Genomic DNA, 83,247 nt, shown 5'->3' with positions numbered 1-83,247 from the left:
GGCTTACGATGCGGTCGTGCGTTTCACTCAGAGTGAACGACTGCTTTGCGGACTTAGCTGCCGTTGGCAATCTAGTCATTAGCAAAAGACAGGGAAACTGAGGCAAGGTGACATAGTACACCTTGCCTTAAGCTGAGTTATTCGGGGATTGTCGCGCCGGGAACCGCCTCATACGCATTGGACGCCACGACTTGGGCCTCCCCAGCCGCGGTACCTGGCAAGATCTCGAACAATGGGTCAAAGTCTACCATGGTTGAGGCAAGCTGTGAGAGAACGTTGGCATCGCCTTCAATCTTAGCAGTGCCATCTGCAATCTGCTGCTCCAGCTCTACCGCACCCATCATTGTCATTTCGAGGTCTGAGCGATTGATCACAAGCGTCAGGTCTGGATCGTTCGCTTGATACCCCTCGATATTGGTCAAGGTGGCATTTTCCAGTTCGATGATGAACTTCTCCCCATTGTCCGGTGTTACCAAGTTGATGGTGAACCGCATGCCTTCGGCTTTGCGGCTGTCCATCTTGATGCCGAGGTAGTTCAGGAACAGCTCTGTGGACATTGCGCGGATTACGTCGGGGCTTGTCGAGCTAAGCACCGGCGCATCTGAGATGCCGGAGCGCAGTTCGTAAGCACCTGACAAGAAGCTGTTCCGCAATCCGGGATTTTCTTGTTGGTAGCCAAGCTGTTCATAGCAATCTGCCAAGAGATCACGGGCTAGCTGATTATCATTTTCAGCCAGGAAAAGCCTGTTCAGGATTTCGACGGCCATCTTGTACTCGCCCGCACCAAAAAGTTCCTGCCCTTTGGCCATGATCTTGTCCGATCCGCCCATCATCTCGATATAGAGCGGGGCTGAGTCTTCCGGAGACGGCGGGATAAGTGTCGCGGGATTGGCATCCCAAAACCCGAGGTACCGCTGGATCACCCCTCGGCTGTTATGCTCGGGCGAGCCGTGATAGCCGCGGCAATGCCATTCGTTCTGCAAGCTCTTGGGCATCTCGTATACGTTTTGGATCTGGTTGATCGTTACGCCCTGATTGGCAAAGTGCAGCACCTGATTATTGAAATGCGCGTACATGTCGCGCTGCGCCCGCATGATCTCTTGAATGCGGTCGTTGCCCCATCGAGGCCAATGGTGCGATTGGAACATCACCTCTGCTTCTTCGCCAAATAGGTGCAACGCACGCGAGATGTACTTAGACCAGCGCAGCGGATCACGCACCGGCGCGCCGCGTAGGGTGTAAATGTTGTGCAATGTGCCGGTAATATTCTCGGCCATCCAGAGGGCCTTCATATCAGGAATGTACGTATTCATATTGGAAGGCGCTTCAGTGCCCGGTGTGTTTTGGAAGACCATTCGCACGCCATCGACGTCGATGTATTCGATGTCTTCTTCGATGATCTTTGTCGGTGCGATCAGCCCCAGAGCGCCCAGCGAAACGCGATGACCTAGACCCTGACCGGCAAAGCCAAACGGGTTAATAGGAAGCTGTTGTCCATACTGGTAGGACAAGCGGCGGTTCATCGCGTTACCAGCGTAGACGTTTTCAGAAATTGTGAACTGCATGAAGTCGCGGGGCGCGATAATTTCTACCTTGCCCGCGCGTACGTCGGCTTCGTCAACTATCCCGCGGACGCCACCCCAGTGATCTCCATGTGAATGCGAATAGATAACGGCTGTGACTGGAAGGCCATCACCGACATGTTCTTGAAAAAGGTTCCACGCTGCGCGAGCAGGCTCAGTCGTGAGAAGCGGATCGATGACAATCCATCCGTTATCCCCACGTACGAAGGAAACATCGGATAAATCCAATCCGCGCACCTGATATATGCCTGGTACCACCTCATAGAGGCCATAGTTCTGATTGAGCCGTGAGACACGTTGCAAAGAAGGGTGAATGCTCGGCCAGTCCTTGTCCTCGTCGAAAAAGCGGAAGCTCGCCATGTCCCAAGCAATGTTGCCCGCATCCGCCATTATTTCGTCTTCGGGCATTGCCGCGATAAAACCACGAGCCTGCTCGTCGAAATCGCGGGTATCTGAGAATGGCAGCGCATCCCGCGCTTCGGCTAGGATTTTCAAAGTGTGCTCGGACGGTGCTTTGCCTTTAGGATGAAAGTGCCCCTCGGCAGGTGCGACGCTCTGAGCTTGCGCGGAACCTTCCTCTGAAAGGAAGGTTGGCGCTACTGCAAATGCTGCGCCCACAGCGGGAACTGATTTCATGAAGTCACGTCGGGTCGTCATAAGCAATCTCCTCCCAATTGCTTTAGGATTGGAGAAAACTGCGGCAAATGAAGTTTCGGCGCTTTGATCTATGACAATCAAATTTGAATTTTGGAATGTCAGGTTTGCGCTCTGAGCCGTCAGCCGGCCTGAATTTTTCGAGCGTCAGCTTCTGAAAACTGAATGGCGGTTTATTGGGCTAAGTCAGTGAAAACGCCAGATCAACTTGAACATTGCAATGTCTGCTTTCGGGATTGGGTTGCAGTTCGAACCGCTGCAGCGCCGCAAGGCCGCTTTGAGCCCAAAGCCGCTATTTCCATCGTGCAGCTGTGCTTTAAAAATACGCTGATTGCTGAGAGCTCAAAGAAGACGTGGAGTTTCCCTAAACCTACCGTTTTTGAAACTTTTTAGTGCTAGCACACACGGTGCATTGGTACTTCGGCATTGTAATAGAATAGTTGTTTTAAAATCAAAAGTTAATAAATGCCCCGCGTCGATTGCCCTGGGATGGGATCGACGCAGGACTGTAGGAAAGTGCTAGGTAATCAAAACGATGCCCGCACTCACTACGGGAAACATCTTGGTATATTGATGTTTGATTTTTCTATGTATCCAATTTGCATATTTGATAGGGCCAACTGCTGTCAATTTCGGAGAGCGTAATACGACAACTCCTCAAGGTGGTACGTTTTGGCGGCAAGTTTCCTGAGCACTTTCTTAGATCTGTTTGGCCGCTTTTTTCGATTGTTCCAGTTGAAGCTATTCCAAAACGGTCGCATAAAAAACAACAAAGATGGAAAAAGCTTTCGTGAAAACAGTAAGTGAGCTTTGTGGTTCTGTTTTCCGTGCTGCGCTCCGACTTTCTCTGAAACTCATTCTGGATGTTAATACGGCCCACGACCGGCAGAGGGATGGAAGAGGGCGGTGGGTAGCAGTTACTCGAACTGGCGTAAGCGTTTTCCGGAGAGTACATATTTCCGGCTGATCTGGGTGAGTGATCAGATCTAGAGTTAGACCCAAACAAAGTATCTGTTGATCACTGCAGAACATTCAAACATCAAGATAATTCTGGATTTTTTAAGTCTGTGTGTGCTCTCTTCGACTGTTAAGGCAGTAGGGGACAGACAGATGAGACAATCGCTGAGAACGTTAATGATTTGGTCATTCGTTTGGTTCACGGCATTTTCGAGTGCTTTTCCTGCCGGCGCGCAAGAAACTGAGGAGGACCAAGAGGCTGTAGAGGTCGAGAATGACGATCTTATTAATGCAGTCGTTGATGAGATGATTGCGGCCGATGATCTCGAGATCCTACTTGTTCCCTTAACTGTGGAAGAGCTTGCCCAGATCGCTGGTACTTGGCAGAGTTATGTACGTTCTCGGCTCGAAGAAGTCGCGCAAGTAAACTTGCAACTTCGATCGGCGAGCGGAACTCGGGAAGACAACTTGCGGTCTCAGTTGTCCTCCTTGAACGACGCTGGATCAGACATTCTCAACAAGTATCACCTGGTGCTCGAAGCATGGACCCTGAAAGGCGCAAAGGCGGAAGATCTGGAGCCGCATACTGACTATATTCTCGCGTTGAAAACGGGAGCCCTAAAAACGACCGATCTTCAAACACTTTTTCAGAACGCTTGGGCGTGGTTGTTCTCGTGGGAAGGGGGCGTCGGTCTGCTGATGGCCGGTCTGGGTGTTTTGTTGGCAGTCTGGGCCATGATGTTCGTTGCTCGAATAGTGCGCCGTGTCACTGAACAGGGTCTGAACAAAATACCGACTATCTCCAGAATGCTGAAACGCTTCATTGCCACCACCGTGTACTGGGCCGTCTTCGTCCTTGGCATACTAGTCGTTTTAGCTTTGTTCGGAGTTAACGTTACACCGCTTTTTGCCGTACTTGGCGGTTTGTCGTTCATCCTAGGTTTCGCATTGCAGGAAACGCTAGGAAACCTCGCAAGCGGTTTGATGATCATGGTTCTCAAGCCATTCGACACTGGCGACTATATTCAGGTTGGTGGCTCTTCGGGATTTGTTGATGAGATGTCGGTGGTTTCAACCAAGATCAGAACATTCGACAATCAGATTATCATAGTCCCGAACAGCAAGATTTGGGGGGACGTGATAACCAATGTAAGCGCATCCGAAGAACGTCGCGTCGATCTGGTCTTTGGAATCGCCTATTCGGACAACGCTGCCCAAGCAATTGAAGTGCTCAAAGACTTGGTTGCGCGACACCAGCTTTGCCTAAAAACGCCAGAACCAGAGATCTTCGTGGGTGAGTTGGGAGACAACTCCGTCAACATCTTCTGTCGCCCTTGGTCCAAGTCAGATGACTATTGGACCGTTTTTTGGGACCTGACCGGCCAAGCAAAAGAGCGGTTTGACAAAGAAGGAATATCTATACCGTTCCCGCAACGCGATGTGCACATTATTCCCGCAGAAGGAGCAAAATCATGAGGGCTCTTACACTTTGGTTGCTGACACTTCTATTCGTCTGCGGTGTCGCGTTTGCTCAGTCGGAAGAAATTCTCGCACCGGCTGAAGATAGAGATGATCCCGAATTCATTGCACCGGTCATTGTGGATGGTGAAGAGTTGTTCTTGGTTCGCGGATCAAGTGCGCTGCCCGCGACCGAACGAGCGAGAAAGATCGAGGAGCGGATCGCTCAGGTCGCCGATGCTTCGACGAGAGCTTCGGTTCAAATTCAAGTTTCGGACGCTGAATTTGGGAAAATGATACGCGTCGACGGGCAAATGGTTACAATAACCACCCAAGCTGACGCCGATCACGAACAAATGGCTATTGAAGTTCTAGCTGGGCTTCAGGCTGAAGCGATTGAAACTGCGATCCTTCAATACCGAGATGCTCGGTCCAATGAGGGCAGAGTAGATAGTGCGATGGCTGCATTTGCTTGGACGGCAGTCTTTGCCCTCGCTTCGTATGCGTTTTTTGCGCAGCGGCGAAAGCTATTGGGCTATATCAAAAATAACCTAGAAAAGAGAGCTGAAGGCGTTGAGGAAGCCACGAAGTCGATCTTGAGAAGTAGGGCAATTGCCTCGATTATCGTCTATTTAATCCACATATTGATGTGGGTCATGTTTTTATTCTTCTTTTACTACTACCTATCATTGGTGCTGCTCTCCTTTGCTGAGACGCAGGCTATTGCCCAAATACTTTTGAAGTACGTGAGCGAACCGCTCGTCACCGTTGTTCTCGCCATTGTTGGATACATACCCAACCTTATTATGCTCGGTATCATCGCAGCTGTGACACGGTTGGCCATTCGTGGCATCGATCTGTTTTTTGAGAATCTTGAAAACGGCGCTTTTGAACTCAAAGACTTTGAAGAGCATTGGATTGCACCCACAAAAATGTTGGTCAGGGCATTGATCATCGTGATCGCACTGGTGTTCGCTTATCCCTATATTCCCGGCTCCGACTCCCGGGCTTTTCAGGGTTTGACAATTCTGGCGGGTATCATGGTTTCGCTCGGTTCGAACACGGTTGTGTCAAATATGATGGCCGGTCTGTTTGTCATCTACAGACGCAGTACCAACGTCGGTGATCGCATTCAGGTTGGCGACAAGATTGGCGACGTCACTGAGATTAAACTGATGGAAACACTCATCAAATCGATCAAGAACGAGATGATCAGCATTCCAAATGCACAGCTGCTCAATTCCGAGGTCGTAAACTACTCGCGTAAAGTGGATGGCCGAGGGCTGTTGGTTCACACGACAGTAGGGATCGGATACGAGGAGCCACCAAAGAAGATCAAAGCGATGCTGATAGAGGCAGCTCACCGAACTCAAGGGTTAAGAAAGAACCCTGAACCTTTTGTGCTTTGGACGCAACTGGCTGACTACGCAATCAATTATGAGATCAACGCATACACTTCGCGCGGATCGAGCCTGCCCAAGATTTTGTCCGATTTGCGTGAAAACATTGTCGATGTGTTCAATGAGAACGGAACACAGATTATGACACCGTCATACATAGCAGATCCGCCTAAACCAAAAGTTCCAACAGAAGAGTGGGACGGTAGGCTTGCTCATCATGTTGAATAAACCGCACTCAGAAATTGGCTTTCAGTGTTCGTATTTGAGTTTCGTGTTGTAGAAAACGGTGATTGAGAACGCTTGTCTGCTTTTTCAGCCTTGCAGACACAGTCTGCACGCAGGAGATTTCAGACATGAAGAACCGAAAGCTCTACCTTGGTCCCCTTACTGACAATAGACGCTGGGATATGGTTCGCATCCGCCCAGACGATGTTTTCGTAGTGACACCTCCGAAATGCGGAACCACCTGGATGCAAACGATCGTATCTCTTTTATTTTCTGGTGATCCCGAAGTTGAAACGGAGTTGTCCCTAAAAATGCCTTGGGTGGACAACCGAATCCGAGAGATGCCTGAAGTCGCTGAACGGCTCGAAGCTATGAAGCATCGGCGCAGCATGAAAAGCCACACGCCAATGGATGGGCTACCTCTAGATGATCATGCGCAGTACATCTGTGTGTTTCGTCATCCACTGGATGCGCATTTCTCCTTTCGCAAACACGTGAAAAACATCCCAATGACCTGGTTTGACTCATGGTTTCCCGAGAACGATGAAGAGGGCATCACGTTCCGCCGCTTTCTGGACGGTGGAGCGGAGGGATTCGATGGAGATGCAATGCCGCTCGCACATATTCTCCAGCATTACAAAGCTGCTGCGGCAGTTTCCGACCGTCCGAACGTATCGCTTTTCCACTATGCGGATATGAAACGGGATTTGAAAGGCACGTTCTCCAGACTGGCTGACATCTTGGACATGACCTACTCCGAAGCAGTCATGGAACAACTTGTTCAGGCTGCGACCTTCGACAATATGAAGGACAAGGCAGAGCGCTATGCTCCATCAGGTGGTAAAGGGTTCTTCAGGTCGGATGCTGAGTTTTTCCACAGCGGTACGAGTGGCAAATGGCTCGGAAAACTTACGGTGGACGAACTGGCAAACTACGACAGCATAATGAATGCATATCTAGATCCCAAAGATCGAGCGTGGTTGGAGTATGGCTCTCGGGGAAAAGTCGATACCTAGACATCGTTGTCGGCCTTCTCAAGGTAGCTACGCTTTGTCCGCTGAGCGGAAGTAGATGTTGCAAACCACGCTGCGCTCTGCATGAACGGCCGCTTTTCTCGCAGCGGAGCGGGTAAGACTTTTGGCCTTCGCGTTGCTGCACTTGCGAGCATTAGCACCGAAGTACTTCCGGATTGGGCTCGAAGCGGTCATTCGCCGCGACCAGCGCGAACGACCGCTCGGCGGACAAAGCTGCCGATTGAATTTATTCAAAGCGAGTTCAGCGCGGATTGCTTACTGAGTCTTGCCTGTGCGCCTTCGCAAAAAACGTCCGCACTGTCGATCAGTGGCCTTCGCAAGGGCATTCATCCATCTTCCACAAAAGAACAGCCTTACAAGGACGGCAGGAACAAAGCCAGGTTTGGGAAAATGATCAGTAGAACGACCAGCAGGATTGAGCAGAAAATAAACGGGAATGCGGACGTGTAGATTTCGCGCATCGTTGTGCCGGGCGGTGCGACACCTTTCATCACAAACAGCAGCAACCCAAATGGTGGTGTGGTGAAGCTGATCTCGAGCGAGAGCAACATGATCAGACCGAACCAGATCGGATCAAACCCGAGTGTCTGCGCCAGTGGAAAGAAGATTGGCACGGTCAGCAACATGATCGAAATCTGTTCCATGAACATGCCAAGTAACAACAAGACAGCGAACATCACCGTCAGCATGGCCAATGGAGCAAGTTCAAACGCGATGGCCCAATTCACCAGTCCTCGCGATGCTCCGGAAAATGCCAAAAGCTGGCTGAACGTGGCCGAGCCGAAGACGATCAAATAGGCCATCAGCGTGACCTTGAGAGCGCCGATGACCGACTTTTTGATCGCCACCCACGAAAGGCAGCGAAAAATCGCGGCCAGGATCAATACGCCCAATGCGCCAAACGCTGCTGCCTCGGATGGGGTGACAAAGCCACGGATCATCAAGACAATAATCACGACCATGACACCAACCATCGGCACGACCTCAGTCATGAGCAGTTTCAGGCGGTACGCCAACGACATAGGCTCGACGTCGTACGCAGGAGCCGCCTCGGGATCCAACCGAGTTTGGAGCCAGATCGTACCGATGTAGAACAAGGCGAGTATCAGACCGGGAATGACTCCGGCTATCAACAAGGCTGCGACGTCTATCTGCGCGAGCGTGGCCAATAGAACGGCAAGCGCCGAGGGCGGGATGATGATCGCTAAGCCACCGGTTCCCAAAATTGGTCCAATGCTCATGTATGATTTGTACCCGCGGCGGTTCATTTCGGGTACCATGAGCGATCCCAAAAGCGCGGTTGAGCCCATCGACGACCCCGACAACGTTGAAAACGCGGTACCGCCAAGAACCGTCACATAACTCAGCCGTCCCGGCAGTCGGCCAAGCAGCTTATCTATCGCGCTGAACATACGCCCACCCAACCCGGTGTGGAAGAATATCTCACCCATCAACAAGAACAGCGGGATTGGCATCAACGCGTATTTGGTCAATGCACCCAGCCCATTGTTGAGGAGTTGCGTGACGCCACGCTCCCCCCCCATAAAGACCCAGGCGCCCAGAATGTTGGCTGCAAGAAAAGCCAGTGCCACAGGCATTCCGATGGCCATCAGGAACACTATCGACCCAAGCAGCAGGGCAAGCGCTTCGTACCACTCCATTACTCGTGTATCCCTGCTTCTCCGCTGTGCATCAGCTCGGGCCCGAAGACAAAGCGCGAAAATTCTATCGCCATCATTCCAAACGATAGTGGAAAGGCGATAGTCAGCATCCATCGGGGGAAATAGTAAGCGCGAGTGTCGTAGTCCCCGCGCTCGATATTCGTCAGGACCAGATCAGCCCCTTGCCAGCCGAGGATCAAGCAGACCAGCACGCAAGCGGCTGCCACCGTACGGCTTACAATCCGGCGCAAACCAACAGGCAGCGCGGCCGTCACCAGTTCGATGTGGACATGTCCCTTTTCCCGTACCAGCCAAGGCGCGCCCAGCATGGTCATGTACAAAAGCCCGTATTCTGCAGAAGTAAACAGCCACGCAAAGGGTTGCAACCCGGCATTGCGCATCAGAACTGACGTGATGACGGATAGCATCAGCCAAACCAGCAATAGACCAGCGATAATGGCCATGCCAAACAGCACTGCGTCATAGATCCTTTTCATCATCCCGCCTGCTCTGCCCTTTGTAGTGAACGGCCCGTCCGTCTGGAACGGGCCTGTCGGTGGTCTTAGTTCGCAGCGTCGAGATCGTAGAACAGCTCGATAAGGCGATCATAGTTATCGATGCCGCCGGGCTGCTCGGCCATCAGGCCCTTCATACGCTCCCATGTCTTTTCGCGGGCCGCGGCAAGGTAGTTTGCCTTTGCCTCCCCTTCCAGCGTGACAACCGTCATGCCTGCAGCGTCCAGGGCCGCAAAGTCTTCGTCGCGTTTGCTGCGCAGGGCTTCAACACTGTCCTTTTCGTGTTGGATCGCAACGTCTTGCAGGATCGTGCGCGCCTCGTCAGACAGCGAGTTCCAGCGGTCGAGATTCACGATGACGCCGAGATCAGTCGAGAAGAAGCACGGTTCGATGCGATAGTTCAGGAATTCGTTCCACTTCAGGTCGATCAAGCCGATCTGGGTCCAGCCTGTCGCATCAACGACGCCACGCTGCAGGGCCGAGTAGACCTCGCCCGTGGGCAGGTCGATTACTTGCGCACCAAGGTAATTGGTGAAGAAAGCGTTGTAGACGTTGTTGCCGCGCAGCTTCAACCCTTCGACTTCAAGATTGCCGTCAGCATCGAAACTGGGCTCGTTACGGGTCCAAAGGTTGTAGCAGACGCCGCTGTCGAACCAGCCGAGGTATTTCAGGCCCATTTTATCCTGATGGATCTGGTCGATCAGTTCCGTTCCGCCATTTTCGCGGGTTTCGATCGCGGTCAGGTTCGACGCGACCATCGCATCTTTCTCGGGCAGAGCGCCACCGTAGAACGAGCCCGGCGTGTAAACCATGTCAACGATCCCGTCGCGCACCGCATCGGGCTGTTGGAACATGCCAATTGCTTCCGGCCCGCCCCGTACGTCGATCTGAATGACCCCTTTGCCCGCTTCGTTTACCTTGTCGACAAAGTCCAGAAAGCTTTGGGTATAGATCAGCGTTTCGGGAAAGGCGTGAACCGCCGAGATCGTTTCTTCGGCTTTGGCCGTTCCGGCGACGATCACGGCCCCTGCCAAAAGGCCAGCCAATGCGTTCATCTTCATAGTTATTCCTCCACGTGTTTCAGGGGCATTTTCCTGGTTTCCCCTAATTTCAGGTCTCTTGACCCGTATTGCGTCGTCTTTGCGCGACTTGTCCTAATCCGGTTTGTTCGGCCAGGCCCATGGGGCGGCCTTGTTGCGGTTATCCCTATGAGCATTGATCGCCTGCGTATGTTGCTGGGTCAGATCGATGTCGTCCCAGCCGTTGATCAGCTTCACACGCCATCCTTCGTCCAGCTCAAAGGTCGCTGTTATGTCCCCGAGGGTCAGGCGGTTCTCGGTCAGATCAATCGACGCAAGGTATGGGGCATCTTTCAGCGCCTGCTGCAGTTGCGCCACCTTCTCAGCGTCGACACGAGCGGGCAGCAGGCCGTTGTTGATGGCGTTGTTGGCGAAGATGTCGCCGAAACTGGGTGCGATGACCGCGCGAATGCCTGCGTCGACCAGCGCATAAACTGCTGCCTCGCGCGACGAGCCGCTGCCAAAGTTATGCCCGGCGACCAGAATGCTGATCCCCTCGTGGCGGTTCAGCGGAAAATCCGCAGAAAGCTGTTCATTGTGGTCGCGCCGCATGTCGTGCAACAGATAGCAGCCATACCCCTCACTACGCGGGACTGACATGAAACGCGCCGGGATCAGCTGGTCCGTGTCGATGTTATCGAACGCCAATGCCAGGGCCTGCCCCTGTTGAGTGCTCCACCCCGCCATCACGCCGCCCTGCCCTGCAAAAGCGGCCTTACGTCCGTAATTGTACCCGTTACGGCCGCTGCGGCGACCATCGCCGGGGACATCAAATGCGTTCGCGCGCCGCGCCCCTGACGTCCGCGGAAATTGCGGTTGGTTGAGGATGCGCAGCGCTTGCCCTCGGCCACAACGTCGCCATTCATGCCAACGCACATAGAGCAACCTGACGCGGCCCACTCTAACCCGGCATCTTGGAATATCCTGTCCAACCCTTCGGCTTCGGCCTGCGCCTTTACCCGCGCTGAACCGGGCGCGACAAGCCCCGGCACACGCGCCTGGCGCCCAGACAACACCAAAGCGGCCTCGCGAAGATCTTCAATCCGCCCATTCGTGCATGAGCCGATAAACACCTGATCCACCGTGATACCGTCCAAAGGCTGCCCCGGCCTCAACGCCATGTACTCCAAAGCTTCTTGTGCTGAATTTGACTTTGCTGGATCAGTGGCGTCTGGACTGGGGATGTTGGCTGTTATGGGCAGGGCCTGTTCCGGGCTGGTGCCCCACGTCACGGTTGGTGCGATGTCAGCTGCGCTCAGCTTAACCTCGTGTTCGAAAACGGCCCCCTCGTCCGTGATCAGGCCGCGCCACGCCTGTTGCGCTCTTTGCAGATCTGCGCCCGAAGGCGCGTATTCGCGTCCTTCAAGATAGGCAAACGTGACCTCATCCGGCGCAACCATGCCAAACCGCGCCCCGCCTTCGATTGAGAGGTTGCACAGTGTCATGCGCCCCTCCATCGACAGATTCCGAATTGTCTGTCCTGCATACTCAATCGCGTGGCCCTGCGCACCGCCGCTGCCCAATTGCGCTATCCAGTTCAGGGCGATGTCCTTGGCAGTGACGCCAAATCCCAAGCGACCTTCGACGCTTATTCGCATGGCCTTGGGTTTTCGCTGCCAGACCGTCTGCGTCGCCAACACATGCGCAACCTCTGTAGCCCCGATCCCGAAAGCCAATGCGCCAAATGCCCCGTGAGTGGATGTGTGGCTGTCCCCGCAATTGATAAGCAGCCCGGGCAATGTCAGACCCAACTCGGGCCCGATTACGTGAACGATGCCTTGCGACGGGTCGCTGAGATCGAAAAGTCTGATGTTGTGGTCCGACGCGTTGTTCCGCAAGGTTTCGATCATCCGGGCGATCTTTGGATCGGCAATCCGGTCTCGGTTTCTCGTGGGCGCGTAATGATCTGCAACCGCAAAGGTGAGAGCAGGTTCAGCCACGGATAAGCCGCGCTCTGCCAGCTTGGCAAAGGCATGATGCGACCCTTCATGCACTAAGTGGCGGTCAACCCAAAGCAGCGACACACCATCCTCGCGCCTCAGAACCTCGTGCGAGGCCCAGAGTTTGTCGAGCATGGTGCGCGGTGCGCTCATTTCCCGGTCTCCTCGCTGCGTCCGATCGCGGGCTCCCAATGCCGGGATGAACCGGTTCCCACACGCGCCAAAGGCATCTCGAGCCGAAACATGTCAGAACGATAGAGGCCAGAAAGATACTCGACCCCATTTCCTTCGACATCGCGAACGATGCGCTTAAGCGATAGCAGAGCTGAGCCGACAGCAACGCCCAATGCCTCAGCCACGTCAGGCCCCGCCAACGTTGCGGAAACGGTCTGATGCGCCTGCTCAATCTGCACGCCACTGCGTTCCAGAAGTTTGAACAGCGGTGTCGTGGCGAGGTCGCTTTCCGAGTAGTTCTGCGCAATCACAGCCGGCACATAGGTCGTCAGATGCGAAAACGGGACGTCATCAGTCAGACGCACCCGCGTTGCGATCTGCACCTGATGGTCGCTCGGAAGCCCCATGGCCTTCGCCACCACCTCTGGAGCTTTGCCGTAAGAAAAGGACAATAGCCGCGCGGTTGTGCTCTGCCCCATTTCGACCAGCTGCGGCATGAGCGTATTGAAATCCATCGCTGCGGGTGCACCGAGGGTGGACTGGCCTGAAACCCGGGTACCACTACCCGCCTGACGCTCGATCAGGCCATTGCGTGAAAGCGCGTCCAGCGCCCGTCGTATTGTCACTCGCGATACACTGAATTTCTTGGCCAGCCGCTGCTCACCGGGCAGGGTTTCCCCCGCCGAAAGCTGTCCTTCGGTGATTTGATCGTGCAGATGCAGGTAGACGCGTTGCGCCTTGGTCCCGTCCGGTAGATTGACCGCGTTGATCCTGTTCACCCGTTGATTCCCCCTTCACAGCACCTTCAATCGTAAAACCGGAACTTGAAAAATCAAGCTTTAGTATTATTGCTTCTCGAAAAATAGTCTTACAATTATTTATCAACCTGTATTACAGATAATACAATAATCGGAGGAGCTTTTGCATGCCGATCGTCGAATTGCATGTGATCGAGGGCTATAGCGCGCAAGAAAAACAACGACTTGGCGTGGCGCTGACCAATGCTGTGCGATTCGTAGTGCCTGCTGCGACAGAGCTTGTGACCGTCGTGATCCACGATATTTCAGACCAGAACTACTATCGCGGCGGCAAGAGCAGACATCCTGCTCGGGCCAAACAAGACCCCGAGCACATCGTGCGCGCCTTCCTGGCCGAAACGAGTGATCGCGCGTTTGAAAGCGCCCGGAAAAGGCTCAGCTCGGACTTCGTGATGCAGTTTCCCGGAACCGCGCCCATGCGAGATCTTGAGGACCTCAGGAGTTGGGCGGCAAACCGGTATCGCCGTATCGCGAAAACCTACGAGGGGTTCGACGCAATGCAAAGCGATGGCGACGCTGCGATCGTTTACTGCCGGGGAACGTTGTCCGGTGAATGGACCGATGGTTCAGCATTCGAAGGCATTCGCTTCATTGACCGGTTCGAGATTCAGAACGATCTGATCACACGTCAGGATGTCTGGAATGACATTGCAGAAACAAGGGCGCAGGCATGAGCGAGATTGACCCAATTACCCTTTCTGTACTTGCAGGCCGCATGGAACAGATCGCCGACGAAATGGACGCAACCCTATTTCGAGCGGCCTTTAATCCGATCATTGCCGAGGCGCATGACGCCAGCCATGGTCTGTATTCTGCAACAACGGGCGACACTCTTGTTCAGGGTAAGTCCGGGCTGCCGATCTTCGTGGGTGTGATGTCTTTTGCCGTGAAAGCGGTGATTGAAAAGGCCGCGGCTGACGGGGATCTGGAAGACGGCGACATCTATATCTTCAACGATGCACATATCGGCGGAACACATTTGTCTGATATGCGTTTGGTGCGTCCCTATTTCCGTGATGGCAAGTTGTTCTGCTATCTCGCGTCGGTTGGGCACTGGCATGACGTAGGCGGTGCGGTGCCGGGAAACTACAACCCCGCTGCGACCGAAGTTTTCCAGGAAGCCTTTGTTCTGCCGCCGGTAAAACTGGCGCGCAAAGGAGAGGTTAGCCAGGACATTATTGACATTCTGCTGCGTAATACCCGCCTACCTCAATCAGCGATGGGGGATTTGAACGGACAACTGGGTGCACTGGATCTTGGGGTCCGTAGGATGGACGAGTTACTGGACGAATATGATGCCGAAACAGTCTCAGCCGCTCTTGAGGCGCTCAGCGATCGGGCCGAGGTGCTTATGCGATCTGAGTTGCAGGACTTGCCGGACGGTCGGTGGGAAGCCGAAGACTTCCTGGACAATGACGGTATCACAGACGATCCGCTTCGCATCAAACTGGCTCTTGAGATCAAACGCGATCAAATGGTGCTTGATTTCACGGGTTCGTCTCCGCAATGCGCCGGGCCTGTGAACATCGCCCTCCCCACGACCGTTGCAACCGCCTATGTGGCTGTTAAACACGTTTTTCCGGCGCTGCCTGCCAACGCCGGCGTGATGCGTCCCATCGAAGTTATCGTGCCCGAAGACAGTCTATTGGCGGCAGAGTTCCCTGCCCCGACAGGTGGATACACAGAAACCATTCTGCGAATGATCGATGTTGTATTCTCTGCCTTCGCCAACGCCGCACCGGATCGGGTTGTCGCCAACGCTTATGGGACAATCAATGCGCTTTCTATCGCCGGAAAACGCTCAAACGGACAGCCATGGGTGATGTTCAGCTTTTATGGTGGGGGGCACGGCGGCTCGGTCGAGAGCGACGGGCTGAACCACGGTAACGCTCCGATCTCGACGGCGACGATCCCGCCGATGGAAATTCTTGAAGCCGCCTATCCGGTCATGTTCCGCCAGTGGGCTCTGCGCCCCGACAGCGCAGGTACAGGTGCGCATCGCGGGGGGCTTGGGGCTGTCTATGAAATTGAAGTTCTGGAGGAAAACGGCGCTCAGGCGTTTCTGTTCGGCGAACGCGGCAAGTTCGCGCCGAAAGGTATCGCCGACGGTGGAGACGGGGCCATGAATTTCTTCACGTATGAACAAGACGATGGGTGGAAGGCACCGCCACTGGTTTCAAAAATGAGAGGGATCGAATTGAAACAAGGACAAGCGGTTCGCCTTGAAACACCCGGCGGTGGCGGCTATGGCGCTGCGGGCCACCGCGCTCCTGCAGCGATCGCCAAAGATGTGGCTCGGGGTCTTGTGAGTGCAGAACAGGCGGATCAGGTCTACGGCACCACATGGCGGGAGGTTGCGCCATGACCGGACGTATGATCGGCGTGGATGTGGGGGGCACGTTCACGGATGTTTTTGTTCTGAACGAAGCAGACGGGAGCGCAACCGTCGCCAAGGTTCCAACCACACGCCCGGATCAATCAGGTGGATTCCTGGACGGGATCGGGCGCGAGGTCGACGATCTGTCCGAGATCTCAGTAGTGGTACACGGCACCACGGCGGGCACAAATGCTCTGCTGGAACGCAAAGGGGCCAAGACAGGTGTGATCTGTACTGCAGGTCTGCGGGACGTCTTGGAGATGCGCCGAAGGGACCGGCCGCGCACTTGGGGATTGCGCGGCGATTTCGAACCCGTTGTGGATCGCCGCGACCGTCTGGAGGTGCCGGAACGTACACTGGCGGATGGCACCATTCGCACACCTGTCGATCTGGTTGCCGTGCGCAAAGCGGCGGAGCAATTGCAAGAGCAAGGATGCGAAGCCATCGCAATCCTGTTCGCCAATGCCTATGCCAACCCTGAAAACGAAGCCGCCGCTGTCGCCGCCGTACGCGAGATTTGGCCGAACCCGCATGTGTCAGCCTCGTCAGAAATCCTACCGGAAATTCGTGAATTCGAACGGTTCTCTACCACGGCGCTGAATGCCTATCTGCAACCCGAAGTCTCAGGCTATCTTACCCGCCTGGAAAACGCTCTGCAATCCGGCGGGTTCGATGGCGAGTTCATGATCGTGCAATCCAATGGCGGGGTCATGGGGGTCAACACCGCGTCCCGCCTTCCGGTGCGTACGGCACTGTCGGGTCCGGCGGCGGGTGTGATTGCTGCAGGCTACATTGCACATTCTGCTGGCTTCGACAATGTGATCACGGGGGATATGGGTGGCACCAGTTTTGATGTCTCGCTGATATCACAGGGGCAGACGATGTTGTCAGCCCAGACCTCCATCGATTTTGGGATGGTTGTGCGCAGCCCGATGATCGAAATAACAACAATCGGAGCAGGCGGAGGGTCAATCGCCTGGGTTGATAAGGGTGGATTGTTAAATATCGGCCCTGAAAGCGCTGGATCAAATCCCGGTCCTGTTGCCTACGGTCTGGGAAATGATCGCCCGACGGTGACAGATGCCAATGTCGTGTTGGGTCGCATCGATCCGGACAACCCAATCGGTGGCAAACTGGAAAGGTTGGATGTGGAGGCCGCTGGCAAAGCAATCGACATCCACGTCGGCGAACCGCTCGGTTTGTCCAGGCTTGAGGCCGCCGAGGCTATCCTGCGCGTCGCCAATTCCCGTATGGCCGGAGCGATCCGTCTTGTAAGCATCGAGCGCGGCTTTGACCCCAAACGTTTTGCCTTTATGCCGTTCGGCGGTGGCGGAGCTTTGCACGCAGGAGCTATGCTGGCCGAAGTGGGGATCGCCCGCGCAATCGTTCCGCGTTATCCGGGTGTCACCTCGGCACTAGGTTGTGTGATCGCCGACATGCGGCAAGATTTTGTACAGACGATCAACACACTGGTCACGCAGTTGGACAAAGCTGCTTTGGGCGCGTTCATGCAAGAGCACGTGGACCAGGGTATGGCGCTGCTTGACGCATCGCGGACCACCTTCGACAAGCGTGAGATCTCATTCGAGCTGGACATGGCCTATGTCGGTCAAACGCATACCGTGCCGGTGGCGCTGACTGTTACGATGACAGATGGCAAGGTTACACCACCCAGCAAAGCCGAAATCGAAGAGGCCTTCGATACGGCCTATCAAGCCACCTATGGAAGACTGCTGAAAAACGGCGTGCGGCGCATATTGAATCTGCGTAGTGCTGTAACGGGCAAGCGACCGAAATTCGATCTTTCTTCACTTGCTCCGGCAACAGAAGGCAGTGCCACGCCCTCGTCGACGCGGAAAGTTCACTTCGGAGATGCCTGGCATGACACAGCCATCTATGATCGCTTGTCGCTTCCGGTTGGCACGTTAGTAAAAGGTCCAGCCATTCTGACCCAACCGGACACAACCGTCCTGATCGAACCGGATTTTCAAGGGCGCGTGGACTCCTTTGGCAACACGATTATCGAACCACGGGAGGACGACTGAATGAGCGAACCAGAAACCTGGAATCCGCGCCAGACAGCGCTGCTGACCATCGATCTTCAGAACGACTTTATTCATCCTGACGGAGCTTATGGCCGGGCTGGCCAGTCGGCGCAAGAAATCGCGGCCCTTCCCGCACGCATCGCGCCCTTAGCGCGAAAGTTGCAAGCCGCGGGCGGACGCTATTTTTCGGCGCAGTTCACACTTGTACCCGACCAGGACGGTGAGCCATTGATTGCGCCACACCTGAAGAACTTGCGTCCGTTCCTGACCAAGGGCGACTTCGCGCCGGGCGGGTTTGGTCACAGTTTGGTCGATACGTTGCAACCCTGCGATTTCGTCATCGAAAAGGTTGCCTACTCTGCCTTCTATCAGACTCGGCTGGAATATCTGATGCGCGCTTTGGGTATCGAGAACCTGATCGTTGGGGGCATCGTGACCAATGGCGGCGTTGCCTCAACTCTGCGCGATGCGCATTTGCGGGATATCGACACCGTTATGCTGACAGACGGATGTGCCGCCTTTCGGCAAGAGGTTCATGACGCAACACTCCTCTCACTGGGCACCGTCACGCATCAGCGAAGTTGCGATCAAATATTGAACTGGTTGGAGGGAGTCAAATGAGCCTTAAATCCCGACTGGCAAAGAAAAAAATTCTGGTTGCACCGGGCGTGTATGACGGTTTGACGGCTTCGCTGGCTGAAAAAGCTGGCTTCGAGGCGCTATATCTGAGCGGCGCGGCTGTTGCCTACACGCGACTTGGCCGTCCCGATATCGGGCTATCCACGGCGTCTGAGATGGCGGACACGATGACGCTGATTGCCGATCGGGTCTCGTTACCCGTTATCATCGACGCCGATACCGGCTTTGGAAACGCATTGAACGCTCAGCGTACCATGCGACTATATGAGCGAGCCGGTGCGTCCGCACTGCAAGTCGAAGATCAAACCTTTCCGAAGCGCTGCGGTCATCTGTCGGACAAATCCCTTATCCCGAAGCAGGAAATGGCTGGAAAGATAGCAGCGATGGCCGACGCGCGCGCCAGAAGTGACATGCTAATCATTGCCCGCACGGACGCCATCGCCGTTGAGGGTTTCAGCGCAGCTATCGAGCGCGCAGAAACATATCTTGAAGCTGGTGCGGATGTACTCTTCCTCGAAGCTCCGCAAAGCCGCGACCAGCTGACGTCCATCGCTGACCAGTTTGCCCCACGCGTTCCCCTGTTGGCGAACATGGTCGAAGGTGGCGCGACCCCGATACTTGGTGCTAACGATCTAGAGGCTCAGGGTTATTCCATCGTCATTTTCCCCGGCGGGATCGTCCGGGCTTTGGCCAAAACCGCTCAGGCCTATTATCAGAGCCTGGCAGAGAATGGCTCGAACAAGCCCTTCGCACAGAACATGTTCGACTTCGGCGGTCTGAACGAAGTCATCGGAACCGCCGAGATGCTCGATGCCGGGGCCCGCTATGATGACGCCAAAGGTTGAGAGTGTTGCACCCGATCGGTTTGATCTGAAGACCGGTACCCTGATCATCGGCGCAGGGGCTTGCGGTCTGGTCGCGGCCCTGTCGGCGTCGGAGGCGGGACAGGACGTGCTGGTGATCGAAGCCGATCCGGTTCCAAGCGGTTCAACCGCGTTGTCCGCCGGGTTGATCCCTGCTTCTGGCACAAAAGTTCAACAAGCCGCGGGGATCATGGACAATGCGGTACTCTTTGCCAGCGACATTCAGTCGAAGGCCCACAGCGAAAACGATCAAGCGCTGGTCGATTTGTTGACCAGCAATGCCGCGGAAGTAATCGACTGGCTGTCTGAACGCCACGCCCTGCCCTTCTCGGTTGTCGCGGATTTTGACTACCCCGGTCACTCGCGCCGTCGGATGCACGGGCTGCCGACACGCTCGGGACAAGAGTTGATCGACGCGCTTCGCAGCGCCTGCGAGCGAGAAGGTTTGGACATCATCTGCAATCGCCGCGCGACAACGCTCTATCGGGATCAGGGCCAGATTTCAGGTGTTGCCGTAACAGGCCCGGACGCAACAGTGGAAACCGTTGCCTGCGACCGGCTTATCCTTGCCTGCAACGGTTTTGGTGGCAACCCCGCCCTCGTTTCCGAGCATATGCCGCAAATCGAAGATGCATTGTGGTTCGGGCATAGCGGTAACCGAGGCGAGGCTGTTCTGTGGGCAGAGGGGCTGGGTGCCGGGCTGCAAAACCTGGGGGCATACCAAGGCCATGGTAATGTCGCGCACCCAAATGGAATCCTGATAACCTGGGCGGTGATTACCGAAGGCGGCATACAGGTGAACCGCGACGGTCATCGTTTCTGGGACGAGTCACAAGGCTATTCTGAGGCCGCCCGCGCGGTGCTGGCGCAGCCCGACGGAGAAGCCTTCGCCATCTTTGACTGCCGCATTGCTGCCGTTGCGCGCCAGTTCGAGGATTTCAAGCGCGCGGAGGAGACAGGTGCGATCCGATCCGCTGATACAATCGAACACCTATCGAAGGCGCTAGGCCTACCATCTTTGGCTTTGGAGCAAACAATACGAGAAATCCCCATTGGCGGCACGGATCAATTCGGCCGGTCTTTCAAACCGCCACCTTTGGCGCCACCTTACATGGGCGTCCGCGTCACAGGAGCCCTATTCCACACCCAAGGCGGTTTGCGCGTTGATTCCTCTGCGCGCGTCCTCAAAGAGGACGGTTCCGCATTCACCAATCTTTATGCAGGCGGCGGCGCGGCTGTTGGTGTGTCGGGCAAAGGGGACAGCGGGTATCTTTCCGGAAATGGCTTGCTGAGTGCCGTTGTGTTGGGTCGCATAGCTGGGTTGAGTGCGTGATGCCAAATTTGTGCATTCTAACTATCGGAACCGGTGGTGTCGTTCTGTCTGGGAGCTAAACGTTCGAAGGCGGTTTGATGGTGTTCGGAAGAATAGGTTGGTCTGAAGGCAATGACATGGTTGCAGAACGCGAAGCAACTGCCAGCCTTGCTCGGCGGTCGAGTTTTCACGAAGACTTGCACACAGTGTCCGCGACTTGGGCGGAACCCGCCGCCGATGGATCAGAAGGCCGGACGACGTAAGATGCGTTCTACCCACTGTGTATATCTGATCACCCAACTTTGACCGTTGACGTTTAGTGGCTTTAGAACCCCGGCTCCCAAACATATAATGCACTTGTGTTTGGTGTAAGATTGCGGCTCAATCTGTGTCGACCGAAACGCCAAAAAAAAACCCAATCGAATTCCCCATCAAGGCTGCTTCTCGCTAACTCAAAGGTAATGCGGGAAGGTCACCTTTGGCTCGAAGTGGACGTTCGCTGCGCCAGACATGAATGACTGATCTGCGGACAAAGCCGCCTTTTGCAACAAACAGAAGCGTTCGTCTCACCAGTGCCAAACAAGCGATCAGCATGGCACGCTCGAAACAAACCCCGCGCCGGACGAGCGAACGGCATGTTCACTGCGTAAGCTGGCGGTGCAGTTCACAGACCGAGAAAAGTAATTTGTATCAGAGGCTTCGGTCTATCACATCCTAAAGTCATCTGACCGGATCACTTGCCAGACCTATGTAGTTCTGTCCGCGGCCGAAGAGTGAAATTATTAGATGACGCGGCCCAACCAGCTCTGAAAGACCTATTTCAAATATTTGGAGGTCTTAGGCTAGGGCTGGATCCATATGTATTGCGCTGAAGAGTTGCAGCTTTCAAAAACCGAAAGCTTCGCAAATATAAGACCTCATATCGCGGGCGCTCGCGCCAGTGCGCAAGTGTCTAACTTGGCGCCAATCAGCACTAAATCAAAACACTCGGACATTTTGTGGCTGGGTCTCTCAAAAACACTGGAGCTACCAAATTACTATACGTAAAACGCTCTTGCGTCTCAGCACTTGCACCCATTTGGACGACCCGAAGAATCGAGGCGCGAAGAACAACAAGACCGTCCACTTTTAGACTTGCAGCAATAAACCTGACCACTTTGAGTAAGAGTTACGATCGGATCGCAATGTGAAATCTTACTAGCGTCAAAGTGCGACCAAGTAGCCACTGAAATAATCAACGGAATCAAAGTCGTCATAGTCAAAACTCCTTACTACTAGTTGGCCGCCAGAGCTTGTGACTGCGAAAGAGATGTTGGAAAGAAGGTCAATATCTCAGCCTTTAACTCTTGCTTCGGGTCTTTATCCGCTGAGCCTTCCAATTCACCACTTTCAACTAACCCCTCCAAAAACGAATCAATTGCTAAAAAAGTTTTTAGCCCAGCAATGCCATCGACATCACCTGCGTCATATCCAAATTTGTTTAAACCTCTTTGTATCGACTTTAGGTTGTCATCTCTTTTGTCGATGACAGCCAAAGGCCTTTCGACATTTTTTTTCAACACAAAGAGGTTGTTCATGTATTGCGCGGTCATAACGTGCAAATATACATCTCCTCCGTGGAAACTTTCGCCAACCCCTACAGCGGCAAATTCACCATCGTCTCTCAACTCCAATCTTTTTATGGGTCGATGGACTCTCATGGGCAAGGCCTCACGGAAATTACCGTCCGCGATCGAAAATCTGAGGACATGCTCCATTGACAAACCGGACACGAAAATCATCGACCCGTCCGAAGTCGCATCCAACAAATTGAAACGCAGCTGTTTATCTTCACCAATTGCTAATTCTTTAAGATTGATGGGTGGAACGCCGCTCTTTCTGATACGAACGGCATCCTCCAACTCTACGAAATCGTAAAGCAGCAAGGTGCCGGCATTTGGTTCCAGAACCAACAGTTGCGTCTTGTGCGATCCGGTTCCGTCTTGATTTGGAACGTTGATCACTTTGTGACGGACATACTCAAATCCCGGAATGCCGCCGGTATTCGAAATGTCATCGCTTGGTGTAATGCACCTCGGTCTGAAGTCGACCGCTGCGTCCAAAGCCTGTTCCAAATTCCCGACTTCAATCTGTGCACCTCTGGTCGTCGATGAGAGATATACAAAGCTGCCACTTAGTTCTGCGATCGAGAATTGGCTAGAAGTGCTACACTTCAGTGATATACTCGGGCGCTCAGTTCCATCTGGAAGCTCTGCGTCGACATAGGCATCCGGCCATACCAAAACATCAAAATCAACGGGCGAAGCAAAATATGCCCAAGCTGCCCCGTCAAATGCCACAGACGTGAATTGTTCGGAAATACTGACTTGGCCATTAGAACTCTGACCGACGATAGTATCGGGGACGCCATAGACATTGAAGTCCAGCAGGGAGCCATCCTCCGCCCGGCGGTACCCAACAATGCGACCGCCTTCCAGTCTGAATTTGTCAGCGTCAAATTTCTGACCCGCTGAAAAAATCAAACCCGACGGGCTCACTTTCACATCAGATACGATCATATCTTTTGTGAAAGACTGTAAGGGTGCGGACGTGCCATCGAGCGAATAGCGATTTATCGTGCCTCCCGTCGCTACGATAAGCTCATTTCTCACGGAGCCTTCGGTTTCGTCCGTCGACTGAATGTCAAAAGCCAAGGCTTCAATACTCAGCAGATTGTAGAGAGTTTTGATACCTTGGTTGGAATCTTGCGCCGCCACAGAAGGCGCAATAATGGAAAGTGCAAGACACTTCGCTGCTAAGACTTTTGTACACATGCCGGTATGTCCGTCGGTGTTTTTGGTTTTGACTGCTCAAGAACAAGTGGTGGTTTGTTGGCGGATTCCGAGTTGGCGCCCGCATTTTGCGCCAGTGTATCTTCTTTGGGATAAACAGTCACCTCTTCTAGCAACTCGGTGATTGATTCTATACCATCGAACTCAAGGCAAGGGATTACTGCTGAATTTGTATCGTAGCCTTCTTCACCAAGAGGCTCTAGGTCGACGAGATAGTGCTTAATCGTTCGTTCGCCGGAAAAGGTGTCCGCTGGTTTAATGACTGCAAGGTAACCGACACCGTTCCAGTATGCGTCGTCGCTCACCCTTCGCAGCGTGCTTTGTTCTGCTTTTAGATTTTTGAGCTTCTCGGTAGCGACTAGAGCCATATCTCTACTTCTGAGAGAATGTAAGTACACACCTCCCAAAACCTCGTCGCTGTCAGAGTTGGCTACTTTGGACTGTTCTACCCGTGCCTCTGTGTGCGAGCTTCCCAAACATCTGTAATGCAAGTCGTTTAAGTTACCTGAATTTCGAGCTTTTTCGAGATCGCTAAGATTGACCAAGCTGTAAAAGTCTTGTTTTTTATAGTTCTGCCTTGAGGTAGAATCTTCTGGCAAAGGCAAAAAAGGTGCAAAGCAAAACTCCATCGATTGGCTGAACGGAGCCACTGCGAAATCGCGTTCGTAACTGAGAGCGAAGTCTGCGCCAAAAGCTCCGCTAGTAACAGTCATCGACCAATTTTCGCGGCTGAGGTGTTGCCGCATTGTATAGACCGCGGGGACGAGTGGCTGATCGGTCAGTCCGGCTTGAACGGCCAAACGTTCCATTTCAGCTTCGATTTCTTGTTGTTTTTGTTTGATATCTTCGGTTTCGCCGAACACAGACCGTAGGTATTCTATAAAGTCATTATTGTCCGTCAGCGTCTTCATTGTCATTTCAGCTACGCTCCCGGTTGACCGTTGTTTCACGGTCAGTCGGTTTACTTCATCTTTCAGCTGTGTGAGATCATATTGCAGGCGATCGAGGCGCCTCGTCTGAAATCGCAACAACTCGGATTGTTGCTCTAGCCGCGTCGCGTTTTCTGAAACGAGTTTGTCAATACGCTCAACACTACTTTCCAAGACTGCGACTCGATGCTCCACGTTGCGGTCAGTACAATCGACCATAATGTCTTTTGGAATAAGCGGTAAGAACGCTTCCGTCAGCGTGACATGGACATGCTTTTTGACCGCTTCAGCATCTTCCCGTTGCGATACCAAACCTATCACCTCGTTTTTATTGTTCAGCACCGGAGCGCCACTGTTTCCCTTCTGAATTATCCATGCGTCACTCGTATTTACGAAGACGGCGGCACCGGTCAGCTTGGATGTAGTGGTCGGGTCATATCTAAGCGTCAATTCTACCGGTGTTTTAGTACCAGTCCTCGGATGGAAAATTATGGCGCGGAACTCTTCTTTAGCGCTCTTTGGCTTGCACGCACTCAATGCGAAAGGCCGCGTGTCTATCCCGTCGGGGAAATCGATACGCGCTGCATCTACTGTTTGGATCGGAGAACTGGCTGCAAATCCACCTGGAAAGCGATCCACGTCATTGTTCGCGGAGTTCCTTTCTTTAGAAGTCACAGCAGAGATTTTTCGCTCAGGCGACATAAGTTGCATAAATTTTTGTTCAAAGCTGAATGGATCACCAACGACATGATGAGCCGTCATCAAGGTGTTCCGACCTATCGCAAATGCTGTCCCCGCCTCGCTATACGTTCCGCCGCCACGCAGATCGCCAGAGACGTTAACCAAAAACAATTGGTGAATACCAATATCCAATGGCCACACCGACGACTCTGCCTCATCTTCGTGGTTCTCGGCACTCGCCGCAGCCCCACCAAAAACTAAGAACAAGGCAAGTATAAATTGTGCCATTCGCATCATTTTTCCTGATCCATCACATAGATGACTTCTCGCATCAGTTCGTTGCCGTCTGAAGAGGCAACGAGCGCATAGACACCTGTTGTTTCTGGTGCGTTGAGTTCCGCTTGAAAAACCGCAGTGCCATTGGCCAACAAATTGGGGTCGGCAATTTTTGCGCTGACTTGTGAGGTACTTGCCTCGCCCGCATAAGCCTCAAAAGAAAAAACCACGTCCAGTTGACTTGCACTCTGTCGGTCAAAGCGAAAGGCTGAAAACTCAGACATGGACAGGTTAACCTGAAGACTTGCGCCTTCGCGGATGAACTGTGTGGAAGCGCCAAACTCAATCGTTTCCACATGACCACCCGCGAAGAGAATGGTGTTGTTACTAACGAGGGTCGGTCTATCGATGATTGGATCTACAACCATGTGTTTAAGGTGCTCTGCAACTGCTGGGCTGCCGACGATGAATGCATGCTTGGACCGCGAAGCATAGTTAAGACTTCCATCTTCTGACGCTGCGCTCCATTCGATTACTGTCCCATCGCCCCTCACGGTCGAGCGGAACTCGATCATGTCACCGTCGCCCTCGCTGTTGTGGTTAATGTAAACAGTGTCGTAGGAGTCCCCGACGTATCGACCAACTATTACGTAATGCGACTGCACAGAGTCCGGCACACCTGCGTCGATGACCTGATCAATCAACGCTCTGTTATTCAATCCGATCTCCACAACCTTCTTTTTCAGCTTACAGTTGTTGTAAGGGCAATTGCTCAATCCAAAACCGAGGATTTTCTCAAGCCAAAACTCCCTGTTCAGCGGCTCAACCTCCTTATTGGGTAGTTCACCACGAGGATTGATCCCCGTATTTTCCTGTTTTCCAAGTGCGCAGCATCCATCGTAAGTCGGCGCCAGCTCCCAAGGGGAAACGAAAGACAAGATGATGTTCTGTATTGGGCGTTTCCCTCCCAAAAAAACGTCTGTGACAAGCCCCCATCCTTCCGCAAACGTGGCAGCCACGTTGACGGAACCTCTGTGTGGAACTGCAATTTCAACAAAGGTATGCAGCCTGTCAGCCTCACTATATGAAGCGTTCAGTACATCCGATGGCCATATGCCCTTAGACAAGTGTCCATACAAAGCGGAGCACAACGAACGGAGTTCAGTGCTCGTTAAATCAATCGTTGTTGTAGGATCTGTACAGACATCTCTGGGCCGAACTTCGTTCAGAAAAATGCGGGTTATTAAGCCGCCCATACTGTGCGCGACAAGGTCATATTGTTCACCATCGGGCACTTTTTCCTTGATAAAATCATTTAGGTGTTTGGCATTCGCAAAGTTTGAGCGTCTCCAGTCGTATTTGAAGACGAACAGATTGTCGCCTTCTGTGTACTTTGCCTTTCCTCTAAGTTCCGGTGTGATGGCAGGGCCTGTTTGCACTTTAGTAAGTTCGTCGATGAGTGGCCCGTATAGCCCTATCGAAAACGCGCCAAAGACAAGTGGAATCTCGCGCAGAACATCCGTTGCGGCGAGATCTTCGGGGTCACTTCCAACAGGTAAAAGATTTAGACGGGTGAACTGCTTTCGGGTTATTGAGTTTGCCTTGCCCCAAACGGGATTTCCCGCTTCATCAGATAGCACTGAACCGAATATGCCCGGCACTACGATGAGATTTCTATTTTGGTTCGCAGAAACGGGCATAGCGCCAAAAGCCGCGAAGCTAAGTAGTAAATAAATTCTAAAAAAAGAAAGCAAACTATACTCCCTAAACGCCTATTGTCGTAAATGGCAACAGATTAAGGCGAGCCAAACAATTTAGACAAGGAAAATATTCAACTATAGCCATTACCAGCGATGAGCCAAGCTCAACCGTTGCTGTGAGAGATCCGCCCGAATGTTCTTCCAGCCGCTCGGCCTAGTAGTCGTACATACACATCGACTTGTAACTTACGAACTCAATTGTTTGCAAATATGCCTTCAGTGTTTTCCAATTTGGTTGTCGTGGCTCCGCTGCTAACCAGAACTTGCAGATGGTATGGCGTCTATTATCAGAACGAGAAAGACCCTGGGTAGCTTCTTGTGGCGAGCGAAAGGTCCACCGCATCGGCCCTACCTAGAAACGTGCATAAGCGGTAGATTGTCGAGATCGGAAACCATTGGACCTTGGAGCGGCAAGACGGTGTTGCCGCGAGATCTTAAATTGCGCCAGCGCGGCCATCCGCGCACACTTCTCGCCCCAAGAACCGCGCTTCTTTTCGTTCGAACATATACTATACTTGCGGAACAGCATCAATTTTTGAGGTGATTTTCAAATGATTACTACATCATTTATGACCCGGAGCATCGTATCTTTTTCATTATTCACTGCCATGCAAAACCTTGTTCCCTGCGATGCCTTCGCTGAGACCATCAACATTGTAAACTGGAATGTTGAACAAGGCAGTGTTGAGAATGTTATTCGTCGTAAAGAGGACTTTGAGCAAGCCGCTAATGACGCGACAGGTTTCGGAACACCAGACATCCTCATCTTGCAGGAGATCAACTCGGTTGCTTCTGCTCAAGAAATTGCAAGCAATATGGGCATGGCAAACCCGCATGTTGTCGTAAGTGACTTCGGCAAAGATTCTGAAGTGATATTTTTCGGATTGGAGGTTGCCGTTGCATCAACAATAACGGTGGTCTCCGTAACTGAATATCAGCATGAGAAGACCACAAGCGGTAGCTTTAATGCGAAGTTCGCGGACGGCCCTTTTTGGGTGAAACCTGACAGATCCATCGAGCTACTTGGCGACGATGCAATTGCAGACATTGAAGTGCCTGAAGGAATTTTGCCTGAACACTCAAGCGGCGCCCCCAGAAACATGCGGGTAACGCGCGGGTTGCTCAGGGTAGAACTAGAAAATGGTCTCATTATCTACCCTGTTCATTTTAAGTCCAATAACCCCGCGATATGCTTCGAAGTTAATCGGAACTTATCGGACGCTAGAAGAAACTTGAGACGAATCAAGGAAAAGATTCCGAGTTACGAAAATGATATCGATGCTGCGCTGTCTCCCCTCGATGATCTTTACTTGAAGGGGTCAGTTCGCAGTTTGCGAAAACAGGAAAACCAACAAGAGTTGAGAGGTTTTACTGAGTCACACTTGGACAATGCCGTGTCTCGAGAAAATGCTGCAGCAGCGCTTATGTGGCTTGTTGCAAAAGATCTCGAGGACGGCACCAAAACTGTAATCGTAGCGGGTGACTTTAATACTCCTTTAATCGAGCCAGGAAAGGCAGGGACTGATTTGAACATTGAATGTGTTCCCACTCCCTTAGATTGCGAAACAAAAATTGTTCCTGAGACTTGCGAAGCGGGCACAGGTCCTGACGGATTTGACGACACCCACTTCATTATGCAAAGCGAAAGTATTTCAGGAGCCTCAATGCGCCCTTTGATCGATCCCAACATTCCGACATATGCCAACGATGGCTTTCAACTTTCGCCAATCGACAATATCTATATTGCCGGACGACTTGCGTCCGCGGAACTACAGGGGGTACGTGTGGGCGAACGCGAACACGTTGTTGACTCGAATGGCGACGTAGTCCCAGGCAAATTCACTGTATTTGGCTCGGATCATTTTCCACTTCAGCTAAAGCTCCCCGGTGCGAATTAGCGGAAATACTAGGTGGGCTATTGGCATTCGCCAATTTACGGCCTGTACCTACAATAAGTGCATTGTCAAATTGCTGCGTTTGAAGACCTCGGTGCGGTTATTCGATCCGATCAGACGAGCAGCTGCTATGCGGACATTGCCGCTTTCTGAATTCTTGCGGCTAAAGGCGCAGTACAGACCTAAAGCAGTCATCAAATTGGAGCGTCACGCAATCTGGGCTCAAGGCTTTCCCGCCAGATGCGCGATCATTTCGCGCGCCTCAGTAGCTCTAAGGTGGTTTTGATCGATGGCAAGGCTGGCCTCGAGTTCCTTTTGTGCCTCGACAGGTTGGTTCGCTAGTTCGTAGGCCATCCCCAAGTGGAACCGCACCAAAGCATCGTTTGGCATGCCGTCTGCAGCCCGTTTCAAAAGTGGCAAGCCCTCTGAAACTCGACCACTCAAGGTTAGAACCCACCCGCGCGTATCTAAGAACGGAGGGGCATCGAGTTCTACAATTTTTTCAATAAGTTCTTCAGCGCGGGCCAATGCTGCGGGGTTGGCACTTTTATGCTCCGCGATGAGGGACGCAAGATTGTTGATGACGATTTGATTTCCTGGTTCGTGTACGTGCGCGGATTCAAGCGCACGGATCGCAGCAAGAAAATCTCCCGCTTTCTCCATGAGGCTTGACGCATAAAGCGTCCAGGGCAAGCTGAACTCCGCGCATATCGGCCCTGAAACAGCCGTTAAAGCTGCTTGGGCACCTGCTTTCTGATCTAGGAGCTGACCGAGACCCATGCGCGCCGAATGCGCGCAGGGCTTCGCTTTAACAAAACGCCGCGATACGTCCTGAGCTTCAGCGACATCTCTAGAAGCCAAAAGGATATTTGCGAGTGCGAGTGTTAGGCCCCCATGGTCATTATTGTGTGCCAAAGCGTCCTTCAGAATGATTTCGATATCTTCTCCTAGTGCCGATGGGGATTGGATCGCTAATCGAGCAAGCGTATTGCAGCTCCTTTCGCCGTGCCCCAAACACCCACCACGCGCGAGAACCGCCGAGTGCCTTTCTGCGACCTCGGACCGACTCTTAGCGTGCACAGCCCAAGCAGTGCTTTCAAAACACGTATCGCCAAGAGATCGCCCGCAAGCATAGATCACCAGCCCGGTGCCCATTTGTGGGTTTCGCGCGCCTCCAATACCTTCAAGCATTCTCACTCCGAGGGCGGCACAACTGCGCATCTCGCCCAAGTCACACCCAAGTTTCAAAAGTGCGGTGACGCGGGCTGCGTCAACCCCAGAAGCTTGTCCCGAGGCATAGAGCGCACCGAGGCTGAAACAGGCAATAGCGATGCTCCCCTGGCAGGCCTTTTCCAAGTCTTCCAATCCCGAAGCATAACTGGTCGCTTCGTGAGGCTCGGAAAGTTTTCGTACGCCTTGCACAAAACACGCCCCCGGACGATCTTCTTCGCAGGTAACTTCTAACGTCGCGTCAGAAATCCTCAGAGCGCCCCCGCTGGCTTCGAGATCAAGAATGAGGCCACAAGCGTCGGTCTCTTCAATCGCGCAGGCGTTTTGTAGAAGCCTATTACCCTCTTCGACTGTCATCTTGAGGACCGCCTGGGCCGTTTGGAAGCACTCTAATGTGAGCCCATCCTCGCATCCTCGCCGAACATAGTTGAGCTTAGATGCGTCTTCTGTGGATAGGCGAGTGATGTAAAAGCATATGCGCTCCCCAGCGGCATGACACAGGAAGTTATCAAAGTGAGTGATGCCCTCTTCGTCTTTGCTCATTGCCAAAAATATCACGAACAGCACGGGCACAAGAACAAAGTACTGTGCGACGCACAAAGTGAGTACTGGGTTTTTGTCTGCCGCGAGCAAAGCGCAAAGCGCACGCCCGTAGCGCTGCTCGGTCAGGGCGATCTTGAACCTTTGCGTCAAAAAAAACGCGAAAGCCACCAAGGACGCCGTGAAGGTGGAGAAAAAGAAAATTGCATAGTGAGAATAGAGGCCCATTACCTCAGTCAGGCTCAAAACCGGTTCATCAAAGTAGAACCGCCATACGTGGATGCTCAACCAAATGATCAACCCCGTTGAAATCACGTCAGTACAGATCCAAGCGGCTTGCCGGATGCCAGTAGATGATCGGGCCATGCGTCCGACAATGAAACGCGTAAGGCGCAATGAGAGATAGTCGGGAACCGCGTTGACCATGACGCCGAGTCCGACCACCCAGACGACGCGCGCATCAGAGTCTTGCCAAAAGGCGCGGGTTTCCAAACCGCTGGACAGCAGGACAGCGAAAAAGACCACTGAGCACACTGAAATAAAAAAGGATTTAAGTATGCCCGTGGGAGAGAAGAAACGCGTTCCGATTGAGCTATCAAAACGCTGCATAAACGCGTGATGCCAAGACGGCATGGCCTTGTAACTGGTCTGAGGCGTGAGAAACTCAGAAAGCCGCTGAGAAAGCGCGATCATCAAGGGAGTGTTGGAAAAAGGCGTCGTGACGGCCATCACGATCGTAAAAACCCCAGTCGCGGCGATGAACGCAAGCGCGAGGGGACCAGAAAAAAGCTCGATCAATTCAGGAAAAGTCATAGCGCAGCACCACGCAGTCCTCGGGCAAACTCGTGCAGGAGGATTCGGGCACGGGTACTTGCTTCGGGCGTAGTGAATATCTCAACGGAAACGCGCTGCCAGGTTCCGTGGACCTGACCGGTGCCGTAACCCTGACAATGAGCGAGCCATTTCGCGGCGGTCAAGGTAGCCGCGGTGCCACAAGTGTTTTCAAACCAAACAAGGGCAATCCGCCTCTGAAATCCGCGCACTAAAACGACCTCGGCTAAGTGCAGCATTTGGTCATTGGCCACAGCGACAATATCAGTACCCATCGCTTCGACTTCCCACTCTCCGCCGATTTCAACAAACTCCAAGGGAAATGCCAAAGCCGCGCTTTCGCCCGAGCGGGACAATCGCGCAAACTCGACGGTCTCAAATGGCAGGTTCTGCACGTAGATGCCCTGCACTTCTATCGAGCCCGCCGAAGTAGAAACATCACTCTCGCCTTGCCAGTCCTGTACTTTGACCCAGGACGACGCCTCCTTTGGTAAGTCTGGCTGCTCTGTCCGAGGTGCCATTGTGCCTGGAGAAATGAACCACGCCGTGGCTGATGCGAGCGCCAAAGGCGCACAGAGTGCTGCGCCCTGTATCAGGCTGCCGGATCGCATCACGTTCATTGCGCCCTGCTTTACGTTTTCGATGTCAAATTCAAAACAATCAGCCAAAGAAGCCTGACTGCCAGAGTATTTGAGTGCGACTTTAAGCAGCAAAAAAAGAAGGCCCAATGAAAAGACAAAAATAAGCCAACCCTCGAGGAAATGCGCGTAGCTTGTGACGTGGGAGGTGCTATCCCGCAGGTAGACAACAACGATGATCAGTGTGACGCGTACGATATTCATAAAAATCGCTAGGGGCGCGGCGATGAAAACAAGCATGAGTTTCACCGCCCAAGGCGCCTTCGCAACGACGGCCATCACGACTGCAAATGACCAAAGAGGTAGGATGTAGCTAAACCCGCTGCAGGACTGTGCCACATGAAGGTACATTCCATTGACATCGATTATGTTGTTTTTCAAAGTGACAGGCACGAACAATGCGTTCGCGATACCCACCGAAGCGACAGCGGTTATGCCCTGAAGAAAAAACTGGATTTTCCAGAAAATCTCCATTGGAAGCGGAAGGGCCAAAAGCAGAGAAAAATAGACCAAGCAAAGCGGCGCAACGCGTCCAGGGACAGCGCGGGTGAGGTGCGCGCCAAAAGCAGTAAAGACGAAAGCCCATGCAGAGAATTCGCCCAAGCGAAAATAGTGAGCCGCGACCGCACCCAACAAAGCCACTATCAACACCGTTGCACCGATCAAAACAGTCGGTCCGTGGGACAGTTGTTTCCTGGGTTCCGCCTCGATCAACAACAAAAGAAATACGAATAGGGCTACGCTCACTGGTCCGTGTGAGTACTCAGGCATCTGCCAGGCGGACAACACTGTCCTAAAGCCTGGTTCAAACAGCGTTATGATGAAAGCTGCTGCGAGAACGAACAACAATACAATCAGGGCACGCCGCTTCATCGTTGGCATATCTTCGTCCTTATCAAATGACTACAACTTGTCAGAGATGCGAGGTTCTGAAAACAGAGAGCGTATTCGTACAACCTGGATGAACTGACCCGCCGAATAATCTAAGACATATTGCTTGGGTTCTCGGACGCCAGCCGCACTATCGCTGCCTGGCGCCAAATGCGTAAGGACAGCAATTAACGGCGAATCGACCTCCGGCGTGCAGAGTAGCGCAGCGTGATGGATTCGATCCCGCAACCCGGTCACGCTTTACACTCACTGTATCTCCTAGACCGCCACCGAACCCACCCATGCCGGTCACCCAGCTTTCCGACACGAAGGCTTTCGAGAAGGCCTCCACGGCTTCATCTTCCGCCAAACGTTCCATGCACCAAGCTTTTGCAAGCTTGTGATCATTGTTGCCGGCCAGTTCATCCCATCTAATTAGCGCTCTGGGGAAATACTCATAGTCGAGAAGTGTTCGATCGCCAGCTGAGGCTACGATCTTTTCCAACGCCATTTTGCGCAATTGATCGGCATCGTCCTTAGTCGTAAGACACCTGTCTTCTGGTTCGGGCGACTTGCCTTCCCGCGGATGGTAATCACGATAGGCAGACTCGGATAGATCAACTAGCCAACCAATGCTGGCCTTCTCAGCGGCTTTGACAATGATGCTCGACCTTTCCGTGAGTGAAGTTCGACCCCAAAGCAATCCCCTCAATGTCCAATGGGTCCTTAGGTTGTTGTTGGCGAGAGCAAATCCACCACGTTCTTGGTCTAACTCTGTGTCAATTTGGTCATGTATGGAAAACAACCCAGACAAGAACGCTTCCGCGTTTTCGATTGGGATGTTTTTCGCATGGGCGTTTAACTCATCTAGCAAAACACTTGCACGTGTCCCTTGCCCGCTTGGCTTAGGCGTCTTGCTTGCTTCCAGCAGGGATGCTGAAACGAAATCCGAGTCAGCGCTGTTTTGTATGACTGAACGTATTTCCGCAGCGCTAATGGTCTCATCCGATAGGGAGAACCGGAAATATGTATCGAAGTGCTTTCGCGAGCATGCGCGACGCTCCCGCTCCCAATCTTGGAAAGAAGATGGGTCATAGCTCATGTTGCCCCAGACGCTGTCGAGTGCAGGGAACAACCGGCGGAGAGCTTGCTTCATCGCCTGACGTTCTTCGCCGTCAAACTCCGAAACAAACAAATCATCATACGTTGAAGCCACTGCTCCATGCTGCTGGTATTGGTGATCTAGTCCACCGTTCGTAAGCCTGTGCTTATTTGCTTTCAGCGCGGCGTAGACTCTCGGCTGTTGCACTCTAAGAGTTTCTAAGGCTAGGAAATCTACCGGGTCGACTTCCCCCGCCACAGCCTGCCAAGAGATCCCTAGAGTGTTCGTGACACGGAGAAGGTCTCTCGGAGAATTGATCTGAGGGGAAACTGCGTCGTGGAATAAGTTCCAGAAATGCCGCGTCTCTGGTGTTTCCTGATCTTTCCAAAGCTCGTTCAAGAACTCCAAAAGGCTTGTGGTGAGACTGGAATGCGGCGGAAGCGGTATGTCAAATCCAGCCTGAACTATCTTTTCAAGATATTGCGGTCCCTCAGAAGGGTACTTTTGCGACACGATGTTCTCCGCAATGTCTCGGTCGTAGGCCAGAAGATACATTACCTTTGGTAGTCGTCCGACCGATTTGACTAGCCGAAAAATGAGTAGCGCTTCATCTGGTGAGAGGCGGTCAATGTCGTCAATGACAATCAATTAGCGCTTGTCGCACTGGACAAGTGCCTCCGAAACTTCAGCATGGAACGATTCAACTGTCTTTTGCTGTTTGATTAGGTCTGCCAATAAGTTCATGCCGCTGGACGCAGCGCCGCCGACACCCGGTGCGGCAATATTTATAGCGGCACCTACAAACGAGCTTGAGCCGCTAAGCACACGCGAACCGAGTTTTGAAACCGCCTCTTTGGCTTTTTCAACGTCCGCTTGGTCCATAACGCTGTATAGTTGGCGAAAAAACTCAAGAGCTAGGGCTTCCTCGCCTTTGAACCACCAGCAATTAAAGTCGAGTACCTCAAGGTCATTCGTCTCCGGTTCGTTCTCAAGGTGGTATTTGACCAAGTTGACTATACTGCTCTTACCCGTACCCCAGGGGCCGTGGATAGCGACAACTGTGCCTTCTGGTTGTTTGTTGTATGCAATTGATGACGCTATTGCTGAGGAAAAGGTATCGAACCCGAATTTATCCTCCTCCGGACTTTCAATTGGTTTGTCGTCGAAATTCTTGCGCTCATTCACTGAAATGGCTTCCTTGGTAGTAATTGTGCTTTTGTCAGTCGCACGGTCCTTTCGGAACCATCTTTTCCAGAAGGGTCGGTGATCTGAACGTCTCTTGAACATAAATCCCATCGTAGCAAAATCGCGTGGTGAATGTGAATGAACTCCCACCGATTGGCGTGGTTTCTTATCGATTGATATGGAGCGAGCAAAGTCTGGTTTGACGGGCTGCGCTGCGGCGTCGCCAGTCTTCGTCTAACGTCCGCAAAGGGTCGTAGGCTGTTCGGTTTGCCTCCTCGGGCAGCACCGGGGCAGCACCGTACTTGATACCCCATGAAACCTCTTAAGACTTAAAGAGCCAGCTAATGTCAAGCAAATCAATTAGTTAATGATATAATTGAAACTCAATGAGACTTGCTGATACCTTAGAGCACTGTCTTCGGGAGGCAGGGGCCGGAGGTTCGAATCCTCTCGCTCCGACCAAAAATCTAAACGTCAACAAATGCTTAGAATATTCTCGCCACATCGAGCACTTGTCGCTTTCAATTTGGGTGACCTCGGTTATCGAGAGTATTGGAAATCCTAAGCGCGATAAGTTCAGAAGATATTTTGCGACACCAGAGCTCAAAATCCAGCTAGGCGTTCGGCAAGCCAAAATGTGGCGATGCATCCGATTGGATAGCCAAGAAACCGTCGCCATGTGCCTTGCACCAGCGACCAGCCCCAAATCGTCTGGACGATCTTCTGCAACGTCAAAAACACACTCAAAACGGCGAAAATAAAGGTAAGTTGTCCCGCCTCGACACCGAGATTGAAGGCCAACAGAGCGGCCGGGATATCTTGCTCTGGCAAGCCGATCTCGTTCAGCGCGCCGGCAAACCCCAATCCGTGCAGTAGACCAAAACCAAAAGAGATCACCCAGGGGAATCGGCTGGTGAGCGTCTTCTGCCTCTTGTTCGAACGCAGCACCTCGGTTGCCAGAAAGACAATCGAAAGCGCAATGACCGCCTCAACCGGAGGACCGGGTACGTTCAACACACCAAAGGTAGCAAGGCCCAGTGTGATCGAATGAGCGAGGGTGAAGGCTGTCACGGCCCAGATCAATTGGCGCAGGTTACGGATCAGCACAAGCAGAGCAAATACAAACAGGAGGTGATCCCAACCCTCCAGAATATGTTCGAATCCTAACACACCATATTGCCACAGCGTCTGCAGCAGGCCTTGTTGCGCGAGCAGCGTTACGGCAGGTGCGTCCGGGGTCAGACGAAACGTGGCTGTCGTCTGGGCACCAAGATATCCGACCCTGAATAAAACATCTGTTCTTTGCTCGTCGAGGCCGTCGATCAGAATGGTATTGCCCCGCAGATCCTCGGCGCAGGTTATCCGCCAAGCCTGAGTCCAGGCGCGTCCGTCAAATACCGGCGCGTCGAGGGTCGGAGACTGGCAGTTCGCCGGAAGCTTGACGTGAATGTCCATCGGTGCGCCTCGGACGTCGGGCTTGCGCCAGAAAACGTACCAATCTGCCTCGGTCTCTTGCGATATCTCAAGATAGCCGGGCTCCAATGCGTGCGCATTTACCGTCACCGGAAACAAAAGCGCCGATAGCATCGATATGAGTACCAGAAGGTGTCTCATTGGTCATCCGAGTGCGAGTCGACGGCTTGAGGTTCCCGTATTGTATATGCTGATCTTAGGGTGTCGAGGTATGTTTGCGTGGCAAGCTCGGCCTGACTGGCTTGCCATTCGGCCAGCACTTTGTCGCGCACATCATCCAATGAGGGCAGTACCGCCTCGGTACGCGCGCCCAATCTCACCAAATGGTACCCGAAGGATGATCGAACCGGGCCGTTCCATTGCTCAAGCGGCAGCGTGTCCAGCTGATCGAAAAAGCCGTTTCCGAAACTTCCGTCGATCGCTGTTCTGACACTCAGACCAAAATCAGACGGAAGAAGGGACGCTTGACCAAGCTGACTGTGATCAGCTCCGCTCTTCAACTCGTCCAGGATTTGCTCAACATAATCCTCGCTGGGGTTTTGGCCCAAATGGACGAGGCTGGCAGCGACTTGAACCGGGATCGTAAAGCGTTCGGTATTCTCGGAAAGATACGTTGTGAGAACTTCATCCGTGGGCCGCAATGCCCGCGCCTCTGAGACCAGCAAAAAATTCATCTTCTGCACCAGCCGATTGCGGATGATCTCGTCATTGCCATCCAACCCCAGCGCCAGTGCCTCGCGGTACAGAATTTCGCGGTTTAGCCAATCTTCTTTGAGGTTGTAAAATTCCTCTTCGCTCGGAGGACGACGCCAAGTTTCTTCGAATTGAAGCGCAAGCAAGTCAAGCTGGCGCTGATCCAGCACAATCACACGCGACTCGGGATCTACAGTCCACTCGTCCGTTTGAACAAGATTGAACCAAAAGAAAATCAGAACACCAAGAACCGCAAATTGAAAAAAGGGTTCGGTTAAAACGCGTCGCATCGTACTTTTTTGCGAGGGAACACTCATGCAATATCTATCCAGTTTCGCGGCCTGCACTTTGGGACAGTCAACTTAACATCTATGCGAACCCTGCCTATTACCAAAATAGAGTCATCGAAAAAGTTGTGCTCATGGGACACAACCGATTGCCTTGCTGGCCCGCCACCGCCGTTCCACGATGAGGCTTTAGGCCAAGCGGCCGAGGTCTTAGATCACTGGCACGTTCAGTATGAACGCCTTTGATCTGGGGCAAAAAGAGACACCTCGCACCGATCAATGTTCACAGCGGGCCGAGAGACATAAGGTCTGCCCGACCCGGCCCTGAGGTGGCGAATACCCGACAGTGGTCAGGTATTGGTGTCAGTGTGCGCCATCCCACCGGAAATCTCTTCGGTAGCTTCGGGACCCAAGGGGTTTGGCAGGATCAGGTTCAAGACAATGGCGATAAGCGCGGCAGGCAGCAATCCGGATGTCACCAGAATACGCGGGGTGTCCGGCAGATGCTGTACCGCCCCGGGTTCCAACTGCAATCCCAAGCCAACCGAAAGAGCGATGGCAAAGATCACCATGTTGCGCTTGTTCCAATCGACATCCGACAGCATCGACACACCGGCGGCGACCACCATTCCGAACATGACGATAACACCACCGCCCAATACCTCGATGGGAACAGTTCGGATCACCGCACCGACCTTGGGGACCAGACCGCAGAGGATCAGAAACAGCGCCCCAATCGTCACAACATGACGGCTCATCACTCCGGTCATCGCAATAAGTCCAACGTTCTGGCTGAAGGATGTGTTGGGCATACCCCCAAAGATACCCGCAATGGCGCTACCGACCCCATCTGCATAGGTTGCACCGGTGATTTCCTGTTCGGTGGCTTCCCGCCCGGCCCCACCGCGCGTAATCCCGGACACATCACCGACGGTTTCGACCGCCGAGACGAAGGCCATCAAACAAAACCCGATGATGGCGGCTGCTGAGAACTCGAACCCGTATTTGAAAGGTTGAGGCAGCGCGAATGCGGCTGCGTTGTTCCACGAACCGGAGATCGCGCCAAATGACAGCATTCCTGTTGCCAGGGCAAAGACATAGCCCGCAAGGATGCCGATCAGGACCGCAGAAACCGAGAGCATCCCGTGAGTGTAGAACTTTAGCCCGAGCGTGACAAAAATCACGACCAATGCGGCAGCCCAATTGTGTAGGCTTCCATAGTCCGGAGTGCCGATCGCGGGCACGCCACCCGCCGCATATTGGATGCCCACCTTAACCAAGGCCAAACCGATCATCGTGACCACAAGCCCAGTGACCAAAGGGGGCAAAGCAAACCGGATCTTGCCAATAACGGTGCCAAGCGCTGCATGAAAAAGTCCACCAATCAGGACCCCACCGAACAGCGCCGCAAGACCATCCACGCCTTTGCCCGCAACAAGCGGGATCATGATGGGAATAAAGGCAAAGCTGGTGCCTTGCACGATGGGCAAGCGTGCACCAACGGGCCCAACTCCGATTGACTGGAAAAGCGTTGCGATGCCCGCGAACAACATGGACATCTGAATCATGTAGAGCAGTTCCGGAAAATCCGGTGAGTTCGACCCGAACCCAAAACCTGCGGCCCCGGCAACAATGATCGCAGGTGTGACATTCGACACGAACATCGCAAGGACATGTTGTATTCCCAGAGGAACTGCCTTGACCAATGGCGGTTTATAGTTCGGGTCGCGAAGTTGTTCGGCCGAGCCGATCGAGTCCATGTTCATATCAGTGTCCCGTGTTTTCTCTTTTGATATCATACTGAGATCTAGACAGGGCGCGCGCAAGCCTGTGGCAGCGGGACATCAAAATCATCCGAACCTGCCGCATTCCAAAGCGAGGGACACGTCAGATGCTCAAGAATTGGCGTTCTTTAGAAAGCCCGTCGGGGCACCAGCGGCAGGGGTCACTTGATAACGATGCGGGCGACAAAGCCAATGATCGTTTGCGCCAATGGCTGCAATCAGAATGAGATTGAAATCACTGGGACATTTCAGGTGAGGCCAGTTTCAACCCGCCGATCTGGACCAGGTGATCGACAATCGTGTCGACGCCTTTTCGCTGAAGCAGTGATGTAAACACAAAGGGGCGTCCGCTGCGCATGCGGGTTGCGTCGCGCTCCATCACCTCAAGTGACGCACCGACATAGGGCGCAAGATCGGTCTTGTTGATGATCAGCACGTCCGATTTCGTGATTGCCGGACCACCCTTGCGCGGGATTTCTTCGCCTGCAGCAACGTCGATCACGTAAAGCGTCACATCCGCCAGCTCCGGGCTGAAGGTGGCCGACAGATTGTCTCCGCCGCTTTCGATCAGCACCAGATCAAGATCGGGATGACGCGTGCGCATCTCGGCAACGGCAGCCAGATTGATCGAGGCATCTTCGCGGATCGCCGTATGAGGGCAGCCGCCCGTCTCGACCCCGATGATCCGATCTTGCGGCAGGATTTGCAGCCGCATCAGGGCTTCAGCATCTTCCTGCGTGTAGATGTCATTGGTGATCACGCCCAGCGAACAGCGGTCGCGCAATGCCTCGGACAGGGCAGCGGTCAGCGTTGTCTTGCCTGCGCCCACCGGGCCACCGATACCAACGCGCAGGGGTCCGTTCATCGTGCTCATGTGCGGAAGATCCTTGAATATTGGGTTTCATGCTGCATCGACGCAATATCGGACAAAAAACCGGTCGATGCCAGATCTTCCAACCCGGCCTGTTGCGCCGCTTGGGCGATACGCGAACAAAGCGGTGTCAGGTCTCGGATAATCCTTTGCGCATCTGTCTGACCCAAGGGCACCAACCGTGTCGCACAGGCGACAAGGTTCGACAGGAACGCTTGCAGGAACATCTGGGTTGTAAGAGGTAACGGCAGGGCCTGTAGCCGCGCCGCGCGCCCTACGGCAACCGGATAGCTGAGCCCGCTCAGATCCGCGCCCCAGACAACCGAAGTGATCTCACCAAAGGCCTGACCCAGAAGATCGGTTTCTTTCAGCCGCTCGGAGGAGGCACAAAAAGCCCGCGCCGCCGCATCGGTGGCCGCCAGTTGTTCAGGATCATCGGCCTTATACCCCGCCACCAGAAACACCGCATCAATCCAGCCGGAGCCGAACTCCAGCACATCCGCGATCCAGGCCTGGGTGTCAGTCGCAGTATTGATCCGACCTGCCTCGATCGCGGCCTCAAGCCCGTGCGAATAGGCAAATCCACCCACCGGATAGGCAGGCGAGAGCCATTGGGTCAGTGTCAGGATATCGGCGTCAGTGGGAATGGCCATGGGTCCTGCCGTGGCCATAGGCACCGCCTTCGGGCGTGAAGGGTTCGTGCACTTCGCGCACGGTTGCGCCGATCTTCAACAGCATGTCGCGGATGACATGGTCAATCTGGATCAGCAAGCGACCCGGTTCGATCTGACATGGGGTGTGGCGATTGCCGATATGCCAGGCGATGCGGGTAAGATCCGGTGCGGTGACCTCCAGCAAAGCCTCGGGCGCCGCAAGGATTTCGACTTCCCGCCCATCGTCAAGGATCAGGGCACCGCCGTGGTCCAACGAGGTGGTTTGCGCCAGATCGATCAGGATCTGTTCACCGCTTTCGCAAGTCAGCACCTTGCGACGCAGAAACCTGTCCTCATAGGTCAGCGACAGGTTATCAGCGGGATCGCCATGGGTATGGTTTGCGTATTTACGCGCGGTGCAGAAGAGGGCGTTCATGAGCGCCCCCCATCTGCAATGGTTTTGCTTAGCGCCAGATGGACCCGGCAAAGACGTGCTGCACGATCCCATCGCGTGTCAGGCCACGCTCTTTCAGCTCTTCGTCGCTGAGCGATGCGTAGAAGTTCAGCTGCCGGCTGCGCGACCGCGCTTCGCCCATCGCGCAAAGACCGGCAAACAGGCTTTCGCCGACGGTGCGGAACAGTCCGGAAAGAGAAATGCCGGAACGGGTGTTGAGTGTTGTATCTGCCATCAGGACCCCCAGAATCATGGGTTATGTTGGTCCTCCCCTGGCGTTGAGTTTTTTTCATTTCAACCTCGATGAGTAGAGGGTTAATTGTCATGGCCGGATTGCACATGCTGCAATGCAGCACAAATTTTGGTCAGAATAAAAAGTAGCGTTGCGCCATGGGTAGAACTTCGGCGGGCTGACAGGTCAGCAGCTCACCATCGGCGCGCACCTCATAGGTTTCAGGGTTGACCTCGATCACCGGGGTTGCATCGTTCAACTTAAGATCACGCTTGCCAATGCTGCGGGTGTTCTGGACTGCGACCGTCTGCTTTGCCAGACCCAGCTGGCCCGCAATTCCATCGGCCTGAGCGGCCTCGGACACGAAGGTGACAGCCGAGTGTTCAACCGAGCGCCCGTAGGCACCAAACATCGGGCGGCTATAGACCGGTTGCGGCGTCGGGATCGAGGCGTTCGGGTCGCCCATTTGCGCACAGGCGATGGTGCCACCCAACAAAACCATTTCCGGCTTCACCCCGAAAAAGGCCGGGTTCCACAGAACCAAATCGGCGCGTTTGCCTTCTTCGATACTGCCTATCTCATGGCTCAGGCCATGGGCGATGGCCGGGTTGATGGTGTATTTGGCGATATAGCGGCGGACGCGCAGGTTGTCGTTTTCGCCCGTTTCCTCGGCCAAACGGCCCCGCTGTTTCTTCATCTTGTCTGCGGTCTGCCAGGTGCGGATCAGAACCTCTCCGACCCGGCCCATGGCCTGACTGTCCGACGCAATGATCGAAAACGCGCCCATGTCGTGCAGAATATCCTCGGCCGCGATAGTTTCGCGCCGGATGCGGCTTTCGGCAAAAGCCACGTCCTCGGGGATAGATTTATCCAGGTGGTGGCAGACCATGAGCATGTCCAGATGCTCCTCGACCGTGTTCACCGTGAAGGGCCGCGTCGGGTTGGTGGATGAGGGCAGAACGTTGTTTTCACCGCAGATCTTGATGATATCGGGGGCATGCCCGCCCCCCGCGCCTTCGGTGTGGAAAGCATGGATCGTCCGGCCTTTCATCGACCCCACGGTGTTTTCCACGAAACCGGATTCGTTCAGCGTATCGGTGTGGATCATCACCTGCACATCCATCGCATCCGCCACCGTCAGGCAGCAATCGATGGCAGCAGGCGTGGTGCCCCAATCCTCGTGCAGTTTCAGCGCGCAAGCGCCTGCTTTGACCTGTTCCTCCAACGCCGCAGGCAGCGACGCGTTGCCCTTGCCCGCGAAGGCCAGGTTCATCGGAAAGGCGTCCGCCGCCTGCATCATCCGCCCGATATGCCAGGGGCCGGGCGTGCAGGTGGTGGCCAGCGTGCCATGGGCCGGGCCCGTGCCGCCGCCCAGCATGGTGGTCAGCCCCGAATGCAGCGCGTCTTCGATCTGTTGCGGGCAGATAAAGTGGATATGGCTGTCAAACCCGCCAGCGGTCAGGATGCGCCCTTCGCCCGCAATGGCCTCGGTGCCCGGACCGACTATGATATTCACACCCGGCTGCGTGTCAGGGTTTCCAGCCTTGCCGATCTTGGCGATGCGCCCGTCTTTCAGGCCCACATCGGCCTTGTAGATGCCCGAGTGGTCCACGATCAGAGCATTGGTGATCACCGTATCCACCGCTCCGTCCGCGCGGGTGACCTGAGATTGCCCCATCCCGTCGCGGATCACCTTGCCACCCCCGAACTTGACCTCTTCGCCATAGTGCAGAGCGTTCGTACCGCTACCGCCTGTCGCATCAGCTCCGGCGCGTTCGGCGGTCAGATCACGCTCAACCTCGATGATCAGATCGGTATCGGCCAAGCGCAGCTTGTCACCGATGGTGGGGCCGAACATGGCGGCATAGTCAGAGCGGTTAATAGTTGCTGGCATTAAAGCGCCCCCATGACCTTTTGATTGAACCCATACACGCACCGTGCGCCGCCGATGGGGATCAGCGAGACCTCGCGGCTTTGACCGGGCTCGAACCGCACCGCTGTTCCCGGCGCGATGTCGAGGCGCAGGCCGTGGGCCGCCGCGCGGTCAAACTCCAGTGCCGGGTTGGTCTCGGCGAAATGATAGTGGGATCCGACCTGAACCGGGCGGTCACCCGTGTTGGCCACCATCAGGGTGGTCACCTCGGCGCCGGGGTTGAGGGTGATCTCACCTTCGGCTGGGAAGAGCTCTCCGGGGATCATTTGTTCTGTCTGATCATCACGATCACAGCAGCCGCTGCGACAAGGACCAACCCAACACCCAATGCAGCATAGTCGGTGCCATGCGCATGGATATGCGTATCAGTATGTGCTGCGGCAGGGCCGGCAAGGATCAGTGCGGGAAACAACATGCGCGTCATTTTTGGGCTCCGTTCATTTGGGTTATCGAATGGGGTTGTGGACGGTCACAAGCTTGGTGCCGTCAGGAAAGGTGGCTTCGACCTGTACCTCGTGGATCATCTCGGCCACGCCTTCCATGCATTGGTCGCGGGTGATGACCTCGGCCCCCGCCTGCATCATGTCGGCCACCGAGCGCCCGTCACGCGCGCCTTCGACCACCGCATCGGTAATCAGGGCAATCGCCTCAGGGTGGTTCAGTTTGACGCCGCGCGCCAGTCGTTTGCGTGCAACCTCGGCGGCCATGGCGACCAGCAGTTTGTCTTTTTCACGCGGTGTCAGGTTCATATCAGATCGTCCAGCATCGAGGGAGAGTGTCAGAGTTCAGCTGCCGCAGGATCGGCAGTAATGAGCTGCGCAGCGCAAAGCTGTTTTCGGCCAGCAGTCGAACGGTCAGCAGATCATCGCGGATCAGGCTGACCCCTGCGGTTTCGGGCAGCAGATCGCGGATCGTTGTCAGATGAGCCGCCGCGGTATCAGCAGCAAACACAACCAGCGCCATGGCCCCTGCCCCATCGGCAATCGCGGGCCGCGCCAGATGGTCGTGCAGGTTGCCGTCAAACGCCATGGCATCCAGAAACGCGGGTTTTTGGTCGCGCCGGATCTCGATCCGGTCCTTCAAGCGCACATCGGTCAGCCGCTCGCCCATCGCGGGGCGACCAAAGACGAAAGGCTCGACCATCAGCGCCGACGCACCGAGGGCCAGATCAATCTCCAACCGGCGGTCCAAAGCGCAGCCATCGAACAGGATCGTCTCTTGCGGCAACCAGTTGAGCCGTGCCCCTGCCTCGACCTGCACTCTGTTGCGGATCTTGCCTGTCTGCTCGGGCTGCGCGCGGTAAGCGCGCTCGCAGGCTTGGGTGGTCAAGGTCAGAGTGGTGCCCACCGCGACCTCACCTGCGAACCGAAACTGATCTCCGCCTGTGACGCCCCCGGCTGTGTTGAGTAAAACCGCATCCAGATGTACGGCATTCTGCCTTGGAAACAGACACTTGAACGAGCCTGACTGCCGAAACCGGTCAATCACGCTGCGATTGCCCAAAGGTTTCGTCCGCAAGACCACCTGCCCCTCAGCCCGCGGCTGAAGAAGCTTCTGTGCAGGAGCTATGGGAAAATGTTGGGTGATGCCGTCCACCTTCGGATCCTTGATACCGAAAGTGTTGTCGCCACTTTGCCCGGGAATCTCTATTGCGGCGCGGGCTGGCAATGCCGACAGGGTTCTTTCTGCCTATTTCTTGGGCGATTATTCACACCCGTGATGAAAAAGTAGTCTGACTGCGCCTCCAACCAACAACGCCTTCACAAGGCGTACGCGGCGGCCCTGACAACAGCTCATGATTTAGCAAAAGGCTCTGAGCCCGTGTCGGGAATCAAATTCAGAACAAAGGTTTTATTCACCTTGGCCAGACTTTTTCTTTACGCAAAGGAAAATAGGCCCGGATATGTAAAGTTTAACTTTGCGTATTTGGAAATTCGCAATAATTTAAATCTACTACGGCAAGGCATCAGGTGCGGGTGGGGTTTTTCGCCAATTTGCAATTCTTCCGTTTTCACCAGTGTTGCGAAACATTAGGATGCGCGGCGCGAGCAGTCGCCCTCATAAACAGAACAGCCAAAGGCGAGCATAGTGAATTCGATTTCTCCTCCTTCTGCCCCCGCTCGGCATGAATTGGAAAAAGTACGCAATCAGGGCATCACGTTTCTGGCCATTGCCTTTTTGTTCAGCGTATTCGTCAACCTGTTGATGCTGACGGGCCCTTTGTTCATGCTGCAGGTCTATGACCGGGTGTTGGGCTCTCGTGCAGTTGAGACGTTGACGGCTTTGTTCTTGCTCGTTGCACTGCTTTACGGCCTCATGGCGTTGCTGGACTATGCGCGTGGGCGGATTGTGGCGCGATTTGGTGCGCGGTTCCAGTCACAGCTGGATGAACGCGTGTTTGACGCCACGATGCAACATGCGCTGCATCCCAAGATGCGCGCTGCCCCGGCAACGGCCCTGCGGGATCTGGAAACCATTCAGAACCTGTGTTCTTCGCCCATCCTGCTGGCAGTCATGGATATACCTTGGACGCCCGTCTTTCTGGCTGCGATCTTCCTGTTCCACCCGCTTTTGGGCTGGTTGGCAGTAGCCGGTGGTACGCTTTTGGTCGTGATCGCGATTGTGAACCAGGCGCTGACACGTCGCCGTGTGGCTGGTGCACAGATCGCATCCGCCAAGGCCAACGCGTTTTCCGAGCAGGCCCGCCAAGCGGCTGAGGTCGTCCGCTCGCAAGGGATGCAAGAGGACGTGACCCGCCGCTGGTTGCAACAACGTACTGATGCGCTGGCGCAGACGATCAAAGCCAGCGACTGGACAGGCAGCTTTACCTCATTGACAAAATCTCTGCGTCTGTTTCTGCAATCGGCCATGCTGGCCCTTGGCGCCTGGCTGGTTTTGCGCAACGAACTCACGGCGGGTGCGATGATTGCGGGTTCCATCTTGTTGGGCCGAGCGCTGGCGCCGATCGAACAGTCAATCGGGCAATGGGGCACAATCGAACGGGCGCGCGCGGGCTGGTATTCGCTTAACCGGTTTCTGGACAATACCCCGCCCGAAACACCACGCACAAAACTCCCCACACCACCGGCTGAACTGGTGGCCAAGGGCATCACTGTCATACCTCCTGGCGCAACCTCGCCGACACTGCGCGGTGCGTCTCTGACACTGGGCCCGGGCAAGGCGTTGGGCGTAATCGGCAAAAGCGGATCGGGCAAAACAACTTTGGCCAAAGCCTTGCTGGGCCTGTGGCAGCCTGCAGTCGGTGAAATCCGACTGGGTGGCGCGACGCTGGATCAATATGACCCCGATGATCTGGGCCAGCATATCGGTTACCTTCCGCAACAGGTGACGCTGTTCAACGGCTCTGTTGCCGAAAACATCGCCCGTATGTCCCAAAACCCCAACCCTGATGCTGTGGTGGCGGCTGCCAAAAAGGCCAATGCGCATGAGCTGATCTTGTCGCTGGAAAAAGGTTACGACACGTTTCTTGAGGGCAATGACAGCCAGCTTTCCGGGGGTCAAAAACAACGCATCGCTTTGGCTCGGGCTCTTTACGGCAACCCTGTGCTGCTGATCCTGGATGAACCGAACTCGGCCCTCGACGCGGATGGAACTGAAGCGCTGAACGCCGCGATCCGCGAGCTCAAGGCCGATGGCAAATCCGCTATCGTCATGACGCACCGGCCGCAGGCGATCTCGGAATGTGATGATCTGGCAGTGGTCGAGCGCGGCCAAATCGTCAAGTCCGGCAGCCGTGACGAGGTTTTGGGCGCGATCGTTCAAAACGCGGGGGCCATCAAGCGCAACTTTTCCAAGGTGGGTCGGTAATGGCAAAACACGCTAACAACCGCCCGGCCTGGAACATCACCTTCCCCGCGACTGTCGGCTTTGTCGCTTTGGCCATACTGGTCGGAGGATTGGGAGTCTGGAGCATCAAGACCCGGCTGGCTGGCGCTATCATCTCACAAGGTGTGGTCGAAGTACAAAGCAACCGTCTTGTGGTAGAGCATCCCGATGGCGGCGTTGTCGGCGAGATATTCGTCCGCGACGGAGACCAGGTCGAGCGCGGCGATATGCTGTTGCGGTTGGATGACACGTTCCTGATCTCGGAAATGAAGATCGTCGAATCGCAGTTGTTCGAATTGCTGGCCCGCAAGATCCGCCTTGAAACCGAGCGCGATGAGCTGAGCGCTGATGTGCTGGCTGAACGTTTCGCTGAACTAACTGCGCAAGAGGATATCGACCCCGAGCTGCTGGCGGGTCAGGAACGCCTGTTCACAGCCCGTCTGGCGACTCTGGCACAGCAAACCGAGCAGTTGGGCGAGCAAAAGAAACAGATCCTCAGTGAAATCGGCGGGACCGAGGCGCAATTGCAGTCGCTGCAGCGTCAGATCGCCCTGATCCGCGAGGAACTGGAAGATCAACAGAGCCTTCTGGGCCGCGGCCTGACCCAGGCCAGCCGCGTTTCGGCCTTGCAGCGCGAAGAAGTGTCGATGGACGGGGAAATCGGCAGCCTTGAGGCCACAATCGCGCGTTTGCGCGGCCAGATCGCGACCACTGAAATCCAGATCGTCGAACTGTCGGCCACCCGCCGAGAAGAGGCAATCACGCAGCTGCGCGACGCAGAAGCAAGCATTGCGGAACTGTCCGAACGGCGATTGTCGCTTTCTGAACGCCTGTCCAGGCTCGACATACGCTCACCGGCGACAGGTACGGTCTATGACAGCCAGGTCTTTGCCCTCCAATCGGTGATCCAACCCGCCGAACCGATGATGTATGTGGTTCCGCAAGATGCCCCCTTGCTGGTCGCAGCCCGGGTGGATTCGTTGCATGTGGATCAGGTACACCGGGGTCAGCCCGTTGCACTGCGCTTTCCTGCGTTCAATCAGCGCGAAACGCCCGAGATCGAGGGACAGGTTTTCAACGTCTCAGCCGACGCCTTCACCGATGAGCAGACGGGTTTCAGCTTTTACCGTGCTGAGATTATTCCCAACGAAGGTCAGACCGATCGCCTGAATGGCCAGGTTTTGCTGCCTGGGATGCCGGTGGAGACACTGATCAAAACAGATGAACGCACCCCTCTGTCTTATCTGGTCAAACCCATGGCAGACTATTTCAACCGGGCTTTCCGGGAATAGGCTCAGATCGCCTCGACATTGCCCAGCAGGATCGAAGTCATGTCAGCGGTGACGACATTGTCGATCACGGTCACCTGAACACCGGTGTCGTAATCTACGTTCGTCGGGGTGATGCCGGACAGGTCGGTACTGGCGTCCAGAAAGACCCATTTGGCGTCATGGGCCGGGGTCTGACCCACTGCCACCTGAAGGATCGACAGCGCATCCAGAGCGTTGATCGCACCGTCCTGAGTGATGTCGGACGCGATCAGCGCCTCAGGCGTGGCCGGGCCCCAGGTCGGGTCCAGACCGACCGAGATGCGCAGCACCTGCAACGCGTCCAGAGCTGTGATCTCACCGCCAGCGGTCGAATAGTATTTCTCGGCATCCAGATGCCCCGTATAGGTGCGATCCGGCAGATCCAGGTCAAACACGCCCTGATCATCAGCTTGTGCTGTTACCTTTGGCCCTGCATCCAAGGTCAGTTGGATCTCGGCATCTGTCAGCCCCGGATTCGGTCCAGTCGAATCCACTGAAACAGGGCCTGCAATCCCGGACGATGTATTTGTGTCGGGCCCGGTGAACAAATCCACGGGGACATGGTCCGCACCATCGAACCCGGCACCAAAGATATCCACACTGGTCAGCGGTCCGCCCGAGGCGGATTGCACCTCGATCATCTCGTCCCGGTAATGGATTTCGGCCCCTTGCGCGGTTGGCGTTACCGTTAGCTGCGCGGGCGACCGCAGGAAAGGGAAGGCTGTCAGGTCCAACTGATCCACCCCCGGTTCAAAGTCGGTGATGACTGTGTTGCCGACCCCACTGCGCATGGCGAAGATGTCGGCCCCTGCCCCTCCGGTCATAGTGGTCTCGCCCATTCCCGCAATCAGAATATCATCGCCTGCGCCACCCAAGAGGGTGCTATCCCAGAACCCACCAGCCAGCATGTCGTCCTGCGCGGTGCCGTTTACCGTGCCAAAATCTTCGATCACAACGCCCAGATCGGCCACCGAAACGCTCAGTTGAGTCAGCCTCGCATCCTCTTGCGCCCCGACAAAGATCTGCAACTCGTCGCCAACATGGGCGACAGACAGGGTTTCGACATTTTGCAACCCGCTGCTGAGCGTGTCGGCAAAACTGTCAAGATGGATCAGCTTGCCATCTGTTGTCATAGTGAACAACGCGACGCCGTCGTCGCCCCCTCCCACCACCACAAAGACGCGGTCATCAACCTCAACCACCGCCATATCCTGAACCGCGCCGAATCGCGTATGCAACGTGTCCAGCGCATGATCTGTTGGTGACAGGCCGCCATCGGCGGACAGACGCAGCACGCTCAGCGAATTGCTGGCCGAACCTGCGATCACGATCCAGCTTTCACCATAGGCCTCGATGGTTTCAACCGCAGTGGGCGTACCGATGCCCAGAACATCAATCGCGTATGACGTATCGATCTGGCTGAGCGCGCCCGAAGTTTGGTTGACGGAATAGATCGCAACGGTACTGGAGGCCGCGTCGGTGCCGATCAGAAACGGGTTCCCCCCAGACTGCACAACCTGCATCGAATCGACCTGTGCCGAGACAAAACCAACACTGCTGAGCGACCCGTCAGGATCGATATCGTAGGTGCCGATTTGTCCAGAATCTTCATGGGCCAGTAGAAGTATATCGCCACCGGTGATGCTCAGCTGCGCCAGTGCCGAGATATCGCCGCCACCAACCAGAGTACCGGTTTCCTGAAGGGCTCCGATCGTTCCATCATTGTTGAGGCCATAGCCCACCAAGCCCGTGGCGGTATTGACATCAAGGATCAATTGTTCGGACCCGCCAAGGGTGACGGGCATTCCGTCGCGATCGATCTGATAGGTGATGGTCGGGCCAAAAAGCTGCTGATCGATCAGCGTCGGGCCCGTGTCTTCCGACAGTCTCCAAGACGCAAACCCACCCCCAAAGCCGGTGACGCTGTAGAGATACACGTCACCGTTAAACGTTTTTAAAGCCGTATCGCCGATACCTGAATCGAGCGCCGCGGTCCCCGTTGCGACCACTCTTTCGAACTGAAGCTTCATTGCCGTTTACCCCCAACGCCACCTCTGGCGTTGAACACAGGATGACCGGCAGCCCAGACCAAAAGCAAAGCAGGAATGTGGTCAAAACGAGGAGTTCGGCTTGAGTTTAATTCAACTTTTTCCGGTCCGACCGCAGGGGGCACCGGGCAGTAAGACGGCTGAACAGATCCTTACCTCCTTAAGGGGCCGTCCGGGTGCATGTGGTCACGAAAAGTGAGGGTATGATGAGCAAAGAACCCCTGTCCAACAACATTTCGACCAGCGGTGACGCACCTGATGCAAGCCGCGCCCGTTTCATTCGAAAATGGATCGATGGCAAGCTGCAACGCTGGGCGGGGCTCGGCGTGGCAGGTGGGCTAGGATCTACCGTTTTGGCACTCCCGGCTTTGGCACAGGCCACGGATGCTCAGCTTGAAGCGTTCCAGTTTGCTGAGACGATACCGGGCGTGCGGTCCGTCAAATTGTTGGCAAATGGTGACCTGCAATTGAAAATGGCGGATGGTCGAACGGTGATCATCGACGCGGAGAACGTCCAGGTTCTGGATAACGGCGCGATCATGGTCGCCGATGCTGTGGTTGATGACGTCAGCCAATTCAGCGCCGCCGCCGAAGCCGCTGGTGCGACTGCCGCCGCAGGGGGCGGGCTCGGTGGCATGGGTGCGGTCTTGGGAGGGCTGGGTCTTGCTGGCGCCGCTGCTGCCGCAGCAGGCGGTGGCGGTGGGGGTAGCGATGACGATACTCCGCCCCCCAGCGTGACACCAACACCGCCTCAACGGCCAGCACCGCCAGAACCGGCCCTACCAATTCTGAACCTTGCGGATGTGCAGGGTTCGGCGATAAACCAAGCGATCCTGGACACGCCAATCCCTGCTGAGACGGCGACTGTTGAAGTGACAACCGGATCGGTGGTCACCACCGCGACACCTGCTCTGGACGGCAGTTGGAGTGTCTCGCTGACGCCGATCGAAGCGGCCTCTTTGCCGCAGGGTGATACCTTTGTGACCGTGCGTACGCTTGACGCCTTGGGAGAAGAGCTCTCGGTCGACACCATCGAATATTCCGTTGATACGATCCCACCGACCGTGGCGATCACAAACTTCTCGGACGGCGCGGTGATGAATGCCGCAGAACAAGACACACCGCTGACCATTTCGGGAACCACAGATGCAGAAAACGGGCAAACCGTCACTGTTTCGGTGGACGGTCAGACGTTTACCGGCACGGTCTCGGGCGGGAATTGGTCGGTTCAGGTTCCGGCTGCGGATTTTGCGGGGCTTGCCGATGCGTCGACCATCGCGGTGACTGCGGATGTCTCTGACTTTGCGGGCAACCCGGCCCCTCAGGCGACCAACAGTTTTGATACCGATTTCACTGGACCAACCCTCAGCCTGGATCCGGTGGGTGGCGGGTCGATCGACCTGATCGATGTCAGCGGCGATCTGGTTCTGACCGGAACAACGTCTGCCGAAGACGGCCAGACCGTTACCGTCTCATTCGAGGGCACGACCTATACCGGAACCGCGTCCGGCGGCAGTTGGAGCGTGACGGTCCCCAACGCGGATCTTTCGGGACTGACGACCGGAACTCCGGCAGCCGTCAGCGTCTGGGTCAGCGATGTGTCGGGCAACCCGGCACCCACCGTTACCGCATCTATTCCAGTCGATTTGACCGGGCCCTCCATCAACATCAACCCGCTGTCGGTCGGCTCGGTTCTGAACGCGGTCGAGGTGGGCAGCGATCTGACCATTTCGGGCGCAACCGGCAATGTCACTGACGGCCAGACCGTCACTGTCACGCTCGACAGTGAAACCTATACCGGCATGGTCACCGGTGGAGCCTGGAGCGTCACGGTCCCCGCAAGCGATCTGGGCGCATTGGCCGATGGCGGCAGCTTTTCGGTCACCGCAGATGTCTCGGACACCGATGGCTTGTCCGCACCGCAAGCCAGCGTGGGGCTGTCCAAGGATGTCACGGCGCCGACCGTCAGAATCGACAGCTTTTCCCATGGCGCGGTGTTGAATGCGGACGAGCAAGGCTCAGACCTGACGATCACCGGCTCGACCACAGCCGAAGATGGCCAGACGGTCACGGTGCAGATGAACGGTGAAACCTATACCGCCACCGCCACTAGCGGCGCCTGGAGCCTCACCGTCCCGACGGCTGACTTGGGTGCGCTCACCGATGGCGCAACGATCACCGCAACCGCCGATGTCTCGGACAGCGCCGGCAACCCGGCGGTGCAGGGCTCGGCCAGTTTCGATACGGATTTCAGCGCCCCAAGCCTGGGCATCTCGACCCTGTCTGATGGCGCCGTAATGAACGCAGCCGAACAGGGAACCGATCTTCTGGTCAGCGGCACATCGGATGCTGTTGACGGTACGGTTGTCACCGTCCAAATCCAGCGCCCGGATAGCACCGTGGATATCAGTGGAACGGCCACGGTGTCAGGTGGCAACTGGACCTATACCGCCACATCTCGCGCGATCTTCAGCGCATCGAGGCCACGGAAACCGCTGTGCTTAAGGCTGTCCATGTGCGCGAAGGTCAGGTGGTTGAGGAAGGAACGCTGTTAATGGAGTTCGACGCAGCCCAAGCCAGCGGAGAGCTGATGCAGGAGCAGCAACGCGCCTTGGGTCTTATGGCTCGGATGCAGCGCCTGCGCGCTGAAATCGAAGGCGGCGATCTGAGTTTTGACCCTGCGCTAATACAAGACGCGCCCGAAGTCGTGCGTTCGGAAACCGCGCTTTACCGCGGTCGTCAGGCCGAGCTCGCCGCAGAAATCGCCATACTCGAAAGGCAGCGGCAGCAAAGGCAACAACAATTCGAAGAGGGGTTGGTGGATCAGGTGACCGCTGTGGAAACACTGAGCGTTCTGGCCGAAGAAAGGGCGATGATGGTTCCCTTGGTCGAAAAACAGATGGAGCCGATGACGACCTTGCTGACGCTCAGACGCAGCGAGGCAGAATGGAAGGGCCGCCAGGTTCGTGCCGATGCGGTGGTCAACAGATTGCGCGCGAGTCTGGATGAAGTAGACGACCAGATCGCTGCCACGCGCAGCCGGTTTCGCAGCGCCGCCCTGACAGATCTTGCCCTCGTAACCGCCGAACTGGCCGCGCTCGAACCAGCTTTACCTGCGCTTGAAACCCGAGCCGAACGCGCCCAGATCCGGGCACCGGTTCGGGGTGTTGTTAACCGACTGCACCGCAGCACAATCGGTGGTCTGGCCCGCGGCGGGGAAGAGCTGATCGAAATTGTTCCGCTGGATGACACGCTTTTGGTTGAAGCCTATGTCAAACCTGATGACATCGGGTTTCTGCATGCTGGCCAAAAGGTAAAGGTTAAGCTGACTGCATATGACTTTGCCCGTTATCGCGGGCTTGAGGGCCAAATCCAAAGGATAGGTGCGGATACCGTAACCCGCTCGGAACGCAGTGATGAAGAAGTGTTTGTCGTTGAAATCCGCACCGAGAACACGATGCTGGATGGAGGTGGCATAACGGTAGAAATCATCCCCGGCATGGTTGCCGAGGTTGATATACTCTCAGGGCGCAAAACCGTTCTGGATTACGTGATACAGCCCGTCCTGAAGGTAAAAGACCGTGCGCTGCGCGAGCAATGACCTCGCTTAAGGCATGTTTTCAGCGGTTTCTTTTTTCTTCTGCGGGTTTTTGAATTGTTGGTCAAACAACCGACGGAACGCTCCGTTTTGTTCGATCAACTGGTCCAGAGTTCCGCGCTCGATGACCTCACCATCCTGAAGGACCATGATGGAATCCGCTTGCAGCACCGTTGAAAGACGGTGCGCAATGACGATGGTTGTGACATCCTTGGTCAACCGGTCCAACGCCTCTTTCACCAAGGCCTCTGACTCGGCGTCCAGGGCGCTTGTCGCCTCGTCCAACAAGAGTATTTCTGCCTTGCGCAATATTGCACGCGCGATTGCCAATCGTTGTTTTTGACCACCAGAGAGGAAGGCTCCGTTCTCGCCAACTTCGGTGTCATAACCGTCTTTGAGACCAGTTATGAAATCATGCGCATGAGCGGCACGGGCGGCCTCGATGATTTCTTCATCTGTCGCATCCGGCGACGCATAACGCAGGTTTTCCATAATAGTGGTCGAGAACAGGAACGTGTCTTGGCCCACATAAGAGATCTTGCGTCTGAGCGACGCAAAGCTGACATCCTGCAAGTTCTGGCCATCGATTTCCACAGTACCCGAGTCCGGGTCGTAAAAACGCATGATCAAACCAAATACGGTCGATTTGCCTCCGCCAGACTGACCGACCAAGGCTGTTGTCTTGCCCGGCTCAAATGTCAAATCCATATCTTCGATGATCTTCATCGACCCGCTATAGCCAAACGACACTTTGTTAAAACGGATCTTGCCAGGGCCAGAGCGCAATTCGACCGGATTGACGCTTTCTTGCATGGTGTCTTCTTCATCAAGCAACTGAAGCATCATGCGCACAGGTACCATCGCGGTTTCGATCACCACGCGCATCCTAGAAAGGCGTTTGGCAGGTTCATAGGCCATCAAAAGCGCGGTAATGAACGACATCAACTGCCCGGCGGTTGGCGGTTCGCTTCCAGCCAAACCCATGGTTGAGACGATCAAGACACCAGCGACCGCGACACCAGCCAGAAACTCCATAAGCGGGCTGGCAATGGATTGCAGTCTTGCGATGTCGTTGGCCCGCTTTTCAACAGCTCTGATCGCGCCGTCCATACGCTCGGCCATATGGCTTTCAAGCGCAAATACCTTGATGACCCGTATGCCACCCGAGGTTTCCTGCAACACGCGGATAATCTCGGACATCGCCTTTAGTTCGCCTTGCATGATGGAACGCACGCCACGCAGCAGCTTACGAACGGCAAACATCGCAACCGGACCCAAGACGAAAAACATCACCGAAAGAACAGGCTGCTGGTAAACCATCACAAAGACAAGCCCGACCAGGGTAAACGCGTCGCGCACAAAACTTGTGACGATGACATCGACCAAGCGTCTTGCGCCCTGCGCCCCTTGAGTGACCCGCATCAACAGGTTCGAGGATTCAGTGTTCGAAAAGAAATCGAGGCCCCTCTGCAATAGCTTGTCGTAGAGGATCTCTTGCTGAACCGCGACAATCCGGTTGCCAGCACGCGCCAGGAAAACTGCCTGGACGTAACTTGCGACGGCCTTGGTCAGGAACAACAGCACGACACCGCCGGCTATAAACAAGACCTGTGATCGCATTTCCGGGGTTGTCATCACATTGATGATGTTTTCCATCATCCACGCGGTTCCGGCCGTGGTAACGGCAACCACGATCATCGCGATAATGGCAATACCATAAAGCCATCCCTGAGAACGCAAGCTGTCGCCCACGATACGCCCCAGAGGTGTCGCCCGCCATTTCGTCCAGGCCTTCGTGATCATTCAGATCTCCAGTATTTTCCACTCAGCCGGTTGAGTGGTGGCCGGAAAACCGACCGTCTTGCCTTCGACATCCGTTCGCCAAGTGAACGGTTGCGTCTAGTTATGCTGGTGACACGCAATATTCCAGTGCTTAGATTTTGATACGTTGCGCAAGCAACACATTCCTGAGCACGAATTCGCTTCATTGCCAACTGACATCGCCCAGGAAAATATAACCCGCACCGTATATCGTTTTGATAAGGCGCGGGTTTTTGGGATCTTCGCCCAATTTCGTGCGCAAGCGCGAGATCCTGACATCCATCGCCCGATCAAAGCTGTCGCCAGCACCGCCACCGAGCATTTCCTGCATTCTGGCGCGGCTGATCAGGCGTTTGGGGCTTTCCAGAAACAAACGCAGAACTTCGCCTTCGGCATGGCTGAACGGGGTCTCGATGCCTTGCGCATCAATCAGGACATATCGGTCGAAATACGCACTCCAACCGTTAAAAGTGGCGATGTCCGAGTTTTGCACCGCCGGTCGCGCCGAACGCAGGCGTGCTCGGATGCGGGCAACCACTTCGGTGGGATCAAATGGTTTGGTTATATAGTCATCCGCCCCCAGCTCCAGCCCGGTGACGCGGTCCTGAACCTGCGCGCGGCCGGAAATGATGATGACCGCGGCCCCCTGTTCCAGCGCCAACCGATGTACCAGCGCAAGCCCATCTGTATCGGGCAAGGACAGATCGACAAGGCAAACATCCGGCGTCACACGTTTCAGCGAGGCTTCGAACTCGCGCGCCCGGGAAAAGCTTTGGGTGCGGAACCCAGCCTCTTCCAGGGCCTCGGTCAGAATGCGCCTTATCTCGGGCTCATCATCCAGAATCGTTACCAGCGGTTGCGTCATCAATGGCCCTCGGTTCGGATCAGCGCTGACAATTGCTCAGCCGCGAAAGGTTTCTGCAGAACGGGCGCCATGGCAAGCGCACGCTGGTGGAGCGGGTCGGAATAAGGCAGCGATGTCATCAGAATGCAAGGCAGACGTCCCCCCAGCTGTTCGACAAGATCAAGCCCGGTGCCCGCCCCTTCCAGCCTGATATCCGACAGGATCAACGAGATGTCTTCGATATCTGTGGTCAGGGCCATCGCTTCCTCGACCGTGGTCGCCTCGATCACCGAGCAACCGATCTCAACCAGCATATCGCGAAACTGGTGGCGTAGCTCGTCTTGGTCTTCGACCAGTAGTACCAGACCAGAGGTTGCGGGCATGGCTGGACGATAGGGCAAGCGGATGACAACCGACGCGCCGGAAGGCGTGTTGCGCAAATGCAGATCACCGCCCGCCAGTTTGACCGTGTCATAGACCATAGGCAGCCCCAATCCTGATCCATCACTGCCTTTGGTGGTAAAGAACGGGTTCAGTGCCTGATCTAACGCATCTGCGGAAAACCCGGGGCCGGTATCGGAAACGGTGATCTCGGCCCAGATGTCCCCCACCGCATGGGCGCTGACGGTGATCTGACCCGAAGGTCCACAAGCATCTTTGGCGTTCAGCACCAGGTTCAACAGCGCATCCTGCACCATGCCCGGATCCAGCATCAAAGGCCGGTCGGGCAAGGTGTTGACCACCGACAACCCCACCCCGCGCGGCAGCGAAGGTGAGGCGAGCACGCGCAGGTCCTCTAGCAGCGCACCCATATCGGTGGCTTTGGGATCCGGGGTGCGGTTGCCGGTCATATCCGCGATCCGGTTCAGCAACTGGCCACCACGGCGGGCTGTGGCCTGCGTGGCGGCGACCAGTTGCCCTGCCTCATCGGGCAGCCCCATCTTGGCCAGCTTGGATTGCATCCCCAGAATGATGGTGAGCAGGTTGGAAAAGTCATGTGCCATGCCGCTGGTCATCTGGGCCGCCAATGCTCGGCGGCGGGTCTGCTGCAAGGCAACGCGGGCCTGGGTTTCTTCGGTAATATCTACCGACATGATATAGACGCCACCCTCTCCATCCGGGCTGAACGATACCCGCAAACGGCGTGAGTTCTGCGCTTCGGTGAACTCGAAAACCGAGGTTTCGCCTTCATAGGCCTGTTGCAGATGCGGCAAGACGCGTTGGTAGGCGTCCGTGCCCAAAGCCTGTGAGATATGCAGCCCGACAATGTCCGAAGGCCGCCCGGGCATGACCGAGCTAAGCCGCCGGTTGGAATAGTCGTAGCGGCCTTCGGCATCCAGATGCGCGATATGGGCTGGCATCATCTCGGTCGTCATGCGCGTGCGCGCTTCGATCTCGGTCAATTGCCGCTTGGCTTCTTCCAGCGCTTTGTTGGTGGCAGCCAGTTTGCGGTTGCTGGCCGAAAGCTCTTCGGCACGGGTCAACAATTGGCCCGAGAGCACTTCGGATCTGGCGCGCAAGAGATCTTCAGCCTGTTTGGTGCGGGTGATATCGGTATAGACCGCCACCCAACCCCCCGTGGGCAGCGGTGCGCCCTCGATGGAAATCACCTGACCGTTGCGGCGCGTCCGTTCCATGTAATGCGGCTCGAAGGCAAGCGCTTGCTGCACCCGGTGCGTCACAAGCTCTTCGACATTCTGGTCGTTCCCGTATTCTCCACGCGTCGCCAGATAGTGGATCGTATCGCGAAACAGCGCACCGGGTTGGACCAGATCGTCCGGCAGATCGAACATTTCCTGAAACCGCAGGTTGCACAGAACCAATCGCAGCTTGCTGTCATAGATTGACAGGGCCTGCCCGATCAGGTTCAGACCCGCGCTTGTCATGGCTTTGACGCGTTGTTCGGATATCCGCACGGCACCCCCCTCTTAGTTTATGCCTAACACCAGTTTTGCGTCAGGTGTAGGGGCACACCTGTCACACCAGTGCCCCAACCCGGGTTTGAATTCAGGGCAACCCGGACAAAGCCGTTGCAGTTCAAGGGGGTTTTCCCTCAGATGGCACCATGACACGGCCTTCAATAACCACGGAAACGGACGCATCCGGCCCCTTTGTGCGGATCGCAGGAGATCTGCTAACGCAGTCGCTGGATGCGGTCGAAGGTGCGTTCCGGTCGATCAAGGCTGATGGACCCCAAATGCGGTTGGATTTCTCCGAGGTACAGGCGCTGGACACCGGTGGTGCCTGGTTGGTGGCGGATCTGTCCCGGCGCGCACGGGCTGCGGGCACACAGGTGGAGTATCTGGGGTTACAACCTGCCCATGCCTCATTGATCGAAACGGTCTCCAAAAACATCCCGGAAGAGGCCGGGGTTCAAACTCCGCCACGCGGGTTCATACCGTGGGTAGCGCGGATCGGCGAACGGACCGTCGGCGGCTGGCATGACACGCTGTCAATCCTTGGGTTTCTTGGCCTGACCCTGCACCGGTTGGTCCGCACGCTGATCATGCCGTGGCGCCTGCGCCGCGCGGCTTTGTTCACGCAGATGGAGCAGACCGGGTTCAAGGCCTTGCCCATTGTGACCCTGATGGGGTTTCTGATCGGCGTCGTGCTGGCCTTTCAGGGCGCCACGCAGCTCAAACAATTCGGGGCCGAGATTTTTGTGGTCGAACTGATCTCGATCTCGGTGCTGCGGGAATTGGGCGTCTTGCTGACCGCTATCATCGTGGCAGGCCGATCCGGTTCGGCCTTCACCGCGTCAATCGGGTCGATGAAGGTTCAGGAAGAGATTGACGCCATGCGCACGCTGGGACTGGACCCGGTCGAGGTGCTGGTCGTGCCACGCGTGCTGGCCTTGCTGATCATGCTGCCGATCCTTGGCTTTGTGGCCGATATGGCGGGCCTTATCGGCGGCGCATTGATGAGCTGGATTGACCTTGGGGTCAGCCCCGGCATGTTCCTGACGCGGCTTAAGGAAAACACCGGAGTGGCCCAATTGGCAGTTGGGTTGATCAAAGCCCCCTTCTTTGCGCTTGTGATTGGTGTGATTGCCTGCTGGCAGGCAATGCAGGTGCAGGGGTCATCAGAAAGCGTCGGGCAGCGCACCACCGCCTCGGTTGTGCAGTCGATCTTTATGGTGATCGCGCTGGACGCGCTGTTCTCGATCTTCTTCTCCGAGATTGGGCTGTGACATGGACGGGACCGTGATTCAAACCAGCCATAAATCCAGTGCGCAGCGCGAGGCCGTGATCAAGGTCCGCAACCTGACCAACCAGTTTGGCGAGCAGGTGGTGCATGACAATTTGAACCTGGATGTCTGGCGCGGCGAAGTGCTGGGCGTCGTGGGGGGGTCTGGTACGGGCAAATCGGTGCTGTTGCGCACAATTGTGGGGCTGAACAAGCCCGCAGCTGGCAGTATCGAAGTGTTGGGCGTCGACGTTTTGAACGGCCCTGAATCCGAGCGGCAACGGATCGAGAAAAGCTGGGGCGTCGCCTTTCAGGATGGCGCGCTGTTTTCGTCGTTGACCGTATTGCAAAACGTCATGGCCCCGCTGCGCGAACACACCCGCCTTAGCGAAAGTCTGATGGAATCGCTGGGCGGGCTCAAGATCAGCCTTGTTGGCCTGCCGCAGTTCAGCTGCAGCAAGTTTCCGTCGGAGTTGTCGGGTGGCATGCGCAAGCGCGCAGCATTGGCCCGGGCCTTGTCTCTGGACCCCGAGATCGTGTTTCTGGACGAACCCACCGCTGGTTTGGACCCGATCGGTGCTGCCGCCTATGACGACCTGATCGGCGAGTTGCAAGAGGCACTGGGGCTGACCGTTTTCATGGTAACCCATGATCTGGACAGTCTTTATGCGATTTGCGACCGCATCGCGGTGCTTGCGGAAAAACGCGTTTTGGTTGAGGGTCCGATTGAAGATATGACCAAAGTCGATCACCCTTGGGTGCAAGAATATTTCACCGGCCCCCGCGCCCGTGCGGCGCAGGAAAAGGGTCAGGACAGGTAATAGGCAATGGAAACCCGAGCAAACTATATCCTGATCGGCGCCTTTACACTTGGGGGTATTCTGGCCGCGTTTGGCTTTTTCCTGTGGCTCGCCAAATTCGAAGTGACCCGCCAATATGCCTATTATGACGTGCTGTTCGACAATGTCTCGGGCCTGTCTGCGGCAGGTGGCGTGAACTATAACGGCCTGCCTGTTGGTCAGGTCATCGCGTTGAACCTTGATCAGGACGACCCGTCGAAGGTGCGCGTTCGGATCGAGATAGATGCCGAGATTCCAGTAAAAGAAGACACCATAGCGCAGTTGCAATCTCTGGGTGTAACTGGCGTTGCATATGTTGAGTTGTCCGGGGGCTCTCCCTCAGCCGAACGCTTGCCTCAAAACAGCGTGATCAAAAGCAAACGCAGCACCATTCAATCCCTGTTTGAAGGTGCGCCCAAAGTGCTGGATGAGGCGATTACGCTTCTCGAGAACTTGAACTCCATCGTAGACGACAAGAACCGCAAATCGGTCTCGGACATTCTCGACAATATCGCTTCGGCCTCGGGGCGTTTGGACAAGACCTTGTCAGATTTCGAAACGCTATCAGGAGATTTGGGCAACGCCGCGCGCGAGATCGGGGATTTCACCAAACGCCTGGACAGTCTAGTTGAGAAGGCCGAAACCACCTTGACCACCGGGACCGATACGCTGAACAGCATCAAGGATGCCACCGACACCGCAAAAACGACGCTTGAAACAGCCACTGGCACGCTTGAGACAACCGAACGCGTAATCGAGCAGGACATTCGCCCCTTCATCGCACGGGCCTCGACCCTGGCAGAAAGTCTGACCACGCTGTCTGACGAGGGCCAGGTGGCCCTGGGCGTCGCGACCGAGACCATTGCCAATGCCAATACGACCTTGGGGTCGATCAATCTGGCGATGGACAGCGCGCAAGGTACGCTGGACTCTGCCAAACGCGCGTTTGACTCGGCCAACCGAGTGTTGGACGAAGACATTTCCGAAGTCGCTGCAGACATTCGCAACGCGGCAAATCAGGTCGCAGAAACCGTCACCAATGTCACAAGCAAGATCGACGAAATTTCCGACGATATCCTGAGCGCATCGCAATCGGCGTCCGAATTGCTGGGTACGATTGACGGAATTGTTCAGGACAATCGCCGCCAAGTGTCGGATTTCCTGCGCGTCGGCTTACCGCAATTCGTCCGGTTTATCGAAGAGTCCCAGCGTCTGGTCATCAGCCTCGACCGATTAGTGGACAGGGTCGAAAGCGACCCCGCACGCTTCTTGCTGGGCACACAAGCATCGGAGTTCCGTCAATGATCCGGCCTCTTATTGTCACTCTGGTTTTGGCGTCGCTGGCCGGATGTACCGGCTTGGATACGTTGCGACAGGCGTCCAAGCCCAATGATCTGTATCTTTTGACACCCAAAAGCACGTTTTCATCATCGCTGCCGCGGGTTCAAAAACAGATTGTCGTGGCCGAACCAACAGCCACGGCTGCCGTGAACACCGATCAGATCGCAATTCAACCTACCCCGCTTCAGGTCCAATACCTGCCGCAGGCGCGATGGGCTGATCGCGCACCGGCCATTGTGCAATCGCTGCTGGTGGAGAGCTTTGAAAACTCCAAAAAAGTGTCTGCCGTAGGGCGGTCGACAGTTGGGTTGCGGGCGGACTATGTCGTCTCGCCCGATCTGCGCGAGTTTCAGGGCCATGTTCTGACCAACCCCGATGGCAGCACCTATATCCAGATCAAAGTACGCTTGAATATCAAGATTATCGACGAGTACGAAGACAAGATTATCGCATCCGCCTCGTTCGAAGAGAATGTAACATCAGCCAGCGACCAGACCCCGGATCTTGTCCTTGCCTATGACCAAGCATTGGGCGGTACAATGCGCGATGCTGTGGAATGGAGTATCCGCAGGATCAATACTCATGCGGCCAACAACCCGCGCGGGGTCGAAAGCTGACCCCAAGGGCTTTTGAGCTAGAATTGCCCCGGCGACGCTTGCTCCCACGCGGCGGCATATTTGGCTGAGACATCGCCGTTCAGCAGCGCACCGTCCTCCAACAATTCATACATCTCGGCATAGCTCTGCTCGCCCTCATCCGCCATGCGGCGACGGATATCGGACGGGTGCAGCTCGTCCACCGTGGCTTTGCCCATTGCCCCCAGGATCTCGCGGAAGCTTTCCAGCGTTGCGTCGTGATAGCGCTGCACGCGTTGGCGTTTCTGCGGTACATTGACCGCCTGCCCCCGGATCGGGTCTTGTGTGGCCACGCCAGAGGGGCAGCGATTGGTGTTGCAATGCAGGGCCTGAATGCAGCCGATGGCAAACATCATGGCACGGGCCGAGTTGCACATATCGGCCCCCAGCGCGAATTTCTCGACCATGTCAAAGCCCGTCGCCACCTTGCCCGAGCAGATGATCCGCACCTTGTCGCGCACGCCGATCCCACGCAGGCAGTTGTTGACGAATACCAGCCCTTCGTTCAACGGCATACCTAGACGGTTGGTAAACTCGACCGGCGCCGCGCCCGTGCCGCCCTCGGCACCGTCAACGGTGATGAAATCGGGCAGGATCCCGGTTTCCAGCATCGCCTTGCAGATCGCCATGAACTCGGACGGCTTGCCGATGCACAGCTTGAACCCCACGGGTTTGCCGCCCGACATCTCACGCAGATGCTGCACAAATTCCATCAGGCCGGTGGGCCCGTCAAAAGCTGAATGGATCGGGGGCGAGATCACGTCCTGATGCATCGGCACGCCCCGAATTTCGGCGATCTCCTCATCGACCTTGGCGGCGGGCAACACACCCCCATGCGAGGGTTTGGCCCCTTGCGACAGCTTGATCTCAATCGCTTTGACCACATCCTTTTTCGCCTTTTCGGCAAACTTGTCCTTGTCAAAGCCACCCTCAGGCGTCCGGCACCCGAAATAGCCGGTTCCGATTTGCCAGATGATATCGCCACCTTCGGCCAAGTGATGCGGTGATAGGCCGCCCTCGCCCGTGTTGTGGGCAAAGCCGCCGTCCTTGGCCCCCCCGTTCAACGCCTTGATTGCATTGGCGCTGAGCGCGCCAAAGCTCATGGCGGACACGTTCAGACGCGAGGCATTATAGGGCTTGTCGCATTGCGGTCCGCCCAGAAGCACACGTTCTTCACTTTCATCCACATGTTTGGGGGCGAGCGAGTGGTTCGCACGGTGATAGCCCACATCAAGAATGTCATATTGGGTGCCAAAGGCCTGCGTATCCACCTGCCCCTTGGCCCGTGCGTAAACCAGCCCGCGCACGATCCGGTTGAACGGGCGGCCGCTTTCATTGGTTTCAACGAAATACTGGCGGATTTCGGGGCTGACAAATTCCAGCATGTACCGGAAATGACCCAGCACCGGATAATTGTTCAGCACGTTATGTTTGGTGGTCAGGATGTCGTAGGCTCCGATCACCACATAAGGCAGGATCAACACCAGCAGCCACAGGATCGGCGCCCAGAGCAGGCCCAGCAGCAGAGTTATCGGCAAAGCCAGAAAAGCCACAGCAAAGTAAATTCGACGAACGATCATCCCAATCCTCCTGGGGTATGGCGAGGACCGCATCCCCGAACGTTTACGGCCTTTCAATACGGCAAGGCCCTGACCGGAGGGTGAACAGTTTCCTGTGACAAGGCAAGGGTTTGTCGGGGTTCGGCCGCAGAAACCAGCGTGCGCTTTGATTGATCCGGCCCAAGACACGCGTTATGCCAGCTTGGGCGTGGATCACAGCAGGGACAAGCCGTGGCAACCATCGGGCCGAAATTTGGGATGTACTCAGCCGTCTTTGTTGGAGGCGCGGCTGGATCGCTGCTGCGCGAACTTTTTTCGCTGCAAATCCCCGGCGCGCCGTTTTTGACCGCTACCTTCGGGATCAATATCGTAGCCTGTTTCATTCTGGGCTGGCTGTTTGCCATTCGCCACAAGGTCCACGCCCATATCCTGCATCTGGGTGCGGTCGGGTTTTGCGGGGGATTGTCCACCTTCTCGTCCTTCGTAGCCGAACTGGCGCGGCTGGCCGAGATCGGCCCAAGCCCGGTTCTGATCGCCATACTGGCCGAAATTGCCTTGGGTCTGGGTGCGGCTGCGGTCGGAGAGCGCCTTGGCCGCAGCTTTCACAGCAAAGGCCATTCTGGATGAGCGCGCTTTACCTGCATGCGATCTTTGCGATCGGCGGTGGGCTTGGCGCTGTTCTGCGTCATTGGCTGGCCCAGCAGATTACGAGCGATTTGCCCATTGCAACGCTGATCGTGAATGTTTTGGGCAGCCTTATCCTGGGTCTTTGGGTCGGCTATCTGGGCGGTGCACAGGGCATCAGCCCCGAAGAAAGCCGCCTGATCTTTGGCTTTTGCGGCGGGTTCACGACCTTTTCCAGCTTTGCCTATCAAACGCTGGATCTGCATCGAAACCGCACCTTTGCCCATGCGGCTGGGAACATCCTGCTAAGCCTTTTGCTGTGCTGGGGCGCGTTGTGGCTTGGCTTGGTTCTGACCTAAGCGATCACATCACGTGCATATGCATCCGCACGGCCAGATTGCCCAAAATCCAAACTGTTCCCCCTATGATGATCAGCAAAACAAGCGTTGAGAACAGGATCAGATCCAGATCCTCGCGGCTGCTGCGGCGGCGGTCGATATGCAGGAAATAGACCAACTGAACCACCAGTTGCGCCAGCCCCAGAAGCCCTATGGTCATATACACACCGCGTTTTTCGATTCCAAACACATAGGCGATCCCGAAAACCACAAGTGTAAGCAGCAACGATCCGCCATAGCCGATCACATAGCGGCGGCGCTCGCGGCGGTGCATTTCCGAGCTGTTATCCATAAGCCAGACCTCCGAAATACACGATGGTGATGATGCCGATCCAGATCAGATCGAGGAAGTGCCAGAACAGGGCCAACCGCACCATGCGCGACATCAGCAAGTCAGTCAGGCCCATCATGCGCAGTTGAATGCCCAGCACGATCAACCAGATACACCCCGCCGCCACATGCAGCCCGTGCAAGGGCACCAGTCCATAGAACGCCGACAAAAAGCCGCTGCGTTTTGGGATGCCACCCTGAGCAGCCATGTTGACGAAATCGCGGATCTCAAGAACCAGAAAGCTGATCCCCAGCACCAGCGTCACCCCGAACCACAACACGATGCGCGGGCGCGGCAGGTTGTATTTCAACGCCAGCATCGCCAGCCCAACCGTCAGGCTGGAGGTCAGCAGGATCATGGTCTGCGCAAAGATGCTTTTCAGATCAAACAGCTCATGCGGGCCAGGCCCACCAGCCTGCGCGTCGATCATGGTGATATAGACGCCGAACATCAGGCCGAAATAGACCAGATCGCTCATCAAAAAGACCCAGAAACCGAAGGTGACCACCTCGGTTGCCTTGTCGGCACTGGCATGGTTTTCGCCCAGGTTGATCCCCGGATAGCTGTGTGAAGGCGCGCGCTTCATGTCACGGCCTCCATATCCGGTCGGGCGAGGCCCCGGTTTTCCGGGGCTGTTTCATGGTCGCGATCCACCGCTTGCGCGCTGTGCACCAGCGCCAACCAGGCCTCATGATCTTTGCGGACTTCTTCGGCGGGGATGATCTCTTCGGTGTTGGTGTCAAAGCTCCAAAGGATAACGGCCAGCAGCATCGCAAGCGTCATCAGCGCGGCCAGCCACCAGATCCACCAGACCAGTGCAAACATCCAAACGCCGCTGAACACACACAGAAGGAACCCGATGCCGGTATTGCGCCGCATCTCGATATCTTCATAAGCGTCGGGCGTGGGATAGGCCTGCCCGCGTTCCTTGGCGGCGGCGAAATCATCGCGATCCGTGACCTGCGGGATGATCGCAAAGTTATATTCGGGCGGAGGGGACGGGATCGACCATTCCAGCGTGCGCCCATCCCAGGGGTCGCCCACAGGAACGCGCGTGCTGTCACGGTCGCGGATGCTGACCCAAAGCTGCACTAGGATCGACAGCAGCGCCCCCAGAATGACCAGAGCGCCAATGACCGCCACGATCATATAGGGGTGGAAACTGGGATCCTCCCAACTGAAAGAGCGGCGCGGCATCCCCATCAGGCCCACGAAATAAAGCGGCAGGAAGGTCAGCATGAAGCCAACCGTCCAAAGCGCCACGCTGATGCGCCCCCAGCTTTCGTTCAATCGGAAGCCAAAGGCCTTGGGGAACCAGTAATTGTAGGCCGCAAGCAGCCCAAACAACACGCCGGGAAGCAACACATTGTGGAAATGGGCCACCAAAAACAGGGTGTTGTGCACCTGATAATCAACGGTCGGATTGGCAAGGATCACACCGCTGAGCCCGCCGATCACAAACAGCATCAGGAAGGCCAGACCATAGAGCATGGGTACCGAGAACCGGATCCGCCCGCGCCAGAGCGTGGCCATCCAGTCATAGACCTTTACCCCGGTCGGAATGGCAATCAGCATCGTTGCGATGCCAAACACCGCATTGATCAGGGCGCTTTGGCCCATGGTAAAGAAATGGTGCAGCCAGACGGTAAAGGACAGGATCGCAATCGACATGGTGGCAATCACCAGCGAGTTATATCCATAGAGCCGTTTGGCCGAGAAGGTGGCGAAAATCTCGGAATAGATGCCATAGGCGGGCAGCACCAGCAAATAGACCTCGGGGTGGCCGAACAGCCAGAACAGGTTGGCATAGTTCATCATGTTGCCGCCCAGATCATTGGTGAAGAAGTGGAAATCCAGATACCTGTCTGCGGCCAGCAATAATGCGGCCACCCCCAAAGGCGGCATCGCAAAGATGATCAGGATCGAGCTGCAAATAATCGTCCAGCAATACATCGGCAGACGCGTGAACTTCATCCCCGGTGCACGCAGCTTATAGATCGTTACGGCAAAATTGATCCCTGTCAGGGTGGTGCCTATCCCTGAGACGACAATGGCCCAGATCCAGTAATCAGGCCCCACACCCGGATTAAACGCAGCACCGGTGAAGGGCGGATAGGCTGTCCACCCGCCGGTCGAGAACTCGCCCACCACCAAAGACACCATCAGCATCATGCCCGCCGAAACCGTCAGGCCCAGCCCGATCTGGTTCATCACCGGAAAGGCCACATCACGCGCGCCAATCATCAACGGTACAACATAGTTCGCCACCCCAAAGACAAAGGGCACGGCAACAAAGAAGACCATGATGGTGCCATGGGTGCTAAAGAGCTCGGCGAAATGTTCCGCCTCAAGGAATCCGTCGCCGGGCCCCGCGGCTTGTTGAGCGCGCATTACCACGCCTTCCAGCACACCGCGCGCCAGCATCACGATGGCAAAGACGATATACATGATACCGATCTTCTTGTGATCCACACTGGTCAGCCAATCGCGCCACAATGGACCCCAGAGGCGGAACCAGGACAAAAGCCCAACGACAGCCACCACGCCGACAACAACAATCGCAGCGGCGGCGTTGGCGACGATCTCATTGGCGCCGGGGTTCTGGATTAAACCAGCAATCGGAAACGCATCCCAGTTCAGCCGCCCAAAGAAACCAATGTCGGTAGAGGTCATTGGCCAAACTCCGTCGTGCCCGGTTGGTCGGCGACCGCCAAAGGCTCACCACTGTGATACCGGTGCAGAATGCTGTGAAACAGATCGCCCTCTTCCAAGGTGAAATACAGCGCGTTCAGTGGCATCTGTGCAGTGCCCAATGTTTTTTGTGCCTCATCCCGGTCCGTCCGCATGGCCAGAGTGCGATAGTTCTGATCGGTCAGCGGAATGCCATTTGCGCGCACACTTTCGACCCATGCGTTGAAATCCTCGGGCTGCATGGCCTGGGTTAGAAACTTCTGCTTGGTAAAGCCGCGCCCGTTATATTGCGTGTTTTCACCTTGCATGGTCTTGGGCGTATCGGCGACCAGGTGCAATTGCGTGGTCATGCCCGGCATCGCATAGATCTGACCGGCGAGGGCTGGGATCATAAAGGATTGCATGACCGTATCGGTGGTCAGTGTCATTGCAACCTGTTGTTTGATCGGGATGCCCAGCTCTCCGACACTGGCGATGCCCAGATCGGGATAGATGAACAGCCATTTCCAATCGAGGCCAACCACCTGCACCCTCAGCGCAGGTTCTTCTCCGAACGACGCGCTGTAGGGGTCCAGCCGATGGGTTGCCTTCCACAGGTAAAAGGACAAGATCGCCACGATCACCACCGGCACGCCCCACATCAGGAATTCCAGCCGCGCCGAGAAATCCCATTCTGGCCGATAGGCAGCCGCGCTGTTTTTCCGGCGACGGTACCGCAACGCAATCAGAGGCACGAAAACCAGAACGGGTATAACGGCAATCAGGATCAGCGCTGTGGCGCGCAGCAGATGGGTTTTCTGGACCGCTGCAATCGGGCCTTGCGGGTCCATGAAACTGTCACTGGCCAAAGCCCATTGGGCCGAGGCAAAGAGGATCAAAAAGCTTGTGGCGATCATGCCAATGGCAGGGATAGTCCTGAAATATGCCACGCCTGCGCGCCTCTCTGACCTTCTCAAAATCACTGCAACTATCGGCAGAGTTTCGGATTTTCTCAAGGCTTTTCGCGCCGGGTCCGGATGTGTTGACATCACATTCGATGTAACCGCATTTTTCGGGTATGCGTTTGGGCCTTTTCTTTTTGTCTTTGATCTTGTGGGCAAGCTGCGCTGCCGCTCTGGATCGCGCGGCGATTGAGCGTCAGTTTCAAACCTGGCTGCAAGAGGAGGTGTGGCCCCGCGCCAAGGCAAAAGGCGTGTCGCGGCGCACCATGGAGCAAGCCTTTGACGGGGTGACGTTGAACTGGAAACTGCCTGATCTGGTTCCACCCGGCACGCAAGCCAAGCCCTCTGAACAGTCGCAGGCCGAGTTCGGCTCGCCCGGGCGCTATTTCAATGCCAACGCGGTGCAGGGCACGACTGCGGTGGGGCGGAAGATGGCGAAACGTCATGCATCCGTTCTGGCGCGTGTCGAGGCGGACACCGGCGTGCCCGCGCGTATCCTGTTGGCGATCTGGGGCCGTGAAAGCGGATATGGGCAAGTGTCGATCCCTCATGACGCCTTTCGCGTGCTGGGCACCAAGGCGTTCATGAGCACACGGGCCGCGTATTTCACTACCGAATTGATTGCAGCCCTTCAAATCGTCGATGCAGGGCATGTGGACCCGCGCAACATGAAAAGCAGTTGGGCGGGTGCTTTGGGACAGCCACAGTTCATGCCGTCGAATGTGCTGGCTTATGCGGTTGACGGCAATGGCGATCGTCGCGCCGATATCTGGGGCTCGGCCGAGGATACGCTCGCCTCGATTGGAAATTACCTGAAACAACACGGCTGGGTTACCGGGCGCGATTGGGGGTTCGAAGTTATTGTGCCCGCCGCCCTGTCTTGTGCGCTGGAAGGGCCGGATCAGGGGCGGCGCATTCAGGAATGGGTCGATCTGGGCGTAACACGCATCTCGGGCCGCCCGTTTCCGGCGCATGAGCTGCGGGGGGAGGGATTCTTGATGATGCCTGCCGGTCGCAATGGACCTGCATTTGTGGTCACCCCGAATTTCTACGTTCTCAAAGACTATAATTTCAGCGACCTCTATGCGCTGTTTGTGGGCCATGTCGGGGACCGGATTCAATATGGCGTTGGTGATTTCAAAGCCGGTTGGGCGGCTGTTGGGGGGCTCGACCGGTCCGATGTTGCGGCAATGCAGTTGGCTCTGGAGCAAATGGGCCATGACGTTGGCGGTGTCGACGGCCTGGCGGGTTACAAAACGCGCCGTTCGATCGGGCGCTGGCAAGAGGCAGTGGGCGAACAGCCTAAATGTTTTCCCGAAGCTGAAATGAAGAGAAAGCTAAAGCCTTGAAGCTGCCCGTCAGTGGGTAGAATCAAGCCGGGACCGAAGGATTTTTCGGGAAAACCAAGGCAACAATTCCATTGAACCCAAAGAACGGTGCGCAAATCAGCCGCGCATCGTTCTCATTTCGGAAACAGTATTCCATTCTGCCTTACGCAAAGGGAAAGGAAAGAGTGCGTTTGAAGGGGGGAAACTGGTCTCTTTGTTCACCGTAAACGACCCTTCTTTGACAGGCTGCCAAGCCACTCACCAGAGGGACGGCCCGAGATCAAAGCGGGGCAAAGTGGTGAAATTTTTGGCAAAACACTGCGTCAAAACCGCTCGGTAAGGGAGAGCCTACGCGAATTCCATTCGATCTCGGGGCCCATAGGCTCTGCCTGATACGCCCAAAATCGCGTTTTCACCCTTCGCAAATCAAAGGCGTGGCGGGTCTACAGGTTTTGACTCTTTGTGCCCCGGATGGCAGGATTCGACCACTTGAAGCCTTGGCAGGTCAATCGGATTGAATGCCAAACCTGGCAAGACTAAGAGAACACACCGGCGCACCACATTTTCCGGTTACGAGTGAAATTTGAGAGGTCACATGACACGTAAAGTCACGAAAGCTATTTTCCCCGTTGCCGGGCTTGGAACACGGTTCCTTCCTGCGACAAAGTCGGTGCCAAAAGAGATTATGACACTGGTCGACCGACCGCTGGTTCAATACGCAATTGATGAGGCGCGGGCCGCTGGCATCAAGGAATTCATTTTTGTCACGTCACGCGGCAAGTCCGCGCTTGAAGATTATTTCGATCACAATCTGGTGTTGGAACAAGAGCTGCGCAACAAAGGCAAGGACGCGTTGCTGGACACTTTGGCTGCAACCAACATGGAAAGCGGTGCCATTGCCTATATCCGTCAGCACAAAGCGCTGGGTCTGGGCCATGCGGTCTGGTGCGCCCGTCGCCTGATCGGAAACGAGCCTTTTGCGGTTATGCTGCCTGATGACGTAATCGCAGCGGACAAGCCTTGTCTGCAGCAAATGGTCGAAGCTTATCAAGAGACCGGTGGCAACATGGTGGCAACCATGGAAGTCGCACCCGAAAAGACGAGCGCTTATGGCGTTCTTGATGTCCAAGAGGACATGGGCGCTGTTGTGACCGCCCGCGGCATGGTTGAAAAACCTGCGCCCGAAAAGGCGCCATCGAATCTGGCCGTGATCGGACGGTACATCCTGGCACCTTCCGTTCTGGACAACCTCAATGAAATGAAGGTCGGCAGCGGTGGCGAGATTCAGTTGACCGACGCGATTGCACAGGACATCAAGAATGATGTCTCGGTCTTTGGGTATCGGTTCAAAGGTCAGCGTTTTGATTGCGGCTCAAAATCCGGGTTCCTGCAGGCCACTGTGGCTTTTGCGCTGGCGCGGGACGATTTGCGCGAAGACCTGAACAACTATCTGCATGACATCATTGCCGCAGATCGGGCTGCTCAGTAACGATAGCCTCTTCACCTTTGTTGCAATCATTGCGATATGCTGGTGCCAAAGTCATACAAAGGCAGCAGCATTATGAGCAAAGTCTATCCTGTGATCCTGTGCGGTGGCTCTGGCACGCGTTTGTGGCCCCTGTCGCGCAAAAGCTATCCCAAGCAGTTCGTCCCTTTGATCGGAGAGACGAGCCTGCTTCAGGACTGCGCTGACCGGTTGCAGGGGCCGAGTGAAACGCCGTATGCCAAGCCATTGATCCTGACCAACGAAGCGTTTCGCTTTGTGGTGCCAGAACAATTGGCTGCGGTGGGTATTGATCCCGGTCCGGTCCTGATCGAACCGGACGGGCGCAACACGGCACCCGCCGTTCTGGCTGCGGCACTGCATCTGGCGGCCAGCGACCCGGATGGCGTGATGATCGTAGCACCCTCGGATCATGTTGTGCCCGACAAAGCGGCCTTTCATGCGGCCGTGGAAAAGGGTCTGACGGCAATCACCGAGCGCAAGGATCTGGTGACCTTCGGGATCACACCGGATCGCCCGGAAACCGGCTATGGTTATCTGAAACTCAGCCAGAAACCGGATCAATCGGGCCTGCCTGTCGCTTTGGAACAGTTTGTGGAAAAACCGGATCTGGCCGCGGCAGAGGCAATGGTGGCCGATGGCAGCTTCTTGTGGAATTCGGGCATCTTCCTGTTTGCCGTGCGCGACATTATCGCGGCGTTCGAAACACATGCGCCGGAACTGATGCAGCCGGTGCGCCAAGCGGTCGAAAAGGCGCAAAGCGATCTGGGCTTTTTGCGCCTGGATCCTGACGCCTGGAGCGGGGTTCAGGACATCTCGATCGACTATGCGGTCATGGAGAAAGCCGGCAACCTCAGCGTTGTACCCTACGCGTCAGGCTGGTCCGATGTGGGCAGCTGGTCCGCGGTGCAAGAGCTTAGCAATCCCGACGCAAACGGCGTGGCTACAACCGGTGAGGTCACGACAATCGACTGTCAGAACGTCCTCGTCCGCTCGGAATCTCCGGCGCAAGAGGTTGTTGCGATGGGGCTTGAGAACGTGATCACCGTCGCCATGCCAGATGCGGTTCTGGTGGCCAGCATGGACAAGGCGCAGGATGTGAAACGGGCGGTCGCCGCACTGAAAGCCAAAGGCGCCAAACAGGCCGAACAATTGCCGGTGGATCACCGCCCCTGGGGCTGGTTCGAAAGCCTGGTGATCGGTGACCGGTTTCAGGTCAAACGCATTCATGTGCATCCCGGTGCCGCGCTGAGCCTGCAATCGCATCACCACCGCTCTGAACATTGGATCGTGGTGGAAGGCACAGCAAAGGTCACCATCGACGATGAGGTCAAGCTAGTCTCGGAAAACCAGTCGGTCTATATCCCGCTGGGCGCGGTTCACCGGATGGAGAACCCGGGCAAGGTACCCATGGTACTGATCGAGGTTCAGACCGGTGCCTATCTGGGCGAAGATGATATCGTCCGCTACGAAGACATCTACGCACGCAGTTAACACGCGGGCAGGAGCCTTGGCCCCTGCCCCAAACAGCGGCTCAAACCTTTCCAAATCCTAATCCGGGCGTTCGGCCTGGTCAGGCGGGATTCATGCGCGTCACGGCAGTGTGGCGCGCAATCAGCGCCGGACCGACAGCCACAGGAGGATGCCCGATGTCGCAAAACTCACCCCGTTTGAACCTGCCGTTTCTTCAACCGTCACAGGCCCAGAAACACGTCACCCATAACGAGGCCCTGCGCGAGCTGGATCTGGTGGTGCAGTTGAGCTTAGTCACGATGAACGCAGCAACGCCCCCTGCGGTGCCGTCCCAGGGCGACATTCATGCCTTGGGCGCGGCACCCACAGCGGAATGGGCCGGTTACGGTGGCGAGCTTGCCGCGTGGTTGGACAATGCCTGGCATTTTGTAACGCCCGCTCAAGGCTGGCGCGCCTGGGATCAAGCCGCGGGTCAGTTGAAGGTTTGGGATGGCAGCGCGTGGATCGATCCGCCGCTTTCGACGCAAAACCTACCCGGTGTTGGGATCGCGACCACTTCTGACAGCACAAACCGCCTGTCGGTGCGTGGCCCGGCCACATTGCTGAGCCATGATGGGGCAGGACATCAGCTGAAGATCAACAAGGCAGGCGCAGGCGATACTGCATCGCTGTTGTTTCAATCGAACTGGACCGGCCATGCCGAAATGGGTCTGGCGGGCAATACCGGGTTTTCGATCAAAGTGTCTGCTGATGGCAGCACCTGGAATGATGCGCTGGCGTTCGACCCGGCGACGGGCGTTGCCAGCGGGACGGCGGTGCAAAGCAGCGCCGACGACACCACTACAGGGCGTCTGATGCGGGCCGATTACGGCTATGGTCCCGGCAATCTTTTGGGCACGGTCTCGGAAAGCGGTGGCACGCCCACAGGCGCGGTGATTGAGCGCGGGTCGAACGCCAACGGAGACTATGTGCGTTTTGCCGATGGAACGCAGATCTGCACGGTGACGCTTTCGGCGGTTGACTGCACCAATGCCACGGGCGCGCTGTTTGCCAGCGCCGTGTTCACCTGGGACTTCCCGATGGGTTTCGCCACAAGCGCCACCCCTGCCGTCAGCGGTGCGGCTGGTGCAGCGAGCCGTTTTCTGGGCCTCGACGCGCCATCTGGCACGCAAGCCAGCGGTCAAGTCCTGTCGGCGGTATCAGACCCGACCCAGCTGACCCCCACTCTGGTGGCTATTGGTCGCTGGGTCTGAGCCAGGCTTTTCAGGCGGTTACTTGGACCGGATCTCGGTATCCGCCAGATCGAGGAACCAGGCATAGGTTTCGCGAATACCGTCCTCAAGACCAATACCTGCGCGCCAGCCCATATCGGCTAGGCGCGATACGTCCATCAGCTTGCGCAGGGTGCCGTCGGGCTTGCTGACATCCTGCGTGATACGGCCCGTAAATCCGGTGGTCTTCGCCACCATCGCCGCCAGCTCTGCGATTGAGACATCCTGACCGCAACCCACGTTAATATGGCTCAGCATCGGTTCGGTATTGACCTCGTAAACATCACGCGGCAGATCCAGCACGAACAAAGACGCCTCGGCCATGTCGTCCACATGCAGGAACTCGCGCCGGGGTTTGCCAGTGCCCCAGATCACCACCTCATCCAGCCCGTCACGCTGCGCTTCGTGGAAACGGCGTATCAGAGCGGGCAGAACATGGCTGTTTTCGGGGTGGAAGTTATCGCCTGGGCCATAAAGGTTGGTCGGCATGACCGAGCGGTAGTCGACCCCGTGCTGCCGGTTATAGCTTTCACACAGTTTGATCCCGGCGATTTTCGCGACTGCATAGGGCTCATTCGTGGGCTCCAGCACACCGGTCAACAGCGCATCTTCGCGCATCGGCTGTGGCACTGCACGCGGATAGATGCACGAGCTGCCCAGTTGCAGCAGATGTTTGACCCCAGCGTCAAAGGCCTGATGGATCACGTTACATTCGATCATCAGGTTGTCGTAGATGAAATCCGCAGGATAGGTGTTGTTGGCATGAATGCCGCCCACCTTGGCCGCCGCCAGTATGACCACATCGGGACGTTCCGCCTGCATGAAATCGCGCACTTGCGCCTGGCTGGTCAGATCCAGTTCGGCATGGGTGCGTGTGATCAGCTCCAGCGCCTCACCTTCAGCCTGACGCGCTTGCAAACGACGCAAGATCGCGCCGCCCACCATGCCACGATGGCCTGCTACATAGATCTTGCGCATCGCAAACCCCTCCTCAGCCGTTTTCCAGGCTGACCGGCAGGTCGAACCCGTGCTCTTTCAGCAGCGCGTGGCGTTTGGCGGTTTTCAGATCTTCGACCACCATCTCGGCGCACATCTCTTGCACGGTCAGTTCCGGAACCCAACCCAGCTTGGCCTTTGCGTTGCTGGGATCACCCAGAAGCGTCTCAACTTCGGCAGGGCGGAAATATTGGGGGTCGATGCGCATGACCACGTCGCCCACCTTCAGCGCCGGAGCATTGTCGCCCTCAATCGCGGTCACGGTGGCGATTTCATCAACGCCGGAACCGGAGAATTCCAGCGTCACGCCCAGTTCGGCTGCGGACCATTCAATGAACTGACGTACCGAGTATTGCACTCCAGTCGCGATGACAAAATCTTCGGGTGTGTCCTGCTGCAGCATCATCCACTGCATCCGAACATAGTCCTTGGCATGGCCCCAATCGCGCAGGCTGTCGATATTGCCCATATAAAGACAGCTCTCGAGCCCCTGGGCGATATTGGCCAAGCCACGCGTGATCTTGCGGGTTACGAAGGTTTCCCCCCGACGCGGGCTTTCGTGGTTAAATAGGATGCCATTGCAGGCATACATGCCATAGGCCTCGCGGTAGTTCACCGTGATCCAATAGGAATAGAGCTTGGCCACAGCATAAGGCGAGCGCGGGTGAAACGGGGTCGTTTCACGCTGCGGCGTTTCTTGCACAAGCCCATAAAGCTCGGACGTTGAGGCCTGATAGAACCGGGTCTTTTTCTCAAGCCCCAGAAACCGGATCGCTTCTAGCAAGCGCAAGGTCCCGATGGCATCAACGTCGGCGGTGTATTCGGGCGATTCAAAGCTGACCGCCACATGCGATTGCGCGCCAAGGTTATAAACCTCGTCGGGCTGAACCTCCTGAATGATGCGCGTCAGGTTCGACGTATCGCTCAGATCACCATAATGCAGACGCAGCTTTGGGTTTGGCTCATGCGGATCCTGATAGATATGGTCGATCCGTTGCGTGTTGAACGAAGACGCTCGCCGTTTGATCCCGTGCACCTCATATCCCTTGGCCAGCAGAAGTTCGGCGAGATACGAGCCGTCCTGACCGGTAATGCCGGTGATCAATGCTGTCTTGGTCATAGATGTGTCCTATTCGATGCTAAATCCGTCTTTGTCGCCCAAAAACAGGATCATTGCGCCGAATGCAACCCAACCTGAGCGTCAGGCATTGAATCCGGCGGAACTTTCCCCGAGTGTGTGCCCGCCAGCATCGGTATTGAGTAACAAAGGATATTAACGAATGCGTATTGCGATGATCGGCACCGGTTATGTCGGCCTGGTGTCGGGAGTGTGTTTTTCAGATTTTGGCCATGACGTCATTTGTGTCGACAAGGCCGCCAGCAAGATCGAGATGTTGCAATCCGGTGAGGTTCCGATTTTTGAGCCGGGACTGGACGTGTTGATGGCCAAGAACGTGGCTGCGGGTCGGCTGAGCTTTACCACAGATCTGGCCGCTGCGGTGGATGGGGCCGACGCGGTGTTCATCGCGGTCGGAACGCCCACGCGGCGCGGGGATGGTCACGCAGATCTGACCTATGTGATGGCCGCCGCCGAGGAAATTGCACATGCGCTGACCGACTACACTGTTGTCGTGACCAAATCGACAGTACCGGTGGGTACCAACCGTCAAGTGCATCAGGTGATCTCGGCAGCTAATCCCAATGCCGCTTTTGATGTCGCTTCGAATCCTGAGTTTCTGCGTGAAGGCGCTGCGATTGACGATTTCATGCGCCCCGACCGTGTCGTTGTCGGGGTCGAAAACGACCGGGCCGCAGATGTCATGGCCGAGATCTACCGCCCGCTCTACCTGCGCGACTTCCCGATCCTGACCACCGATTTGGAAAGCGCCGAGATGATCAAATACGCGGCCAACGCCTTCCTGGCGACCAAGATCACCTTCATCAACGAAATCGCCGGGCTCTGCGAACGGGTTGGTGCCGATGTGAAAGAGGTGTCACGCGGGATGGGCCTGGACGGGCGGATCGGCAACAAATTCCTGCATGCCGGCCCCGGCTATGGTGGGTCGTGTTTCCCCAAGGACACCGCTGCTTTGGCCCGGATCGGGCAGGACCATGCGCACCCGATGCAGATCACCGAAACCGTCATGCGGGTGAATGATGAGGTCAAAAAGCGGATGATCGAAAAGATCCGCGAGGCCTGCAACGACAGTTTCAACGGTAAGACCATCACCATTCTGGGTGTGACCTTCAAACCCAATACCGATGACATGCGCGAGGCGCCATCGCTGTCGATCGTCCCTGCCCTGATCGGAGGCGGCGCGCAGGTCCGCGTGGTTGATCCGCAAGGCCGCGCCGAAGGCGAAGAGCTGTTGCCGGGCGTACATTGGGCCGATGATCCCTATCAAGCCGCCAAGGATGCCGACGCTGTTGTCTTGCTCACTGAATGGAACGAATTCCGTGCGCTCAACCTTGCCGATCTGGCACAAGCAATGAAAACCCCCCGCATGGTCGATTTGCGCAACATCTACTCGAAACGTTCAGCGCTGAAATCCGGGTTCGAGACTTATGTAGGGGTTGGGCGGTGATGTCGAACCTGGCCGCAGGCCGCTAAAGCCATTCATTTGAGGATTGGTCATCACAACGGAGCCAATGTCGTTGTTGTTCCCGCGTGCGAAAAAGCCAGGTCAGGTCAAACCGCGGTTCGCGCGATATTTAGTGGCAGAATGAATTACGGCCCGCCATCACTACGGCGGGCCGCGATGCTTCGTAGGACCTTCAGAAACGGAACTCGATTCCGATGTTTCCACCAAAGGTATAGTCGCCTGAACTGCTGCCGAATCCGGTTTCTCCGGTCACCTCGGCAAACAGCCTTGTTCTGGACGATACGGCCACATTGCCGCCCAGGGTCAGACCAGCCGTGTTCGCCCCGCGCTCGGTCAGGATCGTATTCTGCCCGAAGGCAACAGACGTTTCATTGTCGAAAGCATGGTAATAGTCGACCTGACCAAACAGAACCGCATCGCCAGCCAATGTGTGTTCGGCACGCAGACCCAGACGCGCGGTCAGAGTATCGCCATCCACCAGCGATCCGGTCTGACCACCTCCGGCCAGATCGACGACGTTGTCAGTGTCGATATCGCTGTACATCAGCTGCGCCTGCGGCACCAAGGTCAGTCCGTTGCTAAGCTCAACCGGCTTGCCGACCTCAATCGACAGAGCATAGCCGTCACTGTCGGTATCAACCGATTGTCCACCGTTTGGGCGAATTGTGCTGTCGAAAACACCATAACGCATTTGTCCGTCGAGATAGAGCTGACTGTCCGCAACCCACAAAACGCTCAACGTCGCATCATAGGCGTCGGTGCTGATATCGGCTGCGGTCAAGGATGTGGTTACATCCGTGGACAGGCTGCTGATGCCAAACTCCAACCCGCCGATCAGAGTGCCGTTGCTCAGCTCGGTCAAAGGCAACGCGGCCCCAAAACGCAGACCTCCGCTGTTGGTTTCGACATCGCGGTCGTCCACCGAATAGCTGTCGCGCTGTCCTTCTCCCAGTACCCAGACCAGTGGACGGGTGGTGGATGTCAACTCACTGAGGGCGCGGCTGACCGTATTGGCCTCTGACGTGCCCCGCTGCGTTGCCCCCATGACGCGCTGCAGAGTCGCACCCGGTGTCAATTGATCGCTGACTTGCTGTACAGTCGTCGCCAGAAAATCGCCTCCGGGGTTGCGCGTAACCGGACTGGATGCAGTTGCATTGGCGAACGGCGTCAAAAAGAACTCACCTGTTGCTGCGTCATAATCCAGCCGATAGGCGAGTTCGCCATCGCTGATCGCCTGTGCACCATCATTGGTCACGAAATCTGCGTTCACCAGTCGGAAGTCGCTTTCCAGGCTTGTGCCCGCAACAGTCACCAGCGTGAGGTTCTGCGCTGCGTCGAACGTGCTGCCTGATGCAGAAACATCCAGCCCCTGACTGGCACCGGCTGTATTGCCACTCACCTGCACCTGATCATTGGTGCCAGCGGTCAGGTCCGCATCCAAAGCGATGGTGCCGCGCCCCGTGAGGTTACCACCAATCGTCAGACGGTCCCCTGTTGAACCATCTGCCGTCGAGATCAGACCATTGTTCAACACATCGCGCCCCAGCGTGACATTGCCCAGCCCGCCAGCGCCGGCGCGAAATCGCCCGCCTGCACCCACTTCGAAGGTATCGTTAAAGGTGAAATCGGCATTCTGGGCGGTGATCGTGCTGCCGCTTTCGACCCGGATCGAGGTGAACCCGGTCACATCGGCACTATTGACCGTCAGATTACCCCCAAGCACAACATCCACACGCCAGCTTTCATATTCTGCCAGCTCGTGAGGAAGGGACCCCAGCACCCAATCGTATAAGGTTCTGGCATAGGCATGATCTGGAACGTATTGGGTTACATATCCCACCCTCAAACCACGCGCCCGGACGATGCTTCCGCTGGTTGGGTCGGATTGACCAACCATGCATTCCAAAAGCGTTGTCTTGCCACGCCCATTTGCGGCAACCAATCCAATACGATCACCTTTGGAAATCGTGAAATTGAGGTCATCGAATAGGACGTCGCCACGTATTACGCTTAAAGCGTTGATATTCATAACAGTCATCGGAGTCTCTGCTCATAGAAAAAATTGCCGCTGTGCGGCTTTGGGCAGACCGATTGGAACGTTGTTACTCGGACCCGCCCTGCAAACGCATTTACAGGGCGAAACGGGGACCATGCTGAAGTCGGCGGATGATACGCATGTTCAGCTTGTGCCCTCCTGTTGTTGAATGTGACTGTCTGCCTGGACTTTAGAAAACAACATACAACTCAGCAAGTGTTTCGACGAGCCAAGCTGTCCGTGCCGTGTACGCGAAAACGCAGCGTTGAGCCGATGGGTTAGGCTGCCAGCTCTGTGTACTGGCGAAACGGAAAGAGTCCACCTTTGCGGATCATGTGCACCACTTCGCTTCCGTCCAGTGTAGCCGCCGGTGAAGCAAAGGCTTTGAACCCTAGCATCGGTCATGGGCGTCTCTTGATGAAGCGATGGTCCTGTTCCACCATGTTATTCAAATACTCGGCCTGACCACCTCAATCGGGATCGGGAATCCAAATCCTTTCGGCATCCGCGCGAAGAACTTGGTGGCAGCGTGTATGTTTCGACGATGCGGAAGCACGAGATCAACTGTCTTGTCGTGCTTGTCGACAGCACGATAGAGACAATCCCGCGCTCTTTTCACCTTGATGCAAGTCTCGTCCTTTCTCACGTAACGGCCGCACGGTCCCTTTCGCCCGCGCGCAATAGCGGCAACTGCACCAGCCAAACATCACCCATGCTCTTTACGACACGACCTGATTGGTCTGTCATCGTTGCGGTGACGATGTCGCTTTTCAGGTGATCAGGCATTAGAATCGTGGCTTGCTCATCCTTGTGCCTAAGCGCCGAATACCCAACGACAGCCCCGGCTAGTATTGCCGCCAACCTTCGCTGCAAATTTTGTTCTTGGCCGACATGCGTTCGACGACAGAAATGATGCTCTCCGCCTTTGGCATCAGCGTCAGTTCGCGGTCCAATGCGGGGAAAACCATTACTTGTAGATTGCCGCATAGCGAGGTGCGAAGAACTTAACGAAGGCTCTAACCTCGGGCCGGCGATAAGCTTCCGGCGAAATGAGCATCAGGTGCGGCACCGCAAGTTCGGGGATTTCGTCGAAGCACCGGATAAAGGAGTCGTCTGTTTCAACCAGTTTCACATTGCTGATCCCAAGGCCTTGGCCTGATCTGATCGCTGCATGCATCAGCTCGAGTTCAGTGAAAGACATGACGATCTGGTCCGGTGCCACGTGATTGGTCAACCATTCGTGGAATACATTCGGAACATCGTCCCGCTGAAAGGTAACAAACCGATGCCCGGCCAGATCATCGGTTGACTCCGGCAAGCCAAATTTGTCCGCGTAATTTCTGCTGCCGAACAAAGCCCAGCGGGCCGTGCTGATCTTACGACAGATCAGTTCAGGATCAGGATCGGTTCTTGCAAGGCGCAACGCAATGTCGGCCTCGCCCGCCATCAGGTCCAGCGCCCGAACGCTGGAAAAGAACTCGAATGCGACATCCTGATTTTCGGCAGAGAACTCGTTTACGATCTCAATCATGCGTGCAGAGAAGTTTGCTGAATAAGCTGTAATCCTGATGGGCTGTGTCGACGTCAATTCCTTCGCGCAATCGGCAAATTCGCGGACAGAAGCCTCGATTGCTTCGGCGAAGGGAGCGAGGCGAAGGGCTTCCGGGGTCGGCTTGAAGCCGTGCGTACCGCGCTCAAACAGCGTCAAACCTGTTTCTCTTTCGAGAACATCAATGCGTCGGGCAACCGTTGGTTGGGAGACCTTCAGCTTTCGGGAAGCCGCAAGCGTCGATCCTTCTCTGAAGACAGAGAGGAATACACGAATGTCCGACCAGTTTCGGAACCCGTTCTTCATTTTTGTAGAACAGCACAATTTTGTGCCGGATACCAGAAAAACGGGTGAACAGTTACTGTTGTTGCGACAGCGCAAGTAACTCGGAAAGGACCATGAGATGGCGTCCCATACAATGTCACCCAGCATCTGGACCGTATTTGGTGGACTGTTCGGTTGGACCAAGAAAGCCTTCCCCGACACCCGGAACCCGCGGTCTGCAGACAACGATCTTCACGCGGAACGCGACTATATTAATGACGTGATCTGGAGCAATCCAGACGCGTTTTCAAGTGAACTGGACGTGCAGAA

At 55.7% G+C, this 83,247-nt stretch carries 64 protein-coding genes and 2 pseudogenes (1 of these 66 cut by a window edge); 27 read left to right on the top strand and 39 right to left on the bottom strand.

The annotated features are described in order from the left end of the window. Positions 1-137: 137 nt before the first annotated feature. On the bottom strand, positions 138-2,240 hold the full coding sequence (locus GOX45_RS19400) for an alkyl/aryl-sulfatase (RefSeq protein WP_171103145.1): 2,103 nt from the start codon (positions 2,238-2,240) through the stop codon (positions 138-140). A gap of 162 nt (positions 2,241-2,402) precedes the next feature. On the opposite strand from GOX45_RS19400, the gene GOX45_RS19395 reads away from it, so the two are divergent. The 4 genes from GOX45_RS19395 to GOX45_RS19380 all read left to right on the top strand — a co-directional run bounded on the left by GOX45_RS19395 (position 2,403) and on the right by GOX45_RS19380 (position 7,293). Continuing rightward, positions 2,403-2,630 (top strand): hypothetical protein, encoded by a 228-nt coding sequence (locus tag GOX45_RS19395; protein ID WP_171103143.1) that lies wholly within the window; start codon positions 2,403-2,405, stop codon positions 2,628-2,630. A 717-nt stretch (positions 2,631-3,347) separates the two neighbouring features. Further along, the gene (locus GOX45_RS19390; RefSeq protein ID WP_171103141.1) at positions 3,348-4,670 is read left to right on the top strand and encodes a mechanosensitive ion channel family protein; all 1,323 of its coding nucleotides are present in this window, start codon (positions 3,348-3,350) and stop codon (positions 4,668-4,670) included. Beyond that, positions 4,667-6,280, top strand: coding sequence for a mechanosensitive ion channel family protein (locus GOX45_RS19385; RefSeq protein ID WP_254446091.1), 1,614 nt, complete (start codon positions 4,667-4,669; stop codon positions 6,278-6,280). The genes GOX45_RS19390 and GOX45_RS19385 overlap by 4 nt, the downstream gene beginning before the upstream one ends. A 125-nt stretch (positions 6,281-6,405) precedes the next feature. Beyond that, positions 6,406-7,293 (top strand): sulfotransferase domain-containing protein, encoded by an 888-nt coding sequence (locus tag GOX45_RS19380; protein WP_171103139.1) that lies wholly within the window; start codon positions 6,406-6,408, stop codon positions 7,291-7,293. Positions 7,294-7,664: 371 nt separating this feature from the next. Here GOX45_RS19380 and GOX45_RS19375 read toward each other — a convergent pair whose 3' ends face one another. The 6 genes from GOX45_RS19375 to GOX45_RS19350 form a co-directional block, all read right to left on the bottom strand. Further along, positions 7,665-8,972, bottom strand: a complete 1,308-nt coding sequence (locus GOX45_RS19375; protein WP_171103137.1) for a TRAP transporter large permease subunit — start codon at positions 8,970-8,972, stop codon at positions 7,665-7,667. After that, positions 8,972-9,469, bottom strand: a complete 498-nt coding sequence (locus GOX45_RS19370; protein ID WP_171238378.1) for a TRAP transporter small permease — start codon at positions 9,467-9,469, stop codon at positions 8,972-8,974. Before GOX45_RS19370 ends, GOX45_RS19375 begins: the two co-directional genes overlap by 1 nt. A 65-nt stretch (positions 9,470-9,534) precedes the next feature. Next, the gene (dctP, locus tag GOX45_RS19365; protein ID WP_171103135.1) at positions 9,535-10,548 is read right to left on the bottom strand and encodes a TRAP transporter substrate-binding protein DctP; all 1,014 of its coding nucleotides are present in this window, start codon (positions 10,546-10,548) and stop codon (positions 9,535-9,537) included. A 93-nt stretch (positions 10,549-10,641) separates the two neighbouring features. Continuing rightward, entirely contained in the window at positions 10,642-11,253 is a 612-nt protein-coding gene (gene leuD / locus GOX45_RS19360) for a 3-isopropylmalate dehydratase small subunit (protein ID WP_171103133.1), read from the bottom strand. After that, positions 11,253-12,659, bottom strand: coding sequence for a 3-isopropylmalate dehydratase large subunit (gene leuC, locus GOX45_RS19355; RefSeq protein WP_171103130.1), 1,407 nt, complete (start codon positions 12,657-12,659; stop codon positions 11,253-11,255). The genes leuD and leuC overlap by 1 nt, the downstream gene beginning before the upstream one ends. Then, the gene (locus GOX45_RS19350) at positions 12,656-13,459 is read right to left on the bottom strand and encodes a GntR family transcriptional regulator (protein WP_171103128.1); all 804 of its coding nucleotides are present in this window, start codon (positions 13,457-13,459) and stop codon (positions 12,656-12,658) included. The genes leuC and GOX45_RS19350 overlap by 4 nt, the downstream gene beginning before the upstream one ends. A gap of 146 nt (positions 13,460-13,605) precedes the next feature. Between GOX45_RS19350 and GOX45_RS19345 the strand changes: the two genes are divergently transcribed. The 6 genes from GOX45_RS19345 to GOX45_RS19320 are packed head-to-tail and all read left to right on the top strand — an operon-like array spanning position 13,606 to position 20,755. After that, positions 13,606-14,172, top strand: coding sequence for a tautomerase family protein (locus GOX45_RS19345; protein WP_171103126.1), 567 nt, complete (start codon positions 13,606-13,608; stop codon positions 14,170-14,172). Further along, on the top strand, positions 14,169-15,863 hold the full coding sequence (locus GOX45_RS19340) for a hydantoinase B/oxoprolinase family protein (protein ID WP_171103124.1): 1,695 nt from the start codon (positions 14,169-14,171) through the stop codon (positions 15,861-15,863). Before GOX45_RS19345 ends, GOX45_RS19340 begins: the two co-directional genes overlap by 4 nt. Further along, complete coding sequence (locus GOX45_RS19335) at positions 15,860-17,920, top strand: hydantoinase/oxoprolinase family protein (protein WP_171103122.1); 2,061 nt, start codon at positions 15,860-15,862, stop codon at positions 17,918-17,920. The genes GOX45_RS19340 and GOX45_RS19335 overlap by 4 nt, the downstream gene beginning before the upstream one ends. Further along, the gene (locus GOX45_RS19330) at positions 17,921-18,541 is read left to right on the top strand and encodes a cysteine hydrolase family protein (protein WP_171103120.1); all 621 of its coding nucleotides are present in this window, start codon (positions 17,921-17,923) and stop codon (positions 18,539-18,541) included. Continuing rightward, complete coding sequence (locus GOX45_RS19325) at positions 18,538-19,404, top strand: oxaloacetate decarboxylase (RefSeq protein WP_171103119.1); 867 nt, start codon at positions 18,538-18,540, stop codon at positions 19,402-19,404. Before GOX45_RS19330 ends, GOX45_RS19325 begins: the two co-directional genes overlap by 4 nt. After that, positions 19,385-20,755, top strand: coding sequence for an FAD-dependent oxidoreductase (locus GOX45_RS19320; protein WP_371808998.1), 1,371 nt, complete (start codon positions 19,385-19,387; stop codon positions 20,753-20,755). The genes GOX45_RS19325 and GOX45_RS19320 overlap by 20 nt, the downstream gene beginning before the upstream one ends. A 1,253-nt stretch (positions 20,756-22,008) precedes the next feature. Here GOX45_RS19320 and GOX45_RS19315 read toward each other — a convergent pair. Genes GOX45_RS19315 through GOX45_RS19305 form a run of 3 tightly spaced genes read right to left on the bottom strand, consistent with a single transcriptional unit; the run spans position 22,009 to position 27,205 of the window. Then, complete coding sequence (locus tag GOX45_RS19315) at positions 22,009-23,547, bottom strand: peptidoglycan-binding domain-containing protein (RefSeq protein WP_171103115.1); 1,539 nt, start codon at positions 23,545-23,547, stop codon at positions 22,009-22,011. Further along, positions 23,529-25,463, bottom strand: coding sequence for a trypsin-like peptidase domain-containing protein (locus GOX45_RS19310; RefSeq protein ID WP_171103112.1), 1,935 nt, complete (start codon positions 25,461-25,463; stop codon positions 23,529-23,531). The genes GOX45_RS19315 and GOX45_RS19310 overlap by 19 nt, the downstream gene beginning before the upstream one ends. 5 nt (positions 25,464-25,468) lie before the next feature. Beyond that, entirely contained in the window at positions 25,469-27,205 is a 1,737-nt protein-coding gene (locus tag GOX45_RS19305; protein WP_171103111.1) for a hypothetical protein, read from the bottom strand. Between the two features lie 575 nt (positions 27,206-27,780). On the opposite strand from GOX45_RS19305, the gene GOX45_RS19300 reads away from it, so the two are divergent. Then, the gene (locus GOX45_RS19300) at positions 27,781-29,109 is read left to right on the top strand and encodes a hypothetical protein (RefSeq protein ID WP_217350581.1); all 1,329 of its coding nucleotides are present in this window, start codon (positions 27,781-27,783) and stop codon (positions 29,107-29,109) included. 219 nt (positions 29,110-29,328) lie between these two features. On the opposite strand, the gene GOX45_RS19295 is transcribed toward GOX45_RS19300, so the two are convergent. The 15 genes and pseudogenes from GOX45_RS19295 to GOX45_RS19220 all read right to left on the bottom strand — a co-directional run bounded on the left by GOX45_RS19295 (position 29,329) and on the right by GOX45_RS19220 (position 45,406). Beyond that, positions 29,329-31,689: a tetratricopeptide repeat protein gene (locus tag GOX45_RS19295; protein WP_171103107.1), complete on the bottom strand. Its 2,361-nt coding sequence runs from the start codon at positions 31,687-31,689 to the stop codon at positions 29,329-29,331. After that, positions 31,686-33,227 carry an exosortase/archaeosortase family protein gene (locus GOX45_RS19290; protein WP_171103105.1) on the bottom strand — a complete coding sequence of 514 codons (1,542 nt, stop codon included), beginning with the start codon at positions 33,225-33,227 and terminating at the stop codon, positions 31,686-31,688. Before GOX45_RS19290 ends, GOX45_RS19295 begins: the two co-directional genes overlap by 4 nt. A 139-nt stretch (positions 33,228-33,366) precedes the next feature. Continuing rightward, a pseudogene (locus tag GOX45_RS19285) lies at positions 33,367-35,604 on the bottom strand (P-loop NTPase fold protein). A 501-nt stretch (positions 35,605-36,105) separates the two neighbouring features. Beyond that, positions 36,106-37,116, bottom strand: a complete 1,011-nt coding sequence (locus GOX45_RS19275; protein ID WP_254446090.1) for a HupE/UreJ family protein — start codon at positions 37,114-37,116, stop codon at positions 36,106-36,108. After that, a complete protein-coding gene (locus tag GOX45_RS19270) occupies positions 37,113-37,958 on the bottom strand; it encodes a peptidyl-prolyl cis-trans isomerase (protein WP_171103101.1) in 846 nt (281 codons plus the stop codon). The genes GOX45_RS19275 and GOX45_RS19270 overlap by 4 nt, the downstream gene beginning before the upstream one ends. A 347-nt stretch (positions 37,959-38,305) precedes the next feature. Beyond that, positions 38,306-39,721, bottom strand: a complete 1,416-nt coding sequence (locus GOX45_RS19265) for a uracil-xanthine permease family protein (protein WP_171103100.1) — start codon at positions 39,719-39,721, stop codon at positions 38,306-38,308. Positions 39,722-39,974: 253 nt separating this feature from the next. After that, a complete protein-coding gene (ureG, locus tag GOX45_RS19260) occupies positions 39,975-40,613 on the bottom strand; it encodes an urease accessory protein UreG (protein WP_171103099.1) in 639 nt (212 codons plus the stop codon). Next, the gene (locus tag GOX45_RS19255; protein ID WP_254446089.1) at positions 40,610-41,281 is read right to left on the bottom strand and encodes an urease accessory protein UreF; all 672 of its coding nucleotides are present in this window, start codon (positions 41,279-41,281) and stop codon (positions 40,610-40,612) included. Before GOX45_RS19255 ends, ureG begins: the two co-directional genes overlap by 4 nt. Beyond that, complete coding sequence (locus GOX45_RS19250; RefSeq protein WP_171103098.1) at positions 41,247-41,699, bottom strand: urease accessory protein UreE; 453 nt, start codon at positions 41,697-41,699, stop codon at positions 41,247-41,249. The genes GOX45_RS19255 and GOX45_RS19250 overlap by 35 nt, the downstream gene beginning before the upstream one ends. A gap of 28 nt (positions 41,700-41,727) precedes the next feature. After that, complete coding sequence (locus tag GOX45_RS19245) at positions 41,728-41,952, bottom strand: hypothetical protein (RefSeq protein ID WP_171103096.1); 225 nt, start codon at positions 41,950-41,952, stop codon at positions 41,728-41,730. A 130-nt stretch (positions 41,953-42,082) separates the two neighbouring features. Continuing rightward, positions 42,083-43,843, bottom strand: coding sequence for an urease subunit alpha (gene ureC / locus GOX45_RS19240; protein ID WP_171103094.1), 1,761 nt, complete (start codon positions 43,841-43,843; stop codon positions 42,083-42,085). Next, on the bottom strand, positions 43,843-44,148 hold the full coding sequence (locus GOX45_RS19235) for an urease subunit beta (RefSeq protein WP_171103092.1): 306 nt from the start codon (positions 44,146-44,148) through the stop codon (positions 43,843-43,845). Before GOX45_RS19235 ends, ureC begins: the two co-directional genes overlap by 1 nt. Beyond that, the gene (locus tag GOX45_RS19230) at positions 44,145-44,306 is read right to left on the bottom strand and encodes a hypothetical protein (protein WP_171103090.1); all 162 of its coding nucleotides are present in this window, start codon (positions 44,304-44,306) and stop codon (positions 44,145-44,147) included. Before GOX45_RS19230 ends, GOX45_RS19235 begins: the two co-directional genes overlap by 4 nt. A 22-nt stretch (positions 44,307-44,328) precedes the next feature. Then, entirely contained in the window at positions 44,329-44,631 is a 303-nt protein-coding gene (locus tag GOX45_RS19225) for an urease subunit gamma (protein ID WP_171103089.1), read from the bottom strand. Position 44,632: 1 nt separating this feature from the next. Beyond that, positions 44,633-45,406: an urease accessory protein UreD gene (locus tag GOX45_RS19220; protein ID WP_171103161.1), complete on the bottom strand. Its 774-nt coding sequence runs from the start codon at positions 45,404-45,406 to the stop codon at positions 44,633-44,635. 564 nt (positions 45,407-45,970) lie between these two features. Here GOX45_RS19220 and GOX45_RS19215 point away from each other — a divergent pair. Then, positions 45,971-47,710, top strand: coding sequence for a type I secretion system permease/ATPase (locus tag GOX45_RS19215; RefSeq protein ID WP_371808997.1), 1,740 nt, complete (start codon positions 45,971-45,973; stop codon positions 47,708-47,710). Then, positions 47,710-49,020 carry an HlyD family type I secretion periplasmic adaptor subunit gene (locus tag GOX45_RS19210; protein WP_171103085.1) on the top strand — a complete coding sequence of 437 codons (1,311 nt, stop codon included), beginning with the start codon at positions 47,710-47,712 and terminating at the stop codon, positions 49,018-49,020. Before GOX45_RS19215 ends, GOX45_RS19210 begins: the two co-directional genes overlap by 1 nt. Before the next feature lie 2 nt (positions 49,021-49,022). Here GOX45_RS19210 and GOX45_RS19205 read toward each other — a convergent pair whose 3' ends face one another. After that, positions 49,023-51,068, bottom strand: a complete 2,046-nt coding sequence (locus tag GOX45_RS19205) for a hcalcium-binding protein (protein ID WP_171103083.1) — start codon at positions 51,066-51,068, stop codon at positions 49,023-49,025. A 224-nt stretch (positions 51,069-51,292) separates the two neighbouring features. Here GOX45_RS19205 and GOX45_RS19200 point away from each other — a divergent pair, with 224 nt between their 5' ends. Together GOX45_RS19200 and GOX45_RS19195 are read left to right on the top strand one after the other, a co-directional pair. Then, on the top strand, positions 51,293-53,641 hold the full coding sequence (locus tag GOX45_RS19200; protein ID WP_171103081.1) for a hypothetical protein: 2,349 nt from the start codon (positions 51,293-51,295) through the stop codon (positions 53,639-53,641). Further along, the gene (locus GOX45_RS19195; RefSeq protein ID WP_371808996.1) at positions 53,584-54,687 is read left to right on the top strand and encodes an HlyD family type I secretion periplasmic adaptor subunit; all 1,104 of its coding nucleotides are present in this window, start codon (positions 53,584-53,586) and stop codon (positions 54,685-54,687) included. Before GOX45_RS19200 ends, GOX45_RS19195 begins: the two co-directional genes overlap by 58 nt. 6 nt (positions 54,688-54,693) lie before the next feature. On the opposite strand, the gene GOX45_RS19190 is transcribed toward GOX45_RS19195, so the two are convergent. From GOX45_RS19190 to GOX45_RS19180, 3 genes are all read right to left on the bottom strand, one after another. Further along, a complete protein-coding gene (locus tag GOX45_RS19190; RefSeq protein WP_171103079.1) occupies positions 54,694-56,487 on the bottom strand; it encodes an ABC transporter ATP-binding protein in 1,794 nt (597 codons plus the stop codon). Positions 56,488-56,668: 181 nt separating this feature from the next. Beyond that, positions 56,669-57,370, bottom strand: coding sequence for a response regulator transcription factor (locus tag GOX45_RS19185; RefSeq protein ID WP_171103077.1), 702 nt, complete (start codon positions 57,368-57,370; stop codon positions 56,669-56,671). Beyond that, entirely contained in the window at positions 57,370-59,235 is a 1,866-nt protein-coding gene (locus GOX45_RS19180; protein ID WP_171103158.1) for a PAS-domain containing protein, read from the bottom strand. Before GOX45_RS19180 ends, GOX45_RS19185 begins: the two co-directional genes overlap by 1 nt. 179 nt (positions 59,236-59,414) lie before the next feature. Here GOX45_RS19180 and GOX45_RS19175 point away from each other — a divergent pair, with 179 nt between their 5' ends. The 4 genes from GOX45_RS19175 to GOX45_RS19160 are packed head-to-tail and all read left to right on the top strand — an operon-like array spanning position 59,415 to position 63,332. Then, positions 59,415-60,539 carry an MlaE family lipid ABC transporter permease subunit gene (locus tag GOX45_RS19175; protein ID WP_171103076.1) on the top strand — a complete coding sequence of 375 codons (1,125 nt, stop codon included), beginning with the start codon at positions 59,415-59,417 and terminating at the stop codon, positions 60,537-60,539. A 1-nt stretch (position 60,540) separates the two neighbouring features. Next, entirely contained in the window at positions 60,541-61,356 is an 816-nt protein-coding gene (locus GOX45_RS19170) for an ABC transporter ATP-binding protein (protein WP_171103074.1), read from the top strand. A gap of 6 nt (positions 61,357-61,362) precedes the next feature. After that, positions 61,363-62,679 carry an MlaD family protein gene (locus tag GOX45_RS19165; protein ID WP_171103072.1) on the top strand — a complete coding sequence of 439 codons (1,317 nt, stop codon included), beginning with the start codon at positions 61,363-61,365 and terminating at the stop codon, positions 62,677-62,679. After that, entirely contained in the window at positions 62,676-63,332 is a 657-nt protein-coding gene (locus GOX45_RS19160; protein ID WP_171103071.1) for an ABC-type transport auxiliary lipoprotein family protein, read from the top strand. Before GOX45_RS19165 ends, GOX45_RS19160 begins: the two co-directional genes overlap by 4 nt. Before the next feature lie 17 nt (positions 63,333-63,349). Here GOX45_RS19160 and GOX45_RS19155 read toward each other — a convergent pair whose 3' ends face one another. Beyond that, positions 63,350-64,930 (bottom strand): FMN-binding glutamate synthase family protein, encoded by a 1,581-nt coding sequence (locus tag GOX45_RS19155; protein ID WP_171103069.1) that lies wholly within the window; start codon positions 64,928-64,930, stop codon positions 63,350-63,352. A 210-nt stretch (positions 64,931-65,140) separates the two neighbouring features. Between GOX45_RS19155 and GOX45_RS19150 the strand changes: the two genes are divergently transcribed. After that, complete coding sequence (locus GOX45_RS19150; RefSeq protein ID WP_371808995.1) at positions 65,141-65,536, top strand: CrcB family protein; 396 nt, start codon at positions 65,141-65,143, stop codon at positions 65,534-65,536. After that, positions 65,533-65,892 (top strand): fluoride efflux transporter CrcB, encoded by a 360-nt coding sequence (crcB, locus tag GOX45_RS19145; RefSeq protein ID WP_171103067.1) that lies wholly within the window; start codon positions 65,533-65,535, stop codon positions 65,890-65,892. Before GOX45_RS19150 ends, crcB begins: the two co-directional genes overlap by 4 nt. Before the next feature lie 4 nt (positions 65,893-65,896). On the opposite strand, the gene GOX45_RS19140 is transcribed toward crcB, so the two are convergent. Genes GOX45_RS19140 through GOX45_RS19125 form a run of 4 tightly spaced genes read right to left on the bottom strand, consistent with a single transcriptional unit; the run spans position 65,897 to position 69,882 of the window. After that, positions 65,897-66,223, bottom strand: coding sequence for a cytochrome o ubiquinol/quinol oxidase subunit IV (locus tag GOX45_RS19140; RefSeq protein WP_254446088.1), 327 nt, complete (start codon positions 66,221-66,223; stop codon positions 65,897-65,899). Beyond that, a complete protein-coding gene (locus GOX45_RS19135) occupies positions 66,216-66,848 on the bottom strand; it encodes a cytochrome c oxidase subunit 3 (RefSeq protein WP_171103065.1) in 633 nt (210 codons plus the stop codon). The genes GOX45_RS19140 and GOX45_RS19135 overlap by 8 nt, the downstream gene beginning before the upstream one ends. Continuing rightward, positions 66,845-68,935 (bottom strand): cbb3-type cytochrome c oxidase subunit I, encoded by a 2,091-nt coding sequence (locus GOX45_RS19130; RefSeq protein WP_171103063.1) that lies wholly within the window; start codon positions 68,933-68,935, stop codon positions 66,845-66,847. The genes GOX45_RS19135 and GOX45_RS19130 overlap by 4 nt, the downstream gene beginning before the upstream one ends. After that, on the bottom strand, positions 68,932-69,882 hold the full coding sequence (locus GOX45_RS19125; RefSeq protein WP_371808994.1) for a cytochrome ubiquinol oxidase subunit II: 951 nt from the start codon (positions 69,880-69,882) through the stop codon (positions 68,932-68,934). The genes GOX45_RS19130 and GOX45_RS19125 overlap by 4 nt, the downstream gene beginning before the upstream one ends. Before the next feature lie 128 nt (positions 69,883-70,010). Between GOX45_RS19125 and GOX45_RS19120 the strand changes: the two genes are divergently transcribed. The 4 genes from GOX45_RS19120 to GOX45_RS19105 all read left to right on the top strand — a co-directional run bounded on the left by GOX45_RS19120 (position 70,011) and on the right by GOX45_RS19105 (position 75,452). Beyond that, positions 70,011-71,243: a lytic murein transglycosylase gene (locus GOX45_RS19120; protein WP_171103061.1), complete on the top strand. Its 1,233-nt coding sequence runs from the start codon at positions 70,011-70,013 to the stop codon at positions 71,241-71,243. Positions 71,244-71,817: 574 nt separating this feature from the next. Beyond that, positions 71,818-72,711: a UTP--glucose-1-phosphate uridylyltransferase GalU gene (galU, locus tag GOX45_RS19115; protein ID WP_171103059.1), complete on the top strand. Its 894-nt coding sequence runs from the start codon at positions 71,818-71,820 to the stop codon at positions 72,709-72,711. A gap of 72 nt (positions 72,712-72,783) precedes the next feature. Continuing rightward, positions 72,784-74,220 carry a mannose-1-phosphate guanylyltransferase/mannose-6-phosphate isomerase gene (locus GOX45_RS19110; RefSeq protein ID WP_171103058.1) on the top strand — a complete coding sequence of 479 codons (1,437 nt, stop codon included), beginning with the start codon at positions 72,784-72,786 and terminating at the stop codon, positions 74,218-74,220. A 155-nt stretch (positions 74,221-74,375) separates the two neighbouring features. Beyond that, the gene (locus tag GOX45_RS19105) at positions 74,376-75,452 is read left to right on the top strand and encodes a DUF2793 domain-containing protein (protein WP_171103056.1); all 1,077 of its coding nucleotides are present in this window, start codon (positions 74,376-74,378) and stop codon (positions 75,450-75,452) included. A gap of 18 nt (positions 75,453-75,470) precedes the next feature. On the opposite strand, the gene GOX45_RS19100 is transcribed toward GOX45_RS19105, so the two are convergent. Next, the gene (locus GOX45_RS19100; protein WP_171103054.1) at positions 75,471-76,448 is read right to left on the bottom strand and encodes a GDP-L-fucose synthase; all 978 of its coding nucleotides are present in this window, start codon (positions 76,446-76,448) and stop codon (positions 75,471-75,473) included. Between the two features lie 13 nt (positions 76,449-76,461). Then, entirely contained in the window at positions 76,462-77,586 is a 1,125-nt protein-coding gene (gene gmd / locus GOX45_RS19095; protein WP_171103052.1) for a GDP-mannose 4,6-dehydratase, read from the bottom strand. A gap of 160 nt (positions 77,587-77,746) precedes the next feature. On the opposite strand from gmd, the gene GOX45_RS19090 reads away from it, so the two are divergent. Next, on the top strand, positions 77,747-79,051 hold the full coding sequence (locus tag GOX45_RS19090; protein WP_171103050.1) for a UDP-glucose/GDP-mannose dehydrogenase family protein: 1,305 nt from the start codon (positions 77,747-77,749) through the stop codon (positions 79,049-79,051). A 190-nt stretch (positions 79,052-79,241) separates the two neighbouring features. Here GOX45_RS19090 and GOX45_RS19085 read toward each other — a convergent pair whose 3' ends face one another. From GOX45_RS19085 to GOX45_RS19075, 3 genes and pseudogenes are all read right to left on the bottom strand, one after another. After that, the gene (locus tag GOX45_RS19085; protein WP_171103048.1) at positions 79,242-81,107 is read right to left on the bottom strand and encodes an autotransporter outer membrane beta-barrel domain-containing protein; all 1,866 of its coding nucleotides are present in this window, start codon (positions 81,105-81,107) and stop codon (positions 79,242-79,244) included. Between the two features lie 275 nt (positions 81,108-81,382). Next, positions 81,383-81,804, bottom strand: a pseudogene (locus GOX45_RS19080) (DDE-type integrase/transposase/recombinase); the annotation flags it as partial. A gap of 267 nt (positions 81,805-82,071) precedes the next feature. Continuing rightward, a complete protein-coding gene (locus tag GOX45_RS19075; protein ID WP_171103046.1) occupies positions 82,072-82,959 on the bottom strand; it encodes a LysR family transcriptional regulator in 888 nt (295 codons plus the stop codon). Positions 82,960-83,056: 97 nt separating this feature from the next. Here GOX45_RS19075 and GOX45_RS19070 point away from each other — a divergent pair, with 97 nt between their 5' ends. Beyond that, positions 83,057-83,247, top strand: the 5' portion of a protein-coding gene (locus GOX45_RS19070; protein ID WP_171103044.1) for a hypothetical protein. It continues 31 nt past the right edge of the window; 191 of the gene's 222 nt are visible here — the first part of the coding sequence; the start codon lies at positions 83,057-83,059; the stop codon falls past the right edge of the window.

The organism is Ruegeria sp. HKCCD7255 (genome assembly GCF_013031565.1).
Taxonomy (GTDB): Bacteria; Pseudomonadota; Alphaproteobacteria; order Rhodobacterales; family Rhodobacteraceae; genus Ruegeria.
Note: the sequence above shows the minus strand (reverse complement) of the source record. Positions and strands in the feature narration are given on the sequence as shown.

Bases quoted from the DNA above. Each gene is read 5' to 3' on its own strand.
- GOX45_RS19400 (WP_171103145.1), bottom strand. From the start codon at position 2,240: ATGACGACCCGACGTGACTTCATGAAATCAGTTCCCGCTGTGGGCGCA.
- GOX45_RS19395 (WP_171103143.1), top strand. From the start codon at position 2,403: ATGGCGGTTTATTGGGCTAAGTCAGTGAAAACGCCAGATCAACTTGAA.
- GOX45_RS19390 (WP_171103141.1), top strand. From the start codon at position 3,348: ATGAGACAATCGCTGAGAACGTTAATGATTTGGTCATTCGTTTGGTTC.
- GOX45_RS19385 (WP_254446091.1), top strand. From the start codon at position 4,667: ATGAGGGCTCTTACACTTTGGTTGCTGACACTTCTATTCGTCTGCGGT.
- GOX45_RS19380 (WP_171103139.1), top strand. From the start codon at position 6,406: ATGAAGAACCGAAAGCTCTACCTTGGTCCCCTTACTGACAATAGACGC.
- GOX45_RS19375 (WP_171103137.1), bottom strand. From the start codon at position 8,972: ATGGAGTGGTACGAAGCGCTTGCCCTGCTGCTTGGGTCGATAGTGTTC.
- GOX45_RS19370 (WP_171238378.1), bottom strand. From the start codon at position 9,469: ATGAAAAGGATCTATGACGCAGTGCTGTTTGGCATGGCCATTATCGCT.
- dctP (WP_171103135.1), bottom strand. From the start codon at position 10,548: ATGAAGATGAACGCATTGGCTGGCCTTTTGGCAGGGGCCGTGATCGTC.
- leuD (WP_171103133.1), bottom strand. From the start codon at position 11,253: ATGGCGGGGTGGAGCACTCAACAGGGGCAGGCCCTGGCATTGGCGTTC.
- leuC (WP_171103130.1), bottom strand. From the start codon at position 12,659: ATGAGCGCACCGCGCACCATGCTCGACAAACTCTGGGCCTCGCACGAG.
- GOX45_RS19345 (WP_171103126.1), top strand. From the start codon at position 13,606: ATGCCGATCGTCGAATTGCATGTGATCGAGGGCTATAGCGCGCAAGAA.
- GOX45_RS19340 (WP_171103124.1), top strand. From the start codon at position 14,169: ATGAGCGAGATTGACCCAATTACCCTTTCTGTACTTGCAGGCCGCATG.
- GOX45_RS19335 (WP_171103122.1), top strand. From the start codon at position 15,860: ATGACCGGACGTATGATCGGCGTGGATGTGGGGGGCACGTTCACGGAT.
- GOX45_RS19330 (WP_171103120.1), top strand. From the start codon at position 17,921: ATGAGCGAACCAGAAACCTGGAATCCGCGCCAGACAGCGCTGCTGACC.
- GOX45_RS19325 (WP_171103119.1), top strand. From the start codon at position 18,538: ATGAGCCTTAAATCCCGACTGGCAAAGAAAAAAATTCTGGTTGCACCG.
- GOX45_RS19320 (WP_371808998.1), top strand. From the start codon at position 19,385: ATGATGACGCCAAAGGTTGAGAGTGTTGCACCCGATCGGTTTGATCTG.
- GOX45_RS19315 (WP_171103115.1), bottom strand. From the start codon at position 23,547: ATGTGTACAAAAGTCTTAGCAGCGAAGTGTCTTGCACTTTCCATTATT.
- GOX45_RS19310 (WP_171103112.1), bottom strand. From the start codon at position 25,463: ATGGCACAATTTATACTTGCCTTGTTCTTAGTTTTTGGTGGGGCTGCG.
- GOX45_RS19300 (WP_217350581.1), top strand. From the start codon at position 27,781: ATGACCCGGAGCATCGTATCTTTTTCATTATTCACTGCCATGCAAAAC.
- GOX45_RS19295 (WP_171103107.1), bottom strand. From the start codon at position 31,689: ATGACTTTTCCTGAATTGATCGAGCTTTTTTCTGGTCCCCTCGCGCTT.
- GOX45_RS19290 (WP_171103105.1), bottom strand. From the start codon at position 33,227: ATGCCAACGATGAAGCGGCGTGCCCTGATTGTATTGTTGTTCGTTCTC.
- GOX45_RS19275 (WP_254446090.1), bottom strand. From the start codon at position 37,116: ATGAGACACCTTCTGGTACTCATATCGATGCTATCGGCGCTTTTGTTT.
- GOX45_RS19270 (WP_171103101.1), bottom strand. From the start codon at position 37,958: ATGCGACGCGTTTTAACCGAACCCTTTTTTCAATTTGCGGTTCTTGGT.
- GOX45_RS19265 (WP_171103100.1), bottom strand. From the start codon at position 39,721: ATGAACATGGACTCGATCGGCTCGGCCGAACAACTTCGCGACCCGAAC.
- ureG (WP_171103099.1), bottom strand. From the start codon at position 40,613: ATGAGCACGATGAACGGACCCCTGCGCGTTGGTATCGGTGGCCCGGTG.
- GOX45_RS19255 (WP_254446089.1), bottom strand. From the start codon at position 41,281: ATGGCCACGGCAGGACCCATGGCCATTCCCACTGACGCCGATATCCTG.
- GOX45_RS19250 (WP_171103098.1), bottom strand. From the start codon at position 41,699: ATGAACGCCCTCTTCTGCACCGCGCGTAAATACGCAAACCATACCCAT.
- GOX45_RS19245 (WP_171103096.1), bottom strand. From the start codon at position 41,952: ATGGCAGATACAACACTCAACACCCGTTCCGGCATTTCTCTTTCCGGA.
- ureC (WP_171103094.1), bottom strand. From the start codon at position 43,843: ATGCCAGCAACTATTAACCGCTCTGACTATGCCGCCATGTTCGGCCCC.
- GOX45_RS19235 (WP_171103092.1), bottom strand. From the start codon at position 44,148: ATGATCCCCGGAGAGCTCTTCCCAGCCGAAGGTGAGATCACCCTCAAC.
- GOX45_RS19230 (WP_171103090.1), bottom strand. From the start codon at position 44,306: ATGACGCGCATGTTGTTTCCCGCACTGATCCTTGCCGGCCCTGCCGCA.
- GOX45_RS19225 (WP_171103089.1), bottom strand. From the start codon at position 44,631: ATGAACCTGACACCGCGTGAAAAAGACAAACTGCTGGTCGCCATGGCC.
- GOX45_RS19210 (WP_171103085.1), top strand. From the start codon at position 47,710: ATGGCAAAACACGCTAACAACCGCCCGGCCTGGAACATCACCTTCCCC.
- GOX45_RS19205 (WP_171103083.1), bottom strand. From the start codon at position 51,068: ATGAAGCTTCAGTTCGAAAGAGTGGTCGCAACGGGGACCGCGGCGCTC.
- GOX45_RS19200 (WP_171103081.1), top strand. From the start codon at position 51,293: ATGAGCAAAGAACCCCTGTCCAACAACATTTCGACCAGCGGTGACGCA.
- GOX45_RS19190 (WP_171103079.1), bottom strand. From the start codon at position 56,487: ATGATCACGAAGGCCTGGACGAAATGGCGGGCGACACCTCTGGGGCGT.
- GOX45_RS19185 (WP_171103077.1), bottom strand. From the start codon at position 57,370: ATGACGCAACCGCTGGTAACGATTCTGGATGATGAGCCCGAGATAAGG.
- GOX45_RS19180 (WP_171103158.1), bottom strand. From the start codon at position 59,235: ATGACAAGCGCGGGTCTGAACCTGATCGGGCAGGCCCTGTCAATCTAT.
- GOX45_RS19175 (WP_171103076.1), top strand. From the start codon at position 59,415: ATGACACGGCCTTCAATAACCACGGAAACGGACGCATCCGGCCCCTTT.
- GOX45_RS19170 (WP_171103074.1), top strand. From the start codon at position 60,541: ATGGACGGGACCGTGATTCAAACCAGCCATAAATCCAGTGCGCAGCGC.
- GOX45_RS19165 (WP_171103072.1), top strand. From the start codon at position 61,363: ATGGAAACCCGAGCAAACTATATCCTGATCGGCGCCTTTACACTTGGG.
- GOX45_RS19160 (WP_171103071.1), top strand. From the start codon at position 62,676: ATGATCCGGCCTCTTATTGTCACTCTGGTTTTGGCGTCGCTGGCCGGA.
- GOX45_RS19155 (WP_171103069.1), bottom strand. From the start codon at position 64,930: ATGATCGTTCGTCGAATTTACTTTGCTGTGGCTTTTCTGGCTTTGCCG.
- crcB (WP_171103067.1), top strand. From the start codon at position 65,533: ATGAGCGCGCTTTACCTGCATGCGATCTTTGCGATCGGCGGTGGGCTT.
- GOX45_RS19140 (WP_254446088.1), bottom strand. From the start codon at position 66,223: ATGGATAACAGCTCGGAAATGCACCGCCGCGAGCGCCGCCGCTATGTG.
- GOX45_RS19135 (WP_171103065.1), bottom strand. From the start codon at position 66,848: ATGAAGCGCGCGCCTTCACACAGCTATCCGGGGATCAACCTGGGCGAA.
- GOX45_RS19130 (WP_171103063.1), bottom strand. From the start codon at position 68,935: ATGACCTCTACCGACATTGGTTTCTTTGGGCGGCTGAACTGGGATGCG.
- GOX45_RS19120 (WP_171103061.1), top strand. From the start codon at position 70,011: ATGCGTTTGGGCCTTTTCTTTTTGTCTTTGATCTTGTGGGCAAGCTGC.
- galU (WP_171103059.1), top strand. From the start codon at position 71,818: ATGACACGTAAAGTCACGAAAGCTATTTTCCCCGTTGCCGGGCTTGGA.
- GOX45_RS19110 (WP_171103058.1), top strand. From the start codon at position 72,784: ATGAGCAAAGTCTATCCTGTGATCCTGTGCGGTGGCTCTGGCACGCGT.
- GOX45_RS19105 (WP_171103056.1), top strand. From the start codon at position 74,376: ATGTCGCAAAACTCACCCCGTTTGAACCTGCCGTTTCTTCAACCGTCA.
- GOX45_RS19100 (WP_171103054.1), bottom strand. From the start codon at position 76,448: ATGCGCAAGATCTATGTAGCAGGCCATCGTGGCATGGTGGGCGGCGCG.
- gmd (WP_171103052.1), bottom strand. From the start codon at position 77,586: ATGACCAAGACAGCATTGATCACCGGCATTACCGGTCAGGACGGCTCG.
- GOX45_RS19090 (WP_171103050.1), top strand. From the start codon at position 77,747: ATGCGTATTGCGATGATCGGCACCGGTTATGTCGGCCTGGTGTCGGGA.
- GOX45_RS19085 (WP_171103048.1), bottom strand. From the start codon at position 81,107: ATGACTGTTATGAATATCAACGCTTTAAGCGTAATACGTGGCGACGTC.
- GOX45_RS19075 (WP_171103046.1), bottom strand. From the start codon at position 82,959: ATGAAGAACGGGTTCCGAAACTGGTCGGACATTCGTGTATTCCTCTCT.